Consider the following 113,155-nt stretch of genomic DNA (forward strand, 5'->3'; position numbering starts at 1 on the left):
CTTAGGAGCCAGATGGGATTTTTATTATCACCTGAGGTTGGCAGACGCTGACGGAATACAGATGCCCTCAAAAGCTTATTGGAACCGGTGGTCCCTCCCAATTCCTCGATACGCCGGTAGATCTGAGCAAGGCCTCCGCGTCGACTCCGGTTCTTGCCAAGCTTTCCAGATCCCACTCGAAGAAACTGGAAAAAACCAGGAAAACCTTGCTTGCTACCGCTGAGGTCAATCTTACCGTCGAGTAATTCACCGGGAGCTTCATCCTGATGAGTTCAGAGACAGTCCACACCAAAGTTCTTAGACGGAAATGCCATACTGACTCTTGATGAATCTTGATCTGTTGATAAGTAAGGGGAAACTTCTGCTTGCGCAGATCCAGTTCATGAGGTAACGAACTTGGGAGCAGCGATTGCAAATTCCGAATGTTCACTCTCTTCGGATCTTTCGTAACTTTGTATAGCTCATCTACGCCCGCTTCGATAAGGGCTGCATACGCGCCGTCTCTAGAGTCGACAGACTTCTCGGCCGTAACTGCAACTTTTTTAGGTGCACGGAGTTTTGCCATTAACCATGCGTTATCATTTTCTAGAATCCATTGCGTAGGTTTGTACGCTTTCTTCCAGAGGTACTCGACATCGGCGTCGGCACGTAGCGCTAAAAGCAACTCAATTTTTTGGCGATATCTAGTTTTTTGGTTAGGATGCGATTCTTCGCCTTTGGGAACTCGCGGAGAAATAGAGGCACTCAGCAGGATAGACTCATTCTTCAGAGCCTCTTCAAAGTCATCTGCACTGGAAAACAAATGAAGAGCAATGATCAAATGCCGCGCGAGCGGCATATTTAGCTGACCTTTGTCTGATTTGAGCCGGATCCATTGCTCATGCTTCCCGGTGTTATAGGCTGGATCAATCTGCGACAAAAGCTCATCGCCGTAAGCGCTTTGGATGCTGTCGAATAGTTTTGCGATACCCGCATTTTTTCCGAAAATGAATCCGCGTTTCTTGCATTGGCGGACGTAGCACGAACTTAATACCGTACTGCCTATCGGAGGAATATTGCGTTGCAAGATATCGTGTGCGAACAGGGCGACTTTCTGTTCCAGATTTGAGCCCTTGTGAGTCGCTGCGCTGTTTAAGGGGCTCCAGCCGCACGCGCATGGCTCAGTCAGATTGGGAAGTAGCTTCAATTTTCGGTAGAACGGGCGAGAGCACTCGGGGCAGGCATGGATCAATGCGTCGCCATGACGCCAACAGACGGCAACACCGGGTATCTGGTGAGATCGATGCCAGTAGGCAGAACCCCGATCAATCAAATCCTCCTGAACGCAGGTAGGACAAAGCTTAGCCTTGCCATGGGTGGACTCTTCTCTGCGGGGCACCCGTACCACCCCGTCATAACCGAGCGGTCCTACGTTGTTCTCCGGACCCTGCTTAACCCCAAGAAAAGGTCGGTAAGCAGGAAAAGTCGTGTTGCTACTGATCAGCTCTGCGAGATTGCTCTCCGATTGCCCCGGCAGCCTGTGGGCGAGCCTCTCGATCTGCTTGGGTACGATGCCACCAATGCAAAAGGGTTTCGATGCGAACAAATCGCGGTAGGTTTCTGTCGCGGTTCTATTGCCTGACAGATAGTGATAGCGGGTGACACGAGAGTGCAGCATTTCATCCGGCATCGATACGGGGAAAAATAATAGATCAGACATCATTTACCGATTAAAGGTAGGGCTCGAAGAGAACGTGCATCCGAGGGCAGTATATATGCAACCCGTAAAATTCTGTATCCGGCCTGGATTTGGAAATGACACAGCCGCTCAACTTTGAATCGTAGTGAATTCATTTAAACCCTGCCGCGACCGTACTCCTTGAATACAACACACGTATCGATAACCCGCGTAGGTCAGCCCATGGCGATTGCTCGCAGGTTAGTACATTTTACTTGCTGATCGTGATCATGCGTATTCCGGACCTATTCTGGAAGGTGCAAATTTTCATTAACAGAAAAACAATGTGTTCACGGTGAATTAATTCAGAACGTTTTTTAGATGGAGGGAATGGCGGGCTGGATTACAGCGTGGGCCGAATGCTCGCGACCCGGTAGAGCGAAGAACGTGATACAGGCTTGCCCTCCGAGAGCAATTTGCGTCTAGCCCATCGCAGACGCCTATCGTGAAAGCCTTCGATTGATTCACATACTTTGTCGAGCATTGCTGCACAGAGAGGAAGCTTGCAGAGCTGCTTTTCGAAGCGAGACAGAACATGAAGCTCCCGGCCAATTCTGGTACGCGAGATGCGGACAGGCTTACCCGCAAGAGCATAAAGCGCTTCAGCACACTGACGGACTTCTTCGGCCAGTCTCGCATCGAGGGCAGCGAACATTTCGGCGCTATTTAGACGGGGCGTACGATGGGGGCTTGGGTTTACAGTTGACTCCGAAAGCCACTGCCTATCGTGGCGATACAGCCACGCATACCCCCTGCATGCATGTGCTTTGTAAAAGCGATAATCAGCCTCGAAAGCCGCGCGTCTTGCGCATAGCTCAATGTGAAATCGTGCCTCCCTCCAAGCACCTTGCCCGCCGGCTACATTTCGGATGTGACGATAGACATACGCCAATGAAACGCCTAGAACGGCAGCGATCTTTTTGGCATCAGCTCCCTCAAGAGCATGTTTCCACACAGCGGCTGACGAACAGTCCAGGCCTTCACCAGGCATCACCGGAGAAAGGCGCGTGTGAAGTCGAATGTGAGCTTTCGGACCACACGCCACCGCCTGTTTCATTGGGCGTTGACCATGCAGCAAGCTCACCATGTCAATGCCCAGAGCACCGGCCAATAAAATGTATTTGAGCGGATGGTGGGAGGTTATTGGCGTACGAAGCAGCTTCATGACCCATGAGGCGGGTGTACCTGCACGAACTTCTCCGAGTATAGAAAATTCCCATTCTCGCGGGAGTGCAGCAAAAAAATCGGCCATGTGCTGCGCCAGCATGTGCAGGTGCAAGCGATGGTTATCAGAGGCAAGGTTAAGCTGCGTTGCCCTTTGTAAAAGCGTGTAGCGCACCGCCTCCGCCGACAAAGCACTGACTTCAGACTCGATGACCTGAAGTGATCGCAACGCTATTTCGTGAAGCGGCGGCATGCGCAGCAACGGGGTATCGAGAAGTACCGTGTGTGCTTGCACATTCTCATCACTCGGCAGATTGAGTTGTCGAGAGCTACGGCTGGACCAGCGAGGATCAAGGATCCTAAGTGACGTGCCGTGATGCGGACATACCAGCACGCCTGGAAGCATGTGGACCCTGTGCCAGTAAGCAACTCCCCGTTGGGCCTGATCTTGGGCGATACATTCTGGGCATAACCGCACTCGGGAGGCGAATCCAATACGGCTCGCGTTGACGCCCAGCTTCAACATCAAGCCCTTCCCATCGGCAGTCATCAGCGTCCGAGCGTGTTCTACCTGGCTCATACTCAAAAACGGCGCATAGTAGGGTAATAGCGTGTGACGCATGAGGACCTCGGCTATCGATAGCTCGGTACCGCTGGGTAGCGCGTCGACAAACTCCCCTAAATGACTTGGGAATGCCACATTTTGCGAAAATGCTGCCGCCGATTTCAGTCCGGCAAATGCTGCTTGGCAATTACGAACACCGCAAAGACGGGCATAACGAGAAATCACGCTGTGCAGCGTCTCGTCGGGAAACGCGGCGGGGAAGAAATGGAGTTTAAGTTGCACTTCACCCCCCCTCCGACTCACGCTTTGTGATACATCGGTGAGAACTCAAACAGGTCCTCGTTGAGCCAGCCCGCAGCGCGCAGAGCGTCGAGGGGAGCGTCATGTTCGCTAAGCGCTTTAGCCTCTGAGTTTTCCACAGCAGTAGCAATCGGCGATGGGTGATCTTTCGCAAAAATGGTCGGAGATGGGTCTACCGGCTTCTCACGGGATACAACGCTTCGAAGCAAGGTGAGGCGATCCTCTCGTGCCAATCCATCGAAAACCATCATTTCGCTCAGCTGATCCTCAATCGGCAGCAAATCGTCAAACTGTCGCATCCGCTTCGGATCACGGCTACGCAGAGCTGAAAGGGCTGGCTTTAGAATCTGCATTTTTGAGTTGCTTACCTTCACCAGGATCTCGGCAGTCAAACACTCCGAGCCACTCTGGACCGCATAACGCTGACTCAATACCAGCAGCTTGACCAGGAAATCCGTGACGCCTTGAGTGTGCTCATACAGCGTGTCAAAAATCTCGTCGGTCAGCTCAGCCGTCTGTTTGCACCACTGATAGCTCCAGAGATTTTCGACCAACAACCGCCACTCCTCATCATCCTTTTCGAATCGTTTGAATTCGAGCGTACCAGCACCACAAACTCGGCGGGCAGTCCGCATGGCTTCTGAGAACAGGCTAATCGTCGAGTTCGTGCCACTGAAAACCACCGGGATACCGATGTTGTTTACCAAGTGCAGGAAAAAATTCAGCATGCTCTCCTTACCACCGGTTTTCGCCAGGTGGAGGTTTTGCAGCTCGTCGATCAACAAGGCGCCGATGAAAAACGTGCTGGCCACCTGCTCCATCTGTTGCAGCGCATCATTGATGTTTCGATGCCGGTAGCGCTTGTGGTAGTCCTTGTCTCCTAGAGCGTCTCCAACCGCATAAAAAAACTGCTGGCAAAATCCAGCCAGCGATCCATCCCGAGGGCAGTCAAGCTTCAGCCATGTGATTTGGGTATGAACAAACTGCTTTCCCTCATAGCGCTCATGACGGATTGTCTGTGGATAAAGGCTCAAGATGGCGTGGAGTGCCGTTGACTTGCCAATGCCGCTCAGGCCGACGACCGTAAACGTTTCTGCAGTGGACTTGAACGCATCGTGGTAACGCTGAGCTCCCGATAAAGAATGCAAATGCCGGACGGTAGCGGGCGACATCGGGTTACGCCCGACATACCCTCGACGGATGAGCAGTGAGAACAGGGCCTCCAGTTCCAGATGTAGCAAGAACGGCTGTACGACGGTTCTCAGCCTGTCGATACAGTGAATTCGAGTGGCTCCTTCGAGCGTCAGCTCTTTCGGATCCACCGGCTGAGGAAAGTTCGAAATCAGTTCAACAGCCGCCGCCTCCGACAATATCGGAGGCAAAGCTTCGATAAGCGGGTTACCCGCATACTCACTAATGTCCTGTCTGACGTAATTGGCAAACGTCTGTGCACCTTTCATTTTGCCTGTCCTGGCCGAATTCTTTTGAGCAAATCGATAACCTGAGCGGTGCGCTCACCGGCATATGAATCATGCGCTTTCTGTGTCGTTTCAGATTGAAGTGAAGCTGGCTCCACCCTGACGCCTTCAGGAACAACCGCATTTTCACGCTCGCGGAGACGTTCTTCTGCGCGGTTCTCGCGGATGTTTCCAGTGGCCTCTGCCTTAGTAGGCGGAGCAGGTTCCTGTTTTCGTTCTGCGAGCGCGTGACTGATGATCTGGTGGACCTGATCGCTAAGCTGCACACGGCTTTCCAGCTCAGCTCGACGGCGAGTAGGCGGTTTTTGGCGATAGGCTTCGAGCAGATCAAAAATCTCGTCCGAGCGATAATTCGCGTAACCGGCATCCGATCGTCGAAGATCACAACGGATAAACTGCTTGGCCTCTCCTTGAATCCAAATGTGTGCCGCAGAGTTCGGATCGAACCAACACTCTATTGACCAAACGCCCCCTTTGCGAGCCTTGGCAAACCAATCTTTCTCTATGGCCATATCACACACGTAGTGCATGCCGCGAAACATCACTCCGCCCTTTTGAACGGTCGCGCGCTCACGCGGTAAAAGGTGGAGATAAACCAGCTCGTCGGGACGTTTGTTGGATTCGATCAGGTCGTTGTCGCAGGCCCAATTCCATATACCGTTAGGCGTAGGTTCTACGCCGTCATTCATCATCGCTTGAGTCAGTCGGTCAGGCTGTCGATGGTGACGGTTATAGTGGAGCACGCAATTGATGAGGATTTGGGTGAACTCTTTGAGGTTCAGCGTGGCATCGAGCCGGTAATCTCGCTCGCCGCGCTCTTTGTCCCGCGCAGCTACCCCGCCAGGTAGCCACCTGATACCCGTCAAATCATTCAAAATGCCAAACCGACTTTCTACCATAGGCTTCCAATCAGGCCGATAAGGTGGGGCAGTGCCCATCTCAATTCCCAACCCTGAGGATAACCCCTCTGCTGCGAGTGACAGCATCTCTCCCCGGTCGGCGTAAATCTGGTGGGGCAGGTGGTGACAATTCCAATCATCTGCATTGATGTCAACGCCGTTCTGAGCGCAGAACTCGACTTTGGAGGTAAACGCGTTGAACAGCGCTTGTCTCGCCCCATTCCAACTAGGGCCCTCCAATCCTACATAGAGACCAGCAATTATTCCGGAGAAACTATCCACTACGATATAAACAACGGGCCGACCAATGAGCATCCGTCTAGAGTAGCTGTTGACCAAATAAATATCGGCAATCGTTGCGTCGATTTCGAACTGATGACAGGGTCCACGCAGCCAATCTCGAACGGTACCTGAAAGCGGACGGCAATCCTTTAACCACCTCCTCAACCCTTTACGGCCACGCTCGGTTTCAATCTCGTCGAAAAAAATCTGTCCCCAATATTGGAACTGCCTCAAGCTGGGGAGTTCTGAACCAGGCAACAAACGAAGCTCTTCTTCACTGTTTTTAGAGATGTCTCGAACAGAGTAGAATCGTCTCAACATTTCGTCATATGCGCTCGAAATAGATGATTTCTTATCTCTTACATAAAGAGCATATCCAACACGGATGCATCGTTTATCAACTGCACTGAGCATCTTGGAAGGCGAAGTAAGAACGCCTTGAAATTTAGGCTTTCGCCCTGGTGGCCTGCTCGGATCATATTTTCTATCGGCAACACCTACCGCCGTATAATTATTAAGCAATGAGTTGCGAACTTGACCATAAAACCAATATCGGTAAAGAAGCCGATAGATCGTTTTCCGCTGGATTCCGAGCTCTGACGCCCGTCTGCTAACAAGCCGGCCTAACTCACCTCGTACAAATATTTGTCCCGGGTATTCAGGATCTAATAGAGGGGCGATGACGGCCCACTTTTCGTCCCGGCCTTGCTTGGCTCTCTCATCCAACTGTTCCTCAAGCACAAGCATAAACTCGGGCGTGGTGATGGCTGCTGGTTTGGTGTGACCAGACGCTATCGAGCGACGCAGCTCATCCAGACCAACCGCGTACGGCTGCCGGGGTGGGTCAGCTAGATCCATCAAAACTGCTAAGTCATGCGTTTCATCCTGGTAAAGGAGCCTGGCTATCGTAGCAATGACCGACAGATCGGTTACAGGCTCGAAAACGTCATTAACGAGAACAGTCATGATAATTTCTCCTTCAACGATACTTGGACAGGGCCCGGTGAAACTTCGAAGCCAGGAACTAGACCAGTAAGGTGGAGAGGAGTGTTAACCAAATCGATTTTCAGTATCTTGTTCCAAACCAGATGAAAGAAAATTGCTTGAGCGTCTATATAGGAAATGGACAGAAGTGATGCTATTTTTCTTAGACAGGTGGCCAAGGTCCACGAATATTCCCGGCTGTTTACAAGGCACTCGATAAAACTCGAATGCAACGGCGCTTTCATTAAATCACGAGAGAGCTTCGAGTACCTCCTGATTAGTCCAAGATTTTTAATCAAATCTCGTGTAAAAAACTCGTCTGTTACGATTTTCCAATCAACACCTTGGCTTTCCCAAAAACGCTTTTCAATTTCAAGTTTTTCAAGCGTTCTTTTACTTCCATTGCCAATTAAATCGGAACGATACTTCACCGTCCTAGCTACCGATTTGAAGTTTCCGCTCGGGTCCTTAACAGTTAACAGGAAGTCTGTTGTCATCACATAAGGCAGTGTTGTTCTAGGGTATCTTGGATAGCGTACATCGATCGCCGACGCTATCGCTTGCGCACGCTCTGTGGGTAGTAAAGGGTATTGCTCCCGTATATCCACGACGTCTTCAGAAAATTCACACACAAGGAAGTACGAACGCTCGAGATCTGACAGGAGGTGATGAATCCTCTCGATCTTCACACCTTGGATCTTGTGCGAACGACCTATCGACGGGACATCTTGTACCCGCAGCCAAGGCACGTAGCTTGCCCCGGCGCCTTCGCCAAATCCATTTGCAATATGCCGTTCAATGTCTTGCTGTGATGCAAACTTACGACCTCGCAACCCACGCCTCCTCAGTCGATGCGGACCGCTTCACCTCACGCCGAGAAAAAGTCGTAGAAGGACATGACCGCCGTAGCGGCCATATTTCAAAGCGTTTTCTAGACTACACCCGCGGAGAGTTGAAGCGATGAATCCAGACCAAAGGGAAAGCCTGGAAAGGAAAAACCCCCATAGATACGGGGGTTTGGGCCTTGTGTCAATCTATGTTCATGAGTGTCAAACTTTATTGTTTTGTGTCAATCTTTATTGTTCAAAACCAGCCCCTTTTGGGTACATCGGTAAGGCTTACTCCACCGTCACCGACTTCGCCAGGTTGCGCGGCTGGTCAACGTCAGTGCCCTTAAGTACGGCGACATAGTACGACAGCAATTGCAGCGGGATGGTGTAGAGGATCGGCGACAGGGTGTCGTGGATGTGCGGCATGTTGATGACGTGGGTGCCTTCACCGTTGGTCATGCCGGCCTTTTCATCAGCGAAGACGATCAGTTGGCCGCCACGGGCGCGTACTTCCTGCAGGTTGGATTTAAGCTTCTCCAGCAGTTCGTTGTTCGGCGCCACGGTGACCACTGGCATGTCGTCGTCCACCAGGGCCAGCGGGCCGTGCTTCAGCTCACCGGCCGGGTAGGCTTCGGCGTGGATGTACGAGATTTCCTTGAGTTTCAGTGAGCCTTCCATCGCCACCGGGTATTGCGCACCACGGCCGAGGAACAGGGTGTGGTTCTTGTCGGCGAACAGTTCGGCGACTTTTTCCACAGTGCTGTCCATGGCCAAGGCTTCGCCCAGGCGGGTCGGCAGGCGGCGCAGTTCTTCCACCAGGGTGGCTTCGACACCTTCAGCGAGGGTGCCGCGCACTTGGCCCAGGGACAGGGTCAGCAGCAACAGGCCCACCAGTTGGGTAGTGAAGGCTTTGGTGGAAGCTACGCCGATTTCGCGACCGGCCTGGGTCAGCAGAGTCAGGTCGGATTCACGCACCAGGGAGCTGATGCTGACGTTGCAGATGGCCAGGCTGCCGAGGAAGCCCAGTTCCTTGGCATTGCGCAGGGCGGCCAGGGTGTCGGCGGTCTCACCAGACTGGGAAATGGTCACGAACAGGGTGTCGGGTTGCACCACCACTTTGCGGTAGCGGAACTCGCTGGCGACTTCGACCTGGCACGGGATGCCGGCCAGTTCTTCCAACCAGTAACGCGCCACCATACCGGCGTGGTAGCTGGTGCCACAGGCGACGATCTGCACGTTGCGCACTTTGGCGAACAGTTCGGCGGCTTGCGGGCCGAACGCGTTCACCAGTACTTGGTTCTGGCTCAGGCGACCTTCCAGGGTGCGCTGTACCACGGACGGCTGCTCGTGGATTTCCTTGAGCATGAAGTGGCGGAACTCGCCTTTGTCAGCGGCTTCGGCGCCATCGCGGTATTGCACGGCTTCGCGCTCGACGGACTGACCGTTCACGTCCCAGATCTGCACGCTTTCACGGCGGATGTCGGCAATGTCGCCTTCTTCCAGGTACATGAAGCGGTCGGTCACCTGGCGCAGGGCCAGTTGATCGGAGGCGAGGAAGTTCTCACCCAGGCCCAGGCCGATCACCAGCGGGCTGCCGCTGCGGGCTGCCACAACGCGGTCAGGCTGGCTGGCGCTGATCACGGCCAAACCGTAGGCACCGTGCAGCTCTTTGACCGTGGCCTTGAGGGCGGTGGTCAGGTCGCTGTGGTCCTTGAGCTTGTGGTTGAGCAGGTGGGCGATCACTTCGGTGTCGGTGTCCGAGGTGAAGACGTAGCCCAGGCCCTTGAGTTGTTCACGCAGCACTTCGTGGTTTTCAATGATGCCGTTGTGCACCACCGCCAGGTCGCCGGAAAAGTGCGGGTGGGCGTTACGCTCGCACGGCGCACCGTGAGTAGCCCAACGGGTGTGGGCGATCCCTAAGCGCCCTACCAGCGGCTCACCGGCCAGGGCCTGGTCCAACTCGCTGACCTTGCCCGGGCGGCGCATGCGCTCCAGCTTGCCGGCGTTGGTGAAGACGGCCACACCGGCGCTGTCATAGCCGCGGTATTCGAGGCGCTTGAGGCCTTCGATCAGGATGGCAGTAACGTTACGTTCGGCGACTGCGCCAACAATTCCACACATGGTGCTTCTCCTAGATGATTGCCGCGCATATCAGCGTAATGCCGCGGGCTTGGATCTGGTCGCGGGCCTCGAGCGGCAGGCGATCATCGGTAATAAGGGTATGGACGCTGCTCCAGGGCAGTTCCAGGTTGGGAATCTTGCGGCCGATCTTGTCGGATTCGACCATCACCACCACTTCACGGGCGACCTCGGCCATCACACGGCTCAAGCCCAGCAGCTCGTTGAAGGTGGTAGTGCCGCGCTGCAGATCAATGCCATCGGCACCGATGAACAGCTGATCAAAGTCGTAGGAACGCAGCACCTGCTCGGCGACCTGGCCCTGGAACGAATCCGAATGCGGGTCCCAGGTACCACCGGTCATCAACAGCACCAGTTCATGTTCCAGTTCGCTCAAGGCGCGGGCTACGTTCAGGGAGTTGGTCATCACCACCAGGCCCGGTTGATGGCCCAGTTCGGGAATCATCGCGGCGGTGGTGCTGCCGCTGTCGATGATGATGCGCGCATGTTCACGCAAACGCTGCACGGCCGCACGGGCGATGGCGCGCTTGTAGGCCGAGATCGGCTGAGCAGCGTCGCCCACCAGCTCTTGAGGCATGGTGATTGCGCCGCCATAGCGACGCAGGAGCAGGCCGTTACTTTCGAGGGCGGCAAGGTCCTTGCGGATGGTCACTTCCGAAGTTTCGAAATGTTTGGCCAATTCGTCCACGCTGACTTCGCCCTGTTCGTTGAGCAAGGTCAGGATGTTGTGGCGTCGTTGGGGGGTGTTTCGTTTCGACATGGTAGTGATAAGTTTCGTTTCGAAAGATAACGAAGGCAATCAAAACCTATTGGCGAAAGATCGTCAAGCACTGGAAGCGAATTTTAAGTCACCACCTATCAAATGTGGGAGCGGGCTTGCTCGCGAAGGCGGTGTATCAGGCACACCTTCAGTGACTGACATTGCGCATTCGCGAGCAAGCCCGCTCCCACTTGGGTACCGAGTATTTCAAATATTGTGGATAACTCAGTTCTTTTTGATTTTGACCGGGCGTTTCCAGCCGTCGATGTTGCGTTGGCGAGCACGAGCAACAGCCAGTTGGGACTTATCCACATCCTGGTTAATAGTCGAGCCCGCGGCGGTGTTGGAACCATCGCCAATGGTCACTGGAGCAACCAGCGAGTTATTGGAGCCGATGAACACGTCTTCACCAATGGTGGTCTGGTACTTGTTGGCACCGTCGTAGTTGCAGGTGATGGTGCCGGCACCGATGTTGGTGCGGGCGCCGATGACGGCATCGCCCAGGTAAGTCAGGTGGCCGACTTTGGCGCCTTCGCTCAGTTGAGCGTTTTTCAGTTCGACAAAGTTACCCACATGGGCTTTGGCCCCCAGCTCACTACCCGGACGCAAGCGCGCAAACGGCCCGGCATCGCTGCCCTCGCCCATCACGGCACCGTCGATGTGGCTGTTGGCCTTGACCACCACGCCTTTGCGCAAGGTGCTGTCCTTGATCACGCAGTTCGGGCCGATGACTACGCCGTCTTCAATGATCACGCGGCCTTCGAGGATCACGTTGATATCGATCAGGATGTCGCGGCCCACCGTGACTTCACCACGTACATCGAAACGCGCGGGGTCTCGCAGGGTCACACCCTGGGCCATCAGGCGCAGGCCTTCGCGCAGTTGATAATGGCGCTCCAGCTCTGCCAGTTGTTTGCGGTCGTTGGCGCCCTGCACTTCCATCGGGTGATGGGGATGCTCGGTGGCGACCACCAGGCCATCGCTGACGGCCATCTCGATGACGTCGGTGAGGTAGTACTCGCCCTGGGCATTGTTGTTGGACAGACGGCTCATCCAGTCGGCGAGCTTGTTGGCAGGCACGGCGAGAATGCCGGTGTTGCCTTCAGTAATCGCGCGCTGGGCTTCGCTGGCATCTTTGTGCTCGACGATCGCGGCGACCTTGCCATCGGCGTTGCGCACAATGCGGCCGTAACCCGTAGGGTCATCCAGCTCAACGGTGAGCAGGCCCATCTGGCCAGGCACCACGTGCTTGAGCAGGCGTTGCAGGGTTTCCACCTCAATCAGCGGGACATCGCCGTAGAGGATCAACACGGTATCTGCGGTGATGAAAGGCACAGCCTGCGCGGTCGCGTGGCCGGTGCCCAGTTGCTTGTCTTGCAATACGAAATTCAGATCGTCCGCGGCCAGACGCTCGCGAACCAGGTCTGCACCGTGGCCGATCACCACATGAATACGCTGTGGGTCCAACTGCCGGGCGCTGTGGATAACATGACCCAGCATGGAGTTGCCCGCGACCGGGTGCAGCACCTTGGGCAGGGCAGAACGCATGCGGGTGCCCTGGCCTGCGGCGAGAATGACGATTTCAAGAGACATGAATGGCTACCAATCCTGGGCGGTCCGGGTTCAGACCAAAGAAGTGTTTTGCAAAAAAAGAAAAAGGGTAGCCGAGGCTACCCTTTTTAATCAATCACGCATCAAGCAAAACGGCGTGGCCGCTTACTTCTTGCGGATCTGCTGGAGAGTACGCAGCTGGGCTGCGGCCTCGGCCAGACGGACTGCAGCAGCGCTGTAGTCGAAGTCTGCGCCTTTTTCGTTCAGCGCCTTCTCGGCAGCCTTGACGGCTTCCTGAGCGGAGGCTTCATCCAGGTCGCCAGCACGTTGCACGGTGTCGGCAAGTACCTTGACCATGTTCGGCTGAACCTCGAGGAAACCACCGGAGATGTAAAACACCTCCTTTTCCCCGCCTTGCTTGGTCAGAGTGATCGGACCTGGCTTCAAGCTGGTGATCAACGGCGCGTGGCCCATGGCAATACCCAGGTCACCGAGTTCGCCGTGTGCAATCACCATTTCTACCAGACCGGAGAAAATTTCCCCTTCCGCGCTGACGATATCGCAATGGACTGTCATAGCCATCTGATTGCCTCAACCTGATGAGCGCCCGTTTCCGGGCGCCAGGATTACAGTTTCTTGGCTTTCTCGATCGCTTCTTCGATGCCGCCGACCATGTAGAACGCTTGTTCTGGCAGGTGGTCGTAGTCACCGTTGAGGATGCCTTTGAAGCCAGCAATGGTGTCTTTCAGGGAAACGTATTTACCCGAGGCACCGGTGAAGACTTCAGCCACGAAGAACGGCTGCGACAAGAAACGCTGGATCTTACGAGCACGGTTTACCAACTGCTTGTCGGCTTCCGACAGCTCGTCCATACCCAGGATCGCAATGATGTCCTTCAGTTCTTTGTAACGCTGCAGCACGTACTGAACGCCGCGAGCGGTGTCGTAGTGCTCCTGGCCGATCACGTTCGGGTCCAGCTGGCGCGAAGTCGAGTCCAGTGGATCGACCGCTGGGTAGATACCCAGGGAAGCGATGTCACGGGACAGAACGACGGTGGCGTCCAAGTGGGCGAAGGTGGTGGCTGGCGACGGGTCGGTCAAGTCATCCGCAGGTACGTATACCGCTTGGATCGAGGTGATCGAACCTTCCTTGGTCGAAGTGATACGTTCTTGCAGAACGCCCATCTCTTCAGCCAGGGTCGGCTGGTAACCTACTGCCGAAGGCATACGGCCCAGCAGTGCGGATACTTCAGTACCGGCCAGGGTGTAACGGTAGATGTTGTCGACGAACAGCAGAACGTCGTTACCTTCGTCACGGAACTTCTCGGCCATGGTCAGGCCAGTCAGGGCTACGCGCAGACGGTTTCCCGGCGGCTCGTTCATCTGACCGTAAACCAATGCCACTTTGTCCAGAACGTTGGAGTCCTTCATCTCGTGGTAGAAGTCGTTACCCTCACGAGTACGCTCACCCACACCTGCGAACACGGAATAACCGCTGTGCTCGATGGCGATGTTACGGATCAGTTCCATCATGTTTACGGTCTTGCCTACACCGGCACCACCGAACAGACCGACTTTACCGCCTTTGGCGAACGGGCAAACCAGGTCGATAACCTTGATGCCGGTTTCCAGCAGGTCGTTGCCGCCCGCTTGTTCTGCGAACGAAGGTGCTGCGCGGTGAATGCCCCAGCGCTCTTCGGTGGCGATCGGGCCAGCTTCGTCGATCGGGTTGCCCAGTACGTCCATGATCCGGCCCAGGGTCGCTTTACCGACCGGTACGGAGATGGCAGCGCCAGTGTCGACAACGTCCAGACCGCGCTTCAAGCCTTCGGTGGAACCCATCGCAATGGTACGAACTACGCCGTCGCCCAGCTGCTGCTGAACTTCCAGGGTAGTTTCCGCGCCTTGTACTTTCAGCGCGTTGTAGATGCTCGGTACGCTGTCGCGTGGAAATTCCACGTCGATAACGGCGCCGATGATTTGAACGATACGTCCGCTACTCATAGCTGGATCCTCTGAATATTTGAACCGTTAAACCGCGGCAGCGCCGCCGACGATTTCCGAGATCTCTTGGGTGATCGCAGCCTGACGCGCCTTGTTGTAGATCAGCTGCAAATCGCTGATCAGATCACCGGCGTTATCGGTAGCGTTTTTCATCGCGATCATCCGCGCCGCTTGTTCAGCTGCGTTGTTCTCGACCACCGCCTGGTACACCTGCGACTCCACGTAGCGCACCATCAAGCCGTCAAGCAGCTCTTTGGCGTCTGGTTCGTAGAGGTAGTCCCAGTGGTGCTTGAGTTCCTGATCCGGGGTCGCCACCAGTGGAATCAATTGCTCCACGGTTGGCTGCTGGGTCATGGTGTTGATGAACTTGTTGGATACCACGGACAGGCGGTCAATCCGGCCTTCCAGGTACGCATCCAGCATCACCTTCACACTGCCGATCAAATCATTGATCGACGGCTCTTCACCCAGGTGGCTGATAGCTGCAACGACGTTACCGCCGAAGTTGCGGAAAAAGGCCGCACCCTTGCTACCAACAACACACAGATCAATCTCGACGCCGTTTTCGCGGTTTACCGCCATGTCCTTGACCAGGGCCTTGAACAGGTTGGTATTCAGACCACCGCACAAACCACGGTCACTGCTCACTACCACATAACCCACACGCTTTACTGCGCGGTCGATCATGAACGGGTGGCGGTATTCCGGGTTGGCGTTGGCCAGATGCCCAATTACCTGGCGGATACGCTCCGCATAAGGACGGCTAGCAGCCATGCGCATTTGTGCCTTGCGCATTTTGCTGACCGCCACTTTTTCCATGGCGCTGGTAATTTTTTGCGTGCTTTTGATGCTCGCAATCTTACTGCGAATCTCTTTTGCGCCTGCCATGTAACACCTATCAGGTTAGCAAGCGGGAGCCTTGCGGCTCCCGCTGCGGCTTACCAGGTTTGGGTGGCCTTGAACTTCTCGATACCGGCTTTCATGCCAGCGTCGATATCGTCATTGAAGTCACCCTTCACGTTGATCTTCGCCATCAATTCGGCGTGATCGCGGTTGAAGTAAGCAATCAGCGCTTGTTCAAAGCTGCCGACCTTGGCGATTTCAACGTCGGTCAGGAACCCACGCTCAGCGGCATACAGCGACAACGCCATGTCAGCGATCGACATTGGGGCGTATTGCTTCTGCTTCATCAGCTCGGTAACGCGCTGACCATGCTCAAGTTGCTTACGGGTCGCTTCGTCCAGGTCAGAAGCGAACTGGGCGAATGCCGCCAGTTCACGGTACTGAGCCAGAGCGGTACGGATACCACCGGAGAGCTTCTTGATGATCTTGGTCTGAGCGGCACCACCCACACGGGATACCGAAACACCGGCGTTCACTGCAGGGCGGATGCCCGAGTTGAACATGGCCGATTCCAAGAAGATCTGACCGTCGGTGATGGAAATCACGTTGGTCGGAACGAACGCGGAAACGTCGCCAGCCTGGGTTTCGATGATCGGCAGTGCGGTCAGGGAACCGGTTTTGCCGGTCACTGCGCCGTTGGTGAACTTCTCTACGTACTCTTCCGAAACGCGGGATGCGCGCTCCAGCAGACGGGAGTGGAGATAGAACACGTCGCCTGGGTAAGCTTCACGGCCTGGTGGACGGCGCAGCAGCAGGGAAATCTGGCGGTAAGCCACTGCTTGCTTGGACAGATCGTCATAAACGATCAGCGCGTCTTCACCGCGGTCGCGGAAGAATTCACCCATGGTGCAACCGGAGTACGGTGCCAGGAATTGCAGCGCAGGAGATTCCGAAGCACTGGCAGCCACGATGATCGTGTTGGCCAGGGCGCCGTTTTCTTCCAGCTTGCGAACCACGTTGGCGATGGTCGATTGCTTCTGACCGATGGCTACGTAGACGCAGAAAATGCCGCTGTCTTTCTGGTTGATGATCGCGTCGATCGCCAGAGCGGTCTTACCGATCTGACGGTCACCGATGATCAGCTCACGCTGGCCACGGCCGACTGGGATCATGGCATCGACAGCCTTGTAGCCAGTCTGTACAGGCTGGTCTACCGACTTACGCCAGATCACGCCTGGAGCAACTTTCTCGACCGCGTCGGTCTCGGTGTTGCCCAGTGGACCTTTACCGTCAACAGGGTTACCCAGTGCGTCGACAACGCGACCCAGCAGTTCCTTACCAACCGGAACTTCCAGGATGCGGCCTGTGCACTTGGCGCTCATGCCTTCAGCCAGACTGGTGTACGCGCCCAATACAACGGCACCTACGGAGTCTTGCTCCAGGTTGAGGGCCATACCGTAGACGCCGCCCGGAAACTCGATCATCTCGCCGTACATAACGTCGGCCAGACCGTGAATCCGCACGATGCCGTCAGATACGCTGACGACAGTGCCTTCGTTACGGGCTTGGGAGGTCACATCGAGCTTGTCGATGCGGCCCTTGATAATTTCACTTATTTCGGAAGGATTGAGTTGCTGCATTGCTCTGCTGCCCCTTCAAACTCAAGATTTCAATGCTTCGGCAAGTTTCGCGATTTTGCCGCGAATCGAGCCATCGATAACCAGGTCGCCGGCACGGATAACAACACCACCAATAAGCGATGCGTCCTCCGAAGCTTGCAGGCGCACTTCCCGATTGAGTCGTGCACTGAGAACCTTGGCGAGTTTGTCTTGCTGTTCTTGGTTCAATGCGAAAGCACTGGTCACTTCAACGTCTACCGATTTCTCTGCTTCGGCCTTGTACAGGTCGAACAGAGCGGCGATCTCCGGCAATAGCGGGAGACGGTCGTTTTCGGCAATGACGTGGATGAAGTTCTGCACCTTCACATCAAACTTGTCGCCGCACACTTCAATAAAAGTGGCGGCCTTGTCTGCGCTCGTCAGGCGCGGGGCCTTGAGCACGCGCTGCATGGTGTCGTCTTGCGACACTGCTGCAGCCAGGCCGAGCATGGCTGACCAAGAGGCCAGTTGCTGGTGGGCCTGGGCGTGCTCGAAGGCTGCCTTAGCGTAAGGTCGGGCCAACGTGGTCAGTTCTGCCATGATCGCCCTCGCTTAAATTTCAGCAGCCAGTTTGTTAACCAGCTCCGCGTGCGCGTTTTGATCGATTGTGGCACCGAGGATCTTCTCAGCACCGCCAACGGCCAGAGCACCCAGTTGGGCACGCAGCGCGTCTTTGACACCGTTCAGTTCCTGTTCGATCTCGGCATGAGCCGAAGCCTTCACACGGTCAGCTTCGACGCGGGCTTTTTCAACAGCCTCTTCGACGATCTGGTTACCGCGTTTCTTGGCTTGCTCAATGATCTCGGCTGCCTGTGCTTTAGCTTCGCGCAGTTGCTGACCCACTTTCTCGTGGGCCAACTCCAGGTCGCGAGCTGCACGGCTGGCAGCGTCCAAACCATCCGCGATCTTCTTCTGACGTTCGTGCAAAGCCGCGATGACCGGAGGCCACACGAACTTCATGCAAAACACTACAAAAATGAAGAACGCAACGGATTGGCCAATCAGGGTTGCATTAATGTTCACGCCAACACCTCGCTCATTCGTTGTCCATCACCCCAATCACTCGAAAAGTCGAGTGATTAGCCAGCGAGTTGACCAACGAAGGGGTTCGCGAAGGTGAAGAACAGTGCGATACCAACGCCGATCATGGTCACGGCGTCGAGCAGGCCGGCGACGATGAACATTTTAACTTGCAGCATTGGGACCATTTCTGGCTGACGCGCTGCGCCTTCCAGGAATTTGCCGCCCAGCAGGCCGAAACCAATGGCAGTACCCAGGGCGCCCAGGCCGATCAACAGTGCAACAGCGATAGCGGTTAGACCAACTACAGTTTCCATCTTTCCTCCCGACTTTTACGTCGTATGGTTTAGGTTTTTTAGATTTTAAAGCGGTAAAACAAATCGTTTCATAGCCCTGTTGGGCCACCTTCCCGTTTGACCGGGAAGGACATCAGACTAGTCGAGACTGGTCTTAATGGTTCTCTTCGTGCGCCATCGACAGGTAGACGATGGTCAGCATCATGAAGATGAAGGCCTGCAGGGTAATGATCAGGATGTGGAACACAGCCCACGCCCACTGCAGTACTACGCCCAGGCCGCTAAGCCAGAGCAGGCCGCTGCCAAACATCACAGCGATCAGAATGAACACCAGCTCGCCGGCATACATGTTGCCGAACAGTCGCAGAGCCAGGGAAATCGGCTTGGCGATCAGGGTGACGAATTCCAGCAGGAAGTTCACCGGGATCAGCAGGGCTTGAACGAAGATGTTCTTGCTGCCGAACGGGTGCAGGGTCAGTTCGCCGATGAAGCCGCCGATGCCCTTGACCTTGATGCTGTAGAAAATGATCAGCGCGAATACCGACAGAGCCATGCCCAGTGTGGCGTTCGGGTCAGTGGTGGATACGGCGCGGAATGGAATGTGCGGGTCGCCGGAGATCGCCATGGCCAACTGAGGAATCCAGTCCACCGGGATCAGGTCGACGGCGTTCATCAGGAACACCCACACGAAGATGGTCAGTGCCAGCGGTGCAATCACCGGGCTACGGCCATGGAAGCTGTCTTTCACGCTGCCATCGACGAATTCGACCAATACTTCAACGAAGTTCTGCAAAGCACCTGGCTGACCGGAAGTCGCCTTCTTTGCCGCCATGCGGAAAATCAGGACGAAGATCAGACCCAATGCGACCGACCAACCCAGAGTGTCCAGGTGGAAAGCCCAGAAACCCATTTCTTTGGCTTCTGCTGCGGTGTGGGCAAAGCCCCAGCCGCCATTAGGAAGCTGACCGAAGGTCAGGTTCTGCAAGTGGTGCTGGATATAGCCCGAAGCGGTTGTTTCTGCCATGGTTGCCTCAAACGCCCTAAGGTTTCGAAAGTCTTGTTTTCATTAGCAGGGGAGCGAACCAGCTGACCAGTTGGGTCAACACGAAGACGCCGAATACAGCCAGCGGCGCCAATGGCTTCACACCTGCAAAGGTCAGTGCAAACAGCACTGCCGTCAAAATCAGTTTCCCCGCCTCGCCAGCATAAAAAGACCGGACGATAGCCTGGGCTGCTCGGGCGCCGGAAAACCGAAAGGCCCTGTGAGCAAAATACATATTGGGCAGCAAGGCTATCAGGCCTCCGCAGAGTCCTGAATACCCGGCTACGACTCCATGCCAATACCAAAGCGCCAATGCGGCGATCAGCAAAATGACAAATTGAGCCAGTAGAACCGGAAAAACAGCCAAGCGATGGAACGGCAACGTGTTTGGCGTGCGGGTTTCCATCACTCTTGCTCCTCAATGGTCGGCTGCCGGAAATCAATAACTTGGCATAATTTGTGCCGACAAAATGCGCGCAGAGTATAGGGGCGGTTCAGCCCCTATTCAACTGTCGGGTAGTGATTTCCGATCACGCGCTACATAAGCAAATGTTTCAGCGGATGTGGGCAAGGACGCCTTGAAGCTCGTCAAGGGAGTTATATCCGATGACCAATTGCCCTTTGCCCTTCTTGCCGTGACGAATTTGCACCGCAGAGCCCAGGCGCTCGGCCAGGCGCTGCTCGAGTCGGGCGATATCCGGATCAGGTTTGGCGGTTTCGACCGGTGCAGGTTTGCCGCTGAGCCATTGGCGCACCAGCGCTTCAGTCTGACGTACGGTCAGGCCTCGTGCGACAACGTGTCGCGCCCCTTCAACCTGTTGATTTTCGGGCAAACCGAGCAACGCACGGGCATGGCCCATTTCCAGGTCGCCGTGGGACAACATGGTCTTGATCACTTCCGGCAGCGCGATCAAACGCAACAAGTTGGACACGGTGACGCGGGACTTGCCCACCGCCTCGGCCACTTGCTGCTGGGTGAGCTGGAATTCCTGCTGCAAACGCTGCAACGCAATCGCTTCTTCGATCGGGTTGAGGTCTTCACGCTGGATATTCTCGATCAACGCCATGGCGATCGCGGTTTCATCCGGCACATCGCGCACCATCGCCGGGATAGTTTCCTTGCCGGCCTGCTGGCTGGCACGCCAGCGGCGCTCACCGGCGATGATCTCAAAGCGGCCACCGCCAATGGGGCGCACCACGATGGGCTGCATCACGCCCTGGGCCTTGATCGAGTTGGACAGTTCTTCCAGGGCCTGGGGGTCCATGTCCCGACGTGGCTGGTATTTGCCGCGCTGGATCAAGTCCAGCGGCAAGTGCTGCAGCTCGCGCTCGTCGGCCTGCACCGCTTGTTCTTCAAGCGATGTGACGGTCGGACCACTCAACAGTGCATCCAGTCCACGTCCGAGACCTCGTTTCTTGACGGCCATGGGGGTTCCTTAAATTGGCTGGGCTGCAGCGGTGCGTGAATTACGGCGTTGGCGGCGAACCATCTCGCCAGCCAATGCCAGGTAGGCAATGGCACCACGCGAGGATTTGTCGTACGCCAGCGCGGGCATGCCATAGCTTGGCGCTTCGGCCAGGCGGATGTTGCGTGGAATCACGGTGTCGTACAGCTGGTCACCGAAGTGTTCCTTGAGCTGCGCCGACACATCGTTCATCAGGCTCAGGCGCGGGTCGAACATCGTCCGCAACAAGCCTTCGATCTGCAGTTTCGGGTTGAGCAACTCGGCAATGCGCTTGATGTTATCCACAAGGTCGCTCAGGCCTTCCAACGCGTAGTACTCGCACTGCATGGGGATAATCACCCCATCGGCGGCTACCAGGGCGTTAAGCGTGAGCATCGACAGCGACGGTGGGCAGTCGATCAAAATGTAATCGTAGTTGTCGCGAATGGGCGCCAGGGCGCTGCGCAGACGGCTTTCTTTCATCTGCATTTCCAGCAGCACCACTTCCGCCGCGGTCAGATCGCGGTTGGCCGGCAGCAGTTGGTAACCGCCGTGCTCGGAATAGTGCATGGCCTGGGCCAGGTCGCATTCGCCAATCAGCAAATCGTAGACCGAGTTTTCCAGGCCGTGTTTATCCACACCGCTACCCATGGTGGCGTTGCCCTGTGGATCGAGATCGATCAGCAGCACCCGACGCTTGGTCGCGACCAGGGATGCTGCGAGGTTGATACAGGTGGTGGTTTTACCCACGCCACCTTTCTGGTTCGCTATCGCGAATACCTTAGCCATTCTTGCTTGTGTTCCCAATCATGCCGTGCGGCGCAGTATCAGCAGATGGCGTTGGCCTTGGCAACCAGGTACGGCCAAGGCGTGTTCGCTATCGAGGTGGAAGTCTGCCGGCAATGCTAACAGCTCGTCGCTTGGATGAACGCCCTTCATTGCCAACCAGCGGGTATCACGGTCGCCCAGGTGGCGTGTCCAGTTGCTGAAGTTCTCCATGCTGCTGAACGCCCGGGACACGATCCCATTGAAAGGCAGTTCAGGCGTGAACGCTTCGACACGACTGTGGATAACTTGCAGGTTATCCAGCTTGAGTTCGAGTTTGACCTGGGTCAGGAAGCGGGTTTTCTTGCCGTTGCTGTCCAAGCAGGTCACGTGGGACTCGGGAAACAGGATTGCCAACGGAATGCCAGGCATGCCGCCGCCACTGCCGACGTCGAGCCAGCGGCCGTTTTCGATAAACGGCATCACGCTGAGGCTGTCGAGCAAATGCCGCGACACCATCTCGTCCGGATCACGTACCGCGGTCAGGTTGTAAGCCTTGTTCCATTTGATCAACAGGGCCAGATAGCCCAGCAGTAACTCATGCTGGGCTTCGGTCAGGGCCACGCCCAACTGGCGCGCTCCTGTGGATAACTCTTCGGCGTGTTGCAAGGTGACCAACGAACTCAAGCGCTTTGCTCCAACTGACGGCCCGCGCCGCGTTTTTTCAAATGAATCATCAACAGTGAGATCGCTGCCGGCGTGACGCCAGGGATACGTGAAGCCTGGCCGAGGGTTTCCGGCCGAGTTATCCCCAGCTTGCTTTGGATTTCTTTCGACAAACCGGAAATCCCGGTGTAGTCGATATCCACAGGCAGCTTGGTGTCTTCACTGGCGCGCAGCCGGGCGATCTCGTCCTGCTGGCGATCAATGTAGCCTGCGTATTTGGTCTTGATTTCAACCTGTTCGGCAACCTGGGGGTCTTCTGCGCCCTGGCCAGTCACTTCGACCAGACCAGCGTAGTCGATTTCCGGACGGGAAAGCAGGTTGAGCAAGTTGTACTCATGGGTCAACGGCGTGCCGAATTTTTCTGCAATGGCGTCGCCCTGCTCCGTGCCCGGGCGAACCCAGGTACTTTTCAGACGCTGTTCTTCGAGCGCAATGCTTTCGCGTTTTGTGCAGAAGGCCGCCCAGCGGGCGTCATCGACCAGGCCCAGCTCGCGACCTTTTTCGGTCAAGCGCAGGTCGGCGTTGTCTTCGCGCAGGATCAGACGGTATTCCGCCCGAGATGTGAACATCCGGTACGGTTCCTGGGTACCCAGGGTAATCAGGTCGTCGACCAATACGCCGATGTAGGCCTCATCGCGACGCGGGCACCAGCTGTCTTTGCCCTGTGCACGCAATGCTGCGTTGGTCCCGGCCAGCAAACCTTGGGCGCCGGCTTCTTCATAACCGGTGGTGCCGTTGATTTGGCCGGCGAAGAACAGCCCGCCAATCACTTTGGTTTCCAGGCTGTATTTCAAGTCGCGCGGGTCGAAGTAGTCGTACTCGATGGCGTAGCCCGGACGCACAATGTGCGCGTTTTCCATACCGCGAATCGATTGCACGATCTGGATTTGCACGTCGAACGGCAACGAAGTCGAAATTCCGTTCGGATACAGCTCGTGGGTGGTCAACCCTTCCGGCTCGATAAAGACCTGGTGGCTTTCCTTGTCGGCAAAGCGGTGGATCTTGTCTTCGATCGACGGGCAATAACGCGGGCCAATGCCTTCGATCACCCCGGAATACATCGGCGAACGATCAAGGTTCGCGGCAATGATTTCGTGGGTACGCGCATTGGTGTGGGTGATCCAGCAACTGACCTGTTTCGGATGCTGTTCCTTGGAACCCATGAACGACATGACCGGAATCGGCGTATCGCCGGCTTGTTCGGTCATCACCGAAAAATCCACGGAACGCCCGTCAATACGTGGCGGAGTCCCGGTTTTCAGGCGACCGACACGCAACGGCAATTCCCGCAGGCGTTTTGCCAGAGCAATCGACGGCGGATCGCCAGCGCGACCACCGGAATAATTCTGCATACCGATGTGGATAAGCCCACCCAGGAAAGTGCCGGTGGTCAGTACGACGGATTCTGCGAAGAAACGCAGGCCCATTTGAGTGACGACACCACGTACCTGGTCCTGTTCGACGATCAGGTCATCGGCTGCTTGCTGAAATATCCACAGGTTCGGCTGGTTTTCCAGGGTTTCACGTACCGCTGCCTTGTACAGGATACGGTCGGCCTGGGCACGGGTTGCACGCACGGCCGGGCCTTTGCGGCTGTTGAGCACACGAAACTGAATGCCACCTTTGTCGGTGGCCATGGCCATCACGCCGCCAAGGGCATCGATTTCCTTGACCAGATGGCTTTTGCCAATCCCGCCAATCGCGGGGTTGCAACTCATGGCTCCGAGGGTTTCCACGTTGTGCGTCAGCAACAGGGTTTTTACGCCCATGCGTGCTGACGCCAGTGCTGCCTCGGTACCGGCATGACCGCCGCCGATGACGATCACTTCAAAACGGGAAGGGAAATCCACCACGCACCTCGTGCCTGCTTATGTAGGTAATCAGGAATTGTTTGTTGAAAGGGTTTTAGAGCTTTGCGGGCAAGTATAGGGACTTAGCCCTTCCTAAAGAACCCTTTGCACAAAATTTAACCAGCTGTGGATGAATCACAGACAATAGAAATTAAAAGAGAGAAATTTATTAAATCTTTGTTTTTATGTTTATTTATACTGAGCGACCTTTCTGTGGATAGATCTCTACAGCCCTTTATTTTCAATGTGTACAGCGATTCAAAACACTGTGATCATCTGCCAATGAGGCCCTTGGATAAGTACTTTAAGCCTGTGGATTAAACGGGTGGTTATCCACAGACGGGTTTTTACTCAGGTTTCAGGCCTTGTTATCAACTGGGCTCAGGAGCGGTTATTCACAGGGCTTAATCCACATAAACGCCACATTTCGTCCACGACAAAGCTAGGAATTAATCCTGGGTAGGACAAAAAGAGATCTATTGTGGGAAAACACTGGGCCAGTTAATAATAGCGATTATCATTAACCTACCTTGTCGCGCCTATGCCTCCCTCTTCACATACCGCAGCGGTCCAGCACATCTATGAGCAACATCATTCGTGGCTTCGCGGGTGGCTCAAGGGGAAATTGCATAACGCCAGCGATGCAGCCGATGTGGCCCACGATACGTTCGTGCGCATGCTCGGTGGACGTCACGCAGCGCAGATTCTTGAACCACGGGACTATCTGGCGACCATCGCCAGAGGCCTGGTGATCGACCGCTATCGCCGGCATGCCGTCGAACAGGCCTACAGGCAGGTCTTGGCAGAGCGTCCTGAAGCCACTGCTATCAGTGAGGAAGACAAGGCAATCATCATCGAAACCCTGGTGGCTGTGGATAAAGCGCTGTCTGGGCTGGGTGAGCGGGCACGGCGAATTTTCATGCTGGCACAGATTGAAGGGCTGACTTATCAACAGATCGCCGATCAACTGCAGGTATCACTGACTACGGTGAAGAAACACATGATCCGTGCCCTTACCGAGTGCTCCCTGATCATGGCCAGCCGGTAATGATCAACCCCGACCGCAAGACGTTCGAGGCCGCTGCCAGTTGGTATGTGCAATTCCAGTCGCAACCACCGACACCCGCACAACATCAAGCCTGGCAGCAGTGGCTTAATCGTGACCCGTCCCACCAGGCGGCCTGGAACCAGATGGAGCAGTTGCAACGCAGCCTCGGTGCCCTGCCCCCTGAACTCACGCGCCGCGCGTTATCCACCACGCAACAGCGGCGCCAAGTACTCAAGTGGATGCTGGTGCTCGGCGGCAGTGGCTATCTGGGCTGGAACGTTCAGCAACATACGTCGCTGGGTAACGTATGGGCTGATTACCGGACGTCGGTGGGCCAGAGGCGACGCATCGAACTGGCGGACGGCACGCAGATCAATCTCAATACTCATACCGCTATCGATGTGGCGTTTGACGGGCGCCAACGTTTGATCCGTTTGCGCGAGGGTGAAGTACTTATCCACACCGGGAAACGGGGTGGGCACTTACCGTTTTATGTAGAGACTCGCCAAGGCCGGGTCCAGGCGCTGGGCACTCGTTTTACTGTGCGCCAACTGCCGGACGCCACACGGGTTGGCGTCTTGGAAGAGCGGGTTGAAGTGTCCCCAGGCGACCAACCCGAACGTCACCGAATCCTGGGTGCGGGTGAGAGCGCAGAGTTTGATCGGCACGATGTGCGCCCTACCGGGTATGGCGGTGTACAAGCAGCCTGGGTCGATGGGCAACTGAACGTGCTCGATGCTCGGCTGGGAGACGTTATCGATGAGTTGGCGCGCTATCGGCCGGGTGTGTTGCACTGTGACCAAGCGTCTGCGGGCCTACGTGTTTCCGGTACCTTCCGCCTGGACTCAAGCGATGCCGTCCTCGCTAACCTGCAAGCGAGCCTGCCGATTCAAGTTAAATACTTTACGCGCTATTGGGTGTCGGTCACCCGAATCGGCTGACCGAAAAAATAATCCACAGAGGGGTTATCTTTTTTTGACCTGGCGCGGCCCTACAGGTAATCACGACGCTACCTTCAGGGCTTACTCACCTATGCGCCTTCCCGCCCCGCTCCGCAAACGACTTTCCTGCCATGGCATGACCTACGGTCTGCAGCTCATTACCGCGACGACCGGTGTGTTGTTATCCACAGCCGTCATGGCCGCCAGCGCAACGCAACACTTTGCAATTGCCGCTGGCCCGCTGGACAAGGCCTTAAGCCTGTTTGCCGCCAGGGCCAATGTGATTCTGTCCTTCTCCCCCCAGCAAACCGCGCGTTTGAATACGCCAGGGCTGCAAGGTGACTATTCAGTGGACCAGGGCTTTGCGCTGCTGCTGCAGAACTCGGACCTGCAGGCGGTCGCACAGGCTCCCGGCAGCTATGTATTACAGCCGGCACCTGCTGGCCAAATGACCTTGGCCCCTACCACCGTGAGCGCTTATCAACAGGGCGGCTTCAATCAAGAGATCGGCGGGGATGTAGGCTACAAGGCGCAGAACAGCCGCATCGGCACCAAGACCAGCACACCGCTGTCCGAGACTCCGCGTTCGGTGTCCGTTGTCACTGGCCAGCGTATCAAGGATCAAAAATCCCAGACCCTGACAGAAGTGTTGGGCTACGTACCGGGGATCTTCGCCCCACCGTTCGCGGCCGGCGACGGCTTGGCAGGCGATCTGTTTTTCATTCGCGGTTTCAATGCCACGGATTACGGCTACGGCCTGCTGCGAGATGGCCTGCGAGTTCAGGGCAATCGATACGACACCACCAGCGAACCCTACGGCCTGGAGCGGGTCGAGATTTTCCGCGGCCCTTCTTCCTTGCTCTATGGTGAAAACGCACCCGGCGGCCTGGTTAACCTGGTGAGTAAACACCCGACTGCAACCCCACAAGGCGAGGTGCAGGTGAGTTATGGTTCGAACAATCGACGCCAGTTGGGTGTGGATATCTCGGGCCCGCTCAACGACAGTGACAATATCCTGGGCCGAGTGGTGATGCTGGGGCGTAAATCCGACACGCAGACCGATCACGTCCCGGACGATCGTCTGTATATCGCGCCATCCCTGACCCTGAACTTCGACGACTACAACACCTTGACGTTGCTGGCCAACTACCAGAAAGACCATACCAACCTGGAACTCGGCCTACCCGCCGCCGGAACGCTGCTTACCAATCCCAACGGCAAGCTGTCCAAACACACCCTGCTGGGCAACCCGGACTGGAACACCTTTGAACGCGAAGCGTGGAGTACCGGCTATGAGTTCAGCCACAGCTTCAATGATGATTGGCAGTTCCGTCAGAACTCGCGCTATATGCAGTCGCGTATCAACCGGCATGAAACCTGGCCAGGCACACTTAATAACGGCGGCTTCGGCACTCGGCTGAACATGAACGCCTACGACCGCTACAACAAGTCGATGGTCTATTCGCTGGATAACCAGCTCGAAGGCAAGTTCCAGGTGGGCGGCGTCGAAAACACGGTGCTGTTGGGCGCCAGCTATGACCGAACCTCGTTCAATCAAGACTGGGATGCGGGTTTCGCCGGCACCATCGATGTGTATAACCCGGTGTACTTGCGCGACCCGCTCACTCCACTGGCGGTGCAAAACACCTTGCTTGAACAGCAGATGAAAGGGGTTTATGCACAGGTCCAGAGCAAATACGACCATTGGCTCTTTCTGCTCGGCGGCCGCCAGGACTGGGTCGACAGCGACTACCGCGACAAGGTCCAGCCATCGAGCAATATCAACTCACAGGATCGTAAATTCACTTACCAGGGCGGGGTGATGTACCAGTTCGACAACGGCTTGACGCCGTATGTCAGCTATTCCACTGCATTTGTCCCCGTGCAGCAGATCTCCAACGCCGGCTCACCGTTGAAACCGATTACCAGCAGCCAATACGAGGTGGGCGTTAAGTACGAACCGATCGGCTGGGATACGGCGATGACCTTGTCGGTGTATGACCTGCGCAAGCAGGACGATACCTACCTCGATGCCACCACCAACAGCTATCGCCAAGTCGGTGAAAGTCGCGCCAAGGGCGTGGAAGTCGAGGTCAACAGCGACATCAGCGCCAACTTCAACGTGACGGCAGCCTATACCTACACCGACGCCCGGATAACCAAGGATTCGGCCACCTCGCTAGTGGAAGGCCGTCAGATGACGGGCGTGCCGCGTAACCAGGCTTCGGTGTGGGGTAAATATCGCTTCCTGGATGGCCAACTCAAGGGTTTCTCCCTGGGCGGCGGTGTGCGTTATTTCGACAGTACCTTTTCCTACACGGCGCCGACGCTCTACGGCAAGCTGGATGCAGGAAGCGTCACCTTGGTGGATGCGGCACTGGGTTATCAGATCAACCCACACTGGTCGGTGGACCTGAACGCCAAGAACCTGTTCGACAAGGAATATGTATCTGGTTGCAACGATGCGGGGCGTTGCTATTGGGGCGACAGCCGTACCTTGCTCGGTACGGTGTCCTATAACTGGTAGTCGTTGTGGATAACTCGACTATTTGCCGATGCAGAAGCTGGAGAAAATCCGCCCGAGCAGATCATCCGAACTGAAAGCCCCGGTGATTTCACCCAACAGCTGCTGCGCCTGGCGCAGATCTTCAGCCAGCAGCTCCCCAGCCCCCGCCAAGGTCAGCTGGGCGCGCCCGTGCTCCAAGGCCGAGCTGGCATGACGCAGCGCTTCCAGGTGCCTACGGCGCGCACTGAAGCTGCTTTCCGAGGTCTGTTCGTAGCCCATGCAGGCTTTAAGGTGCTCGCGCAGCAACTCCAGACCGTCACCGGCCGATTTCGCGCTCAAGCTGATAGTGACGTGGCCATCTTCACTGGTTTCCAGGGCGATGGCTTCCCCCGTAAGGTCGGCCTTGTTACGGATCAAGGTGACTTTGGCTGGGTCTGGCCGTTGTTCAAGGAATTCGGGCCATAAGGCAAAAGGATCCACAGCTTCCGGCGCAGTGGCATCCACCACCAGCAACACACGATCGGCTTCGCTGATCGCCTTGAGCGCACGTTCCACGCCGATCTTTTCCACCTGGTCGTCGGTATCGCGTAAACCAGCGGTGTCCACCACGTGCAGCGGCATACCGTCGATGTGGATATGTTCACGCAAGATATCCCGGGTAGTGCCGGCGATCTCGGTGACGATGGCCGCCTCGCGCCCTGCCAGCGCATTGAGCAGGCTGGATTTGCCGGCATTGGGCCGGCCGGCAATCACCACCGTCATACCATCGCGCAGCAAGGCGCCCTGCCCGGCTTCGCGCAGCACTGTGGATAACTCGTCGCGGACTTTATCCAACATCGCCAATACGTGGCCATCCGCCAGGAAGTCGATTTCTTCCTCTGGAAAATCAATCGCGGCTTCGACGTAGATGCGCAGACTGATCAACTGCTCGGTCAAGTTATGCACACGCAGGGAAAAAGCCCCCTGCAATGAACGCAATGCGTTACGTGCAGCCTGTGCAGAACTGGCTTCGATCAAATCTGCGATGGCTTCGGCCTGGGCCAGGTCGAGCTTATCGTTCAAGAACGCGCGTTCGCTGAATTCCCCTGGTCTGGCCAGGCGGCAACCCAATTGCAAGCAGCGCTGCAGCAACATGTCCAACACCACAGGACCACCGTGCCCTTGTAACTCAAGGACATCTTCACCGGTGAACGAGTTTGGCCCTGGAAAATAGATGGCCAGACCCTCGTCCAATACGCTGTGGTCGGCATCCAGGAACTGGCCGTAATGGGCATAACGGGGTTTCAGCTCCCGGCCGCTGATAGCCTTGGCTGCCACGCCCGCCAATGGCCCGGAAATTCGAACGATACCGACGCCGCCTCGACCTTGAGCGGTAGCGACAGCAGCGATGGTTTCACGAGGAGCGCTCATCAGCAGGTTCCAGAACAAAAGTGACGGAAAGCAAAACGCCCCACTAGGGGGCGTCTTGAGTGGTTATCCACAGAGTAAATTACGCCTCGGCTTTTTGGGTAGCCGCTTCGATTTTACGTGTGATGTACCACTGTTGAGAGATCGACAATACGTTGTTGACCACCCAGTACAGTACCAAGCCAGCAGGGAACCACAGGAAGAAGAAGGTGAAGATGATGGGCATCATTTTCATTACCTTGGCCTGCATCGGATCCGGCGGGGTTGGGTTCAGACGCTGCTGGATGAACATGGTAGCGCCCATGATGATCGGCAGGATAAAGAACGGGTCTTTGATCGACAGGTCAGTTATCCACAGCATGAACGGCGCCTGGCGCATTTCCACGCTTTCCAGGAGTACCCAGTACAGCGACAGGAACACCGGCATCTGTACCAGAATCGGCAAGCATCCACCCAGCGGGTTGATCTTCTCTTTCTTGTACAGCTCCATCATGGCCTGCGACATTTTCTGTCGGTCATCACCATGTTGTTCTTTCAGCGCGGCCAGTTTCGGGGCCACGGCACGCATACGCGCCATCGACTTGTAGCTGGCTGCCGACAGAGGGAAGAAAAGCCCTTTGATCAGCATGGTCAGGAAGATGATCGACCAGCCCCAGTTACCGACGATGCTGTGGATATGTTGCAACAGCCAGAAGATCGGCTGGGCAATGAACCACAGGAAGCCGTAATCCACAGTCAGTTCCAGACCTGGGGACAACTCTTTCAGTACGGCCTGGCTTTTAGGGCCGGCGTACAGGGTAGCGCTGGTTTCAGCCTTGGCACCTGGAGCGACGGTCAACGCCGGGCCAGTGAAGCCAATGATGTAGTTGCCCTGGCTGTCCTTGCGGGTTTGAACCAGGTTCGCGTCACCCTTGTTCGGGATCCAGGCGGTCACGAAATAGTGCTGCAACCACGCGACCCAGCCACCTTGGACGGTTTCTTTCAGCGTGCCCTTGTCGATATCTTTCATCGACACTTTTTTGTACGGCTCGTTACTTGTCCACAGGGCCGCGCCCAGGTAAGTCGCGGTGCCGGTGGCGGTGCTGGAAGACGGATCGGAGCTGGCGTCACGCTTGAGCTGGGCAAACAGGTTGCCGCTCCAGGCTTTGTCGCTGGTGTTGTCGATCAGGTAAGTGACCTTCAAATCGTACAAACCGCGGGTAAAGCTGAAACGCTTGATGTAGTTGACGCCGTCGAGGCTGAATTTCAGGTCGACGTTCAACTGGTTCTGGCCGTCTGCCAGTTGATAAGTCTTCTGTTCGGTCGAATAAACCGGACGACCGGTAGCACGTGCATCCGGACCATTGGTGCCGGTCAGGCCGCTTTGCGCCAGATAAGTACGTTCACCGCCGTTATCGAACAGTTGGAACGGCACATCCGGATGGTCTTGGCGACGTGGATAAAGCGGCAGCTTCAGCTGTGCGATATCACCACCCTGTGGGTCGATAGCCAGGTCGAGCACATCCGTTTTTACGTGGATGAGGTCTTTGTTGGTGACCACTGGCGTTTCTAACGGGGCACTTGTCTCGCCATTCGCGCTGGGAACATCGGCACTCGCGGACGCATTGTTACCCAGCGGGGTGTCCGGAATAGCCGGCGCAGCCTGATTGGTAGCAACATTCTGAGTCGGCAGGGCAGCCTGACCGTAATCCTGGTTCCATTTAAGGACCATGACATAGGACACGATTGCCAGGGCGACGATCAGGATTGTGCGTTTAATATCCATGATTACTCGGCCATCGAAGAAGAACGGGAGGTAGGGATAGGTGGAACCGGGTCATAACCACCGGGATTCCACGGATGACAGCGACCTAAACGACGAAAGGTCAGCCAGCCACCGCGCAGAAGACCATGATTTTCTATGGCCTCTAACGCGTAGCAGGAACAACTGGGGTAGAAACGACAGTGGCTGGCCATCAGAGGACTAATGGCATAGCGATAAAACTGGATCGGAACGATTGCCAGTTTACGCATCAAGGCTGTCTACCCCTACAGTTTCGGTGCTGACTGCTGGTGCTGGCTTGTGGGTACGCGCCAAACGTTTCCAGAGCTTGCCGAAATGCTGAATCAATTCGGGGTTTTCTACATCACCCAAGCCTTTGCGCGCGACGATAACAATATCCCAACCAACCAGAGTGTCCTGGTGGAGGCGAAACGATTCGCGCATCAGACGCTTGAGGCGATTGCGCTCAACGGAGAGCTTTACGCTCTTCTTGCCGATCACCAACCCGAGACGGGGGTGATCAAGATCGTTGTTACGCGCAAGGAGCAGGAGATTTTTCCCCGGAACCTTGCCGGTGGGGGAGTCAAAGACTGCCTTGAAATGCCGGGGGGTTAGCAGACGCTTTTCCCGACTGAAGTCCTGACTCACCACCAGTACCGGATTATCAAACTGCCAGACGCGCACGACCTTTGGCGCGGCGACGCGACAGGACAGCACGGCCGTTCTTGGTAGCCATGCGAGCACGGAAGCCGTGAGTACGGGCGCGTTTGATGGTGCTTGGTTGGAAAGTACGTTTCATGGCGTTGTTACCTGGTTCGTCCACAACGGGCCGGAATGGCCCCCGTTTTAAGAGACCGGCGATTCTAGAGAAAGCAAGCCTCTAGGTCAATTTCCAACCAGCTTTTCCTTTAATTAGATGTTCACGGGGTCCTGACGCCCTTCTCCCCGTTTGGCTTCCATCCGACATGCCATAGATATAAAAATAAAGAAGGAAGTTATTTAAAGCTTTTCTGTAAAGCTTATAAAAGCTAGAGGCGTGATCATCTGTGGATAACTGCCTTTAGCCCTTGTTCTACGTGTTGTACAGAGAATGACAACACGGGGGAGAAGCAGTGCTCTGCCTGTGCTGCGCTATCGGATAAGCTGTGTGTGGAACTGGTAGTTATCCACAGGCTGGTTACCCACAGACTTTCGACCCCACTTGTACAACGAGCTTAGGTGGGTTTATCCACAGAGCTTATGCACAGACCACTGGTCGCATTTTTTGCGGTTAAGGCATTGATTTTGGGTGGCCTGTGAGCAACCTACATGTGGATAAGTGGACGGCTGGCCGCTACAATGGCGGCTGTTTTTGCCTCACCGGCTTTCAACTTAGGGGATATCCGTGTCAGTGGAACTTTGGCAGCAGTGCGTGGAGCTTTTGCGCGATGAGCTGCCTGCCCAGCAATTCAACACCTGGATCCGTCCGCTACAGGTCGAAGCCGAAGGCGACGAGTTGCGTGTCTATGCGCCCAATCGTTTTGTCCTCGACTGGGTCAACGAGAAGTACCTGGGCCGCGTTCTCGAATTGCTCGACGAACATGGCAACGGTCTGGCGCCTGCTCTTTCCTTATTAATAGGCAGCAAGCGCAGCTCAGCTCCCCGCGCCGCGCCGAATGCGCCATTGGCGGCCGCCGCATCGCAAGCCCAAGCTGCAGTGACGCCTGTCGCCGCAGCACCTGCACCGACCGCTGCGCCGTCCAAACCGTCGTCGCGCAAAAATGCGCCGGAGAATGAGGAGCCGTCCCGCGACAGCTTCGACCCGATGGCAGGTGCCAGTTCCCAGCAGGCGCCTGTGCGCTCCGAGCAACGCACTGTGCAGGTAGAAGGCGCGCTCAAGCACACCAGTTACTTGAACCGCACGTTTACCTTCGAAAACTTTGTCGAAGGTAAATCCAACCAGCTGGCCCGAGCGGCCGCCTGGCAGGTCGCCGATAACCCCAAGCATGGTTACAACCCGCTCTTCCTTTATGGCGGCGTGGGCTTGGGTAAGACGCACTTGATGCACGCCGTCGGTAACCACCTATTAAAGAAGAACCCGAATGCCAAGGTGGTTTACCTGCATTCGGAGCGCTTCGTGGCCGACATGGTCAAGGCCTTGCAGCTCAACGCCATCAACGAGTTCAAGCGTTTCTATCGCTCCGTTGATGCGTTGTTGATCGATGACATTCAGTTCTTCGCCCGCAAGGAACGTTCCCAGGAAGAGTTCTTCCACACCTTCAACGCCCTGCTCGAAGGTGGCCAGCAGGTCATCTTGACCAGTGACCGTTACCCGAAGGAAATCGAAGGCCTGGAAGAACGTCTGAAGTCGCGTTTCGGCTGGGGCCTGACCGTTGCAGTCGAGCCACCGGAGCTGGAAACCCGCGTTGCGATCCTGATGAAGAAGGCCGACCAGGCTAAAGTCGATCTGCCGCACGATGCTGCGTTCTTCATCGCCCAACGCATCCGTTCCAACGTGCGTGAGCTGGAAGGCGCGCTCAAGCGGGTCATCGCTCACTCGCACTTCATGGGTCGCGATATCACCATCGAGCTGATTCGCGAGTCCTTGAAAGATTTGTTGGCCTTGCAGGACAAGCTGGTGAGTGTGGATAACATCCAGCGCACCGTGGCCGAATACTACAAGATCAAGATTTCCGACCTGCTGTCCAAGCGCCGTTCGCGCTCGGTCGCACGTCCACGTCAGGTTGCCATGGCCCTCTCCAAGGAGTTGACCAACCACAGCCTGCCGGAAATCGGTGATGTGTTTGGCGGGCGCGACCACACCACGGTCTTGCACGCATGCCGCAAGATCAATGAACTTAAGGAATCCGACGCGGATATTCGCGAGGACTACAAGAACCTGCTGCGTACACTGACTACGTGATGACACCAGCGCAGCTTATTAAGGCAAGGGACTAGACCATGCATTTCACCATTCAACGCGAAGCCCTGTTGAAACCCCTGCAACTGGTCGCAGGCGTCGTCGAGCGCCGACAGACCTTGCCGGTGCTTTCCAACGTATTACTGGTGGTCGAGGGGCAACAGTTGTCCTTGACCGGTACCGACCTGGAAGTCGAACTGGTGGGTCGCGTCCAGCTCGAAGAGCCCGCCGAACCTGGCGAGATCACCGTGCCGGCGCGCAAGCTGATGGATATCTGCAAAAGCCTGCCTAATGATGCGCTGATCGACATCAAGGTGGATGAGCAAAAGCTGGTGGTCAAGGCTGGCCGCAGCCGTTTCACCCTGTCGACCTTGCCGGCCAATGACTTCCCAACCGTGGAAGAAGGTCCTGGCTCGCTGACGTGCAGCCTGGAGCAAAGCAAGCTGCGTCGCCTGATCGAGCGCACCAGTTTCGCCATGGCCCAGCAGGACGTGCGTTATTACCTCAACGGTATGCTGCTGGAAGTCTCGGAAGGTATCATCCGCGCCGTGGCCACCGACGGTCACCGTCTGGCTATGTGCTCGATGCGTGCCGATATCGGTCAGCCGGATCGTCACCAGGTGATCGTTCCACGCAAAGGTATCCTTGAACTGGCGCGCTTGCTCACGGAGCCGGACGGTAACGTCAGCATCGTATTGGGCCAGCACCACATTCGCGCCACCACCGGCGAGTTCACCTTCACCTCCAAGTTGGTAGACGGTAAGTTCCCGGACTACGAGCGTGTGTTGCCTAAAGGTGGCGACAAGTTGGTGGTCGGTGATCGTCAGGCTCTGCGTGAAGCCTTCAGCCGTACGGCGATTCTGTCCAACGAAAAGTACCGTGGTATTCGCCTGCAGCTGGCCAACGGCCAACTGAAAATCCAGGCCAACAACCCGGAACAGGAAGAGGCGGAAGAAGAAGTGGGTGTCGACTACAACGGCGCTTCGCTTGAAATCGGCTTTAACGTGAGCTACCTGTTGGACGTGCTGGGGGTGATGACCACCGAACAGGTTCGTCTGATCCTGTCGGACTCCAACAGCAGCGCCCTGGTACAAGAATCCGACAACGACGACTCGGCTTACGTTGTCATGCCGATGCGCCTGTAATCATGCTCAGCAGAAGCTAGATGTCCCTTAGTCGCGTCTCGGTCACCGCGGTGCGCAATCTGCACCCGGTGACCTTCTCCCCTTCCCCCCGCATCAACATCCTCCATGGCGCCAACGGCAGTGGCAAAACCAGCGTGCTGGAAGCCATCCACCTGCTGGGGCTTGCGCGTTCTTTCCGCAGTGCGCGCCTGTTACCCGTGATCCAGTACGAACAATTGGCCTGCACCGTATTTGGCCAAGTGGAACTGGCTGAGGGCGGTCATAGCAGCCTGGGGATATCGCGTGATCGCGGTGGGGAATTTCAGATCAGAATCGACGGGCAAAATGCGCGCAGTGCAGCGCAACTGGCAGAGATCCTGCCGTTGCAGTTGATCAACCCCGATAGCTTTCGATTGCTGGAAGGTGCTCCGAAAATCCGTCGGCAATTCCTCGACTGGGGCGTGTTCCACGTGGAACCACGGTTCATGGCCACTTGGCAGCGCCTGCAGAAGGCCCTGCGGCAGCGGAACTCATGGCTGCGGCATGGTACACTTGACGCCGCTTCGCAAGCAGCCTGGGACCGTGAACTGTGCCTGGCCAGCGACGAAATAGATGAATACCGCCGTGCCTATATCAAAGCCTTGAAACCAGTCTTTGAGCAGACCTTGAGCGAGTTGTTGGATCTCGAGGGGCTGACGCTGAGTTATTACCGGGGTTGGGACAAAGAACGTGAGCTGAGTGCAGTGCTCGCAACGTCTTTGCAACGGGATCAGCAAATCGGCCACACCCAGGCCGGACCCCAACGCGCTGATTTGCGCCTTAGATTAGGTGCACACAATGCTGCGGACATCTTGTCCCGCGGCCAGCAAAAGTTGGTGGTCTGTGCGTTGCGTATCGCGCAGGGCCATTTGGTTAGCCAGGCTCGACGCGGTCAGTGTATTTATTTGGTGGATGACTTGCCGTCGGAGCTCGACGAGCAACACCGCCGCTCGCTATGCCGCTTGTTGGAAGACTTACGCTGCCAGGTGTTTATCACCTGTGTAGACCACGAATTATTGAGGGAAGGCTGGCAGACGGAAACGCCAGTCGCTTTGTTCCACGTGGAACAAGGCCGTATCACCCAGACCCACGACCATCGGGAGTGAAGGCATGAGCGAAGAAAACACGTACGACTCGACCAGCATTAAAGTGCTGAAAGGTTTGGATGCCGTACGCAAACGTCCCGGTATGTACATTGGCGACACCGATGATGGTAGCGGTCTGCACCACATGGTGTTCGAGGTGGTCGATAACTCCATCGACGAAGCTCTGGCCGGTCACTGCGACGACATCAGCATTATCATCCACCCGGATGAATCCATCACCGTTCGAGACAACGGTCGTGGCATCCCGGTAGACGTGCACAAAGAAGAAGGCGTTTCGGCGGCAGAGGTCATCATGACCGTGCTCCACGCTGGCGGTAAATTCGACGACAACTCCTATAAAGTATCCGGTGGTTTGCACGGTGTAGGTGTGTCGGTAGTAAACGCCCTGTCCGAAGAGCTGATCCTCACTGTCCGCCGTAGCGGCAAGATTTGGGAGCAGACCTACGTCCACGGCGTACCACAGGAACCGATGAAAATCGTTGGTGACAGTGAAACCACCGGCACCCAGATCCACTTCAAACCCTCGGAAGAAACCTTCAAGAACATCCACTTCAGCTGGGACATCCTGGCCAAGCGGATTCGTGAACTGTCTTTCCTTAACTCCGGTGTCGGCATCGTCCTCAAGGATGAGCGCAGCGGCAAGGAAGAGCTGTTCAAGTACGAAGGTGGCCTGCGTGCGTTCGTTGAATACCTGAACACCAACAAGACTGCGGTCAACCAGGTGTTCCACTTCAACATCCAGCGTGAAGACGGCATCGGCGTGGAAATCGCCCTGCAGTGGAACGACAGCTTCAACGAGAACCTGTTGTGCTTCACCAACAATATTCCACAACGCGATGGCGGTACCCACCTGGTAGGTTTCCGTTCCGCGCTGACGCGTAACCTGAACACCTACATCGAAGCGGAAGGCTTGGCGAAGAAGCATAAAGTCGCCACCACCGGTGACGATGCCCGTGAAGGCCTGACGGCGATCATCTCGGTCAAGGTACCGGATCCGAAGTTCAGCTCCCAGACCAAAGACAAGCTGGTGTCTTCCGAAGTGAAGACTGCGGTTGAACAGGAAATGGGTAAGTACTTCTCCGACTTCCTGTTGGAAAACCCGAACGAAGCCAAGCTGGTCGTCGGCAAGATGATCGATGCTGCCCGCGCCCGTGAAGCCGCGCGTAAGGCCCGTGAGATGACCCGCCGTAAAGGCGCGCTGGATATCGCCGGCCTGCCAGGCAAACTCGCTGACTGCCAAGAGAAGGACCCTGCCCTCTCCGAACTGTACCTGGTGGAAGGTGACTCTGCTGGCGGTTCCGCCAAGCAGGGTCGTAACCGTCGCACCCAGGCCATCCTGCCGTTGAAGGGCAAGATCCTTAACGTTGAGAAGGCCCGCTTCGACAAGATGATTTCCTCCCAGGAAGTCGGCACCTTGATCACGGCATTGGGCTGCGGTATTGGCCGCGACGAGTACAACATCGACAAGTTGCGCTACCACAACATCATCATCATGACCGATGCTGACGTCGACGGTTCGCACATCCGTACCCTGCTGCTGACCTTCTTCTTCCGTCAGTTGCCGGAGCTGATCGAGCGTGGCTATATCTACATCGCTCAGCCGCCGTTGTACAAAGTTAAAAAGGGCAAGCAAGAGCAATACATCAAAGACGACGACGCCATGGAAGAGTACATGACGCAGTCGGCCCTGGAAGATGCGAGCCTGCACTTGAATGACGAAGCGCCGGGCATCTCCGGTGAGTCGCTGGAGCGCCTGGTCAACGACTTCCGCATGGTCATGAAGACACTCAAGCGTTTGTCGCGTCTGTACCCACAGGAGCTGACCGAGCACTTCATCTACCTGCCGGCCGTAAGCCTGGAGCAGTTGGGCGACCACGCCGCCATGCAGGATTGGCTGGCCCAATATGAAGTGCGCCTGCGTACTGTGGAGAAGTCTGGCCTGGTGTACAAAGCCAGCCTGCGTGAAGACCGCGAACGTAATGTATGGCTGCCAGAGGTCGAACTGATCTCCCATGGCCTGTCGAACTACGTCACCTTCAACCGCGACTTCTTCGGCAGCAACGACTACAAGACCGTCGTCACCCTCGGCGCGCAACTGAGCACCCTGCTGGACGACGGTGCTTACATTCAGCGTGGCGAACGCAAGAAGCAGGTCAAGGAGTTCAAGGAAGCCTTGGACTGGTTGATGGCGGAAAGTACCAAGCGTCATACCATCCAGCGCTATAAAGGTCTGGGCGAGATGAACCCGGATCAGCTGTGGGAAACCACCATGGACCCTGCTCAGCGTCGCATGCTGCGCGTGACCATCGAAGACGCCATTGGCGCGGATCAGATCTTCAACACCCTGATGGGTGATGCGGTCGAGCCTCGTCGTGACTTCATCGAGAGCAATGCTTTGGCGGTGTCTAACCTGGACTTCTGATCAGGTACATCAGCTAAAAACAAAAGGCCAACGCTTAGCGTTGGCCTTTTTTGTTGGTTCGCAGTCGCGCATTTTTAAATGCTCCACGTGGAACATCGACATTTTTAAGTTTCCACAGCGGGTGTCACACTCTCCAAGCGATACCCGTACCCATAGATCGTCAACAGCTGCCAGCCGCGATCCGCCGTCAACCCTAGCTTGTTACGCAGGCGGTAGATGTGGGTGTCCAACGGCCGCGACGAGACCATTTCTTCGTGGCTCCAGAACCGCTCATACAGGTACTCGCGAGACAATGGCCGGGCCAGGTTGGCAAATAGACAACTTGCCAGGCGGTATTCCCGTTCTGTCAGGTTGATGGGTTTGCCTGCGCGTGTGACGGTCAGTTCGGCATCGTCGAATGTCAGGTCGTTAAAGCTCTGCACTTCCTGGCTAGCCGACTTTTGCAAACCGTGGCGCCGCAGGACGGCGCTGACTCGAGCTTTGAGCTCGTTGGGCCTAAACGGCTTGCTGACATAATCATCCGCCCCGCTATTCAACGCCGTCACGATGTCGCTCTCGGCATCGCGACTGGTGAGCATGATGACGGCAGGGGGCGATTCCATGTGCTCGCGAGTCCAGCGCAATAACGCTATCCCGGAGATGTCCGGCAGTTGCCAGTCGAGGATCAGCAGGTCAAAGGTTTCCCGACGTAGCTGGCGCAGCAGGTCTTCACCACGCTCAAAGAAATGCAGAGACCAAGGCTGGTCAGCCGGGCCGGGAATCTGTCGCAGTGTCTGTTCCACCCGTCGCAACTCCGCGGGTTCGTCATCCAGTATTGCGACACGCATAGGCGGGGTCCTTCCTACAAAAATACGAGAGCTTGAATGGGGGGCACATGTTGTACAAATGCCGGCCTCTGAATCTGAATAATTATGGACGGATTCTACAGTGCTTGGATCTCTCGATACGCTGAAAGCGCCGTAAACTCAATTCACTACGATCTTCGAAGAAGATACCGGCTCCTGTTGGTGTGGAAAAGGCTCTGTGCCGATCGCCTCGCCGGTGCCTCACGCCTGCTCCAATGTGCGGTATCGTTCATTGCGCGGTCGTGGGAAGTCCTCCAATGAGACCGAAATAAGCTTCACTGGTTTCAGAACACCGCATGCACTTCATCGCAACCCCATGGAGAGGGATCCTGGGCTTATGACACTTTTACTTAATGACCATCAATGCCTCGGCACGCTCGTGGCGGTAGCCCTGTGAACCTATGGCGCAAAGCCGAGAAACGCCAACCTACCCAGGCCCAGCTTTTGTTCCATGGGTTGGTTCGTGAATGGCTGCTGATCGGTCTGGTACTCCTGCCCTTTACCGCCTACTTATCCTTGAGCGCTGGCCTGGCGCTTAACAATCCGCTCTATGACAGCCTGCGCCGCCTCACGCCCTTACCGGTAGACCCACGCATCGTTCTGGTGACCATCGATGCGCCGAGCCTGGAAGCACTCGGCCCGTGGCCTTGGCCGCGTAGCGTACATGCCGACCTGATTGAACGCCTGAACGCCGCCCAACCGGCGGGTATTTTGTTTGATGTGATCTTCAGTGAGAGCGGCAACAGTAATGACGACCAGCGCCTGGCCGATGCCGTATGCAAAGCCGGCAATGTATTGCTGCCCATCGCCGGGGATAGCAGCGTCAGCCCCAAGGCCCAGGTAACGCCGTTGTCGCCACTGCTCAAGTGCGCCAAGGGCGTTGGGCACATCAACGTCGAAGCGGATAAAGACGGTGTGGTGCGTAGCGTGTATCTACGTGAGGGCCCTGCGGGAAGCACACTCCCTCAGTTGGCTTGGCTGGCATTCGCCATGAGCGAGCATGCCGAGACGATGCCGGGCCTGCCGCAAGAGCCTACTGGAGGGCACTGGCACCAGGAACATGAGATTCGTGTGCCGTTCACTTCGGAACCAGACCATTTTCCCAGTGTGTCCTACGTCAGCGTATTACGCGGCGAGGTACCTCCGGAGTCGTTGCGGGGTCGCCTGATTCTGATCGGCGCCTCAGCCTATGGCATGGCCGATCGTTTCGTGACGCCGCTCTCTTCCACCGTGGGCACCACTGCGGGGGTTGAGATCCAGGCTGAAGTACTGAATGGTTTATTGCAGGGTCGCAGCATCGTCGATCTGCCCGGCTGGTTGGCGGCGTTGCTGGCAACGTCCCTGGTGGCCCTGCTGTTGGGCCTTCTGCTGGTGCGCCCCCGCTACGCCCTGTGGATGACCTTGGCAGGCATGGGCGCGGCGTTGCTGGGCTCATGGGCTCTATTGCGCCTGGGCCACTGGTGGAGCCCCGCAGCGTGCCTGATCGGTTTGTTGCTGAGTTACCTGATCTGGAATTGGCGACGCCTGAGCGTAATCCTCGCCTACTTTGGCTGGGAACTGGCACGCCTGGATAACGAACCCAAGGTGCTTCCGGAGCGTCGTCGCGCGCCCGCCAGCAAGGGCGATGTGTTGCAAGGGCGGATTTTTGCCCTTGAACAAGCCGTCAGCCGTACCCGCGATACGCGGCGCTTTATGGCGGACGGCTTGGAGTGCCTGCCGGTAGCGACCCTGATCACCGATCCCCAAGGCAGCATCCTGTTGGCCAACCGCGTGGCCCGTGAAGTATTCGGCAATGACCTGGTCGGTGAAAACCTCGTCGAACAGCTTGCTGATCTAGGTTATCCCCCGCTGCACAATGGTGTACGCCCTGCCCTGTCGGCGCTGGAACTGGTCGAGTTTCGCGATATCCACCAACGCAGTTTGCGCATGGAACTGGCTCCTTTGCTGCCTGCCGAAGGTGATTTTGCCCTCGGCTGGTTGTTGAGCCTTACGGACCTGAGCAAGGAGCGTGAAGCCCAGCAGCACCGCGAGACGATGCTGCGTTTCCTTTCCCACGACCTGCGTGCGCCGCACTCAGCGATCCTTGCCCTGCTGGACGTGCACAACGGAGAGTCCCCGGTGTTTGCCCAAATCGAACAGCAGGTACGGCGGGCCTTGAGCCTGACCGAATCCTTTGTGCAATTGGCCAAGGCTGAAGCGGACGGTTACCAGTTCCAGCCCACCCTGTTTGCCATGCTGGTGATGGACGCTTTTGATCAAGTGGCGGTGATTGCGCAGTTGAAGGGCATCCATTTGGTTCACGACCTGGATGAGGCGGACGAGGCCATGGTCTACGCCGACCAATCGCTGCTCACCCGGGCGTTGTTCAATGTGCTGGAGAACGCGATCAAATACTCCCCATCAGGTACCACCGTCAGGTTGAGGCATGGCAGTGCGCAAGGTTGGTTGGAATGCAGGATAAGTGACCAGGGACCGGGGATTGCGCCTGAGGATCTGCCGGAGTTGTTTAACCAATACCGACGTTTCGATTCGGCTCAAGGCAGTGAGGGTCTTGGACTGGGGCTGACCATGGTTAAAGCAGTGTTGGAGCGGCACGGTGGGCGCATCGTGTGTGAAAGTGAGCTGGGCAAGGGCTCGACGTTTATCCTGCTGCTGCCGTTATTGGAGGACTGAAAAAGCGGCTTTTCTGCTGTGCATAAAAAACCGGTCACAAGGACCGGTTTTTTTATGAAGAAAAAACTTATGCACGTTTTTCCGAATTTTATGAGCTTCAGAAATATGTAAGTAAATCAGCTTGTTATGATGCAAAAAAGCCAATTCGCCAACAAAGCGTACACAGGTTATCCACAGATGCTCAAACTGCCGGCGTCTCCACCACCACCGGCTCCGGAGGCAGGGAGCCCATGGCCCGTTGCTGCGCCTCGTTCCACGCCGCAGCGCGGTCGTTCAGGGCGGCGATGGCACGTGGTCCTTCGCCTTCTGCGTACATCGGTTCGCCGATCACCACGGTGATAGTGCCTGGGCGTTTGGCCCAGCCAGTCTTGGGCCAGAACTTGCCGGCGTTATGCGCAATTGGCAGCACAGGCAGGTTGGCGTTGACCGCCAAGGCGGTACCACCGCGTGAGAACTTGCCCACCGTGCCGTAGGGCACCCGCGTGCCCTCAGGGAAGATCAGCACCCAGACGCCGTCCTTGAGCAACTCATCGCCCTTCTTGGCGACATGCTTGAGCGCAGCCTTGGGGTTGTCACGGTCGATGGCGATCGGTCGCAACATGGCCATGGCCCAGCCGAAGAACGGCACATACAGCAACTCGCGCTTGAGCACCTGGCTCAACGGCGAGAAGTACGCCGAGAGGAAGAACGTCTCCCAGGTGCTCTGGTGGTTGGAGAGAATCACGCACGGTTGATCAGGGACGTTTTCAGCGCCTTTGATCTCGAAACGAATGTTCAGGAACACCTTGCTCAGCCACAACGCGCAGCGGCACCAGTAGACGTTGATAAAGCGATAGCGCGCCTTGAAGGGCAGGAACGGTGCAATAAAAAAGCTCAGGGTGCACCAGAGAAACGAACTGGTGCCCAGCAGCAGGTAAAAGAAAAAGGTTCTGATGGCCTGCAAGATCGACATGGCGGCATTTACCGTTGCGGGACACGGCCCGCCTGTTAAAAGCGCACTCCCGAACAGTCCTTGGGTCAGGAAGTCGAGGGCGGCTAGTTGTTGATAAGTTCTGCGGCAACGGCCGCCAGATCGTCAAAAATCAAGGTGCCTACCGGCAGGTTTTTAGCCTGGGTCTTTTCGCCTTTCCCGGTTTTAACCAAAACTGGCTGAGAGTCGACGGCTTTGGCCGCCTCCAGGTCACCGAGGCTGTCCCCGACGAACCATATCCCAGCCAAGGGCACCTTGTAATGTTCTGCAATAATTTTCAACATGCCAGGCTTGGGCTTGCGGCAATCGCAGCCCTCATCCGGCCCGTGGGGGCAGTAAACCACCAGCCCCACCTCACCGCCCTGTTCGGCCACTAACGCGCGCAAACGCGCGTGCATGGCCTCCAGGGTCGCGATGTCGTAGTAACCGCGGGCGATGCCGGACTGGTTGGTGGCGATGGCCACCGTCCAGCCGGCTTTGCTCAACTGCGCGATGGCCTCGATCGAACCGGGCAGTGGGATCCACTCCTCCACCGACTTGATGTAAGCGTCGGAGTCGTAGTTGATCACCCCGTCCCGATCGAGAATCAGCAGTTTCAACATGGTCAGCCCAGTACGGAGATGTCGGCGATATTGATGAACAAGCCACGCAGGCGCGCCAGCATGGCGTAGCGGTTTTTGCGCACGCCAGCATCGTCGGCATTGATCATCACCGCTTCGAAGAACGCATCCACCGGCTCACGCAAAGACGCCAGGCGCGCCAACGCTTGCGCGTAGTCACGCTCGGCGATCAGCGGCTTCACGGCGTTCTCGGCCTTGGCGATGGCCGAGTTCAGCGAGAACTCCTTGGCATCGGCGAACAGGCCCGGGTCGACTTCAGCAGTGCCGAGGTTGTCGGCCTTGCTCAGCAGGTTCGACACGCGCTTGTTCACGGCGGCCAGGGCATCGGCTTCCGGCAGCTTGCGGAACGCTTGCACGGCTTGTACACGCTGGTCGAAGTCCAACGCCGAGCCCGGTTGCAGCGCACGTACCGACAGGTAGACGGAAACGTCCACGCCTTCGTCTTCGTAACGCGCACGCAGGCGGTCGAACACGAACTCCAGCACTTGCTCGGCCAGGCCGGCTTGCTTGACCTTGGTGCCGAACTGGCCGACGGCGAATACCACGGCCTGGGTCAGGTCGAGGTCCAGCTTTTTGTCGATCAGGATACGCAGCACGCCCAAGGCCGCACGGCGCAGGGCATACGGGTCTTTGCTGCCGGTAGGCAGCATGCCGATACCGAAGATACCCACGAGGGTGTCCAGCTTGTCGGCAATGGCCACGGCCGCACCGGTCAGGGTGCTCGGCAGTTCTGCACCGGCACCGCGCGGCATGTACTGCTCGTTCAGGGCCAGGGCGACATCATCCGGCTCGCCGTCGTTGAGGGCGTAGTAGTAACCCGCCACGCCTTGCATCTCTGGGAACTCGCCGACCATTTCGGTGGCCAGGTCGCACTTGGACAGCAAGCCGGCACGGGCGGCCCAGGCTGCGTCGCCGCCAATGCGTGGGGCAATGTAAGCCGCGAGCTTGGAAACACGCACGGCTTTGTCATAGACGCTGCCGAGTTTTTCCTGGAACACCACGTTTTGCAGGCGCAGGTTGAAGTCTTCCAGCTTCTGCTTCTTGTCTTGCTTGAAGAAGAACTCGGCGTCGGTCAGGCGCGGGCGCACGACTTTTTCGTTACCGGCGATGATCTGCTGTGGGTCTTTGCTTTCGATGTTGGCCACGGTGATAAAACGCGGCAACAACTTACCGTCCACGTCCAGCAGGCAGAAGTACTTCTGGTTGTCCTGCATGGTGGTGATCAAGGCTTCTTGCGGCACGTCGAGGAAACGCTCTTCGAACGAGCACACCAGCGGCACCGGCCATTCCACCAGGGCGGTCACTTCGTCGAGCAGGCTTGGCGGCACGATGGCAGTGCCTTCCTGCAGACGGGCCAGCTCTTCGGTGCGCTTGCTGATCAGCTCGCGACGCTCATTGGCGTCGGCCAGCACATAAGCGGCGCGCAGATCGTTGAGGTAGTTGGCCGGCGAAGTGATGCGCACGCTTTCTGGATGATGGAAGCGGTGACCACGGGAATCACGACCAGCCTTCTGGGCGAGGATGGTGCAATCGATGACCTGGTCGCCGAGCAGCATCACCAGCCATTGGGTTGGGCGCACGAACTCTTCCTTGCGCGCACCCCAGCGCATGCGCTTGGGGATAGGCAGGTCGTTCAGGGAATCTTCAACGATGGTCGGCAACAGGCTGGCGGTCGGCTTGCCGGTGATGACCTGGCTGAAGCGCAGTTTCGGGCCGCTCTGGTCGATCTCGCTCAGCTCTACGCCACACTTCTTGGCAAAGCCAAGCGCGGCCTGGGTCGGGTTGCCTTCGGCGTCGAAAGCCGCCTGACGCGGTGGGCCGTCCAGGTTGATACTGCGGTCCGGCTGCTGGGTTTCCAGCGCGGTCAGCAGCACAGCCAGACGGCGCGGCGCGGCGTAGACTTTTTTGGCTTCAAACTTCAGGCCGGCAGTCTGCAGGCCTTTTTCGATACCGGCCAGGAATGCATCGGCCAGGGTATTGAGGGCCTTGGGTGGCAGCTCTTCGGTGCCCAGTTCAACCAGGAAATCTTGAGCACTCATTGTGCAGCCTCCAGCTTAGCCAACACTTCATCACGCAAGTCCGGGGTTGCCATCGGGAAGCCCAGCTTGGCGCGAGCCAGCAGGTAGGCTTGGGCGACGGAACGCGCCAGAGTGCGTACACGCAGGATGTATTGCTGGCGTGCGGTTACCGAGATGGCACGGCGCGCGTCCAGCAGGTTGAAGGTATGGGAGGCCTTCAACACCATTTCATAGCTTGGCAACGGCAGCGGCTGGTCGAGTTCGATCAGCCGCTTGGCTTCGCTTTCATAGAAGTCGAACAGTTCGAACAGCTTGTCGACGTTGGCGTGTTCGAAGTTGTAGGTGGACTGCTCCACTTCGTTCTGGTGGAACACATCGCCGTAGGTCACCTTGCCGAACGGGCCGTCAGCCCATACCAGGTCGTAGACCGAGTCCACGCCTTGCAGGTACATGGCCAGGCGTTCCAGGCCATAGGTGATCTCGCCGGTGACCGGGTAGCACTCGATGCCGCCGGCTTGCTGGAAGTAAGTGAACTGCGTCACTTCCATGCCATTGAGCCAGACTTCCCAGCCCAGGCCCCAGGCGCCCAGGGTTGGCGATTCCCAGTTGTCTTCGACGAAACGGATGTCGTGCACCAGTGGGTCCAGGCCCACATGTTTCAGCGAGCCCAGGTACAGCTCCTGGAAGTTGTCCGGGTTGGGCTTCAATACCACCTGGAACTGGTAGTAGTGCTGCAGACGGTTCGGGTTTTCGCCGTAGCGGCCGTCAGTCGGGCGGCGACTGGGCTGCACATAAGCGGCGTTCCAGGTTTCCGGGCCGATGGCCCGCAGGAATGTAGCGGTGTGGAAAGTGCCGGCGCCTACTTCCATATCGTAGGGCTGAAGTACCACACAACCTTGCTCGGCCCAGTATTGCTGGAGGGCGAGGATCAAGTCTTGGAAGGTACGCACGGCTGGCGTAGGCTGGCTCACGAAATTCACCTGTTACTTGGGCTGCGATTTAAAGAGCGGGAGTATACCCGATTCGGCCCCGCCACCACTCCCTGGAGCCTTATGCCACGCTGCTTTTGGTGTTCTGAAGATCCGCTGTACATGGCTTATCACGATCAAGAGTGGGGAACGCCGCTGCGCGATGCGCAGGGTTTGTTCGAGTTGCTTTTGCTCGAAGGGTTCCAGGCGGGCCTGTCCTGGATCACCGTTTTACGCAAACGCGAGCATTATCGAAAGGTGTTGTTCGGCTTTGACGCGCAGCGTCTGGCGCAGTTGAGCGATGAAGAAATAGAGGTGCTGATGCAGGACCCGGGCATCGTGCGCAATCGCTTGAAGCTCAACGCTACCCGGCGCAACGCCGCGGCCTGGCTGGCGCTGGAGGATCCGGTGGGGTTGCTGTGGTCGTTTGTCGGCGGCAAACCCAAGGTCAATCACTTCAAGGATCGCAGCGACGTCCCGGCGATTACGCCCGAAGCCGAAGCCATGAGCAAAGCCTTGAAAAAGGCCGGCTTCACCTTCGTCGGGCCGACCATCTGCTACGCCTTCATGCAGGCCTCGGGCATGGTCATGGACCACACCCAGGACTGCGACCGTTACGCGGACTTGGTCAACGCCGGTTAGAATGCCGGCTTTGCGCACCACACACGATCAGGAGTGACCTGTGGAAAAGTTTAAAGGCGCCTTGCTGGTAGGCGCTCTTCGGTTGTTTGCCCTGCTGCCCTGGCGCGCCGTACAAGCCGTCGGCACGGGGATCGGCTGGATCATGTGGAAAACCCCCAACCGTTCCCGCGATACGGTGCGGATCAACCTCTCCAAATGCTTCCCGGACATGGACCCGGCAGAGCGCGAGCGCCTGGTGGGCCGCAGCCTGATGGACATCGGCAAGTCCCTCACCGAAAGCGCCTGCGCGTGGATCTGGCCGGCGCAGCGCTCTATCGACCTGGTCCGCGAAGTCGAAGGCCTGGAAGTGCTGCACGAGGCCCTGGCTTCTGGCAAAGGCGTGGTAGGCATCACCAGCCACCTGGGCAACTGGGAAGTGTTGAACCACTTCTATTGCAGCCAGTGCAAACCGATCATTTTCTATCGCCCGCCCAAGCTCAAGGCTGTGGACGAGTTGCTGCGCAAGCAGCGCGTGCAGTTGGGCAACCGCGTGGCGGCGTCCACCAAGGAAGGCATTCTCAGCGTGATCAAGGAAGTGCGCAAAGGCGGTCAGGTGGGCATTCCTGCCGACCCGGAGCCGGCTGAGTCTGCCGGCATCTTCGTACCGTTTTTTGCCACCCAGGCGCTTACCAGCAAGTTCGTGCCGAACATGCTTGCGGGTCACAAGGCGGTGGGTGTGTTCCTGCATGCCCTGCGGCTGCCGGACGGCTCGGGCTACAAGGTGATTCTGGAGGCGGCACCGGAGGACATGTACAGCACCGATACCGCGACGTCCTGTGCGGCGATGAGCAAGGTAGTAGAGCGTTATGTCGGCGCTTACCCAAGCCAGTACATGTGGAGCATGAAACGCTTCAAGAAACGCCCACCGGGTGAGGCGCGGTGGTATTGATTCACTACTGACTTAAATTCGCTGCAAAACCAATGTGGGAGGGGACAGGCCTAATACCTGTAGGAGCGAGCTTGCTCGCGAAAAACCAATAGGCGCCGCGTTTATTCAGGAAGCACGCGTTATCGCTGAAGTTTTTCGCGAGCAAGCTCGCTCCTACAGGCAGCAGGCAAGCCCCCTCCCACATTTGAGTTCTGTATCAAGCCTGGCGATCGAGTTTCTTCAGGAACACTGCCATTTCTTTTTCGGCCTGTTTGTCGCCATGGGCCAACGCCGCTTCTATGCCTTTTTCCCAAGCGTGTCGTGCCCCAGCGTTATCACCCTGCCCCAATTGCGCCTTACCCAACAACTTCCACGCCGCCGAATACTTCGGATCGAACTCGACGCATCGCTGCAAATGCTCGGCCGCCTTGGCGTTGTCCTTCAGGTCCAGGTAACCCTTGCCCAGGCCAAAGCGCAGTAATGAATTGTCCACGCCCTTGGCGAGCATCTTTTCTAGGGACTCCAGCATCGGTTCACTCCTTGATCAGAAAAAGCTCAACCCCACGTGGAACAGCTTCTCCACATCGCGGATATGTTTTTTATCCACAAGGAACAAAATCACATGGTCTCCGGTGGCGATCACTGTGTCGTCGTGGGCAATGATCACTTCTTCATCGCGAATGATCGCGCCAATGGTGGTGCCCGGCGGTAGGCCGATATCGCGGATGGCCTTGCCGATGACCTTGCTCGACTTCGAATCGCCGTGGGCAATCGCCTCGATGGCTTCCGCTGCACCCCGGCGCAACGAGTGCACACTGACAATGTCGCCACGGCGTACGTGGGCGAGCAAGGTGCCAATGGTCGCCAACTGCGGGCTGATGGCAATGTCGATATCGCCGCCCTGGATCAGGTCCACATAGGCCGGGTTATTGATGATGGTCATCACCTTCTTCGCCCCCAATCGCTTGGCCAGCAAGGACGACATGATATTGGCTTCGTCATCGTTGGTCAGGGCCAGGAAGATGTCGGCGTCGGCGATGTTCTCTTCCATCAGCAGGTCACGGTCCGAGGCGCTGCCTTGCAGTACGACAGTGCTGTCGAGGGTGTCGGACAAATGCCGGCAACGCGTCGGGCTCATCTCGATGATCTTCACCTGGTAGCGGCTTTCGATGGCTTCGGCCAAACGCTCGCCGATCTGCCCACCGCCGGCGATGACGATGCGTTTGTAGCTTTCGTCGAGCCTGCGCATTTCGCTCATGACTGCGCGAATATTCGCCTTGGCGGCGATGAAAAACACTTCATCGTCAGCCTCGATCACCGTATCGCCCTGGGGCAGGATCGGCCGGTCACGGCGGAAAATCGCGGCCACGCGGGTTTCCACGTTCGGCATATGCTCGCGCAGCTGGCGCAGTTGCTGGCCCACCAGCGGCCCGCCGTAATAGGCCTTCACCGCCACCAGTTGTGCTTTGCCTTCGGCGAAGTCAATCACCTGAAGCGCACCTGGAATTTCGATCAGGCGCTTGATGTAGTGGGTCACCACCTGTTCCGGGCTGATCAGTACGTCCACCGGAATGGCGTCGTTATCGAACAGACCGGCGCGGGTCAGGTACGCCGCTTCGCGCACCCGAGCGATCTTGGTCGGGGTGTGGAACAGGGTGTGGGCGACCTGGCAGGCGACCATGTTGGTCTCGTCGCTGTTGGTCACGGCCACCAGCATGTCGGCATCGTCGGCGCCGGCCTGGCGCAGCACCGTCGGAAACGACGCGCGGCCTTGCACCGTACGGATGTCCAGGCGGTCGCCCAGGTCGCGCAAACGCTCGGAATCGGTGTCGACCACGGTGATGTCGTTGGCTTCACCGGCCAAATGTTCGGCCAGCGTGCCACCGACCTGCCCTGCTCCAAGGATGATGATTTTCATCCGGTCACTCCCTTAAAACCATTCAGCCGCGTGCGGCGGCGATCTTGATCAGTTTGGCGTAGTAGAAGCCATCGTGCCCGCCTTCTTGCGCAAGCAGTTGGCGACCGTGGGGCTGCTTGATGCCGGCCGTGGTAGCGAGGTCCAGCTCACGCGCGCCGCTGGTGCGGGCGAGGAAGGCTTGGATGACCTCGGTATTTTCGGTGGGCAAAGTGGAGCAGGTGGCGTAAAGCAGGATGCCGCCGACTTCCAAGGTGGGCCACAGCGCGTCGAGCAGTTCGCCTTGCAGCACCGCCAAGGCGGCGATGTCGTCGGGCTGGCGGGTCAGCTTGATGTCCGGATGACGGCGGATCACGCCGGTGGCCGAGCAAGGGGCGTCCAGCAGGATGCGCTGGAAGGGCTTGCCGTCCCACCAGGCGGCGGTGTCGCGGCCATCCGCGGCGATCAGCTCGGCGCTCAAGCCCAGGCGCGTGAGGTTTTCCCGCACGCGCACCAGGCGCTTGGCTTCAAGGTCCACCGCGACTACACCGGCCAGGCCTTTTTCCACTTCAAGGATGTGGCAGGTCTTACCGCCGGGCGCGCAGCAGGCATCGAGTACACGCTGGCCGGGGGCGAGGTCGAGCAAGTCGGCGGCCAACTGCGCAGCTTCGTCCTGCACACTGATCCAGCCTTCGGCAAAGCCCGGCAGGCTACGCACATCGGCAGCCGCTTCGAGCACGATGCCGTCCGCGCTGTATACACAGGACGTGGCGTTGATGCCAGCGTCCGCCAGTAACTGCAAATACGCGTCACGGCTGTGGTGACGACGGTTGACCCGTAGGATCATTGGCGGGTGCGCATTGTTGGCCGCGCAGATAGCCTCCCATTGCTCGGGCCAGAAGGCTTTCAGGGATTTTTGCAGCCAGCGCGGATGGGCCGTGCGCACCACCGGATCATGTTCCAGCTCGGCCAGCAGGGCTTCGCTTTCGCGCTGGGCGCGGCGCAGCACGGCGTTGAGCAGGGCCTTGGCCCAGGGTTTTTTCAGCTTGTCGGCGCAACCGACGGTTTCACCGATGGCCGCGTGAGCGGGCACGCGGGTGTAGAGCAATTGGTAGAGACCCACCAGCAACAGCGCCTCGACATCCGCGTCCGCCGCTTTGAACGGTTTTTGCAGCAGCTTGGCGGCCAGCGCAGACAACCGTGGCTGCCAGCGGGCAGTGCCAAAGGCCAGGTCCTGGGTGAAACCGCGATCCCGGTCTTCTACCTTATCCAACTGCGTCGGCAGCGAACTGTTCAGCGAAGCCTTGCCGTTGAGGACGGCGGCGAGAGCCTTGGCGGCGGCCAGACGTGGGTTCATTGAGTGACCACCCCAAGCGTGGTGCCCAGGGCGAATTTCTCACGACGGCTATTGAACAAATCGCTGAAGTTCAGCGCCTTGCCGCCGGGCAATTGCAGACGCGTCAGGCACAGCGCCTGTTCACCGCAAGCCACCAACAGGCCGTCTTTGCTGGCACCGATGATCTCGCCGGGAGCGCCTGTGCCATCGGCCAGGGTCGCGGCCAACACTTTCAAGGCTTCGCCGTTGAGGGTGCTGTGGCAGATCGGCCATGGGTTGAAGGCACGTACCAGGCGCTCCAGCTCCACGGCCGGGCGGCTCCAGTCAATGCGCGCTTCGTCCTTGTTCAGCTTGTGGGCGTAGGTGGCCAGGCTGTCGTCTTGGATTTCGCCTTGCAGGGTGCCGGCAGCGAGGCCGGCGATGGCCTGGATCACAGCGGGCGGGCCTAGTTCAGCGAGGCGGTCGTGCAGGCTGCCGCCGGTGTCTTGGGCGGTGATCGGCGCGGTGACCTTGAGCAGCATCGGCCCAGTATCCAGGCCGGCTTCCATGCGCATCACGGTCACGCCGCTCTCGCTGTCGCCGGCTTCAACGGCGCGTTGAATCGGCGCCGCACCGCGCCAGCGTGGCAGCAGTGAAGCATGGCTGTTGATGCAACCCAGGCGCGGGATATCCAGCACCGCCTGGGGCAGGATCAAACCGTAGGCCACCACCATCAGCAGGTCCGGTTTCAGCGCGGCCAGTTCGGCCTGGGCCTCGGCGTTACGCAGGGTCGGCGGCTGCAACACGGGAATGTTGTGCTCCAGCGCCAACTGCTTGACCGGGCTGGGCATCAGTTTTTGCCCGCGACCGGCCGGGCGATCCGGCTGGGTGTACACCGCGACGATGTCATAAGGGCTGGCAAGCAGCGCCTTGAGGTGTTCGGCGGCAAATTCAGGAGTGCCGGCAAAAACAATGCGCAATGGCTCGGTCATGGGAGTTCTCGGTTAAAAACAGTCACAAAAGAAAAAGGCTTGCCGCAGCAAGCCTTTGGAAGAAGGGCATCAGGCTTGCTGGCGATGCTTTTTTTCCAGCTTCTTCTTGATGCGGTCACGCTTGAGCGTGGACAGGTAATCGACGAACAGCTTGCCGTTGAGGTGGTCGCATTCATGCTGGATGCACACCGCCAGCAGGCCTTCGGCAATCAGCTCGAAAGGCTTGCCGTCACGGTCCAGCGCCTTGATCTTCACGCGCAGCGGGCGTTCCACATTCTCGTAGAACTCCGGCACCGACAGGCAGCCCTCCTGGTATTCGCCCATCTCTTCGGTCAGCGGTTCGAACTCAGGGTTGATGTACACCCGAGGTTCGCTGCGATCTTCCGACAGGTCCATGACCACGACGCGCAGATGCACGTTGACCTGGGTCGCGGCGAGGCCGATGCCCGGGGCTTCATACATTGTTTCAAACATGTCATCGACCAACTGACGAACCTTGTCGTCCACTACGGCCACCGGCTTGGCGATCGTGCGCAGGCGCGAGTCGGGAAATTCGAGGATGTTCAAAATAGCCATAAGCGTAATTGCTGCACATGTGAGGAAGAGACAAATCGGCGGTGGGATGGACCCATACGGCCGGTGTGAAACGCTCGGAAGCCGCGAAGGCCATGGCATTTCACGCGAACGCACATAATAAAGGAGATTCACCCCATGAGGAAATCGCTACTCGTCTTGCTGCTGTGGGCCCCGTTCACCACGGCATTGATTGCGCAACCCACTGAGCGTCTGGATCAGGCCGCGCAACAGGCCATCCAACATTTTTTACTGCACAACCGTATTTTTGACTCCCCCCACGACCTGGACAAAGCGCCTTACATTATTGCCGCGCAAGGCGGGCGCGTGCTGGGTGCCAACGACGAGCATGTGCATGCCCGCGGTAGCCTTGACCCGGCCCAGCCAAGCTACGGGATCTTTCGGCGGGGCAAGGCCTACACCGACCCCCATACTCAGGAGCTGTTGGGTATCAATGCCGACGATATCGGCACTGCGCGCTTTGTGCTCGCTGACAGCCTCACCACCCTCGCAGTGCAACGGGTGACCCAGGAAGTTCGCCCAGGTGACCGCTTGTTGCGCGCCGAGCCTCCCGCTGCTTTGCCCAACTTGGAACCCTTAAAACCCGCACCCTTCATTACAGGGCACATCATCGACATCCCCAAGGGCGTCACGCAGATTGGCGTGCTCGACGCTGTGACCCTCAACAAGGGTCGCCGCGATGGATTGGTGGAAGGCCAACTGCTCACAGTGATCAAGGCTGGCGCCACCGTGCGAGACGCCCTCACCGGCACGCCCACTCCCCTCCCGGATGAGCGAGCCGGCACCCTGTTGGTGTTTCGCACCTATGAAAAGCTCAGCTATGCCCTGGTGCTCAGTGCTTCACGGTCGCTGGCCGTGCAAGACCGTTTCGAGACGGCTGATCAAGCGCAATAAATAGCCTGCTAAATAAGTTACCAACAGAGTTATCCACAGCTTGTTCCGGTCAAGGATGATCATATGAATCCGATAAACAGTAGCGATATTTCCCCGGCAGAGCTGGAAGCCAGGCTACGCTTGCACAGGCTGCCAGAACTGGGGCCCAAGCGTTTTCACGTATTGATCCAAGCCTTTGGTTGCGCTTCCAAGGCCCTGAGTGCTCCCGCCAGCGCCTGGCGTTCCCTCGGTTTGCCCGCCATCAGTGCCGAGGCCCGACGTAGCCCCAAAGTACGTGACGGTGCCAGTGAGGCGTTAGCCTGGCTGGCGCGCCCGGCCCAGCATTTGCTGATGTGGGACCAACCGGATTACCCGGCGTTGCTCGCGCAGATCGACGATGCGCCGCCGCTGTTATTCGTTGCGGGCGACCCCGGTATTCTGGAAAAACCACAGTTGGCCATGGTCGGTAGCCGGCGTGCCTCGCGCCCAGGCATGGATACGGCAGCGGCCTTTTCCCGCAGCCTGGCGAGCGCCGGTTTTGTCATCACCAGTGGGCTGGCGGTGGGCATTGATGGCGCGGCGCACCAGGCGGCATTGGACGTGGGCGGCCATACCATCGGCGTGCTTGGCACTGGCCTGGAAAATTTTTATCCACAGCGCCATCGCAAGCTCGCCGCGGCGATGATTGCCCAAGGCAGCGCCGTGGTTTCCGAGTTTCCGCTGGATGCCGCGCCCCAGGCCGGTAATTTCCCACGGCGCAACCGGATCATCAGCGGGTTGTCGTTAGGCGTACTGGTGGTGGAGGCCAGTATCGCCAGCGGCTCGCTGATCACCGCACGCCTGGCGGCGGAGCAAGGGCGCGAGGTGTACGCGATTCCGGGTTCCATTCACCACCCCGCCGCCAAAGGCTGTCATCAACTGATCCGTGATGGCGCGGTGTTGGTGGAAACCATCGAGCACATTCTTGAAAGCCTGCGCGGTTGGCAGCGGTTGTCCCATGCGGCACCGGTGCCCGTAACCCATCCGCTGGTGGCGCTACTGCACGCGGCACCGCATAGCAGCGAAGCCTTGGCGATTGCCAGCGGTCGGCCGTTGTCACAAGTACTGGCCACCCTGACGGAGCTGGAGTTGGAGGGCCAGGTGATTTGCGAAAGCGGGCGCTGGCTGGCGCGGTGTCCGCTTTGGTAGTGGCCCGTTTTTGGCGCTAGGTTTTGTAACGAAGATCGGTAAACTGCCCAGAGCTTTAGTCCGGAGAGTTAACAATGGTCAACAGGTGGCGTGTGCTGGAAGCCGCACGGGAAATTCGCGCAGGCGCAGTGATCGCCTATCCGACCGAAGCGGTCTGGGGCCTGGGCTGCGACCCGTGGAACGAAGAAGCAGTGGATCGGCTGTTGGCGATCAAGAACCGCTCGGTCGACAAAGGCCTGATCCTGGTGGCGGACAATATTCGTCAGTTCGACTTTCTGTTTGAGGATTTCCCGGACACGTGGGTCGAACGCATGGCCAGCACCTGGCCAGGGCCGAATACCTGGCTGGTGCCCCATCAAGACTTGCTGCCCGAATGGGTCACGGGTGTGCACGACACCGTAGCGTTGCGGGTCAGTGATCATCCGCTGGTGAGAGATTTGTGCGCCGAGGTCGGCCCGTTGATTTCCACCTCGGCCAACCCCCAGGGCCGCCCGGCAGCCCGCACGCGGATTCGCGTGGAGCAGTATTTTCGCGGGCAAGTGGACTTGGTGTTGGGCGGCGCCTTGGGTGGGCGCAAGAACCCGAGCCTGATTCGGGACCTGGTGACGGGTGATGTGGTGCGCCCCTCCTGACACCGAGGTGCGCCTTTCGCGAGCAAGCCCGCTCCCACATGTTGACCTGTGAATACATTCAACTGTGGGAGCGGGCTTGCTCGCGAAGAGGCCCTTAAGCCTGCGGCTATCTTCAAGCCTTAAGGCAGCAGAATGGTTGAGCCAGTCGTGCGCCGCCCCGACAACTCCGTCTGCGCTTTGGCCGCCTCCGCCAGCGGGTAGCGCTGGTTGATATCAATGCGCACCTTGCCGCTCTTGATCATCGAAAACAGATCGTCCGCCATCGCCTGCAGGTTCGCTGGATTGTTCGCATAGGTCGCCAAAGTCGGCCGGGTGACGTACAGCGAACCCTTCGCCGACAGAATCCCCAGGTTCACCCCGTCCACCGCCCCCGACGCATTGCCGAAACTCACCACCAAACCCCGCGGCGACACGCTGTCCAGTGAGGTCAGCCAGGTATCTTTGCCGACGCCGTCATATACCACCGGGCACTTCTTGCCGTCAGTCAATTCCAGAACGCGTTGTGCGACATCTTCCTTGCTGTAGTCGATGGTTTCCCAGGCGCCCAGCGATTTGGCCAAAGCGGCTTTTTCCGGGGAGCTGACGGTACCGATCAACTTCACCCCCAAAGCCTTGGCCCATTGGCAGGCCAGGGAGCCCACGCCACCGGCGGCGGCGTGGAACAAAATGGTTTCACCGCCTTTGAGCTCATAGGTTTGGCGCAGCAGGTACTGCACGGTCAGGCCTTTGAGCATGGCACCGGCGGCCTGTTCAAAGCTGATCTCATCCGGCAGGTGCACCAGGTTGGCGGCGGGCAACACGTGCGACTCGCTGTAGGCACCCAGCGGGCCGCTGCCGTAGGCCACACGGTCGCCGACTTTGAACTGGCTGACTTCACTGCCAACGGCATCGACTACGCCAGCACCTTCCGCACCCAGACCCGATGGCAGGGCCGGCGGCGCATAGAGGCCACTGCGGAAGTAGGTGTCGATGAAGTTCAGGCCGATCGCCTCGTTGCGCACCCGAACCTGCTGTGGGCCAGGTTCCGCTGGCGTGTAGTCCACATATTCAAGTACGTCGGGGCCGCCATGGGCGCTGAACTGGATACGTTTGGCCATCTGCACTTCTCCTTGGGTTCCGTAGCCCCCTATCGGACTCCTAAGCTTGATCTTCGTCAACTGCTGTGCACCTAAGTGCAGTGGCATCTAAGCGCAGTGGTATCCTGTGCGCCCATTTGCCGCCGACGCCCCATGGGCCTCGCGTAGCTTTGCCCGATTCAAGGTGATGCCATGACTACCCGCACCGAGGCCGTTAAAGCCTACCTGCTTGACCTGCAAGACCGCATTTGCAGCGCCCTGGAAACCTTCGAGACGGACACTCGCTTTATCGAAGACGCCTGGACCCGGCCAGCCGGCGGTGGCGGTCGCACCCGTGTGATGGAAAACGGTTCGGTGATCGAAAAAGGCGGTGTCAACTTTTCCCACGTGTTCGGCAGCGGTTTACCACCGTCTGCCAGCGCCCATCGCCCCGAGCTGGCCGGCCGTGGGTTTGAAGCGCTTGGCGTGTCACTGGTGATCCATCCGCATAACCCGCATGTACCGACTTCCCACGCCAACGTGCGGTTTTTCATCGCTGAAAAAGAAGGCGAAGAACCGGTGTGGTGGTTCGGCGGTGGCTTCGATCTCACCCCGTATTACGGCAATGAAGACGACTGCATTCACTGGCACCGCGTGGCCGAGCAGGCCTGTGCGCCGTTTGGCCCGGATGTGTACGCACGCTACAAGGCCTGGTGTGACACCTACTTCCACATCAAGCATCGCAACGAACCCCGTGGCATCGGTGGGTTGTTCTTCGATGACTTGAACGAGTGGGGCTTTGACACCTGCTTCGCCTTCATCCGCGCCATCGGCGATGCCTACATCGACGCCTACCTGCCGATTGTGCAGCGTCGCAAGGCCATGGCGTACACCGAGCAACAGCGCCAGTTCCAGGAGTTCCGCCGGGGCCGCTACGTTGAGTTCAACCTGGTCTATGACCGTGGCACCCTGTTCGGCCTGCAATCGGGCGGGCGTACAGAGTCGATCCTGATGTCGCTGCCACCCCAGGTACGCTGGAGCTACGACTGGAAGGCCGAAGCCGGCAGCGCAGAGGCGCGCCTCACCGACTACTTCCTGCAAGACCGTGACTGGCTCGGCGTTGCCGCGCCCAAGGCGGCGGTGTGATGGACCGTTATGTCGTGTTCGGAAACCCCATCGGCCACAGCAAATCGCCGCTGATTCACCGTCTGTTCGCCGCCCAGACCGGCGAGCAGTTGGACTACAGCACGATGCTCGCGCCGTTGGAGGACTTCACCGCCTGTGCCCGAGAGTTTTTCCAACAGGGCCGGGGCGCCAACGTGACCGTGCCGTTCAAGGAAGAGGCCTATCGCCTGGCCAATACCCTGACCGAACGAGCCCAGCGCGCCGGTGCCGTGAACACCTTGAGCAAACTGGCTGACGGCACCTTGTTGGGCGACAACACCGACGGCGCGGGCCTGGTGCGCGATTTGACGGTCAATGCCGGGCTGACCCTGCAAGGCAAACGCATTCTGTTATTGGGCGCCGGTGGCGCGGTACGCGGTGCGCTGGAGCCGTTGCTGGCGCAGCAACCCTCGTCGTTGATCATCGCCAACCGCACCGTGGAAAAAGCCGAGTTACTGGCTGAGCTGTTCGATGACCTGGGCCCGGTGTCTGCCAGTGGTTTCGACTGGCTGCGTGAGCCGGTGGACGTGATCATCAATGCCACGTCGGCCAGCCTGTCAGGCGATGTACCGCCGATTGCCGGCAGCCTGATCGAGCCGGGCAAGACCTTCTGCTACGACATGATGTACGCCAAGCAACCCACCGCGTTCTGCCGCTGGGCGAGCGAGCAAGGCGCGGCGGTGGCGATGGATGGCCTGGGCATGCTGGTGGAACAAGCGGCGGAAGCCTTCTTGCTGTGGCGTGGTGTGCGGCCGGATTCGGCGCCGGTACTGGCCGAACTGCGCCGGCAATTGGCCTGATTCCACACTCTGATGTGGGCACCGTTAATGTGGGAGCTGGCTTGCCTGCGATAGTAATAGGTCAGTTACCCATGTGCTGGCTGACCCACCGCTATCGCAGGCAAGCCAGCTCCCACAGTTTTGATCGGGTTCAGTCTTCAAAGTCGATGGGGCAGTTATCGGGCCCTTCGAGCTTTTTCAGCTCCTCAACCACCTGCGGCCTGGCCCCACGCAACGTCAAGCTACGGCCCAACCCCGCCAACCGCCTCGCCTCCTGGTGCAGCATCTCCACCCCGGAATAGTCGATAAAGTTGATCTGCTGCGCCTCGATCACCACCCGCTCGCCCTGCAAGCGTTGCAAGCGCACTTGCAGGTAATGGCTGGCGCCAAAAAAGATCGAGCCGCCCACCCGCAACACTTCTGCCTCACCGTCGCGCCAGTGTTGAACCCGTGGCTGCGAGGTACGCTTGAGGTAGAAAAACAACGACGCCAGCACCCCGGCGTAGATCGCCGTTTGCAACTCCAACAACAAGGTGGCGACGCAGGTCAGGCTCATCACCACGAATTCGGCGCGGCTGACCCGGAACAGCGCGCGAATGCCGCGGTGGTCCACCAGGCCCCAGCAAATCAGCAGGATGCTCGCCGCCATGCTCGGGATCGGAATATGCGCGATCAACGCTGCGCCAAATAACGCGAATAACGCCACCCACAGGGCCGAAAACACCCCCGCCAGCGGCGAACAGGCGCCCGCCTCGTAACTGAGGCCCGAGCGGGTGAATGATCCGGCTGACAGGTAGCCGGAAAAAAATCCGCCCACGATGTTGGATAAACCCTGGGCGCGAACTTCCTGGTTGGCGTCGAGCAGTTGTTGCGAGCGGGCCGACAGCGAGCGGGCAATCGACAGGCTGGTCACCAACCCCAGCATCCCCACCGCCACGGCGCTGGGCAGCAGGCGCAACACTAGGTCCAGGTCCATCGGCAACGGGCTGAACGGCGGCAATTTGCCGATAAACGAACTGACCCGTGCCACATGCCCGAACATCGCCGGCCACAGCCATGCAGCCAGGCTGCCCAACACCAAGGCGATCAACAGTGTCGGCCAGCGTGGCACCAGGTACTTGAGCAGCATGCCTGCCAGCAACGTCCCCAGCCCCAGGGCCAGGGATGCCTGATCCCACTCGCCACGATGATCAATCAACGCCAGCAGGCTGTTGATAGCCGTGGCCTGGCTGGGCAAATCCAACCCGAGCAGGTTGGGCAACTGCCCCAGGGCAATCACCACAGCGGCGCCCAGGGTGAAACCCAGCACCACCGAATGGGAGACGAAGTTCACCAACGCGCCGAAGCGCAGCAGGCCGAGTAACCATTGGAACACCCCGGCGAGGAAGGTCAGCAACAGGATGAGGGTGATGTAGTCCTGGGAGCCTGGCACGGCCAATGGGCTGATGCTGGCGTAAAGCACGATGGAGATGGCGGCCGTGGGCCCGCAGATCAGGTGCCAGGACGAGCCCCACAGGCACGCGATCAATACCGGGATGATGGCGGCGTAGAGCCCGTATTCGGGTGGGAGGCCTGCGATCAATGCGTAGGCAATCGACTGCGGCAGCGCAAGCACCGCGCCGCTGAGGCCGACGATGGCATCCCGACCGACGCTGGCGCGGGTTTGGCGCGGCAGCCAGCGCAGGAAGGGCAAGAGTGTATGGCGGGTGGGCCGGGGCATGAGTCGCTCGAAATACTGTAGGAGCGAGCTTGCTCGCGAAGAAGGGTAACGATAACGCGTGCTGTCTGAAAAAACGCGGCGTTTTCGAGTTCTTCGCTGGCAAGCCAGCTCCTACAAGGAGGATTAGAGTTTGGCTTTTACCGCTGGCAACGCCTCCTGGCCATCCAGGGTTTTCACGCCCTCCAGCCACTGGTCCAGCACCGCCGGGTTGGCCTTGATCCACGCCTTCGCCGCCTGCGCATTGCTGACCTTGTTGTTGGCCACGTCGGCCATGATGCTGTTCTCCATGGCCTGGGTGAAACTCAGGTTGGTCAGCAATTTGCCGACATTGGGGCAGGCTTGTGCGTAGCCCTTGCGGGTCAGGGTATACACGCTGCCGGTGGCGCCAAAGTACTGCTCGCCGCCCTTGAGGTAGTGCATTTTCAGTTGCACGTTCATCGGGTGCGGAGTCCAGCCGAGGAAGGTGACGAAACGCTGTTTCTTCACCGCTCGCGAGACCTCTGCGAGCATCGCCTGTTCGCTGGACTCGATCAGCTTCCACTGCCCCAAGTCGAAATCATTTTTCTTGATGATTTCCTGCAACGAGATATTGGCTGGCGCGCCGGAGCCGATGCCGTAGATCTTCTTGTCGAACTTGTCGGCAAATTTATTCAGGTCGGCAAAGTCATGCACCCCGGCGTCCCACACATAGTCCGGCACGGCGAGGGTGAACTCGGTGCCCTCCAGGTTCTTCGCCAGTTGCACCACATCGCCGTTGGCCACGAACTTGTCGTAGAAGCCTTGCTGCGCCGGCATCCAGTTGCCGAGGAAGACATCCACCTGGCCGTCTTTCAGCCCGCCGAAGGTAATCGGCACTGCCAGCGTGTCGACCTTGGGTCGGTAGCCCATGCCCGTCAGCAGGAAACTGGTGATGGCGTTGGTGGCGGCAATATCGCTCCAGCCTGGATCGGCCATCTTTACCGTTTCGCAGCGAGTGTCTGCGTACACCTGGGCGCTGCTGAGCACCACCAAACTCAGTACCACGGTCAACTTTTGCATGGCCTTCCCTCTGTCTACTTATTGGTTTTGGCAGGGTTGTGGAAAACGTGCCTTGCGCTCCAGGTCATCGAGGTCGATATGGTTGCGCATGTACTGCTGACTGGCGTCTACCAGTGGCTGGTGATCCCAGCTCTTGAGTTTGCCTTGGGTCAGCGCTTCAAACACCAGGCGGCGACGGCGTTGGCTGGCGAGCACCTGTTGATGGATCGCCGGGATGTCCCATTTCGCCCGCGCTTCACGCACGAACGCTTCGAACAGCGAGCGATGTTCGGCTGACTGGCTGAGGTTTTCCAGCTCGTTCGGGTCGTTGTGCACATCGAACAATAGGCAAGGATCGTCCTCGCTGTAGATGAATTTGTAGGCGCCCCGGCGAATCATCATCAACGGGCTGACGGTGCCTTCGGCCATGTATTCGCCAAACACTTCGTCATGCCCGCCCTGCCCTTGCAAGTGCGGGACCAGTGAGCGGCCGTCCAGCGGCAAGTGCGGGTCCAAGGTGCCGCCGGCCAATTCCACCAGGGTCGGCAACAGATCGGCGGTCGATACGGCCTGGGTGACGCGGCCAGCGGCGAACTGCCCCGGCGCACTGACCAGCAGCGGCACGCGGGCGGCCATTTCAAACCAGTGCATTTTGTACCAGAGGCCGCGCTCGCCAAGCATGTCGCCGTGGTCGCCGGAGAAAATGATCAGGGTGTCGTCGGCCAGGCCGGTGTCCTCCAGGGTCTGCAGCAACTTGCCGACGTTGCTGTCGATGTAGCTGCAGGCACCGAAGTAGGCGCGGCGGGCGTCGCGGATCTTATCCACCGGCAGCGGTTTGTCCCACAAGTCATAGACCTTGAGCAGCCGCTGGGAATGCGGGTCGAGGTCGGCCTGGGGCGGCGTCGCGGGCATTGGAATCTCGGTGTCGGCGTACAGGTCCCAGAACGGCTTGGGAATGGTGTACGGGTCGTGGGGATGGGTCATCGACACGGTCAGGCAGAACGGCTGGCTGCCCTCCTCGCGGATATGATCGAACAGGTATTGCTGGGCCTTGAACACCACCTCTTCGTCGAAATCCAGCTGGTTGGTGCGCACACACGGGCCGGCTTGCAGCACCGAGGACATGTTGTGATACCAGGTAGGGCGTACGTCTGGCTCATCCCAGTTCACCGCCCAGCCGTAGTCGGCGGGGTAGATGTCGCTGGTCAGGCGTTCCTCATAGCCGTGCAACTGGTCGGGGCCGCAAAAGTGCATCTTGCCCGACAGCGCAGTGCGGTAGCCGAGGCGACGCAGGTAGTGGGCATAGGTCGGTACATCGGCGGGGAAATCGGCGGCGTTGTCGTAGGCGCCGATCTTGCTCGGCAATTGGCCACTCACCAAGGTGAAGCGCGACGGTGCGCACAACGGGCTGTTGCAATAGGCGGCGTCGAACACCACACCTTGCGCCGCCAGGCGGCTGAGGTTGGGCAGCTTGATCGGGGAAGGCCCGTAGAACGGCAGCATCGGCGCGGCCATCTGATCGGCCATGATGAAAAGAATGTTCTTGCGCTTCATGGTTTCTCGGCATTCCATAGGCGGTGTTTATGCCAATGAGCATGCGGTCCATGAATACATGGGTAAAGCCCATGCGCGGCAATGACTAGGATAAGTTGAGCTTATGTATGAAGCGCTGGGTGACCTCTCTCTCGATTTGCTGCGAGCCTTTGAGGCAGCGGCACGCCATCGCAGTTTCACCGCGGCCGCGATGGAACTGGGCACCACCCAACCGGCGGTCAGCCAGCAGATCAAGCGCCTTGAAGAGCAACTGGCGATCCGCCTGTTTGACCGCATTTATCGCGGCATCGAACTGACCGACGCTGGCGCCCTGCTGTTCGAGCATGTGCAAGGCGGCCTGCAAAACATCAACCAGGGCCTCGGCGCCATCACTCAACAAAGCCAGCATGAAGTGCTGCAAGTCGCCACTGACTTCGCCTTTGCCGCCTATTGGCTGATGCCGCGCCTGCATCGCTTCCACCAGGCCAACCCGCAGGTGGATGTCAGCCTAGTCACCAGTGAGCGCAACCACGCCACCCTGCGCAGCGATATTGATGTGGCGGTGCTGTTTGGCGATGGCCGTTTCAAGCAAGGCGAGAGCCTGTGGTTGTTCAATGAGGAAGTGTTCCCGGTGTGCAGCCCGCAGTGGCTCAAGGAACAAGCTGCGCCCCTGACGGTGCAGACCTTGCAAGGCTGCCCGTTGCTGCACCTGCGCCAGGAAAACAACAGCCAGTGGTTCGACTGGAACGGCGTATTCCGCGAACTGGGTATCACCGCTGCGCCGACACCCGGGCAATTGCGCTTCGACAACTACACCTTGCTGATCCAGGCCGCGATTGCCGGCCAGGGTGTCGCCATCGGCTGGCGCCACCTGGTGGATAACCTGCTGGAGCAGAATTGGCTGTGCCGACCGATCAGCCCCACGGTGACGTCGCGATTTGGCTATTACGTGGTGCAGCCCCAGCGCAAACGCCGTGGGCAATTGGTGGACCGCTTTGTCGAGTGGCTGGTGGCGGAACAGGCCAGCAGTGCGCAGTCGTTGACCGGGCTGGCCCTGCCGTCGATTGCGGTCTAGGATCGGCGCACAGTGGAACCGGAGTCCGTCATGCAACGTATCAAGGGCTACCACGCCCATATCTACTTCGACGCCAGTACGATCGAGCAGGCGCGCAGGCTCTGTGAAGACGCCGCCAGGCTGTTCCCGTTGCGTATGGGCCGCGTGCACGAGCGGCCCGTAGGCCCGCACCCGGATTGGAGTTGCCAGCTGGCGTTCGAGCCGGAATATATCGGCGTGGTGTTGCCGTGGCTGGCGCTGCACCGTGATGGTCTGGTGGTGTTCCTGCACCCGGAAACCGGTGATGACCTCAAGGACCACACCGATTACGCCATCTGGATGGGCGCGATGCGCGAATTGGACCTGTCGATTTTTTAACCATCCCTACCCGATAAACCCGCATCTTTCCCTAAGTAAAAACCGGAAGGGTTGTGGGATTTATCTTCTCGAATCTCATTATATGGGATTGATATTTATATATTGAGATATCCAGCTCCCTAGGTTTATATTCGCCCATCTGCTTTTTTCAGCACCCACTCATTTCAGGTGAAGCGATGCAGGCGCAATTGATCGCGCTCGATTGGGGGACCAGCTCCCTTCGTGCTTACAAACTCGGCCCCGCGGGCGTTGTGCTGGAACAGCGCTCGCTGGCTACCGGCATCATGCATTTGCCCACAGAGCCTCGGGAAATTGCCGGTGTGCTGTGCACCGACGGCTTTGAACTGGCGTTCGATAGTGCCTGCGGCGATTGGCTCGACGCCCAGCCCGGGCTGCCGGTGATCGCGTGCGGCATGGTCGGCAGCGCACAGGGTTGGAGCGAGGCGGCCTATCGCAGCACGCCCGTGGATGTCGCCAGCCTTGGCCAGGCGTTGCATGGCATACGCAGCCTGCGCGGGGTGCAGGTGCACATCGTGCCGGGGGTGATCGAGCAAGTGGGGCTGCCCAATGTGATGCGCGGCGAAGAAACCCAAGTGCTCGGCGTGCTGCAAGGGCTTGGGCCCCAGGTGTTGATCGGCCTGCCCGGCAGCCATTCCAAATGGGTCGAGGTGGTGGAAGGCCGCATTACCCATTTCGATACCTTCATGACCGGCGAAGTGTTTGCGGTATTGAGCAAGCACAGCATTCTGGGGCGCACCCAACAGGCCAGCGAACAGTTCCAGGCCGATGCGTTTGATCGAGGCGTGCACGTTGCGCTGTCCAACGATGGCCAGCGTGGCGTGCTCTCGACCCTGTTCAGTGCCCGTACCCTTGGGCTCACTGCGCAGCTGGCGCCCGACCAGCAACCCGATTACCTGTCCGGCCTGCTCATTGGCCATGAACTCGCCGGCCTGCCAGATTCCGCCAAACACCAGCCGATCATCCTGGTCGGCGCTGCTCCACTCTGCGCCCGCTATCAACGCGCCCTCGCCCTTTGCGGCTTTGCCCACGTCAGCCTGGCGCAAGAAGCCACCGAGCGTGGCCTGTGGCAACTGGCGCAAGCCGCCGGGCTCATTCGACCTGTACTGGAGGCCTGACATGCTCAAGCAAGCACTCGCACAAAACGGTTTGATCGCCATCCTGCGCGGCCTACGCCCCGACGAAACCCAGGCGGTCGGCCAGGTGCTGTACGACGCGGGGTTTCGCGTGATCGAAGTGCCGCTCAACTCGCCAGACCCTTACACCAGTATCCGTACCCTGCGCGACAGCTTGCCCGCCGATTGCCTGATCGGTGCCGGCACGGTGTTGACGCCTGAGCAGGTCGAACAGGTCAAGGCGGCCGGAGGCCAGGTGATCGTCATGCCCCACAGCGATGCCAAGGTGCTGCGTGCCGCCAAAGCGGCGGGCCTGTACTTGTCGCCTGGGGTAGCCACGCCTACCGAAGCCTTTGCCGCACTGGCCGAAGGCGCCGATGTGTTGAAGCTGTTCCCGGCCGAGCAGATGGGCCCTTCAGTGATCAAGGCATGGCTGGCGGTATTGCCGGCGGGTACGTTGCTGCTGCCGGTGGGCGGCATCACCCCGGACAACATGCAGGCGTTTACCGACGCCGGCGCCAAGGGCTTCGGATTGGGTTCCGGGCTGTTCAAGCCGGGCATGACAGTGGATCAGGTTGCGAGCCGTGCCCAGGCTTATGTCGCCGCCTGGAAAGCCCTGGGCTGAGAGCATATTCCGCGCCACAGGCGCTGCATCTATAAGAGAGACAAGAGATGAAAATCACCAAACTGACGACCTTTATCGTTCCGCCGCGCTGGTGCTTCCTCAAGGTCGAAACCGACCAGGGGGTGACCGGCTGGGGTGAGCCTGTGGTCGAGGGCCGCGCTCACACGGTGGCCGCCGCTGTCGAAGAACTGTCCGACTACCTGATCGGCAAAGACCCACGTAATATCGAAGATATCTGGACCGTGCTCTATCGCGGCGGCTTCTACCGAGGCGGCGCGGTGCACATGAGCGCCCTCGCCGGCATCGACCAGGCGTTGTGGGACATCAAGGGCAAGGCCCTCGGTGTATCGGTCAGCGATCTGCTGGGCGGCCAGGTGCGTGACAAGATCCGTGTGTACTCATGGATCGGCGGTGACCGCCCCGCCGACACTGCCCGTGCCGCCAAAGAGGCTGTGGCCCGTGGCTTCACAGCGGTAAAAATGAACGGCACCGAAGAATTGCAGTTTGTCGACAGCTTCGAAAAAGTCGACCTGGCCCTGGCCAACGTCGCTGCCGTGCGCGATGCGGTCGGCCCTAACGTGGGGATCGGCGTCGACTTCCATGGCCGGGTGCACAAGCCGATGGCCAAGGTGCTGATGAAAGAACTCGACCCGTACAAACTGATGTTCATTGAAGAGCCGGTGCTCAGCGAAAACTACGAGGCGCTGAAAGAACTGGCACCGCTGACCAGTACGCCGATCGCCCTGGGTGAGCGCCTGTTCTCGCGCTGGGATTTCAAGCGCGTGCTCAGCGAAGGCTATGTCGACATCATCCAGCCGGACGCTTCCCACGCCGGCGGGATTACCGAAACCCGCAAGATCGCCAACATGGCCGAAGCCTACGACGTGGCCCTGGCCCTGCACTGCCCGTTGGGCCCGATTGCCTTGGCGGCGTGCCTGCAACTGGATGCGGTTTGCTACAACGCGTTTATCCAGGAGCAGAGCCTGGGCATTCATTACAATGAAAGCAACGATCTGCTCGACTATGTGCGAGACCCGGGCGTGTTCGACTACGACCAGGGCTTTGTGAAGATCCCCAACGGCCCGGGCTTGGGCATTGAGATCAACGAGGAGTATGTGGTTGAGCGCGCGGCCATCGGCCATCGCTGGCGCAACCCGATCTGGCGCCATGCCGATGGCAGTTTTGCCGAGTGGTGATGCCTGACTGACGGAACGCGGTAAAACATGTGGGAGCGGGCTTGCTCGCGAATGCTGTGTGTCATTCAACACATCTGCGGCTGAACCACCGCATTCGCGAGCAAGCCCGCTCCCACATTTTTGATCCGGTTTCTTCAGTCAGCTCATTTTCAGACCTCAACAAACATATAAAAAGAGGCACCCCCCATGCACCCTGAATCCCTCACCGGGCAGGCTTCTTTAGTCACGCCTAGCAGAAAGCGCTTTTTCATCATGGTGCTGCTGTTCATCACCGTGGTCATCAACTACCTTGACCGCAGCAACCTGTCGATTGCCGCGCCGGCGCTGACCAGCGAACTGGGGATCGACCCGGTGCAAGTCGGGCTGATTTTCTCTGCCTTCGGCTGGACCTACGCCGCCATGCAAATCCCGGGTGGCTGGTTGGTAGACCGGGTGCCGCCGCGCATTCTCTACACGGCGGCCCTGCTGCTGTGGTCGATTGCCACCGTGATGCTCGGTTTCGCCGCCAGCTTTATCGCGCTGTTCGTGCTGCGCATGGCCGTTGGCGCGTTGGAGGCACCGGCCTATCCCATCAACAGCCGCGTGGTCACCACCTGGTTTCCCGAGCGCGAGCGCGCCACGGCTATCGGCGTCTACACTTCTGGGCAATTCGTCGGCTTGGCGTTCCTCACCCCGGTACTGGCGTGGCTGCAACATCAGTACGGCTGGCACATGGTGTTTGTGGTGACCGGTGGCGTCGGCATCCTGTGGGCCGCGATCTGGTACGCGGTGTACCGCGAGCCCAAAGATTTCAAAGGCGCCAACGAAGCCGAAATCCAACTGATCCGCGACGGTGGCGGGCTGGTGGACATGCAGGCTAAAACCGTCAAGGCACCCTTCAGTTGGACCGACCTCGGCATCGTGCTGAGTAAACGCAAGCTCTGGGGCATCTACCTGGGCCAGTTTTGCCTGAACTCCACGCTGTGGTTCTTCCTGACCTGGTTTCCGACGTACCTGGTGAAATATCGCGGCATGGACTTTATCCAGTCTGGCTTGCTGGCCTCCTTGCCGTTCCTCGCCGCGTTTGTGGGTGTGCTGTGTTCGGGGATGTTTTCCGATTGGCTCATTCGCCGTGGGGCGTCGGTGGGCTTTGCGCGCAAGTTGCCGATCATCAGCGGGCTGCTGATTTCCACGGCGATCATCGGGGCCAACTATGTGGACTCCACGGGGTGGGTCATCGCGTTTCTGGCGGTGGCGTTTTTCGGCAATGGCCTGGCGTCGATCACCTGGTCGTTGGTGTCGACCTTGGCGCCTGCCCGTCTGCTGGGGCTGACCGGCGGGGTGTTCAACTTCATCGGCAACCTGGCGGCGATTGCCACGCCTATCGTGATTGGCTTTCTGGCCAGTGGTTCGTCCTTTGCGCCGGCCATTACCTATATCGCGGTCTTGGCGTTGCTCGGCGCACTTTCCTACATATTGCTAGTAGGCAAGGTCGAGCGGATCGAGTTGTAAAAAAGGGCGACCTTCGGGTCGCCCTTTTTCGTTCTACGGCACCGACATCTCGTTACGAAATACATTGCGCGGGTCCCAGCGCTGCTTGGTACGGCGCAAGCGGCTTTCGATCATCAGGTCGGGATAATTGATGGACTCCTAAGAGCCAAGAATGACTTCTGATGCGGCTAACTTAACGACCGAGGGGCAAGGACTGCGGGGCTTGCGAAGGTGGTTAGACGGCAAAGGGCACGAAGTGAGTTAAAAAGGAGAGACGCGATGCTTAGCCTTGTGTAGGAGCGAGCTTGCTCGCGAAAAACGTCAACGATACGCGTGTTCGCTGAATGAACGCGGCGCCTGTAAGTTTTTCGCGAGCAAGCTCGCTCCTGCACATTAGGCGAGATGTCCGCCTCCTTCTGAAGCCTAGCGAATAGGTCGGTGATATTTGGACAGTCTGATCACCGACCGAACAGGCAGTTACTTGCGTGCGTTGCGCACACCTTCCGACAGCGCCGCGCACAGCGTCAGCACGCCATCAATGGCTTGCTGGTCGTTCTTGGCCGTGGCGATGTGATCGATCAGTGCCGAACCCACTACCACCCCGTCTGCCAGGCGTGCGATGGCCGCTGCCTGCTCTGGTGTGCGGATACCAAAGCCGATGCTGATCGGCAGGTCGGTATGGCGGCGTAAACGGGTCACGGCTTCTTCGACGTGTTCCAGGGTGGCGGCGCCGGCACCGGTTACTCCCGCGACCGACACGTAATACACAAACCCGGAGCTGCCATTGAGCACAGTAGGCAGGCGCACGTCATCGGTGGTTGGCGTGGTCAGGCGGATAAAGTCGATGCCTGCAGCCTGGGCCGGGTCGCACAGCTCGCCGTTGTGCTCAGGCGGCATGTCCACCACGATCAGGCCGTCGACACCGGCTGCCTTGGCATCGGCAATGAACTGCGACACGCCATATTTGTGGATCGGGTTGAAATAACCCATCAACACCAGCGGGGTGTCGTTGTTGTCCTGGCGGAACTCGCGAACCATCTGCAGGGTTTTCAACAGGTTCTGCTTGGCGCCCAGGGCGCGGATATTGGCCAGTTGAATGGCCGGGCCGTCGGCCATCGGGTCGGTGAAGGGCATGCCCAGCTCGATCACGTCGGCGCCGGCGGCCGGCAAGCCCTTGAGGATCGCCAGCGAAGTGTCATAGCCGGGGTCGCCAGCGGTGACGAAGGTCACCAGGGCGGCACGGTTCTGTTCTTTAAGTTGCGCAAAGCGGGTTTGCAGGCGGCTCATCAGTGTTTCTCCTGCTTGGACTGTTCCATATGGTGCATCACGGTCTGCATGTCTTTGTCGCCACGGCCCGAGAGGTTGACCACCATCAGGTGATCCTTGGGCAGGTTTGGCGCGCGCTTGAATACTTCAGCCAGGGCGTGGGCGCTTTCCAGGGCAGGAATGATCCCTTCCAGGCGGCAGCATTTGTGGAAGGCTTCCAGGGCTTCGTCGTCCGTCACCGAGGTGTACTGGACGCGGCCGATGTCATGCAACCAGGCGTGTTCCGGGCCGATGCCGGGGTAGTCCAGGCCTGCGGAAATCGAGTGGGCGTCGATGATCTGGCCGTCGTCGTCCTGTAGCAGGAAGGTGCGGTTGCCGTGCAGCACGCCGGGAACGCCGCCGTTGAGGCTGGCGGCGTGCTTGCCGGTTTCAATGCCATGGCCGGCTGCTTCAACGCCGATGATTTCGACGCTGGTGTCATCCAGGAACGGGTGGAACAGGCCCATGGCGTTGGAACCACCGCCGATGCACGCCACCAGGCTGTCCGGCAGGCGGCCTTCCTGGGCTTGCAGTTGGGTACGGGTTTCCTTGCCGATCACGGCCTGGAAGTCACGCACCATGGCCGGGTACGGGTGTGGGCCGGCCACGGTACCGATCAGGTAGAAGGTGCTGTCGACGTTGGTGACCCAGTCACGCAGGGCTTCGTTCATGGCGTCTTTGAGGGTGCCGGTGCCGGCGACCACGGGGATGACTTCGGCGCCCAGCAGCTTCATGCGGAACACGTTGGCCTGCTGGCGCTCGATGTCGGTGGTGCCCATGTAGATCACGCATTGCAGGCCAAAGCGCGCCGCCACGGTGGCGGTGGCCACGCCGTGCATGCCAGCGCCGGTCTCGGCGATGATGCGTTTTTTGCCCATGCGCCGGGCCAGCAGGATCTGGCCGATGCAGTTGTTGATCTTGTGCGCGCCGGTGTGGTTGAGCTCTTCGCGCTTGAGGTAGATCTTGGCGCCGCCGCAGAACTCGGTCAGGCGTTCGGCAAAGTACAGCGGGCTTGGGCGCCCGACATAGTCGCGCTGGAAGTAGGCCAATTCTTCGTTAAACGCCGGATCTACCTTGGCCGCTTCGTATTCACGGGCCAGGTCGAGGATCAACGGCATCAGGGTTTCAGCGACGTAGCGGCCACCGAACGCACCAAACAGGCCGTTGGCGTCAGGGCCGTTGCGTAGATCGGTCTGGGACTGAGTCATGGGACGCTCCAGGAAAGAATGTATTTAAAGGCAATGACGGTCACTCTACGCGTGACGCCTTGGCCTGAAAACCGATAAGATCGCCGCAACCTGTCAGGAAAACTCACAGATGAGCCGCGACCTCCCTCCCCTCAACGCCCTGCGCGCTTTTGAGGCCACCGCCCGCCTGAACAGCGTCAGCCAGGCTGCGGAGCTATTGCACGTGACCCACGGCGCCGTCAGCCGCCAGTTGAAAGTGCTGGAGGAGCATTTGGGCGTGAGTCTGTTCGTCAAGGACGGGCGCGGCCTTAAACTCACAGATGCGGGTGTAAGGCTTCGCGACGCGAGCGCGGAAGCTTTCGAGCGTTTGCGCGACGTGTGCGCCGAATTGACCCAGCGCGGCGCCGATGCACCTTTCGTACTCGGCTGTTCAGGCAGCTTGCTGGCGCGCTGGTTTATCCCTCGGCTGGGGCGGTTGAATGCCGACTTGCCGGATTTACGCTTGCACCTGTCGGCGGGCGAAGGCGACCTGGACCCGCGCCGCCCTGGGCTGGATGCCTTGCTGGTGTTCGCTGAGCCGCCGTGGCCGGCGGATATGCAAGTGTATGAGCTGGCCAGCGAACGTATCGGCCCGGTTATGAGCCCACGCTTCGCCGATTTTGAACAGCTTCGCCAGGCTCCGGCGTTGGCACTGGCCGAGCAAGCCTTGCTGCACACCACTTCAAGGCCGCAGGCCTGGCCCAGTTGGGCACGGCAACACGGCATCGAGCCCGGCGCGTTGAAACTCGGCCAGGGGTTTGAGCATTTGTATTATTTGCTGGAAGCGGCGGTTGCCGGGTTGGGGGTGGCAATTGCGCCAGAACCGCTGGTGGCAGAAGACCTGCGAGCGGGTCGCCTGGTGGCGCCGTGGGGCTTCAGCGAAACCCCGGCGCACCTGGCGTTGTGGCTACCCAAGCGCGCCGCGGATGGGCGCGCCGGGCAGTTGGCGCAATGGCTCAAGGCTGAGCTGTTGCGCCAACCGGTTTAACCGGTCAATCAGTCACCGCGTTTGCACAGCAGGTAAGCCGCCAGCAGGCCCAGTGCGCCCACGGCGACGCCAGCGGTCGTCCATGGATGCTCTTGAGCGTAGTCACGGGTGGCAGCGCTGGTTTCACGGATTTTGACTTTGCTCTCTTCGTAGGCGTCGCTGATCAGGTGACGAGAGTGCTTGAGCGCGTTCTCGGCATTGCTTTTCAAGGCCTTCAGCGTTTTGCGCGACTCATCGGACGCGTCGTCCTTGAGGCTCTCCAGAGATTTGAGCAGGCTTGAAATCTCGGCTTCCATGCTTTCCAGCGACGCTTTGCGTAAAGAAGTGTTGGCCATGTGGACATCTCCTGAAGTGATTGAGTGGCGTGTGTAGATACCGACTGCGCCGGTTTCAGAAAGTGCAGTAATTCTGAACTTTCGCCTCCCAACGGTCGCCTGAAGCAGTACGCACATTCGCTGCTAGTCTTGATTGACGACCTAAAGGAGAAACGCCATGAGTGATCATCACACGTACAAGAAAGTCGAACTGGTAGGCTCTTCCACCACCAGCATCGAAGACGCGATCAACAATGCCCTGGCCGAAGCCAACAAAAGCATCAAGCATCTGGAGTGGTTTGAGGTGACCGAAACCCGTGGTCACATCAAGGATGGCAAGGCTGCGCACTTCCAGGTCACGCTCAAAGTGGGATTCCGCATTGCCAGTAGTTGATCGGCAGAGTTGAACTTTGCCCGCTGGCCGATTGCCATAACCTGCGCTACAAACAACGGGTGCCGATGCGATGAGCGTCGGCACGCTCTTTTTGATCAGCGCAAGGAAAGTAACGGATGAAGACGTTTCTGTTGGCGGTAGGGTTGTTGAGCATTGCGGGTACCGCTATGGCGGCGGGCAAGCCTTGTGAGGAGCTGAAAAGCGAAATTGCCGCGCAAATCGACGCCAAGGGTGCTTCGGGGTATTCGCTGGAAGTGGTGGACAAAGGTGCTACGCCAAGTGACCACAAAGTAGTTGGCACCTGCGAAGGTGGCACCAAGGAAATTGCCTACAAGCGCGGTTAATCTCGTGTTGTGGACATAAAAAACCGACGCCAGTGCGTCGGTTTTTTTCGCCTGGATTTCAGCCCTTCATCACTTGTGCAAGCAGCTCGTAGGAATGAATCCGATCGGCGTGCTCATACAGGTCACTGGTAAAAATCAGCTCATCGGCGCCGGTCTGCTCGATCAACACCTCAAGCTTGCCGCGAATCTTCGCCGGGCTGCCCACCATGGCCAAACCAAGAAAGCTACCGACCGCGTCTTTTTCATGGGGCAACCACAGGCCGTCCATGGTTTTGACTGGAGGGCGCTGCACCAGGCTCTGGCCGCGCATCAACGCGAGAATACGCTGGTACACCGAGGTGGCCAGGTAATCGGCCTGCTCATCGGTGTCGGCCGCCACCAGCGGAATGCCGAGCATCACGTAGGGTTTATCCAGCACCGCCGAAGGCTTGAAGTGATTGCGATACACGCGAATCGCCTCATGCATCAAGCGCGGTGCGAAATGCGAAGCGAAGGCGTAAGGCAAGCCCCGCTCACCGGCCAATTGCGCACTGAACAGGCTCGACCCCAGCAGCCACACCGGCACATTGGTGCCGGTGCCCGGCACGGCGATAACTCGTTGGTCTGGCGTACGCGGGCCCAGGTAGGCCATCAACTCGGCCACATCTTCGGGGAAGTCATCGGCACTGCCGGAGCGTTCACGGCGTAGGGCGCGGGCGGTCATCTGGTCGGAGCCGGGCGCGCGCCCCAGGCCCAGGTCAATACGGCCAGGGTAAAGGCTTTCCAAGGTGCCGAACTGCTCGGCGATCACCAGTGGCGCGTGGTTAGGCAGCATCACGCCGCCGGAACCCACGCGAATGGTCGAGGTGCCGCCTGCCAGGTAACCGAGCAGTACCGAGGTGGCCGAACTGGCGATGCCGTCCATATTGTGGTGCTCGGCTACCCAGAAACGGTGGTAGCCGAACTTCTCCACATGCTGGGCCAGGTCCAGGGAATTACGCAGCGACTGCGCCGGGCTGCCGTTGGCGCGTACGGGCACCAGGTCGAGGGTCGAGAACTTTACGTCGGACAGCGATTTCATAAGCCTGCTTCTCCAATAGGGCGCACAGGCTTTTGTAAACGAGCCAAAACCTGCCGCTGCATGTGCATGTTCTATGCAATGAGGGCATATACCCGAGATTCAATAGGAGGCTCTGAATTTTCCTACTTGATTGCTAGGTTTTTCCGACAAGATGAACTTTGCCGTGGTGTCTATCCTCAGAACCCTTACCGACGCAAAACCACCGTTCGAGGAGAAAGCTATGAGTATCGTTAAAAAGGCATCCGCGCATTGGGAAGGCGACCTGAAGACTGGCCTGGGCTCCATTTCCACCGAAACCGGCGTGCTGCGCGAAGCGCCATACGGCTTCAAGGCCCGTTTCGAGGGCGGCAAGGGTACCAACCCTGAAGAATTGATCGGCGCAGCTCACGCCGGCTGTTTCTCCATGGCGTTTTCCATGATTCTCGGCGACGCTGGGCTCAAGGCTGACAGCATCGACACCCAGGCCGAAGTGACCCTGGACCAGGTCGAGGGCGGCTTTGCGATTACAGCAGTGCATCTGATCCTGAAGGCCAAAATTCCAGGCGCGAGCCAAGCGCAGTTCGATGAACTGAGCAAAAAGGCCAAGGAAGGGTGCCCGGTGTCCAAGGTGCTGAATGCGACCATCACCTTGGATGCCACGCTGGTCAACTGACACAGCAGTCATCTTATGTGGGAGCGGGCTTGCTCGCGAATGCGGTGGATCAGCCGATATCTTCGGTGACTGATACTGCGTATTCGCGAGCAAGCCCGCTCCCACATTTTTAGTTCTGCGTTAAATCAGAACTCGTGTTCGCAAAATGTGGTCGAATAGCCCATGCAGCCTAGGCGCACACTCGTGCGCAGCGCATTCAGGGAGCTCCACACATGAAACGTTTTGCCTTGGCAATCATCTGCGGTGTATTGGCCACTTCGGCCGTGGCCGCGCCAAAAGATTGTGAAGAGCTCAGGAAAGAAATCGAAGTGAAGATCCAGGCCAAGGCGATTCCGTCCTACACCCTGGAAATCATCACCGCCGAAGAAGCCAAGAACCATGACTCAGCCATGATTGTTGGTTCTTGCGAAAACGGCACCAAGCGCATCATCTACCAAAAAAACAACGACTGACTCAGATGCAGTTCACGCTGTGCTCTTCGGCCAATAACTGGCGGCTTGAGTCGTACAGCCGAATGTTGGGCGTGAACGCCAGTGAGCGCCCTTCCAGCACATAGCGCTGGCCGGCCTGAAAGTGGTCGTACTGCAGCGTCATGAAGCAGGTGCGATACATCATCTGGCTGAGGCCACCCAAACCGCCGCCGGCGGGCACTTCAAAGTCAAAGCGCACCATCAGCTCGTGAGGGCCGGGAGGCATTTGAAAAAAGCGCCCGTCGTCGAGGTTTTTCCCGTCAAGGCGCTGAGCCATCACCAACTTTGAACCCGGTGTCGGCGTGGTGAAATCGACCCAGGCCTGCTGCGGGTCCACAGGGGGGATGGGGGTAGAGGCGCAAGCGCTGAGGAATACAGCGGCGAGGGGAAGCACAAGCTGGCGCATGGCAGGTACTCAACACGAAGAGAGGCTTGAGTATAAACACGCCACGCCGTGGAAAAATCCCCTGCAAGCGCGATAGTCTGGCGAACCAATCACCCAGGAGCAGTCAGTGCATGATCAGGCGTTTTCTTCCAGGGCTGATGGTTGCGCTGCTCAGCGGCTGCTCCAGTGTCAGTTATTACGGCCAGTTGGCGAGCGGCCAGTGGCAGCTGTTGCGGGCCCGGGAGCCGGTTGCCGAGGTGATCGCCGACCCTGCTCGCCCGCCAGTGCTGCGCGAGCATCTGGCTCAATCGCAGAAAGCCCGAGCCTTTGCCAGTGAACAGCTGCATCTGCCTGACAACCAAAGTTATCGGCTGTATGCCGATATCGGCCGACCTTATGTGGTCTGGAATGTCTTTGCCACGCAGGAATTTTCTCTGTCACCACAGAACCATTGCTTTCCCATCGCCGGTTGCGTCGCCTATCGCGGCTACTACAACCAAGGTGCGGCGCGGGGCGAGGCGGCACTGTTGCGGCAACAGGGCATGGATGTGTCGATCGGTGGCGTGGAGGCCTATTCCACGCTGGGCTGGTTCAACGACCCGATCATGAGCTCGATGATGAGCTGGGGCGATGAGCGCCTCGCCACGCTGATCTTCCATGAGCTGGCCCACCAGCGCTTCTACGTGAAGGACGACACCGAGTTCAACGAGTCCTATGCCAGTTTTGTCGAGCAGGAAGGCACCCGACAATGGCGTGCGGCGCGGGGCCTGGCGCCTGTCGGCGATGCGGCGTTGAAGCAGCGTGACCAATTTATCCGACTGATTCTCGATACCCGTAAACGTCTGGAGGCGTTGTACGCGCAGCCGTTGGCATCGGACGCCATGCGCCGGGCCAAAGCGACGCAATTCGAACAGTTGCGCAGCGAATACCGGCACCTGCGCGATAGCCAATGGGGTGGTGACAAGCGTTATGACGCCTGGATCAACCAGCCGATGAACAATGCCCGACTGTTGCCGTTTGGGTTGTATGACCAATGGGTGCCGGCGTTTGCGGCGTTGTTTGCGCGGGAAGGTGGGGATTGGGTGAGGTTTTATACGGCGGTGGAGACGTTGGGTGGGCTGCCAGTGGAGCAGCGTAAAGCAGCGTTGAGGCAGTTGGAGAAGGTTGGCCGTTAGAGCCTTATCGCAGGCAAGCCAGCTCCCACAGTTGACCGCGTTCTCATGTTGAAAATCGGTCAGCTGTGGGAGCTGGCTTGCCTGCTAAAGCGCTCTTAAGACCGCTGCAAAAACGCCTGATGCATCTGGTCCAACGTCTCGAAATGCCAGGTCGGTGCCTCGGCATTCAGCTCTTCAAAACTCCCAAACCCATACCCCACGGCGACCGAATCCAGCCCATTGCTGCGTGCCCCGATCAGGTCATGCTTGCGATCGCCGATCATCAAGGTGGTGGCCGGGTCCAGTCGTTCCTCACGCATCAAATGCGCGATCAATTCCACCTTGTTGGTGCGCGTACCGTCCAGCTCGCTGCCGTAGATCACCTTGAAGTGCTTGGCAAAGTCGAAATGCCGCGCAATCTCGCGGGCAAATTCCCACGGTTTGGAGGTGGCGACGTACAGTTGGCGCCCTTGGCTGTTCAACTCTTCCAATAACGGCATAACGCCGTCGAACACGCGGTTTTCATACAGGCCGGTAACCTTGAAGCGCTCACGGTAGAAATTCACGGCCTCCCATGCCTTGGCCTCGTCGAAGGCGTAAAACTGCATGAACGCCTGCAACAAGGGCGGGCCGATGAAGTGTTCGAGCTTGGTCAGGTCAGGTTCATCAATGCCCAGTTTGGCCAGGGCGTACTGGATCGAACGGGTAATGCCCTCGCGCGGGTCGGTGAGGGTGCCGTCCAGGTCGAACAGGACGGTGGGGTGATGCAGGGTCATTGATCGAATCCTTCGGCCAGGTGCAGGTCTTTGAGCTTCACGTAGTTCGCGGCGCTGTAGGTGAAAAAGGCGCGCTCTTTGTCAGTCAATGCGCGAACCTGCTTAACCGGGCTGCCCACATACAAAAAACCGCTGTCGAGTTTCTTGCCTGGCGGCACCAGGCTGCCGGCACCGATGATCACGTCGTCTTCAACCACGGCGCCATCCATCACGATACTGCCCATGCCGATCAGGACGCGGCTACCCACGGTGCAGCCATGCAGCATGACCTTATGGGCGATGGTCACATCGTCGCCGATCAGCAACGGGAAACCCTCAGGATTGAACGGCCCGGCATGGGTGATGTGCAGCACACAGCCGTCTTGCACGCTGGTGCGCGCACCGATGCGGATGCGGTGCATGTCGCCGCGAATCACTGTCAGCGGCCAAACCGAGCTGTCAGTGCCGATTTCGACATCGCCGATCACCACCGCCGAAATATCGACAAACGCCCCGGCGCCGAGGGTTGGCGTGTGGTTCTGATAGGTGCGAAGGGTCACGATAGCCTCTCTCTCTTCTGCTGATAGCTGCGGTGGGTGTTGATTGTAATTAAGATGGCCCCATCTTTGTTCTACATGTTTCTTCAGCCAAGGTGCCCACCGTGAGCGCGAACAACCCTCTTTTGCAGTCCTACGACCTGCCGCCGTTCTCGGCGATCCGTGCCGAACACGTGCAGCCGGCCATCGAACAGATCCTCGCCGACAACCGCGTGGCAATCGCAGAGATCCTGCAAAGCCAGGGTAAAAATCCGACGTGGGCCGGCCTGGTCCTGGCCATGGACGAACTCAATGATCGCCTGGGTGCGGCCTGGAGCCCGGTCAGCCACCTCAATGCCGTGTGCAACAGCGCCGAACTGCGCGAAGCCTACGAGGCGTGCCTGCCGGCCTTGAGCGCTTACTCTACCGAAATGGGCCAGAACCGTGAGCTGTTCCAGGCCTTCGAAGCCCTGGCCAACAGCCCGGAAGCTGCCGGTTTCGATGTGGCGCAAAAAACCATTCTGGAACACTCCCTGCGTGACTTCCGCCTGTCGGGTATCGACTTGCCGCCGGAGCAGCAAAAGCGCTACGCCGAGGTGCAGAGCAAGCTGTCCGAGCTGGGCAGCAAGTTCTCCAACCAGTTGCTGGACGCCACCCAGGCCTGGACCAAGCACGTCACCGATGAAGCCACCCTTGCCGGCCTGACCGACTCGGCCAAGGCACAAATGGCCGCCGCCGCCCAGGCCAAGGGCCTCGACGGCTGGCTGATCACCTTGGAATTCCCCAGCTACTACGCCGTCATGACCTACGCCCAAGACCGTGCCCTGCGTGAAGAGGTGTACGCCGCCTACTGCACCCGTGCGTCGGACCAAGGCCCGAATGCCGGCCAGAACGATAACGGCCCGGTGATGGAACAGATCCTCGACCTGCGTCAGGAACTGGCCCAATTGTTGGGTTATGCGTCGTTCTCCGAGCTGAGCCTGGCCACCAAGATGGCCGAGTCCAGCGACCAGGTGTTGAGCTTCCTGCGTGACCTGGCCAAGCGCAGCAAGCCGTTTGCCGCCCAGGACCTGCAACAGCTCAAGGCCTACGCCGCCGAGCAAGGCTGCCCTGATCTGCAAAGCTGGGACAGCGGTTTCTACGGCGAAAAACTGCGAGAGCAGCGCTACAGCGTGTCCCAGGAAGCCTTGCGCGCCTACTTCCCCATCGACAAAGTGCTGGGCGGCCTGTTTGCCATTGTGCAGCGCCTGTACGGCATCGAGATCGCTGAGCTTAAAGGCTTCGACACCTGGCACCCGGATGTTCGCTTGTTCGAGATCAAGGAAAACGGCGAGCACGTCGGGCGTTTCTTCTTCGACCTGTACGCCCGCGCCAACAAGCGTGGCGGTGCCTGGATGGATGGCGCCCGTGACCGCCGCCGTACCGTTGATGGCGTGCTGCAAAGCCCCGTCGCCAACCTCGTGTGCAACTTCACTCCGGCCGACAGCGGCAAGCCTGCCCTGCTGACCCACGATGAAGTCACCACCCTGTTCCACGAATTTGGCCATGGCCTGCATCACCTGCTCACCCGCGTGGAACATGCCGGCGTATCCGGTATCAACGGTGTGGCGTGGGACGCGGTGGAGCTGCCGAGCCAATTCATGGAGAACTGGTGCTGGGAGCCTGAAGGCCTGACGCTGATCTCCGGCCACTACGAAAGCGGCGAGCCCCTGCCCCAGGACCTGCTGGAGAAAATGCTCGCGGCGAAAAACTTCCAGTCCGGCCTGATGATGGTGCGTCAGCTGGAGTTCTCGCTGTTCGACTTTGAACTGCACGCCACCCATGGCGATGGTCGCAGTGTGGCCCAGGTGCTGGAAGGCGTGCGCGATGAAGTCTCGGTGATGCGCCCACCGGCCTACAACCGCTTCCCCAACAGCTTCGCGCACATCTTCGCCGGCGGCTATGCGGCGGGTTACTACAGCTACAAGTGGGCCGAAGTGCTGTCGGCGGACGCGTTCTCCAAGTTCGAGGAAGACGGCGTGCTCAATGCCCAGACCGGGCGTGCGTTCCGTGAAGCCATCCTGGCGCGTGGCGGTTCCCAGGCGCCGATGGTGCTGTTCGTCGACTTCCGCGGACGAGCGCCGTCGATTGACGCACTCTTGCGCCACAGCGGCCTGAGTGAGGACGCAGCAGCATGAGTGAAGGGCCTGTGATCACCAAAAAGCAATTTATCGCCGGGGCTGTCTGCCCGGCGTGCAGCGAGCCGGACAAGTTGAAGATGTGGACCGAAGACAACGTGCCGCACCGCGAGTGCGTGGCCTGTGGGTATACCGATACGCTGAATGATCAAGGCCTGTCGGTGCCCAAGGAATTGGGCACAAGGGTCAATACCTCCGCGTTGAAAGCGCCGGCGGACCCTAAAGTGCAGGCAGTGCAGTTCTTCCCAAACCCGAAGCTGAAAAAAGACTAACCCCGCACCCCCTGTAGGAGCGAGCTTGCTCGCGAAAAACGTTAACGATAACGCGCGTTATCCTGGATAAGCGCGGCGCTGTTGAGTTTTTCGCGAGCAAGCTCGCTCCTACAGTTTTTTCTCTGCCTGGCCCGTTGTGGTGATCCAGTCTTTCATTGAGCACAACGCAAACGCGCTGGTGCTGCAATCCCCATTCGCCAAAGCTGTGCGCAATTTGTCGACATCGGCTTTCATCATGTAGCGAACGCCATCCTTGAAGCCATTGCTGCTGCCAAAGCCGCCCAAGGTCATCTCGTTCAGTGCATCCTCCTTGCTCCACCCCTGAACCACCACCCGATACATCGCCGCCATCAGGCCGGTGCGGTCGGCGCCGTGCTTGCAGTGCATCAACACCGGGCCATCGGCCTCTGCTGCCTGAATCGCTCTGATCGCCGCCAGCACGTCGGAATCATCGACGTGGTTGGTGCGATAGCTCAACTGCACCTGTTTGATATCAGATGATTGGAGCCACTGCGCATCAGATTCCGGCAGGAAGTTGATGACCGTAGCGATCTTGAGCGTTTGCAACAGGGGCAGCGCACGCTCATCCGGCAATGCACTGCGATAGAGCGTGGGTGTCATTTGGTGCAGGTTGTATTGGCTACCCACCGGCTGCGCCCATTCCGGCGAGCGGATCGACGCAGCCTCATCGGCTTGTACGGTGTTGAGCAGGCTCATGAGCGCCAGGCCTAGAACGAGCAGTATGCGTGTGTTGAACATGAGCGTTGTGACCGAGCGAGGAAGTGGCTGATGGGCCACAGACTCCCTCAAGGCGGGTCAATACTGCGTGAGGTCCGTGTCAAAGAATCGTGATGCTTGCGATCTGATCCGGTGTTTTTGTCGTCGAATTGACGCCTCTGAATTCTTAGCCTGCTATCATTTGTAACTAATGTTTGCCATTGTGCTGTATCTGCTTGGATCCAATTAGCCGCAAGCCTTCACGCTGCTCCCAGAAGCGGCGGATAAACCCGTGACCACATGATGAGGTGTACCCATGTCTGATCAAGATCAAGACAACCCCCGGCGTGACTTTTTACGCAAATCCTTGACCTTGATCCCGGTGGTCACGGTTGCCAGCACCGGCCTTGGCGGTTCGATGCTGATGGCCACGCCGGAACCGGCCCAAGCCGAACCGGCCAAGCCTGCGGTCAGCGATAAAGCCTATGAGCCAAGCTATTTCACGGCCGAGGAATGGGCGTTTATCAACGCTGCCGTCGAGCGCTTGATTCCCGCTGATGCCCAGGGCCCGGGTGCCTTGGAGGCTGGCGCGCCGGAATACATCGACCGCCAGATGAACACCCCTTACGCCAGTGGCGCCCTGTGGTTCATGCAAGGCCCGTTCAACGCCGATGCGGCGCCGGAGATGGGCTGGCAGAGCAAATTGGTGCCCAAGGAGATCTATCGTCTGGGTATTGCTGCCACGGATGCCTGGTCGAAAGCGTTCAACGGTAAAGCTTTTGCTGCGCAAGACAGCGCTATCCGAGACGATATGCTCAGGCGTCTGGAGGCTGGCGGCAGCGAAGTGGCGGCGCATTTCGATGCCGTGCCGCCCAAGATGTTCTTCAACCTTTTGCTGCAAAACACCAAGGAAGGCTTCTTCTGCGACCCTATCCACGGTGGCAATAAAGGCATGGTCGGCTGGACCATGATCGGCTTCCCCGGCGCCCGCGCCGACTTCATGGATTGGGTGGAACGCAACGAGCAATACCCCTTCCCGGCTGTTTCCATTCGCGGCGAGAGGGCGTAAACGTGGCGACCATCATGAAGAAAGTGGATGCAGTGATTGTGGGCTTCGGCTGGACGGGCGCGATCATGGCCAAGGAGCTGACGGAAGCGGGCCTCAACGTGGTAGCGCTGGAGCGCGGCCCGATGCAGGACACTTACCCAGACGGCAACTATCCCCAGGTCATCGACGAATTGACCTACAGCGTGCGTAAAAAGCTGTTCCAGGACATCTCCAAAGAAACGGTGACCATTCGCCACAGCGTAAATGACGTCGCCCTGCCCAATCGTCAGTTGGGCGCTTTCTTGCCGGGTAATGGCGTCGGTGGTGCGGGGCTGCACTGGTCGGGCGTGCATTTTCGCGTCGACCCGATTGAGCTGCGCATGCGCAGCCATTACGAAGAGCGCTACGGCAAAAACTTTATTCCCAAGGACATGACCATCCAGGACTTCGGCGTCAGCTATGAAGAGCTGGAGCCGTTTTTCGACTACGCGGAAAAAGTCTTTGGCACCTCCGGCCAGGCCTGGACGGTCAAGGGCCAACTGGTCGGCGAAGGCCGCGGCGGCAACCCCTACGCGCCGGATCGTTCCAACCCGTTCCCGCTTGAAGCGCAGAAAAATACCGTCTCCGCCCAGCTGTTTCAGAAAGCGGCGACCGACGTCGGTTACAAACCTTACAACCTGCCGTCGGCCAACACGTCGGGGCCGTACACCAACCCCTACGGTGCGCAGATGGGTCCGTGCAACTTCTGCGGCTTTTGCAGTGGCTACGTGTGCTACATGTACTCCAAGGCCTCGCCGAATGTGAACATCCTGCCGGCCCTGCGCCAGGTGCCGAACTTCGAGCTGCGGCCCAATTCCCACGTGCTCAAGGTCAACCTCGACAGCACCAAGAAGAAAGCCACCGGCGTGACCTACATCGACGCTCAGGGCCGCGAATGTGAACAGCCGGCGGACCTGGTGATTCTTGGCGCCTTCCAGTTCCATAACGTGCGTTTAATGCTGCTGTCCGGCATCGGCAAACCCTATGACCCGATTACCAATGAAGGCGTGGTCGGCAGGAACTTCGCCTACCAGAACATGGGCACCATCAAGGCGTTCTTCGACAAGGACACCCACACCAACAACTTTATCGGCGCGGGCGGCAATGGCGTGGCCATCGACGACTTCAACGCCGACAACTTCGATCACGGCCCTCACGGCTTCGTGGGTGGCTCGCCGATGTGGGTCAACCAGGCCGGCAGCCGGCCGATTGCCGGTACGTCCAACCCGCCGGGCACGCCGGCCTGGGGCAGCGCCTGGAAGCGCGCCACCGCCGATTACTACACCCATCAGGTCTCCATGGACTCCCACGGCGCCCATCAGTCCTACCGCAGCAACTACCTGGATCTGGACCCGGTTTACCGCGATGCCTACGGCCTGCCACTGCTGCGCATGACCTTCGACTGGCAAGAAAACGACATCAAGATGAACCGCTTCATGATGGAAAAAATGGGCAAAGTGGCCCAGGCCATGAACCCCAAGGCCATCGCCGTGCTGGGCAAAAAGGTCGGTGAGCATTTCAATACCGCCTCCTACCAGACCACCCACCTCAACGGTGGCGCGATCATGGGTACCGACCCGAAAACCAGTGCGTTGAACCGCTACTTGCAGAGCTGGGATGTGCACAACGTATTTGTCCCCGGTGCTTCCGCTTTCCCACAAGGGCTGGGCTACAACCCTACCGGCCTGGTGGCAGCGTTGACCTATTGGTCGGCGCGAGCGATTCGCGAGCAGTACCTCAAAAACCCCGGCCCACTGGTTCAGGTATAAGGAGCGATGACCATGAAAGCACTCGTTATCGCCTCCCTGGCGCTGTTCAGCAGCTGCTCGATCAGCGCCGCCGAAACCGACTTGATCAAGCAGGGCGAGTACCTGGCGCGTGCCGGTGACTGTGTCGCCTGCCATACCGCCAAGGGTGGCAAGCCCTTCGCTGGTGGCCTGCCGATGGAAACACCGATTGGCGTGATCTATTCCACCAACATCACCCCGGACAAGACCGGGCTGGGCGACTACAGTTTCGAGGATTTCGACAAGGCCGTGCGCCATGGCGTCGCCAAGAACGGTAGTACGCTTTACCCGGCGATGCCCTACCCGTCTTACGCGCGCGTCAGCGACAGCGATATGCAAGCGTTGTATGCGTACTTCATGAAGGGGGTCGAACCGGTTGCCCAAGAAAACAAGGACAGCGATATTCCCTGGCCCTTGAGCATGCGTTGGCCATTGGCGGCCTGGCGCTGGATGTTCGCCCCGGCGGTCGAGGCGTATCAGCCGCAAGCCGCTGCCGACCCGGTGATTGATCGCGGCGCCTACCTGGTGGAAGGTCTCGGCCATTGCGGCGCCTGCCATACGCCGCGTGCCCTGACCATGCAGGAAAAAGCCTTGAGTGCCACGGACGGCAGCGCCTTCCTGTCTGGCAGTGCGCCGTTGGAAGGCTGGATTGCCAAAAGCCTGCGCGGCGACCACAAGGACGGCCTCGGCAGCTGGAGCGAAGAGCAGTTGGTGCAGTTCCTCAAGACCGGTCGCAGCGACCGCAGTGCGGTGTTCGGCGGCATGAGTGATGTGGTTGTGCACAGCATGCAGTACATGTCCCAAGAGGACCTGACCGCTATCGCCCGCTACCTCAAGAGCCTGCCGGCGGTCGATCCCAAGGACCAGCCGCACCAGTACGACAAGCAGGTAGCGCAAGCGCTGTGGAAGGGCGATGACAGCAAGCCGGGTGCGTCGGTGTATATCGACAACTGCGCGGCCTGCCACCGTACCGACGGCCATGGCTATACGCGCGTGTTCCCGGCGCTGGCGGGCAACCCGGTGTTGCAGACAGCAGATGCCACGTCGTTGATCAACATTGTGTTGAACGGCGGCACCTTGCCGGCCACCCATGCGGCGCCGTCAACCTTCACCATGCCGGCGTTCGCCTGGCGTCTGTCGGACCAAGAAGTGGCGGATGTAGTCAGTTTTATCCGTGGTAGCTGGGGCAACCAGGGCGCGCCGGTCAAGGCGAGCGATGTGGCGGATCTGCGCAAAAACGATCTGCACACCACCTCGGGCGATGATCTGGGGCAGGTGACGCAAAAGCACTGATAAGTTCGCTGGCCGCCCAACGGCACTGGTCAGAAACCTCGCGCCTCGATACTGTACATAAAAACAGTATCGAGGCGTTTTCATGTCTACTGCGCTGCCGCCCCGTGGCCGGGGTACGGCCACCAATCTGCACAATCGGTTTGCACCCACCGTCAGCGTGGCCGAGGACGACGGTTGGTACCAGGAAGTGCCGCCGACCCAAGGTACCGAAGTGCGTATCGAAACGGCCAAGACCATCATCACCCGCAACAACTCGCCGGACTTGCCGTTTGATCGGTCCATCAACCCGTATCGCGGTTGTGAGCATGGTTGCATCTACTGCTATGCGCGGCCCAGCCATGCCTATTGGGACATGTCGCCCGGGCTGGACTTTGAAACCAAATTGATTGCCAAGAGCAACGCGGCCGATGTGCTGGAACAGCAGCTGTCCAAGCCGGGCTACGTATGTGCGCCGATCAACCTGGGCTCCAATACCGATCCGTACCAGCCGATCGAGCGTGAATACCGGATTACCCGGCAAACCCTTGAAGTACTGCTGCGCTACCGCCACCCAGTGACCATCATCACCAAGGGCTCGCTGATCCTGCGCGACCTCGACCTGCTGACCGAGTTGGCCCGCCAGCACCTGGTAGCGGTGATGATCAGCCTCACCAGCCTGGACGATGAACTCAAGCGCATCCTGGAACCGCGCACGGCAGCGCCCAAGGCGCGGCTGCGGGCGATTCGGGTGATGCGCGACGCGGGCATTCCGGTGGGCGTGCTGTGCTCGCCGATGATCCCGATGATCAACGACAGTGAACTGGAGAGCCTGCTTACCGAAGCTCACGCGGCCGGCGCACAAAGCGCGGCGTATATGATGCTGCGCCTGCCGTTGGAGGTGGCGCCGTTGTTCGAGGAGTGGCTGACGGCCCATTACCCGCAGCGTGCGGCCCATGTGATGAGCCTGGTGCGCCAGGTACGCGGGGGGCAGGTGTATGACAGCCGGTTTGGCGTGCGCATGCGCGGTGAGGGGCCGTTTGCCGATTTGCTGGCGCAGCGTTTCACCAAGGCAATCAAACGCCTTGGGCTGAATCGGCGGCAAGGGTTCAATCTCGATTGCACAGCGTTTTGCCCACCGGGCAGGCAGATGGCTTTGTTGTAGACTGATGGGGAAACGTGCACCTTTGCTGTAGGAATAGTCGCGTTTTGACATCACTGAAACCCGCGTTCTAGAGCGGTTCATTCAGTTTGAGTTAAGTTTCGGCGGTTACCTTGTTCAGCGAGTGACTGATGAGTCGGCGGCTTGGCCGGTGTGTGTTTTACAACTATTTCACCGCCATGGCGTCGAACTGACCTGAACCCTCCCCTGCATTGATCAAGAGGATGAATCATGAGTGACAAGGATAAACAGCCGTTGGCTGCGTCGGCTTCAGCCCCTCAGGTGGCGGAATCCGCCGATGCAGCGCTGCAGCATATCGTTGACGGCTTTTTGCATTTCCATCACGACGTCTTCCCCCAGCAGGAAGAACTCTTCAAGAAACTCGCCACTGCCCAGAGCCCACGGGCAATGTTCATCACCTGCGCCGACTCGCGCATCGTGCCCGAGCTGATCACCCAGAGCTCCCCAGGCGACCTGTTCGTGACCCGTAACGTCGGTAACGTGGTGCCGCCCTACGGCCAGATGAACGGCGGTGTTTCCACGGCTATCGAATACGCGGTGCTCGCCCTTGGCGTACAGCACATCATCGTGTGCGGGCATTCGGACTGCGGCGCCATGCGTGCCGTGCTCAACCCCGACAGCCTGGAAAAGATGCCGACGGTCAAGGCCTGGCTGCGTCACGCCGAGGTCGCCAAGACCATGGTCCATGACAACTGCGACTGCGCCAACGAAGGCGAGAGCATGGCGGTGCTGACCGAAGAAAACGTCATCGCCCAACTGCAACACTTGCGCACCCACCCTTCCGTGGCTTCGCGCATGGCCAATGGTCATTTGTTTATCCATGGTTGGATCTACAACATCGAGACCAGCGAAATACGGGCCTACGATGCGGACAAAGCGGCGTTCCGACCGCTGAACGGCACCGAGCCGATCCCTTCAGCGACGCCTAAAGCGCGCTTCTAAAACACTTCCCTGCCGGGTAATGCGGTGGCTGCCATGGATGCAGCCAGGCTTTACCGCGCCCGGCGAATGCCTCGGGAGAGTCATCATGCGTGCTGCTCAATTGAAAGCTGTATTGCCACGGGAGCTGCTCGCCTCGGTGGTTGTTTTTCTGGTCGCCTTGCCACTGTGCATGGGCATCGCGATTGCGTCCGGCATGCCGCCGGCCAAGGGCCTGATCACTGGCATCATCGGTGGCCTGGTGGTGGGCTGGCTGGCCGGCTCGCCGCTGCAGGTCAGCGGCCCGGCGGCAGGTCTGGCGGTGTTGGTGTTCGAACTGGTGCGCCAGCACGGCATGATGATGCTGGGGCCGATCCTGTTGCTGGCCGGCTTCCTGCAACTGGTAGCGGGGCGTTTGCGCCTGGGCTGCTGGTTTCGCGTCACCGCGCCAGCGGTGGTCTACGGCATGTTGGCCGGGATTGGCGTGTTGATCGTGCTGTCGCAGATCCATGTGATGCTCGACGGCGCGCCCAAGCCGTCAGGGCTGGATAACCTGGCAGGCTTCCCGGCAGCGCTGGCTGAAGCGATTCCTACCTTCGGCGGCGGGCTCGGCTGGCAGGCTGGCGTACTCGGCCTGTCGACGATGTTGGTGATGTACCTGTGGGACAAATTCCGCCCGCAACCACTGCGGTTTGTGCCTGGCGCGTTGCTTGGCGTGGGCCTGGCGACCGTCGCCAGCCTGGTGCTGGCGCTGCAGGTCAAGCGCGTGGAAGTTCCGGAAAACCTGGCGGACGCTATCGACTGGCTGCGCCCCAGCGACCTGCTGAACCTGGCTGATCCACAGCTGCTGATTGCGGCGTTCGCCGTGGCGTTTATTGCCAGTGCCGAAACCCTGCTGTCTGCCGCAGCGGTGGACCGCATGCACAGTGGTCAACGTTCCGATTTCGACAAGGAATTGTCGGCCCAAGGGGTGGGTAACATGCTTTGTGGCCTGGTGGGTGCATTGCCAATGACCGGCGTGATCGTACGCAGCTCGGCTAACGTCCAGGCCGGTGCTACCACACGTCTGTCGGCGATGTTCCATGGCCTGTGGCTGCTGGGCTTCGTACTGTTGCTGTCGAGCGTGCTGCAAAGCATTCCGGTCGCGAGCCTGGCGGGTGTGCTGGTGTACACCGGCATCAAACTGGTAGACGTCAAGGCGTTCAAGGCGCTGGGCCGCTATGGGCGGATGCCGATGTTCACCTATGCGGCCACCGCGCTGGCAATCATCTTCACCGATTTGCTGACCGGCGTGCTGGTGGGCTTCGGGCTCACATTGCTCAAGTTGGCCTTCAAGGCTTCGCGCCTGAAAGTCAGCCTGATCGACCTGCCCCAGGAAGGTGAGATGGAGCTGCGTTTGACGGGGGCGGCGACCTTTTTGAAGGTGCCGGCGTTGACTCAGGTGCTGTCGGCTGTGCCTGCGGGGACCACCTTGCATGTGCCGCTGAGTAACTTGAGTTACATCGACCACTCTTGCCTGGAGTTGCTGGAAGAATGGGGCCGGGCCAATGCGGCCAAGGGTTCGACGTTGGTGATCGAGGCACGTGGGTTGAAGCGTCGACTGGAAGGTCGGGTGAGAACGACAGTGGGAATCGGCTCAGCCCCTGCCTGAACACCCCCAAAAACTGTGGGAGCCGGGCTTGCCCGCGATTGCGGTGGTTCAGTCAACTAATCTGTTGGCTGATACTCCGCAATCGCGGGCAAGCCCGGCTCCCACATTGAATCTCTATCGGATCTGAAGTCTACGCAGGCTGATCCAGCGACAGCTCAACCCCAAGCTGGCGCGACAGGCACGGCCAGCGCTTCCAGGACGCTTCGGTCTGCGGGCTCTTGAGCTGTTCGCGATAGGCCTCGACCGACTCCAGCGCAAAGCTGTCCTCGTTAAGCATCTCATCCACCGCCAGGTGTACGGCTTCATCCAATTGGTTGGCGAAGTCTTCACCGATAAGTCGATGGGCGATCACGTTAGCCACGGTGGTATCCGCTGGGATCAACGGCTGGCCGAAATGCTTGATGTACAGATCGTTCACTTCTTCGACCAGGCGATGCGCCAGGTAGGCCTCATCCAGCAGGCCATCAAGGCCGTCGTGGCCGGCCAGGATCGCGGGCGGCTGCAGGAAGAAATGTTCAGCGATTTTCAGTACTGGTTTGATCTGGCTTTCAATCCCGGCCTCACGGGCCACGTCATTGGCGGCGTCGAGCAAATCAGGAACCAGGTCGATGTAGGCAGTCACAAAGCGCGTCATGACGATGTTGCGATCACCGTCTGCCAGAGAAATGGCCGAGTGCAGGTGCGGCAATTGTTGTTCCAGCTGAATGGCAAGTTGGCCGGTGGTGGCTTCGTGTTGATGGGCACGGGAAATCTGCTCGCGCAATGCGGCGGTGTTCATGAGGGCTCCAGTGAAGCAGGCGTAGGAAAAGGGAAAAGACAAGGTAGTTCGTTTATACGAGCGCCTAAGACGCATTTGTCATAATTATTTCATGGTTATAGGCAGGGGCTATATCGAAATGCCATCGTTCGTCGGATAAACGATTCCGCCGCCCATTTTACGGGCTCCGTCTGTCTGTTTCTATTCATTTGCCCCCACACATTGCGGGGTTGCTACGGCTGTCTATACTCGATTTTGTACGCAATTAGCTGATGACGCCCAACTGCATGACGCAGGCAAGGCTTGGCGGTTGTAAGCAGTATGGAAGCCGCTCCCTTCGCCGCAGGTGCAAACCGGCGGGATAACAAGAAACATAAAGGGGAACCCGCAATGACGCGACATCCACACGTTTGGATGGGCCTCCTGTTGTGGTCGGTATTCGGCCAGGCGCACGCCGCCTGGACTACGAATATGGCGCCAGGGGCTACTGAAGTCAGCCACGCTGTGTTTGACCTGCACATGACCATTTTCTGGATCTGTGTGGTGATCGGCATCGTCGTGTTTGGCGCGATGTTCTGGTCGATGATCCTGCACCGCCGATCCACGGGCCAGGTAGCGGCCAAGTTCCACGAAAGCACCACCGTGGAAATCCTCTGGACGGTGGTGCCCTTGCTGATTCTGGTGGCCATGGCCATTCCGGCCACCAAGACCCTGATCAACATCTACGACAGCAGTGAATCGGATATCGACATCCAGGTCACCGGCTATCAGTGGAAGTGGCACTACAAATACCTGGGTCAGGATGTGGAGTTCTTCAGCAACCTGGCCACGCCCGCCGAGCAGATCCATAACCAGGCTACCAAGGGTGAACACTACCTGTTGGAAGTCGACCAGCCGCTGGTATTGCCGGTGGGTGCCAAGGTGCGCTTTCTGGTGACCGCCGCCGATGTGATCCACTCATGGTGGGTACCGGCCTTTGCGGTCAAGCGCGACGCCATCCCCGGCTTCGTCAACGAGGCCTGGACCCGCGTCGAGAAGCCCGGTATCTACCGTGGCCAGTGCGCCGAACTGTGTGGCAAGGACCATGGCTTCATGCCCATCGTGGTTGAGGTCAAGTCCAAGGCTGACTACGACACCTGGCTGGGCGAGCGCAAGCAGGAGGCGGCCAAGCTCAAGGAGCTGACCTCCAAGGAGTGGACGCTGGACGAGCTGGTGGCTCGTGGCGACAAGGTCTACCACACCACCTGCGTGGCCTGTCACCAGGCCGAGGGCCAAGGCCTGCCACCGATGTTCCCAGCGCTCAAGGGCTCGAAAATCGCCACCGGGCCGGCCAAAGACCATCTGAGCATCGTGTATCACGGCAAGCCCGGCACCGCGATGGCAGCCTTCGGCAAGCAGCTCTCTGAAGTGGATATCGCCGCGGTGGTGACCTATGAGCGTAACGCCTGGGGCAATAACAAAGGCGACATGGTCACGCCCAAAGACGTGCTGGCTTTGAAACAGGCGGAAAGCAAATGACGACTTTCATTGCCAATGCCCTGAATCGCCCCGCTCACTCGCTTGCAGGAGAACGGCCATGAGCACTGTGATCGACCATGGTCATGCCGACCACGCCCATGGGCCCGCCAAAGGCTTGATGCGCTGGGTGCTGACCACCAACCACAAAGACATCGGCACCATGTACCTGTGGTTTGCCTTCACCATGTTCCTGCTCGGTGGCTCGTTTGCCATGGTGATCCGCGCCGAGCTGTTTCAGCCAGGCCTGCAGATCGTGCAACCGGCGTTCTTCAACCAGATGACCACCATGCACGGCCTGATCATGGTGTTCGGCGCGGTGATGCCGGCGTTTGTCGGCCTGGCCAACTGGATGATCCCACTGATGATCGGCGCGCCGGACATGGCCCTGCCGCGCATGAACAACTTCAGTTTCTGGCTGCTGCCGGCGGCGTTCCTGCTGCTGGTGTCTACCTTGTTCACGCCCGGCGGCGGGCCGAATTTCGGCTGGACCTTCTACGCTCCGCTCTCCACCACCTATGCGCCGGAAAGCGTGACGTTCTTTATCTTTGCCATCCACCTGATGGGCATCAGTTCGATCATGGGCGCGATCAACGTGGTCGCCACCATCCTCAACCTGCGTGCGCCGGGCATGACCCTGATGAAAATGCCGCTGTTCGTATGGACCTGGCTGATCACCGCGTTCCTGCTGATCGCGGTGATGCCGGTACTGGCGGGCTGTGTGACCATGATGCTGATGGACATTCACTTTGGCACCAGCTTCTTCAGTGCGGCCGGTGGTGGCGATCCGGTGCTGTTCCAGCATGTGTTCTGGTTCTTCGGCCACCCCGAGGTGTACATCATGATCCTGCCGGCCTTTGGCGCGGTCAGCTCGATCATCCCGACCTTCTCGCGCAAGCCACTGTTCGGTTACACCTCGATGGTCTACGCCACTGCGAGCATCGCGTTCCTGTCGTTCATCGTGTGGGCGCACCACATGTTCGTGGTGGGCATTCCGCTGGTCGGTGAGCTGTTCTTCATGTACGCCACCCTGCTGATCGCCGTGCCCACCGGGGTGAAGGTGTTCAACTGGGTCAGCACCATGTGGCAAGGCTCACTGACGTTCGAGACGCCGATGTTGTTTGCGGTGGCCTTTGTGATCCTGTTTACCATTGGCGGCTTCTCCGGGCTGATGCTGGCGATTGCCCCGGCGGACTTCCAGTACCACGACACCTACTTTGTGGTGGCGCATTTCCATTACGTACTGGTGCCCGGCGCGATCTTCGGGATCTTCGCCTCGGCCTACTACTGGCTGCCGAAATGGACCGGCCACATGTACGACGAAACCTTGGGCAAGCTGCACTTCTGGTTGTCTTTCGTGGGCATGAACATGGCGTTCTTCCCCATGCACTTCGTAGGGCTGGCCGGTATGCCGCGTCGGGTGCCGGACTACAACCTGCAGTTCGCTGACTTCAACATGGTCTCGTCCATCGGTGCCTTCATGTTCGGCGCCACGCAGATCTTCTTCCTGTTCATTGTCATCAAGTGCATCCGTGGCGGCCCGCCTGCGCCGGCCAAGCCGTGGGATGGCGCCGAGGGCCTGGAATGGAGCGTGCCCTCGCCGGCGCCGTATCACACGTTTACAACGCCGCCGGAGGTCAAATGAACAGACTGTTGCGTTGCGAACCGGGTCAGTGTGGGAGCGGGCTTGCTCGCGAAGACGGTGTGTCAGTCAACGTTTTCGTTAGCTATGAAACCGCTTTCGCGAGCAAGCCCGCTCCCACATTGACCGAGTTCGGCTCGGGTGGGCGCCATGGCTGACTCCGTACCGCTCATGCGCCTGGTCACCCGCCTGCTGATTTTGGTGTTGGCGATGTTCGCCTTCGGCTTCGCCTTGGTGCCGATCTATGACGTGATGTGCAAGGCATTCGGCATCAACGGCAAGACCGCCGGGCAGTACGAAGGTGAGCAAATGGTCGACCCCTCGCGCCAGGTGCGGGTGCAGTTCCTGTCCACCAACGCCATCGACATGGTCTGGGAATTTCATTCCAAGGCCGACGAGATTGTGGTCAACCCCGGGGCTGTCAACGAGATGCTGTTCGTGGCCTACAACCCCACCGATAAGCCGATGACCGCCCAGGCGATACCCAGTATTTCCCCGGCCGAAGCCGCGATGTACTTCCACAAAACCGAATGCTTTTGCTTCACCCAGCAAGTGTTGCAGCCCGGTGAGCGCATTGAGATGCCCGTACGTTTCATCGTCGACCGCGCGATGCCCAAGGATGTGAAGCATTTGACCCTGGCGTACACGCTGTTCGATATCACTGCGCGCCAGCCGCCCGTGGCCGTCAGGACCGGGGGCTAGCTACTGTTTGCCCCCTCAATCAGGAGAGCGAATACATGTCGACTCATGATACGTACTACGTACCAGCGCAAAGCAAATGGCCAATAATTGCCACGATTGGCCTGCTGGTCACCGTGTATGGCCTGGCTGTGTGGTTCAACGACTTGAAGGCCGCGCGCCCCGAATCCCACGGGCCGTGGATCTTTTTCGTGGGCGGTTTGCTGCTGGCCTACATGCTGTTTGGCTGGTTTGGCGCGGTGATCAAGGAAAGTCGTGCCGGGCTGTACAGCGCGCAGATGGACCGCTCATTCCGCTGGGGCATGACGTGGTTCATTTTTTCGGAGGTGATGTTCTTCATCGCCTTTTTTGGTGCGCTGTTCTACGTGCGCGTCTGGGCTGGGCCTTGGTTGGCGGGCGAAGGGCCCAAGGGCATTGCCCATATGCTGTGGCCGAACTTTGAGTTTGCTTGGCCCCTGCTGAACAACCCCGACCCCAAGCTGTACCCAGCGCCCAAAGGCACCATCAGCCCCTGGGGCCTGCCGTTGGTCAACACCATCCTGCTGGTGAGTTCCAGCGTGACCATCACCATTGCCCACCATGCCCTGCGCAAAGGCCATCGTGGTGCACTGAAACTGTGGCTGGCGATCACCGTGCTGCTGGGCCTGGCGTTTCTTGGGTTCCAGGCTGAGGAATACATCCACGCCTACAAAGAGTTGGGCCTTACCCTGGGTTCAGGCGTGTACGGCGCGACGTTCTTCATGCTCACCGGCTTTCACGGCGCCCACGTGACCATCGGCACCCTTATTTTGTTTGTGATGCTGATGCGCATCCTGCGCGGGCATTTCAATGCCGAGCACCAGTTCGGTTTCGAGGCGGCCAGTTGGTATTGGCACTTTGTGGACGTGGTGTGGATCGGGCTGTTTTTCTTCGTGTATGTGCTGTGACGCCGCTTACCACGGCGCATGAGAGACCAGTTGGCCGCTGAAAAAGCCCCAGGCGATCAAGCCCACGGTGATCACGGCCAGCGTGACACGCACGGTCAAGGCGGTGACGAGGCGGTTGGAGTTGCCCTCGTCCTTGACCAGGAAGAACAAGCCACTGAACAGGCTCACGACGGTCGCGATCAGCATCAGGGCAATGGCGGCTTTGAGCATGGTCTGGCTCCGGGCTTATTGAAGGAGGGGCGATGAGATCGAGTATAGCCAGTGCCCTGCAACGCTTTCGTCCGGGCATCGCGCCGACGCTGGTGGTGCTGATGTTGCTGCCATTGATGGTGGGCCTGGGGTTCTGGCAACTGGCCCGTGGGCACGAAAAGCAACTGCTGGTAGACCGTTATGCCGAGCGCCGCGCGGCTGAGCCGGTCAGCAGTGCGCAGCTCAATGACATGGCTGATCCGGCCTTCCGCCGCGTTCATCTTCGCGGGCAACTGGATGGCGAACACAGCGTATTGCTGGATAACCGCATGCGTGACGGCAAGGCCGGTGTCGAGTTGCTGCAACCCTTCCATGACCAGCCCAGCGGCCTGTGGCTGTTGGTCAACCGTGGCTGGCTGCCCTGGCCGGACCGGCGTATCGCGCCCGCCTTTACTACCCCTGAACAGACCCTGAACCTCGACGCCTGGGTGTACGTCGCTCCCGGCGAGACCTTCCAACTGCATGCCGACCCGGCCAGCACGCAATGGCCGCGCCTGCTCACCGCGCTGCACCCCGCCGCACTGTGGGACGAACTGGGGCGCAGCGGTTTTGCCTATGAGCTGCGTGCCGAAGCGGGCCCCGGTACCTACGAAACCCACTGGCCCATCGTCGCCATGGGCCCGGAAAAACACCTGGCCTACGCCGTGCAATGGTTCGCCATGGCCTTGGCGTTGCTGGCGCTTTACCTCTACCTCGGATGGCATAACAAAAAGGAGAAGCCCCATGGGAGCGGCCATGAATCCACCCAGCACATCTGACACGCCTGATCGGCGCAAGGGTCGCTGGCAGCTGATTTTGATCCTGATGATGGTGATCGGCCCGATGGCGCTGGCCACCTTTATGTACAAATTGCAGTTCTGGGTGCCGGACAGCCGCAGCTACCACGGCGAACTGATCGGCAACGGCCAGACCCGCGCCGACATCGGCGTGCAGGCCGATGAACAGCGCTGGCAACTGCTGGTCACCGCCCCCACCGCCTGCGCTGCCGATTGCCAGCAACTGGTGTACCTGGCGCGCCAGCTGCAGATCAGCCTTGGCCGTGATGCGTCCCGTGCCAGCCATGCCCTGGCCGGCGCGCAACCTTTGAGCCGCGAATACGAGGCCAAGCTCAAGGCCGAATATCCACAGCTGCAGCGCTACCCGCTGGATGTGTCGACCTTTGCCAGGAACGCTGCCGCACCCGGCGATGCGCAACTGTGGATCGTCGACCCCCACGGCAATCTGGTGCTGCGCTACGACGCCAGGGTCAAGGGCAAGGACTTGCTCAACGACCTGCGCCTGCTGTTGAAACTGTCGAACATCGGATAAGGGCACCGTCATGGCCAAGCCTGGATTTCGCCTCGCGCTGTTTGCCACGTTACTGGCGTTGTTTGTCGTACTGCTCGGCGCCTATACCCGCCTGACCCACGCCGGCCTCGGCTGCCCGGACTGGCCGGGCTGCTATGGCTTTATCAGCGTGCCGCACAGCGAAGCCCAACTGGCCCATGCCGAGTTGCACTTTCCTGATACGCCGGTGGAGGCCGACAAAGGCTGGGCCGAGATGACCCATCGCTACTTCGCTGGCAGCCTGGGCCTGATGATCGCGCTGCTGGCGGCGCGTTCGTGGCGTCATCGGCGTGATCCGGGCCAGCCAGTGAAGCTGCCGCTGTTCATACTGGCGGTGGTGTTGGCCCAGGCGGCGTTTGGCATGTGGACCGTGACCTTGAAGCTCTGGCCGCAAGTGGTCACCGGGCATCTGTTGGGCGGCTTTGCGACCTTGAGCCTGCTGTTTCTGCTGACCCTGCGGCTGTCCGGCGTACTGCCAGCGTTGGTCGTGCCCAAGCGCCTGCAATATTGGGCAACGGCGGGGCTGGTGCTGGTGATCGGGCAGATCGCCCTGGGCGGCTGGGTCAGTTCCAACTACGCGGCGGTGGCCTGTGTCGATTTGCCCACCTGCCATGGCCAATGGTGGCCGGCAGCGGACTTTGCCAATGGCTTTCACCTGACCCAGCACATCGGCCCCAATTACCTGGGGGGCCAGCTCGACAGTGAAGCGCGCACTGCTATCCACCTGACGCATCGCATCGGTGCCGTACTGGTTACCCTGGTGCTGCTCGGTTTGGCCTGGCAACTGCGGGCAGTGGGGATGACGCGCCTGGCCGGTCTGCTGTTGATCGCCCTGGCCGCGCAGATCTGCCTGGGGCTGAGCAATGTGGCGTTCGGCCTGCCGTTACCGGTGGCAGTCGCGCACAACGCTGGCGGGGCAACGTTGTTGTTGACGCTGGTGCTGGTCAATTACCACGCGCGCACCAGCCTGGTTCGGGTGCGTCACCTGCGTCTGTTCGGTTGGCGTTTTATCCCGCGCAAACAGGTGTCGGGCCTGATCACCCTTAAAGGAGAACTGCCATGGCGACCGTGATCGGCGCACGTCGCGACCGGGCGATCTGGCGTGACTATCTGGAGCTGACCAAGCCCAAAGTAGTGGTGCTGATGCTGATCACTTCGCTGGTGGGCATGTTCCTCGCCACCCGCGCCGGGGTTCCCTGGACCGTGCTGGTGTTCGGCAACCTCGGCATTGCCCTGTGTGCCGGCGGCGCGGCGGCGGTCAATCATGTGGTCGATCGACGGATTGATGCCGTGATGGCGCGCACTCACAAGCGGCCGATGGCTGAGGGGCGTGTCTCGCCGATGGCGGCGTTAGCGTTTGCGTTGTTCCTGGCGATTGCAGGATTGGCCCTGCTGCTGGCGTTCACCAACCCGCTGGCGGCCTGGCTGACCTTGGCTTCGCTGCTGGGTTATGCGGTGATCTACACCGGCTTTCTCAAGCGAGCGACGCCGCAGAATATCGTCATCGGCGGTCTGGCCGGTGCGGCGCCGCCGCTGCTGGGTTGGGTGGCTGTCACTGGGCATGTGAGTGCCGAACCCTTGCTGCTGGTGCTGATCATCTTCGCCTGGACCCCGCCACACTTCTGGGCCCTGGCCATTCACCGCAAAGAGGAATACGCCAAGGCCGACATCCCGATGCTGCCGGTCACCCATGGCGAGCACTACACCAAGGTGCATATCCTGCTGTACACCTTCGCCCTGCTGGCGGTGAGCCTGATGCCCTACGTTATCCACATGAGCGGGCTGCTCTACCTGGGCTGTGCGCTGGTATTGGGGGCGCGCTTTCTGCAATGGGCCTGGGTGTTGTACCGTGGCAGCCAGCCGCACGCGGCGATCAACACGTTCAAGTACTCTATCTGGTACTTGCTGTTGCTGTTTATCGCCCTGCTCGTAGACCACTACTTATTGTTGAACCTATGACTCGAACTCAAAAAACCGTCTTCATCCTCGTGGCCCTGGTGGCGTTGATCATGGGCCTGACCGTCAACAAAGTGCTCTCGGGCAAAGGCCAGGGCGATCCCACCGCGCTGATCGACGCGGGCATCATTCTGTTGCCGCAAAGTCGTCAGTTGCCAGCGGTGACCATGACCAATCAGGAAGGCCAGCCGGTGGTGGTCAACGAGTTGAAGGGCAAGTGGAGCCTGCTGTTTTTTGGTTACACCTTCTGCCCGGATATCTGCCCGACCACCCTCGCCCAGCTTCGCCAGATCAAGAGCGAGCTGCCTAAAGAGGCTGTGGATAAGTTGCAGGTGATTCTGGTCAGCGTCGATCCGCACCGCGATACCCCGGCGCAGCTCAAGCAGTACCTGGGCTACTTCGACCCACAGTTCCAAGGCCTGACTGGCGCGAATGTGGAGGATGTGCAGAAGGTCTCGAATGCGGTGAGCATTCCCTTCATTCCGGCAGATACCAGCAAGCCGAACTACACCGTCGACCACAGCGGTAACCTGGCACTGATCGGCCCGGACGGTACCCAGCGTGGGTTTATTCGTGCGCCGTTGAACAACCAGAAGCTGGTGGCGCAGTTGCCGGGGTTGCTGCAGCGCAAATAGCAGCCATATAAAGCCGATTTTGTAGGAGCGAGCTTGCTCGCGAAGAACTCACAGGCGCCGCGTTTATTCAGGCAGCGCGCATTATCGTTGACGTTTTTCGCGAGCAAGCTCGCTCCTACAGATCGGGTTGGATCAGAACGCCGGCTTGATCGCGCCTTTGTACTTCTCTTCGATGAATTTCTTCACTTCAGGCGTGTGCAGGGCTGCAACCAGCTTCTTCACCGCGTCTGCATCTTTGTTGTCTTCGCGGGTTACCAGGATGTTCACGTAAGGCGAATCGCTGCCTTCGATCACCAGGGCATCCTTGGATGGGTCCAGCTTGGCTTCCAGGGCGTAGTTGGTGTTGATCAGCGCCAAGTCGACCTGGGTCAGCACGCGCGGCAGGGTGGCGGCTTCCAGTTCGCGGAATTTCAGGTTTTTATCGTTGCCGGTGATGTCCTTGATGGTCGACAGGATGTTGGTCGGGTCCTTCAGGGTGATCAGGCCGTTCTTGGCCAGCAGTAACAGCGCACGGCCGCCGTTGGTGGCGTCGTTCGGGATCACCACGTTGGCGCCGTCAGGCAGGTCGGCCAATTTTTTGTACTTGCTGGAGTAAGCGCCCAGAGGCTCCAGGTGCACAGCGCCGACGCTCACCAGGTGAGTGCCTTTGGCCTTGTTGAATTCATCCAGGTACGGCTGGTGCTGGAAGAAGTTGGCGTCCAGGCGTTTCTCAGCCACCTGTACGTTCGGCTGCACGTAGTCGGTGAAGACTTTGACCTTCAGGTCCACGCCTTCTTTGGCCAGGGCAGGTTTCACGAATTCGAGGATTTCGGCGTGAGGCACCGGCGAAGCAGCGACCGTAATGGTCTCGGCGTGGGCGGAAAACGCAGCCACGGCGGCGAAAGCAACCAGTAGTTTTTTCATCCAGCAAGCTCCTTGTTCGGGCATCTGCCGGCTGTGTGCCGGCAATGGCCGTTATTTACGAGAAAAGTGCACCACCAGCCGGTCGCCGACGGTTTGCAGAATTTGCACCAGAATCAACAGCATCACCACAGTGACCACCATCACATCGGTCTGGAAGCGCTGGTAGCCAAAACGGATGGCCAGGTCGCCCAGGCCGCCAGCACCGACCACACCAGCCATTGCGGTGTAGGAAACCAGTGTAATCGCCGTCACCGTAATCGCTGCGAAGATGCCAGGGCGGGCTTCGGGCAACAGGGCGTTGGTGATGATCTGGCGGGTGGTAGCGCCCATGGCCTGGGTGGCTTCGATGATGCCACGGTCCACTTCGCGCAGTGCGGTTTCCACCAGGCGCGCAAAGAATGGCGTGGCGCCGACGACCAGCGGTGGGATCGCACCGGCGACACCCAGCGACGTGCCGGTGATCAGTACCGTGAACGGAATCATCACGATCAGCAGGATGATGAACGGCAGCGAGCGCAAGATATTCACGATCAGCGACAGCAGCGCGTACAGGCCTTTTTGTTCGAACAGCTGGCGCGGGCTGGTCAGGAACAACAGCACGCCCAGGGGCAGGCCCAGCAGCACGGTGAAGAACAGCGAACCGAACAGCATGGTCATGGTATCGCCGGTGGCGAGCCAGATTTCAGACCAGTCGATATTGGCGAAGAAACTCAGGAAAACGTCCATCAGCGCAGGACCTCCATGTGAACGTCGGCGGCGGTGAAGCGCGCAAACGCGGCGTCCATGTCACCGCCGGTGACGGCGAGGGTCAGTTGCCCGTAAGGGATGTCTTTGATGCGATCGATACGACCGGCAAGGATGCTGTAGTCCACCCCGGTTTCCCGGGCGACGGTACCCAGTAGTGGCGCGTAGGTCGCGTCCCCTTGGAACGTCAGGCGCACGATACGGCCTGGCACATGGGCAAAGTCGTCGCGCTGCTCGCCTTCGTCCACCTGTTCGGCTTCTTGTACGAAGCGTTTGGTGGTCGGGTGCTTGGGGTGCAGGAACACGTCGGCCACCGAACCTTGCTCGACGATCACCCCGGCGTCCATCACCGCGACCTGGTCGCATACGCGGCGGATCACGTCCATTTCATGGGTGATCAACACGATGGTCAGGTTCAGCTCGCGGTTGATCTCGGCCAGCAGTTGCAGGACCGACGCCGTGGTTTGCGGGTCGAGGGCGCTGGTGGCTTCGTCGCACAGCAGGATTTTTGGCTTGGTCGCCAGGGCGCGGGCGATGCCGACGCGCTGTTTCTGGCCGCCGGACAACTGCGCTGGGTACTTTTTGGCATGGTCCGACAGGCCAACGCGGGCGAGCAGCTCAGCCACACGTTGGTCGATTTCCCTGCGCGACAGTTCGCCGGCGAGCGTCAGCGGCAGCGCGACGTTGTCGGCCACGGTCTTGGACGCCAGCAAGTTGAAGTGCTGGAAGATCATGCCGACCTGCTGGCGAAAGCGCCGCAGGCCGTTGGCGTCCAGCGCAGTGACTTCTTCGCCATCCACCTTGATCTGGCCGCCACTGGGCTCTTCCAGGCGGTTGATCAGGCGCAGCAGGGTGCTTTTACCGGCACCCGAGTGGCCAATCAGGCCAAACACCTGGCCGTTCTCGACGCGCAGGCTGGTGGGGTGCAGGGCGGGAATATCCTTACCGGCGACGCGGTAGGTTTTATGGACGTTTTGAAACTCGATCACGTAGCGAACCTTGTGGGGCGCATTGAAAAGGGATCAGCGGTTAGCCGGGCGCGCATTTTAGCCTGTCCGTATAGCGTTTCTTAGCATTTATTTCGTATTCATCCAGTCATTTGGCAATAACGCGATCAAAGGTCACAAAAAAGGAACGGTGCAAAACCGCGTCAGTCACTACTTAAGCAACTCGATTTCCCAGGTGCCGTGCCTGGGGTTTTGCTCAAACGAGCCGGGGACCGCTCTGGCCACTTTGAATAAGGAGTTTTGACTGATGAGTACCAAGAAGCCAGCCACCCCGCCCAAGAGTGAACTTGCGGGTACCGATACCTTGGACCGTGGCAATACCAACGCCAAGCTGCAGGCCCTGGAAGAATTCCGCTCTGATGCGACCGGTCAGGCCCTGCGCACCAACCAAGGCGTGAAGATTTCCGATAACCAGAACAGCTTGAAAGTCGGCGCGCGCGGCCCGTCGCTGCTCGAAGACTTCATCATGCGTGAAAAGATCACGCACTTCGACCATGAGCGCATCCCGGAGCGCATCGTGCATGCCCGTGGTACGGGCGCCCATGGCTATTTCCAGAGTTACGGCGACCATTCGACGCTGACCAAGGCAGGTTTCCTGCGCACGCCTGAGCATAAAACCCCAGTATTCGCGCGTTTTTCCACGGTGCAGGGCCCGCGTGGTTCCGGCGACACCGTGCGTGACGTGCGCGGTTTTGCCGTGAAGTTCTTCACCGACGAAGGCAACTTCGACCTGGTGGGCAACAACATGCCGGTGTTCTTCATCCAGGATGCGATCAAATTTCCTGACTTCGTCCACGCGGTGAAACCCGAGCCTCATAACGAAATTCCTACCGGCGGTTCGGCCCACGATACGTTCTGGGATTTTGTTTCGCTGCAACCGGAATCCGCGCACATGGTGATCTGGGCCATGTCCGACCGCGCCATTCCAAAAAGCCTGCGCGCCATGCAGGGCTTTGGGGTGCACACCTTCCGTTTGATCAACACCGAAGGTAAGTCCAGCTTCGTGAAATTCCACTGGCGTCCAACAGTCGGGACCTGCTCGTTGGTATGGGATGAGGCGCAAAAGCTGGCCGGTAAAGACACCGACTACCACCGCCGTGACCTGTGGGAAGCGATTGAAAGCGGCGATTACCCCGAGTGGGAGTTGGGCGTGCAGATCGTGGCCGAAGAAGACGAGCATAAGTTCGATTTCGACTTGCTCGACCCGACCAAGATCATTCCCGAAGAGCTGGTACCGATCACGCCGCTGGGCAAAATGGTGCTCAACCGTAACCCGGACAACTTCTTCGCTGAAGTCGAGCAGGTTGCGTTCTGCCCAGGCCACATCGTGCCGGGCATCGACTTCACCAACGACCCGTTGCTGCAAGGGCGTCTGTTTTCCTACACCGATACCCAGATCAGCCGACTGGGCGGGCCGAACTTTCATGAGATTCCAATCAACCGGCCTGTCGTGCCTTTCCATAACGGCCAGCGCGACGCTCAGCATCGCACTGTGATTGATAAGGGCCGTGCGTCCTACGAACCAAACTCCATTGATGGGGGTTGGCCGAAGGAAACCCCTGCCGGTCCTACCGATGGTGGCTTTGAGTCCTACTACGAGCGCGTCGATGCCAACAAAGTGCGTGAGCGCAGCGAATCCTTCGGTGACCATTTCTCCCAGGCGACGCTGTTCTACAACAGCATGAGCCACCACGAGAAAGAGCACATTATCGCGGCCTACAGCTTTGAGCTCGGCAAGGTGGAGCGCGAGTTCATCCGTGCGCGCCAGGTCAACGAGATCCTGGCCAATATCGACCTGGAGCTGGCCAAGCGTGTTGCGCAGAACCTGGGCTTGCCGGCGCCGACCAAGGGCACGGTGCCTGCCCGTGAAACGTCGCTGAAAGAATCGCCAGCCTTGAGCCAAGTGAACTTGCTATCGGGCGATATCAAAACGCGCAAAGTGGCGATTCTGGCAGCCAACGGCGTTGATGGTGCGGCCATTGACGCGCTAAAAGCCGAGCTGGAAGCTGAAGGCGCCCATGCCAAGTTGCTGGGGCCTACTTCGGCGCCTGTGACCACCGCGCAGGGCAAGACGCTGCCGGTCGACGCCTCGATGGAAGGCATGCCGTCCATTGCCTTCGACGCAGTGTTTATCCCGGGTGGCAAAGAGTCCGTGAAGGCGCTGAGCGGTGATGGCGTGGCGTTGCATTACGTACTGGAAGCCTACAAACACCTGAAGGCGATTGCGGTAGCCAGCGATGTGAAGCCGTTGCTGGACCTGCTGAAACTGGAAGCGGATGCGGGGTTGATCGTGGGCGCGGATGCCAAGGCGTTCAAAGCGTTTTTTGCTGCGATTGCCCAACATCGGGTGTGGGAGCGTGAGCCGAAATCCAAGGCGATTCCGGCTTAACTTATCGGTTGTTTGTTAGGTCGTCATCGCAGGCAAGCCAGCTCCCACACCGTTCAAAGGTGGGCGCTGGCTTGCCTGCGATGCTTTTAGTCCGCCTTGCGCGGAATCAGCACAACCTGCGCCGGAATATGTTTCAGGATCTGCCGGTGAATCTTCAGGTCATACCCCGAATCAATCCGCTTGACCCGCTTGGTCAGTAACGTGGCCAGCCACGGGTAATCCTGGGTGCGTGGCACCTGGATGCTGACGTCGCACTGGTAATTCACCACATCGGTGGCGATTGCATCCAGCTGATGGCGCATATCTTCGACATCCGCCAGGTTCAGCGCCACGGTGGTGCTTGGCGCTGCGGGGTCGATGACCTTGGCGGCGGGCTTGGCTTCAGCGGCTTTCAACGCGGCTTCTGCCTGGTCCAATTCGGCTTTGCGCGCATGGCTGATGGCGCTGTTGACGCCACCCGTCAGCGCAGGGGCCTTGGGCATCAAGGCGCGGGCACGGCTCAGGGCCGTGGCGGCCGCGTTGACATCGCCCTTTTGCAACACGATCTGGCTGCGCTGCAAGTAGGCTTCGGCCAATTGACGCTGGTAGGCCTCAAGTGCCGGGTCATTGGGCGATTGGGCCTGCAGTGCGGCCAACTGGTCTTCGGCGGTGGCCAATTCGCTGCTGGCCAGGTTTTGTTCCAGCTGCGCGATGGCCGCAGCCCGCGGATCCGGAGCCTGGAGGGCGGCGGGCGGCGTACTTTGGCAGGCGCCCAGCAGCAGTGAAAATGCGGCAAGGAGCAGATAACGGGAGGTGAACGGCTTCATTCCTGCGACTCTCTATTTGCGCAAAAAGCGAGCAAGTCTACACCCCTCGACGGGGCAGGACAAAACTCAGCAGAAACAGGGCGGCCGCCGTAACCACAATCGACGGCCCGGCCGGTGTGTCCTTGAACCAGGACAGCGCCAGGCCACCACACACTGCAAGCATCCCCAGGAGGCTGGCGCCAATCGCCATCTGCTCCGGAGAGCGAGCGTGACGTTGGGCGGCGGCGGCTGGAATGATCAGCAGCGACGTGATCAACAATACGCCGACAATCTTCATCGCGACAGCAATCACCACGGCGATGAGCAACATCAGCGCCATACGCAGGCCTGCGACGGGCAAGCCCTCTACCTTGGCCAGTTCTTCATGCACGGTGATCGCCAGCAACGGGCGCCACAGGGTCACCAGCAACACCAGCACCGCAGCGCTGCCGCCGAGTATCCAGGCCAGGTCGGTCGGGCTGATCGCCAGCAGGTCGCCAAACAGGTAGGCCATCAGGTCGATGCGCACTTCATGCATGAAGCTCAGCACCACCAGGCCCAGGGACAAGGTACTGGGCGCAAGGATGCCCAGCAGTGTGTCGGAAGCCAGTGGCTGGCGTTGCTGCAGGGTCACCAGCAGCACCGCCAGCAGCAGGCAGCCGACGGTCACGGCGATGGCCGGGCTTACATCCAGCAGAAAGCCCATGGCCACGCCCAGCAAGGCGGCATGGGACAAGGTGTCGCCGAAATAGGCCATGCGCCGCCAGACCACAAACGAGCCCAGTGGGCCCGCCACCAAAGCCAAAGCCAAGCCTGCCAGCAGGGCGTAGAGCAGAAAATCAGCCATGCTTGCAGCTATCTCCATGAACGTGGGGGGTATCGACGACGGCGCCATGCAGGTCATGGGCGTGGTCATGGTGGTGATGGTAGATCGCCAGGCTCTGGGCGTTCTTGCCGAACAACTCCACGAACGCCGGGTCGCCACTGACTTGTTCCGGGTGGCCGGAGCAGCACACGTGGCGGTTGAGGCAGACCACCTGGTCGGTGGTGCTCATCACCAGGTGCAAGTCGTGGGAGACCATCAGCACGCCGCAACCATGGCGGTCGCGCAGGCGGGTGATCAGGCTGTACAGCTCGGCCTGGCCGGCGACATCGACACCTTGCACGGGCTCATCAAGTACCAGCAGCTCGGGCTCGCGCAGCAAGGCGCGGGCCAGCAGCACGCGCTGCATTTCGCCGCCGGAGATGCTTTGCACCGGGTTGTCGATGACGTGTTCGGCGCCGACTTCCTTAAGCGCAGCCTGGGCGCGGGCGCGGTCTACGCCGGGCACCAGGCGCAGGAAGCGCAATACGGAGAGCGGCAACGTTGGGTCTACATGCAGCTTTTGCGGCATATAACCCACGCGCAGCTTGGGCTTGCGCCAAACCGTGCCGCTGTGGGGCTTGAGCAGCCCGAGTACGGCGCGCACCAGGGTGGTCTTGCCAGCGCCGTTGGGGCCGATCAAGGTCACGATTTGCCCCGGCTCCACGCTCAGTGCGATGTTTTCCAGCACGTTTTGCCCGGCGAACGTGACCCCGACCTGCTCCAGGCGGATTAACGCATTGCTCATCAAACCCCCTGGCAGCCTGCGCACAGGCCGACCACTTCGACCGTTTGCCCATCGACCTTGAAGCCAACGTCGGCAGCGCTTTTGACAATGGCGTCGCTGATGCTTTTTTGTTCAAGCTCAATGGCGGCGTGGCACTCGCGGCAGATCAGGAACTGACCTTGGTGCGCGTGCTCCGGGTGGTTGCAACCGACAAAGGCGTTGAGCGAGGCGATACGGTGCACCAGGCCGTTTTCCAGCAGGAAATCCAGTGCACGGTAAACGGTAGGCGGTGCGGCGCGGCGGCCGTCCTGCTCGCTGAGGACGCCGAGAATGTCGTACGCGCCCAAAGGCTTGTGGCTCTGCCACACCAGCTCCAGCACCCGGCGACGCAAGGCGGTCAGGCGCAAGCCTTTCTTTGCGCACAGGGTGTCGGCCTCTGACAATGCGGTGTGCACGCAGTGAGAGTGGTCGTGGGGACGGCTGGCAAGCGGTGTTTTAGGCATGAGCGGCGACAGATATTTGATAGAGACGTTATTATGTTACCCGTTCCTACGCCATCGAGTGGTCATCGTGTCCCGACTTTTTCCCGTTTTTGTCGTATTTGTCACCAGTTTGTTCGTTGCGGGTGCCGCTCAGGCCGAGGTCAAGGTGCTGACGAGCATCAAGCCGTTGCAGCTAATCGCGGCTGCCGTGCAGGACGGCGTGGCTGTTCCAGAGGTATTGCTGCCGCCGGGGGCGTCGCCACATAACTTTGCTTTGCGCCCATCCGACGTACGGCGCGTGCAGTCGGTCGACCTGCTGTACTGGATTGGGCCGGACATGGAAACGTTTTTGCCGCGTGTGCTCAAAGGCCGTACGGCGGCAACGGTGGCGGTGCAGGACCTGCCGGGCATGAAACTGCGCATTTTCGGCGAAGATAGCCATTCTCATGCCGATGAAGCCGACGAACATGACCACGATCACCGCCCAGGCAGCGTGGATGCGCACCTGTGGCTGTCGACCGTCAATGCGCGCGTGATCGCCGCACGGATGGCGGCCGACCTCAGCGCCGTCGACCCGGCCAATGCCGAGCGTTATCAGAGCAATGCCAAAGCCTTCGAAGAACGCCTGAACGCGCTGGATGCGCGCCTGAAGCAGCGTTTGGCGGGCGTTGATGGCAAGCCTTACTTCGTGTTCCACGAAGCCTTTGATTACTTCGAAGAGGCGTACGGCTTGAAGCATGCGGGCGTGTTCAGCGTAGCCGCCGAAGTACAGCCGGGCGCCCAACACGTAGCGGCGATGCGCGCGCGTTTGCAGGAAGTGGGCAAGACTTGCGTGTTCAGCGAGCCGCCATTGCGACCTCGCTTGGCCGAAACCCTGGTGGCCGGGTTGCCGGTGAAGCTGGCGGAATTAGATGCGTTGGGTGGCTATACCCCGGCGACGGCCCAGGGTTATGAGCAGGTGCTGGAAAAACTCGGCAATGACCTCGCCGGTTGCCTGGAGTCGCTCTAACAGGTAACACAAAACCCCTGTGGGCTTGCTCGCGAATGCGTTGGATCAGTCAATGATGTACTAACTGACAGGCCCCATTCGCGAGCAAGTCCGCTCCCACATTTTTTTGACCGAGTGGGGCTTTTTAGAGTGCGAACGGCAGCTGGACCGTGACCTGCTGACGCTGCGCCAAGCGATGCTCGAACTCAGCCGGGTCATGAATCAACACATCCTGCCCGGCAAATGACTCGGCTGCGATCAGCCGGGACAGCCAGAACCGCACGCACGCCACCCTCAGCATGGTCGGCCATAGCTCGGCTTCCTTCGCGGTAAACGCCCGTAGCCCCGCGTAAGCGCCCAGCAGGGCCCGGGCACGGTGACCGTCAATCACGCCCTCGGCATCCGAGCACCAGTCATTCAAGGCGATAGCCACGTCGTAGAGCATCGGCCCCGAACAGGCGTTGTAGAAGTCGATCAGGCCCGTCAGGTGCGTGCCTTCAAACATCGCGTTATCGCGAAACAGATCGGCGTGCACATTCGCCCGTGGCAGGCCGAGGATGTCGGCCTTGTGGGCTTCGATCTCGGCCAGCGCATCGCGCAACAGGCATTGCTGGGCCTCGTTGAGGTGCGAAATAAGCTGCGCGCCCTCGCTGAGCATCCACTCCAGGCCGCGGTCGGTCTTGCGTTCAAGTACCTTTTCGCCTTGGGTGGCCAGGTGCAGGTGGCCGAGCAGTTCGCCAACCTGGGCACAATGCTGCGCATTGGCCTCCTTGATGTGCTTGCCCGCCAGGCGCGGTTGCAGCAAGGCCGGTTTGCCCTTGAGTTCGCGCAAAGCGATGCCGTCGGTAGTGCGCAGGGCGTACGGCACCGGCAGGTCGGCGTCGTGGAGCACGTCGAGCAGCTCGATGAAGAACGGCATTTCTGCCACCGGGCCACGTTCAACCAGGGTCAGGACGAACTCGCCCTGCTCCAGGCTGATAAAGAAATTGGTGTTTTCGCTGCCAGCGGCAATCCCCTGGAAATCAAGCAGGCGGCCGAGCCCGTAAGGGGCGAGAAAGGTTTCCAGCTCGGGCCGAGCCAGGGGGGTGAACACAGACATGGTTAAAACTGCCGTTACGGGCGCTGCGGTGGGCAGCGCCGGTTAAAATTAAGAAATCATTTCCATTCGAAGATCTTCCATGACGGGATCAGCATATCCGGCTGGTCAGAGCGGATGAAGTTCGCGTCGGTGCCGTCCGCACGTACCAGAAAGTACGGTGGTGCGCCCTTCGGGGTGACTTTGATTGCGTACAGGAAGCCGTTTTGGCGGTATTCCTGGATGGTTTTGTCGCCTTCCGTGCGAATGGTAACTTCCGGGTCTGCCGAAGGGGCATCGTCTGCCGCCATGGCAGCCATCGGAGCGAGTGCAATCAAACCGGTCAACAGCAGGCGATTGAATGTACGCATGATAACCTTGTCCCTTTGTTTTCATTGGTCCGGCTATTCTAGCGCCTGACCCGCCGAAAAGGTTGATCCTGCTCATGAGCCAAGCGCCCCTCGTCCTGGTGGACGGTTCTTCTTATCTGTACCGCGCCTTCCACGCGCTGCCACCGCTGACCACCTCCAAAGGCCTGCCCACCGGTGCGGTCAAGGGCGTGTTGAACATGCTCAAAAGCCTGCGCAAGCAGTACCCGGACAGCCCGTTCGCGGTGGTCTTCGACGCCAAGGGTGGGACGTTTCGCGATGAGATGTACGCCGAATACAAGGCCAACCGCCCGAGCATGCCCGATGACATGCGCCTGCAGATCGAGCCGCTGCATCAAAGCGTGATCGCTCTTGGCTTCCCGTTGCTGTGCGTCGAGGGCGTCGAGGCCGATGACGTGATCGGCACCCTGGCCCGCAGCAGCGCGGCCGCCAGCCGCCCGGTGGTGATCTCGACCGGTGACAAAGACATGGCGCAACTGGTCGACGGCCACATTACCTTGGTCAATACCATGACCGGTAGCTCCATGGACATCGAGGGCGTTAAGGAGAAATTCGGCGTCGCTCCGGAGCAGATCATCGACTATCTGGCGTTGATGGGAGATTCGTCCGACAACATTCCCGGCGTTCCGGGCATTGGCCCCAAGACCGCCTCCGGCTTGCTGGTGGGGGTCAATGGCGGCCTCAAAGAGCTTTATGAGCAGTTGGATATTGTGCCGACCCTGCCTATCCGTGGGGCCAAGACCCTGCCGGCCAAGCTGGAAGAGCATAAAGAGATGGCATTCCTGTCCTATCAGTTGGCGACGATCAAGATCGATGTGCCGCTGGATGTTGGGTTGGATGATTTACACCTGATCGAACCGGACCGCGAAAAGCTGCTTGAGCTGTACACATTGCTGGAGTTCAAGAGCTGGTACGACGAGATCCAGCGCGATACCAAGCGTGTCGAGCTGAAGGCGGCCAATGAAGTTGCGCCCGTCGCGGATGTCGCAGTGGAGGCGGTGGTATCGGTGCCCGTAGAGACGGTTTACACCACCATTCTTGACCAGGCCACGTTCGATCTGTGGCTGAAAAAACTCAACGACGCCAAGCTGTTTGCCTTCGATACCGAAACCACCGGGATCGACGCCCAGCAGGCTCAATTGGTTGGGGTTTCGTTCGCGGTGCAGCCTCATGAGGCGGCGTATATTCCGCTGACGCACGCCTACATCGGTGCGCCGGAGCAGTTGGACCGCGACACCGTGCTGCTGGCCTTGAAACCGTTGCTGGAAGACCCGACCAAACTCAAGGTGGGCCAGCATGCCAAGTTCGACATGAATATCCTGGCCAATTGCGCCATTGGTGGCGACCCTGCCCAGGGCATTACCGTGCGCGGCATCGCCTTCGACACCATGCTCGAATCCTACGTGCTCAACTCCACCGCGACGCGGCACGATATGGACAGCCTGGCGAAGAAGTACCTGGACCACGACACGGTCAGCTTCCAGGACATCGCCGGCAAAGGCGCCAAGCAACTCACGTTCGACCAGATCGCCCTTGAGCAAGCCGGCCCTTACGCGGCCGAAGATGCTGATGTGACCTTGCGCCTGCATCAGTACCTGTACGCGCAACTGGCAGCGATCCCGAGCCTGGCCAGTGTGCTGACGGACATCGAGATCCCGCTGGTGCCGGTGCTGGCCCGCATCGAGCGCCAGGGCGCACTGGTAGACAAGGACCTGCTCGGCATCCAGAGCATCGAGCTGGGTAATAAGATGGTTGAGCTGGAGCGCCAGGCCTACGAGATCGCCGGTGAAGAATTCAACCTGGGTTCGCCCAAGCAGCTTGGGGCGATTCTCTACGAAAAGCTCGGCATGCCGGTGCTGAAAAAAACCGGCAAGGGCCAGGCTTCCACGGCTGAAGAAGTGCTGGCCAAACTGGCCGAAGATGATTTCCCGCTGCCCAAGGTACTCATGCAGTACCGCAGCATGAGCAAACTCAAAAGTACCTATACCGACCGCCTGCCGGAACAGATCAACCCACGTACCGGGCGTATTCATACGTCTTACCATCAGGCCGTGGCGGCGACCGGGCGTTTGTCCTCCAGCGATCCGAACCTGCAGAACATCCCGGTGCGCACCGCCGAGGGGCGTCGCATTCGCCAGGCGTTTGTTGCGCCCAAGGGCTATAAGCTGCTGGCGGCGGACTATTCGCAGATCGAGCTGCGGATCATGGCGCATTTATCCAAGGACGAAGGCTTGATGAACGCCTTCCGCAATGACCTGGACGTGCACACCGCCACGGCGGCCGAAGTGTTCAAGGTTGAGTTGAATGAGGTCACCTCCAACCAGCGCCGCAGCGCCAAGGCGATCAACTTCGGCCTGATTTACGGCATGGGTGCCCAGAAGCTGGGCAAGGACATCGGCGTCGACACCAAGACCGCCAAGGCCTACATCGATGTGTACTTCGCCCGCTACCCAGGGGTTCGCGAATACATGGAGCGCACCCGCGCCCAGGCGGCGGATCAGGGTTATGTCGAAACCTTCTTCGGGCGACGCCTGTACTTGCCGGATATCAACTCCAACAAGCCCCAGGAGCGCGCGGCGGCCGAGCGCACAGCGATCAACGCGCCGATGCAGGGCACGGCGGCGGACAT

At 59.1% G+C, this 113,155-nt stretch carries 106 protein-coding genes and 1 pseudogene (1 of these 107 cut by a window edge); 47 read left to right on the forward strand and 60 right to left on the reverse strand.

Annotation, left to right across the window (positions count from 1 at the left end; translation table 11 throughout):
- Positions 1 to 67: 67 nt before the first annotated feature.
- From A7K61_RS30835 to mnmG, 21 genes are all read right to left on the reverse strand, one after another.
- A complete protein-coding gene (locus A7K61_RS30835) occupies positions 68 to 1,699 on the reverse strand; it encodes a TniQ family protein (protein WP_158080547.1) in 1,632 nt (543 codons plus the stop codon).
- Between the two features lie 361 nt (positions 1,700 to 2,060).
- Complete coding sequence (locus A7K61_RS03630) at positions 2,061 to 3,728, reverse strand: TnsD family Tn7-like transposition protein (protein ID WP_069556941.1); 1,668 nt, start codon at positions 3,726 to 3,728, stop codon at positions 2,061 to 2,063.
- A gap of 17 nt (positions 3,729 to 3,745) precedes the next feature.
- A complete protein-coding gene (locus tag A7K61_RS03635) occupies positions 3,746 to 5,206 on the reverse strand; it encodes an ATP-binding protein (RefSeq protein ID WP_019816907.1) in 1,461 nt (486 codons plus the stop codon).
- Positions 5,203 to 7,371 (reverse strand): Mu transposase C-terminal domain-containing protein, encoded by a 2,169-nt coding sequence (locus A7K61_RS03640; protein ID WP_045061251.1) that lies wholly within the window; start codon positions 7,369 to 7,371, stop codon positions 5,203 to 5,205. Before A7K61_RS03640 ends, A7K61_RS03635 begins: the two co-directional genes overlap by 4 nt.
- Complete coding sequence (locus A7K61_RS03645) at positions 7,368 to 8,222, reverse strand: TnsA endonuclease N-terminal domain-containing protein (protein WP_045061250.1); 855 nt, start codon at positions 8,220 to 8,222, stop codon at positions 7,368 to 7,370. Before A7K61_RS03645 ends, A7K61_RS03640 begins: the two co-directional genes overlap by 4 nt.
- A gap of 285 nt (positions 8,223 to 8,507) precedes the next feature.
- The gene (gene glmS, locus A7K61_RS03650; RefSeq protein ID WP_032894388.1) at positions 8,508 to 10,340 is read right to left on the reverse strand and encodes a glutamine--fructose-6-phosphate transaminase (isomerizing); all 1,833 of its coding nucleotides are present in this window, start codon (positions 10,338 to 10,340) and stop codon (positions 8,508 to 8,510) included.
- Between the two features lie 10 nt (positions 10,341 to 10,350).
- The gene (locus A7K61_RS03655) at positions 10,351 to 11,118 is read right to left on the reverse strand and encodes a DeoR/GlpR family DNA-binding transcription regulator (RefSeq protein WP_069556942.1); all 768 of its coding nucleotides are present in this window, start codon (positions 11,116 to 11,118) and stop codon (positions 10,351 to 10,353) included.
- A gap of 225 nt (positions 11,119 to 11,343) precedes the next feature.
- On the reverse strand, positions 11,344 to 12,711 hold the full coding sequence (glmU, locus tag A7K61_RS03660) for a bifunctional UDP-N-acetylglucosamine diphosphorylase/glucosamine-1-phosphate N-acetyltransferase GlmU (RefSeq protein WP_069556943.1): 1,368 nt from the start codon (positions 12,709 to 12,711) through the stop codon (positions 11,344 to 11,346).
- A gap of 123 nt (positions 12,712 to 12,834) precedes the next feature.
- Positions 12,835 to 13,251 carry a F0F1 ATP synthase subunit epsilon gene (locus A7K61_RS03665; protein ID WP_003177061.1) on the reverse strand — a complete coding sequence of 139 codons (417 nt, stop codon included), beginning with the start codon at positions 13,249 to 13,251 and terminating at the stop codon, positions 12,835 to 12,837.
- 44 nt (positions 13,252 to 13,295) lie between these two features.
- On the reverse strand, positions 13,296 to 14,672 hold the full coding sequence (atpD, locus tag A7K61_RS03670; protein WP_003195827.1) for a F0F1 ATP synthase subunit beta: 1,377 nt from the start codon (positions 14,670 to 14,672) through the stop codon (positions 13,296 to 13,298).
- A 27-nt stretch (positions 14,673 to 14,699) separates the two neighbouring features.
- Positions 14,700 to 15,560 carry a F0F1 ATP synthase subunit gamma gene (gene atpG / locus A7K61_RS03675; protein ID WP_003233565.1) on the reverse strand — a complete coding sequence of 287 codons (861 nt, stop codon included), beginning with the start codon at positions 15,558 to 15,560 and terminating at the stop codon, positions 14,700 to 14,702.
- A gap of 50 nt (positions 15,561 to 15,610) precedes the next feature.
- A complete protein-coding gene (atpA, locus tag A7K61_RS03680) occupies positions 15,611 to 17,155 on the reverse strand; it encodes a F0F1 ATP synthase subunit alpha (RefSeq protein WP_003195831.1) in 1,545 nt (514 codons plus the stop codon).
- A 21-nt stretch (positions 17,156 to 17,176) separates the two neighbouring features.
- Complete coding sequence (locus tag A7K61_RS03685) at positions 17,177 to 17,713, reverse strand: F0F1 ATP synthase subunit delta (protein ID WP_003195833.1); 537 nt, start codon at positions 17,711 to 17,713, stop codon at positions 17,177 to 17,179.
- A gap of 12 nt (positions 17,714 to 17,725) precedes the next feature.
- Positions 17,726 to 18,196 (reverse strand): F0F1 ATP synthase subunit B, encoded by a 471-nt coding sequence (locus A7K61_RS03690; RefSeq protein WP_003195835.1) that lies wholly within the window; start codon positions 18,194 to 18,196, stop codon positions 17,726 to 17,728.
- Between the two features lie 56 nt (positions 18,197 to 18,252).
- Positions 18,253 to 18,510 (reverse strand): F0F1 ATP synthase subunit C, encoded by a 258-nt coding sequence (gene atpE / locus A7K61_RS03695; RefSeq protein WP_002555987.1) that lies wholly within the window; start codon positions 18,508 to 18,510, stop codon positions 18,253 to 18,255.
- A 133-nt stretch (positions 18,511 to 18,643) separates the two neighbouring features.
- Positions 18,644 to 19,513 (reverse strand): F0F1 ATP synthase subunit A, encoded by an 870-nt coding sequence (gene atpB, locus A7K61_RS03700; RefSeq protein WP_003195886.1) that lies wholly within the window; start codon positions 19,511 to 19,513, stop codon positions 18,644 to 18,646.
- A 16-nt stretch (positions 19,514 to 19,529) separates the two neighbouring features.
- Positions 19,530 to 19,937 carry a F0F1 ATP synthase subunit I gene (locus tag A7K61_RS03705; RefSeq protein ID WP_010565865.1) on the reverse strand — a complete coding sequence of 136 codons (408 nt, stop codon included), beginning with the start codon at positions 19,935 to 19,937 and terminating at the stop codon, positions 19,530 to 19,532.
- A 148-nt stretch (positions 19,938 to 20,085) separates the two neighbouring features.
- A complete protein-coding gene (locus A7K61_RS03710) occupies positions 20,086 to 20,958 on the reverse strand; it encodes a ParB/RepB/Spo0J family partition protein (protein ID WP_003195890.1) in 873 nt (290 codons plus the stop codon).
- Positions 20,959 to 20,967: 9 nt separating this feature from the next.
- Positions 20,968 to 21,765 carry a ParA family protein gene (locus A7K61_RS03715; RefSeq protein WP_069556944.1) on the reverse strand — a complete coding sequence of 266 codons (798 nt, stop codon included), beginning with the start codon at positions 21,763 to 21,765 and terminating at the stop codon, positions 20,968 to 20,970.
- An 18-nt stretch (positions 21,766 to 21,783) separates the two neighbouring features.
- On the reverse strand, positions 21,784 to 22,428 hold the full coding sequence (rsmG, locus tag A7K61_RS03720) for a 16S rRNA (guanine(527)-N(7))-methyltransferase RsmG (protein WP_044270133.1): 645 nt from the start codon (positions 22,426 to 22,428) through the stop codon (positions 21,784 to 21,786).
- Entirely contained in the window at positions 22,425 to 24,317 is a 1,893-nt protein-coding gene (gene mnmG / locus A7K61_RS03725) for a tRNA uridine-5-carboxymethylaminomethyl(34) synthesis enzyme MnmG (protein WP_069556977.1), read from the reverse strand. The genes rsmG and mnmG overlap by 4 nt, the downstream gene beginning before the upstream one ends.
- Positions 24,318 to 24,858: 541 nt before the next feature.
- Between mnmG and A7K61_RS03730 the strand changes: the two genes are divergently transcribed.
- The 3 genes from A7K61_RS03730 to A7K61_RS03740 all read left to right on the forward strand — a co-directional run bounded on the left by A7K61_RS03730 (position 24,859) and on the right by A7K61_RS03740 (position 28,833).
- A complete protein-coding gene (locus A7K61_RS03730) occupies positions 24,859 to 25,365 on the forward strand; it encodes a sigma-70 family RNA polymerase sigma factor (protein ID WP_044270135.1) in 507 nt (168 codons plus the stop codon).
- Positions 25,365 to 26,306 (forward strand): FecR domain-containing protein, encoded by a 942-nt coding sequence (locus A7K61_RS03735; RefSeq protein ID WP_069556945.1) that lies wholly within the window; start codon positions 25,365 to 25,367, stop codon positions 26,304 to 26,306. Before A7K61_RS03730 ends, A7K61_RS03735 begins: the two co-directional genes overlap by 1 nt.
- 136 nt (positions 26,307 to 26,442) lie before the next feature.
- The gene (locus tag A7K61_RS03740; protein ID WP_171905455.1) at positions 26,443 to 28,833 is read left to right on the forward strand and encodes a TonB-dependent siderophore receptor; all 2,391 of its coding nucleotides are present in this window, start codon (positions 26,443 to 26,445) and stop codon (positions 28,831 to 28,833) included.
- An 18-nt stretch (positions 28,834 to 28,851) separates the two neighbouring features.
- Here A7K61_RS03740 and mnmE read toward each other — a convergent pair whose 3' ends face one another.
- The 5 genes from mnmE to rpmH all read right to left on the reverse strand — a co-directional run bounded on the left by mnmE (position 28,852) and on the right by rpmH (position 32,780).
- Positions 28,852 to 30,222, reverse strand: a complete 1,371-nt coding sequence (gene mnmE / locus A7K61_RS03745) for a tRNA uridine-5-carboxymethylaminomethyl(34) synthesis GTPase MnmE (protein ID WP_069556947.1) — start codon at positions 30,220 to 30,222, stop codon at positions 28,852 to 28,854.
- A gap of 79 nt (positions 30,223 to 30,301) precedes the next feature.
- A complete protein-coding gene (gene yidC, locus A7K61_RS03750) occupies positions 30,302 to 31,984 on the reverse strand; it encodes a membrane protein insertase YidC (protein ID WP_003195904.1) in 1,683 nt (560 codons plus the stop codon).
- 2 nt (positions 31,985 to 31,986) lie between these two features.
- A complete protein-coding gene (gene yidD, locus A7K61_RS30840) occupies positions 31,987 to 32,232 on the reverse strand; it encodes a membrane protein insertion efficiency factor YidD (protein ID WP_019816912.1) in 246 nt (81 codons plus the stop codon).
- On the reverse strand, positions 32,225 to 32,632 hold the full coding sequence (gene rnpA, locus A7K61_RS30845) for a ribonuclease P protein component (RefSeq protein ID WP_020302575.1): 408 nt from the start codon (positions 32,630 to 32,632) through the stop codon (positions 32,225 to 32,227). The genes yidD and rnpA overlap by 8 nt, the downstream gene beginning before the upstream one ends.
- Positions 32,633 to 32,645: 13 nt before the next feature.
- Positions 32,646 to 32,780: a 50S ribosomal protein L34 gene (gene rpmH, locus A7K61_RS30850; protein WP_003213577.1), complete on the reverse strand. Its 135-nt coding sequence runs from the start codon at positions 32,778 to 32,780 to the stop codon at positions 32,646 to 32,648.
- A gap of 585 nt (positions 32,781 to 33,365) precedes the next feature.
- Here rpmH and dnaA point away from each other — a divergent pair.
- From dnaA to gyrB, 4 genes are read left to right on the forward strand one after another with little or no spacing between them, the layout of a single operon-like run.
- The gene (dnaA, locus tag A7K61_RS03760; protein WP_044270145.1) at positions 33,366 to 34,883 is read left to right on the forward strand and encodes a chromosomal replication initiator protein DnaA; all 1,518 of its coding nucleotides are present in this window, start codon (positions 33,366 to 33,368) and stop codon (positions 34,881 to 34,883) included.
- Positions 34,884 to 34,921: 38 nt separating this feature from the next.
- Positions 34,922 to 36,025 (forward strand): DNA polymerase III subunit beta, encoded by a 1,104-nt coding sequence (gene dnaN, locus A7K61_RS03765; RefSeq protein ID WP_003187250.1) that lies wholly within the window; start codon positions 34,922 to 34,924, stop codon positions 36,023 to 36,025.
- Positions 36,026 to 36,045: 20 nt separating this feature from the next.
- Positions 36,046 to 37,149, forward strand: a complete 1,104-nt coding sequence (gene recF / locus A7K61_RS03770; RefSeq protein ID WP_003187251.1) for a DNA replication/repair protein RecF — start codon at positions 36,046 to 36,048, stop codon at positions 37,147 to 37,149.
- 4 nt (positions 37,150 to 37,153) lie between these two features.
- On the forward strand, positions 37,154 to 39,571 hold the full coding sequence (gyrB, locus tag A7K61_RS03775; RefSeq protein ID WP_003187253.1) for a DNA topoisomerase (ATP-hydrolyzing) subunit B: 2,418 nt from the start codon (positions 37,154 to 37,156) through the stop codon (positions 39,569 to 39,571).
- A 104-nt stretch (positions 39,572 to 39,675) separates the two neighbouring features.
- Here gyrB and A7K61_RS03780 read toward each other — a convergent pair whose 3' ends face one another.
- Positions 39,676 to 40,398: a response regulator transcription factor gene (locus A7K61_RS03780; RefSeq protein ID WP_069556948.1), complete on the reverse strand. Its 723-nt coding sequence runs from the start codon at positions 40,396 to 40,398 to the stop codon at positions 39,676 to 39,678.
- 411 nt (positions 40,399 to 40,809) lie between these two features.
- Between A7K61_RS03780 and A7K61_RS03785 the strand changes: the two genes are divergently transcribed.
- The gene (locus A7K61_RS03785) at positions 40,810 to 43,089 is read left to right on the forward strand and encodes a CHASE2 domain-containing protein (protein WP_069556949.1); all 2,280 of its coding nucleotides are present in this window, start codon (positions 40,810 to 40,812) and stop codon (positions 43,087 to 43,089) included.
- 181 nt (positions 43,090 to 43,270) lie between these two features.
- Here the strand turns inward: A7K61_RS03785 and A7K61_RS03790 are convergent, their stop codons facing one another.
- The 4 genes and pseudogenes from A7K61_RS03790 to glyQ form a co-directional block, all read right to left on the reverse strand.
- On the reverse strand, positions 43,271 to 44,041 hold the full coding sequence (locus A7K61_RS03790; protein ID WP_044270205.1) for a 1-acyl-sn-glycerol-3-phosphate acyltransferase: 771 nt from the start codon (positions 44,039 to 44,041) through the stop codon (positions 43,271 to 43,273).
- An 83-nt stretch (positions 44,042 to 44,124) separates the two neighbouring features.
- Positions 44,125 to 44,673, reverse strand: a pseudogene (gene gmhB / locus A7K61_RS03795) (D-glycero-beta-D-manno-heptose 1,7-bisphosphate 7-phosphatase); the annotation flags it as partial.
- A complete protein-coding gene (glyS, locus tag A7K61_RS03800; RefSeq protein ID WP_044270206.1) occupies positions 44,664 to 46,718 on the reverse strand; it encodes a glycine--tRNA ligase subunit beta in 2,055 nt (684 codons plus the stop codon). The pseudogene gmhB and the gene glyS, both read right to left, overlap by 10 nt.
- On the reverse strand, positions 46,715 to 47,668 hold the full coding sequence (gene glyQ / locus A7K61_RS03805) for a glycine--tRNA ligase subunit alpha (RefSeq protein ID WP_003187265.1): 954 nt from the start codon (positions 47,666 to 47,668) through the stop codon (positions 46,715 to 46,717). The genes glyS and glyQ overlap by 4 nt, the downstream gene beginning before the upstream one ends.
- An 81-nt stretch (positions 47,669 to 47,749) precedes the next feature.
- Between glyQ and A7K61_RS03810 the strand changes: the two genes are divergently transcribed.
- Positions 47,750 to 48,307 carry a DNA-3-methyladenine glycosylase I gene (locus A7K61_RS03810; RefSeq protein ID WP_003187266.1) on the forward strand — a complete coding sequence of 186 codons (558 nt, stop codon included), beginning with the start codon at positions 47,750 to 47,752 and terminating at the stop codon, positions 48,305 to 48,307.
- 40 nt (positions 48,308 to 48,347) lie between these two features.
- Positions 48,348 to 49,235, forward strand: coding sequence for a lysophospholipid acyltransferase (locus A7K61_RS03815; RefSeq protein WP_014716285.1), 888 nt, complete (start codon positions 48,348 to 48,350; stop codon positions 49,233 to 49,235).
- 196 nt (positions 49,236 to 49,431) lie between these two features.
- Here the strand turns inward: A7K61_RS03815 and A7K61_RS03820 are convergent, their stop codons facing one another.
- The 5 genes from A7K61_RS03820 to def form a co-directional block, all read right to left on the reverse strand.
- Positions 49,432 to 49,743, reverse strand: a complete 312-nt coding sequence (locus tag A7K61_RS03820) for a lipopolysaccharide assembly protein LapB (RefSeq protein WP_069556950.1) — start codon at positions 49,741 to 49,743, stop codon at positions 49,432 to 49,434.
- 15 nt (positions 49,744 to 49,758) lie between these two features.
- Positions 49,759 to 51,132, reverse strand: coding sequence for a Trk system potassium transporter TrkA (gene trkA, locus A7K61_RS03825; protein WP_003187270.1), 1,374 nt, complete (start codon positions 51,130 to 51,132; stop codon positions 49,759 to 49,761).
- Positions 51,133 to 51,154: 22 nt separating this feature from the next.
- On the reverse strand, positions 51,155 to 52,465 hold the full coding sequence (gene rsmB / locus A7K61_RS03830; RefSeq protein ID WP_044270210.1) for a 16S rRNA (cytosine(967)-C(5))-methyltransferase RsmB: 1,311 nt from the start codon (positions 52,463 to 52,465) through the stop codon (positions 51,155 to 51,157).
- Positions 52,462 to 53,415, reverse strand: a complete 954-nt coding sequence (gene fmt / locus A7K61_RS03835) for a methionyl-tRNA formyltransferase (protein WP_069556951.1) — start codon at positions 53,413 to 53,415, stop codon at positions 52,462 to 52,464. The genes rsmB and fmt overlap by 4 nt, the downstream gene beginning before the upstream one ends.
- Before the next feature lie 69 nt (positions 53,416 to 53,484).
- A complete protein-coding gene (gene def, locus A7K61_RS03840) occupies positions 53,485 to 53,991 on the reverse strand; it encodes a peptide deformylase (protein WP_003187273.1) in 507 nt (168 codons plus the stop codon).
- Between the two features lie 135 nt (positions 53,992 to 54,126).
- Here def and A7K61_RS03845 point away from each other — a divergent pair, with 135 nt between their 5' ends.
- From A7K61_RS03845 to A7K61_RS03855, 3 genes are all read left to right on the forward strand, one after another.
- A complete protein-coding gene (locus A7K61_RS03845; RefSeq protein ID WP_069556952.1) occupies positions 54,127 to 54,903 on the forward strand; it encodes a peptidoglycan-binding protein in 777 nt (258 codons plus the stop codon).
- Positions 54,904 to 54,966: 63 nt separating this feature from the next.
- Positions 54,967 to 56,070 carry a DNA-processing protein DprA gene (gene dprA, locus A7K61_RS03850; RefSeq protein ID WP_069556953.1) on the forward strand — a complete coding sequence of 368 codons (1,104 nt, stop codon included), beginning with the start codon at positions 54,967 to 54,969 and terminating at the stop codon, positions 56,068 to 56,070.
- A gap of 74 nt (positions 56,071 to 56,144) precedes the next feature.
- Positions 56,145 to 56,702, forward strand: coding sequence for an L-threonylcarbamoyladenylate synthase (locus A7K61_RS03855; RefSeq protein WP_003187278.1), 558 nt, complete (start codon positions 56,145 to 56,147; stop codon positions 56,700 to 56,702).
- A 119-nt stretch (positions 56,703 to 56,821) separates the two neighbouring features.
- Here the strand turns inward: A7K61_RS03855 and A7K61_RS03860 are convergent, their stop codons facing one another.
- A complete protein-coding gene (locus A7K61_RS03860) occupies positions 56,822 to 57,799 on the reverse strand; it encodes a quinone oxidoreductase (protein WP_044270216.1) in 978 nt (325 codons plus the stop codon).
- Positions 57,800 to 57,970: 171 nt separating this feature from the next.
- On the opposite strand from A7K61_RS03860, the gene hemF reads away from it, so the two are divergent.
- Entirely contained in the window at positions 57,971 to 58,903 is a 933-nt protein-coding gene (hemF, locus tag A7K61_RS03865) for an oxygen-dependent coproporphyrinogen oxidase (protein ID WP_069556954.1), read from the forward strand.
- Positions 58,903 to 59,721, forward strand: a complete 819-nt coding sequence (gene aroE / locus A7K61_RS03870) for a shikimate dehydrogenase (protein WP_044270218.1) — start codon at positions 58,903 to 58,905, stop codon at positions 59,719 to 59,721. Before hemF ends, aroE begins: the two co-directional genes overlap by 1 nt.
- A gap of 130 nt (positions 59,722 to 59,851) precedes the next feature.
- Here aroE and A7K61_RS03875 read toward each other — a convergent pair whose 3' ends face one another.
- The 3 genes from A7K61_RS03875 to betC all read right to left on the reverse strand — a co-directional run bounded on the left by A7K61_RS03875 (position 59,852) and on the right by betC (position 63,991).
- Positions 59,852 to 61,420: a SulP family inorganic anion transporter gene (locus A7K61_RS03875; RefSeq protein WP_069556955.1), complete on the reverse strand. Its 1,569-nt coding sequence runs from the start codon at positions 61,418 to 61,420 to the stop codon at positions 59,852 to 59,854.
- A 123-nt stretch (positions 61,421 to 61,543) separates the two neighbouring features.
- Entirely contained in the window at positions 61,544 to 62,458 is a 915-nt protein-coding gene (choX, locus tag A7K61_RS03880; RefSeq protein WP_047712789.1) for a choline ABC transporter substrate-binding protein, read from the reverse strand.
- 18 nt (positions 62,459 to 62,476) lie between these two features.
- Positions 62,477 to 63,991: a choline-sulfatase gene (gene betC / locus A7K61_RS03885; protein WP_069556956.1), complete on the reverse strand. Its 1,515-nt coding sequence runs from the start codon at positions 63,989 to 63,991 to the stop codon at positions 62,477 to 62,479.
- A 103-nt stretch (positions 63,992 to 64,094) separates the two neighbouring features.
- Here betC and A7K61_RS03890 point away from each other — a divergent pair, with 103 nt between their 5' ends.
- From A7K61_RS03890 to A7K61_RS03915, 6 genes are all read left to right on the forward strand, one after another.
- Complete coding sequence (locus tag A7K61_RS03890; protein ID WP_003187289.1) at positions 64,095 to 65,045, forward strand: LysR family transcriptional regulator; 951 nt, start codon at positions 64,095 to 64,097, stop codon at positions 65,043 to 65,045.
- Between the two features lie 30 nt (positions 65,046 to 65,075).
- Positions 65,076 to 65,402 (forward strand): DOPA 4,5-dioxygenase family protein, encoded by a 327-nt coding sequence (locus A7K61_RS03895; protein ID WP_044270228.1) that lies wholly within the window; start codon positions 65,076 to 65,078, stop codon positions 65,400 to 65,402.
- Between the two features lie 176 nt (positions 65,403 to 65,578).
- Positions 65,579 to 66,538: a 2-dehydro-3-deoxygalactonokinase gene (locus A7K61_RS03900; protein WP_044270230.1), complete on the forward strand. Its 960-nt coding sequence runs from the start codon at positions 65,579 to 65,581 to the stop codon at positions 66,536 to 66,538.
- 1 nt (position 66,539) lies between these two features.
- A complete protein-coding gene (locus A7K61_RS03905; RefSeq protein ID WP_069556957.1) occupies positions 66,540 to 67,160 on the forward strand; it encodes a 2-dehydro-3-deoxy-6-phosphogalactonate aldolase in 621 nt (206 codons plus the stop codon).
- Between the two features lie 47 nt (positions 67,161 to 67,207).
- A complete protein-coding gene (gene dgoD / locus A7K61_RS03910; RefSeq protein ID WP_003187297.1) occupies positions 67,208 to 68,356 on the forward strand; it encodes a galactonate dehydratase in 1,149 nt (382 codons plus the stop codon).
- Positions 68,357 to 68,542: 186 nt separating this feature from the next.
- Positions 68,543 to 69,847 carry an MFS transporter gene (locus A7K61_RS03915; protein WP_069556958.1) on the forward strand — a complete coding sequence of 435 codons (1,305 nt, stop codon included), beginning with the start codon at positions 68,543 to 68,545 and terminating at the stop codon, positions 69,845 to 69,847.
- Positions 69,848 to 69,880: 33 nt separating this feature from the next.
- Here the strand turns inward: A7K61_RS03915 and A7K61_RS34160 are convergent, their stop codons facing one another.
- The 3 genes from A7K61_RS34160 to trpB all read right to left on the reverse strand — a co-directional run bounded on the left by A7K61_RS34160 (position 69,881) and on the right by trpB (position 72,339).
- Positions 69,881 to 69,961 carry a BBE domain-containing protein gene (locus A7K61_RS34160; protein ID WP_234454829.1) on the reverse strand — a complete coding sequence of 27 codons (81 nt, stop codon included), beginning with the start codon at positions 69,959 to 69,961 and terminating at the stop codon, positions 69,881 to 69,883.
- A 342-nt stretch (positions 69,962 to 70,303) separates the two neighbouring features.
- Positions 70,304 to 71,113, reverse strand: coding sequence for a tryptophan synthase subunit alpha (gene trpA / locus A7K61_RS03920; RefSeq protein WP_044270232.1), 810 nt, complete (start codon positions 71,111 to 71,113; stop codon positions 70,304 to 70,306).
- Positions 71,113 to 72,339, reverse strand: coding sequence for a tryptophan synthase subunit beta (gene trpB, locus A7K61_RS03925; RefSeq protein ID WP_014716306.1), 1,227 nt, complete (start codon positions 72,337 to 72,339; stop codon positions 71,113 to 71,115). Before trpB ends, trpA begins: the two co-directional genes overlap by 1 nt.
- A 109-nt stretch (positions 72,340 to 72,448) precedes the next feature.
- Here trpB and A7K61_RS03930 point away from each other — a divergent pair, with 109 nt between their 5' ends.
- Positions 72,449 to 73,345 carry a LysR family transcriptional regulator gene (locus tag A7K61_RS03930; RefSeq protein ID WP_069556959.1) on the forward strand — a complete coding sequence of 299 codons (897 nt, stop codon included), beginning with the start codon at positions 72,449 to 72,451 and terminating at the stop codon, positions 73,343 to 73,345.
- Between the two features lie 8 nt (positions 73,346 to 73,353).
- Here A7K61_RS03930 and A7K61_RS03935 read toward each other — a convergent pair whose 3' ends face one another.
- A complete protein-coding gene (locus tag A7K61_RS03935) occupies positions 73,354 to 73,680 on the reverse strand; it encodes a YqjD family protein (RefSeq protein WP_003187304.1) in 327 nt (108 codons plus the stop codon).
- Between the two features lie 157 nt (positions 73,681 to 73,837).
- Here A7K61_RS03935 and A7K61_RS03940 point away from each other — a divergent pair, with 157 nt between their 5' ends.
- Together A7K61_RS03940 and A7K61_RS03945 are read left to right on the forward strand one after the other, a co-directional pair.
- Positions 73,838 to 74,053: a dodecin gene (locus A7K61_RS03940; RefSeq protein ID WP_005783406.1), complete on the forward strand. Its 216-nt coding sequence runs from the start codon at positions 73,838 to 73,840 to the stop codon at positions 74,051 to 74,053.
- 116 nt (positions 74,054 to 74,169) lie between these two features.
- Positions 74,170 to 74,397, forward strand: a complete 228-nt coding sequence (locus A7K61_RS03945; protein ID WP_034134138.1) for a DUF1161 domain-containing protein — start codon at positions 74,170 to 74,172, stop codon at positions 74,395 to 74,397.
- 58 nt (positions 74,398 to 74,455) lie between these two features.
- Here A7K61_RS03945 and A7K61_RS03950 read toward each other — a convergent pair whose 3' ends face one another.
- Positions 74,456 to 75,457 (reverse strand): LLM class flavin-dependent oxidoreductase, encoded by a 1,002-nt coding sequence (locus A7K61_RS03950; protein WP_034129211.1) that lies wholly within the window; start codon positions 75,455 to 75,457, stop codon positions 74,456 to 74,458.
- A gap of 220 nt (positions 75,458 to 75,677) precedes the next feature.
- On the opposite strand from A7K61_RS03950, the gene A7K61_RS03955 reads away from it, so the two are divergent.
- Both A7K61_RS03955 and A7K61_RS03960 read left to right on the forward strand, forming a co-directional pair.
- Positions 75,678 to 76,109: an OsmC family protein gene (locus A7K61_RS03955; protein ID WP_003187311.1), complete on the forward strand. Its 432-nt coding sequence runs from the start codon at positions 75,678 to 75,680 to the stop codon at positions 76,107 to 76,109.
- Positions 76,110 to 76,321: 212 nt separating this feature from the next.
- The gene (locus A7K61_RS03960; protein WP_016969660.1) at positions 76,322 to 76,561 is read left to right on the forward strand and encodes a DUF1161 domain-containing protein; all 240 of its coding nucleotides are present in this window, start codon (positions 76,322 to 76,324) and stop codon (positions 76,559 to 76,561) included.
- A 1-nt stretch (position 76,562) separates the two neighbouring features.
- Here the strand turns inward: A7K61_RS03960 and A7K61_RS03965 are convergent, their stop codons facing one another.
- On the reverse strand, positions 76,563 to 76,985 hold the full coding sequence (locus tag A7K61_RS03965) for a hypothetical protein (protein ID WP_069556960.1): 423 nt from the start codon (positions 76,983 to 76,985) through the stop codon (positions 76,563 to 76,565).
- A gap of 110 nt (positions 76,986 to 77,095) precedes the next feature.
- Here A7K61_RS03965 and A7K61_RS03970 point away from each other — a divergent pair, with 110 nt between their 5' ends.
- The gene (locus tag A7K61_RS03970) at positions 77,096 to 78,139 is read left to right on the forward strand and encodes an aminopeptidase (protein ID WP_069556961.1); all 1,044 of its coding nucleotides are present in this window, start codon (positions 77,096 to 77,098) and stop codon (positions 78,137 to 78,139) included.
- Between the two features lie 95 nt (positions 78,140 to 78,234).
- Here A7K61_RS03970 and A7K61_RS03975 read toward each other — a convergent pair whose 3' ends face one another.
- Together A7K61_RS03975 and A7K61_RS03980 are read right to left on the reverse strand one after the other, a co-directional pair.
- A complete protein-coding gene (locus A7K61_RS03975) occupies positions 78,235 to 78,894 on the reverse strand; it encodes an HAD family hydrolase (RefSeq protein ID WP_032894340.1) in 660 nt (219 codons plus the stop codon).
- Positions 78,891 to 79,433: a gamma carbonic anhydrase family protein gene (locus tag A7K61_RS03980; protein ID WP_044270245.1), complete on the reverse strand. Its 543-nt coding sequence runs from the start codon at positions 79,431 to 79,433 to the stop codon at positions 78,891 to 78,893. The genes A7K61_RS03975 and A7K61_RS03980 overlap by 4 nt, the downstream gene beginning before the upstream one ends.
- Before the next feature lie 101 nt (positions 79,434 to 79,534).
- Between A7K61_RS03980 and prlC the strand changes: the two genes are divergently transcribed.
- Together prlC and A7K61_RS03990 are read left to right on the forward strand one after the other, a co-directional pair.
- Positions 79,535 to 81,586 (forward strand): oligopeptidase A, encoded by a 2,052-nt coding sequence (gene prlC / locus A7K61_RS03985; RefSeq protein ID WP_069556962.1) that lies wholly within the window; start codon positions 79,535 to 79,537, stop codon positions 81,584 to 81,586.
- A complete protein-coding gene (locus A7K61_RS03990; protein ID WP_010207776.1) occupies positions 81,583 to 81,858 on the forward strand; it encodes a YheV family putative zinc ribbon protein in 276 nt (91 codons plus the stop codon). The genes prlC and A7K61_RS03990 overlap by 4 nt, the downstream gene beginning before the upstream one ends.
- A gap of 108 nt (positions 81,859 to 81,966) precedes the next feature.
- Here A7K61_RS03990 and A7K61_RS03995 read toward each other — a convergent pair whose 3' ends face one another.
- Positions 81,967 to 82,617: a dual specificity protein phosphatase family protein gene (locus A7K61_RS03995; protein ID WP_047712798.1), complete on the reverse strand. Its 651-nt coding sequence runs from the start codon at positions 82,615 to 82,617 to the stop codon at positions 81,967 to 81,969.
- A gap of 274 nt (positions 82,618 to 82,891) precedes the next feature.
- Here A7K61_RS03995 and A7K61_RS04000 point away from each other — a divergent pair, with 274 nt between their 5' ends.
- The 6 genes from A7K61_RS04000 (at position 82,892) to A7K61_RS04025 (ending at position 90,470) form a co-directional block, all read left to right on the forward strand.
- A complete protein-coding gene (locus tag A7K61_RS04000) occupies positions 82,892 to 83,644 on the forward strand; it encodes a gluconate 2-dehydrogenase subunit 3 family protein (protein WP_044270248.1) in 753 nt (250 codons plus the stop codon).
- 2 nt (positions 83,645 to 83,646) lie between these two features.
- Positions 83,647 to 85,431: a GMC family oxidoreductase gene (locus A7K61_RS04005; RefSeq protein WP_044270250.1), complete on the forward strand. Its 1,785-nt coding sequence runs from the start codon at positions 83,647 to 83,649 to the stop codon at positions 85,429 to 85,431.
- A gap of 12 nt (positions 85,432 to 85,443) precedes the next feature.
- Positions 85,444 to 86,742 (forward strand): cytochrome c, encoded by a 1,299-nt coding sequence (locus tag A7K61_RS04010; RefSeq protein WP_069556963.1) that lies wholly within the window; start codon positions 85,444 to 85,446, stop codon positions 86,740 to 86,742.
- An 82-nt stretch (positions 86,743 to 86,824) separates the two neighbouring features.
- Positions 86,825 to 87,883: a PA0069 family radical SAM protein gene (locus tag A7K61_RS04015; protein ID WP_069556964.1), complete on the forward strand. Its 1,059-nt coding sequence runs from the start codon at positions 86,825 to 86,827 to the stop codon at positions 87,881 to 87,883.
- A 228-nt stretch (positions 87,884 to 88,111) separates the two neighbouring features.
- Positions 88,112 to 88,843, forward strand: coding sequence for a carbonic anhydrase (locus tag A7K61_RS04020; protein WP_003187331.1), 732 nt, complete (start codon positions 88,112 to 88,114; stop codon positions 88,841 to 88,843).
- Between the two features lie 85 nt (positions 88,844 to 88,928).
- Complete coding sequence (locus A7K61_RS04025) at positions 88,929 to 90,470, forward strand: SulP family inorganic anion transporter (RefSeq protein WP_069556965.1); 1,542 nt, start codon at positions 88,929 to 88,931, stop codon at positions 90,468 to 90,470.
- Between the two features lie 130 nt (positions 90,471 to 90,600).
- On the opposite strand, the gene A7K61_RS04030 is transcribed toward A7K61_RS04025, so the two are convergent.
- Complete coding sequence (locus A7K61_RS04030) at positions 90,601 to 91,248, reverse strand: hypothetical protein (protein ID WP_044270258.1); 648 nt, start codon at positions 91,246 to 91,248, stop codon at positions 90,601 to 90,603.
- A 369-nt stretch (positions 91,249 to 91,617) separates the two neighbouring features.
- On the opposite strand from A7K61_RS04030, the gene coxB reads away from it, so the two are divergent.
- The 4 genes from coxB (at position 91,618) to A7K61_RS04050 (ending at position 96,009) form a co-directional block, all read left to right on the forward strand.
- Positions 91,618 to 92,745 (forward strand): cytochrome c oxidase subunit II, encoded by a 1,128-nt coding sequence (gene coxB, locus A7K61_RS04035; RefSeq protein WP_069556966.1) that lies wholly within the window; start codon positions 91,618 to 91,620, stop codon positions 92,743 to 92,745.
- Between the two features lie 58 nt (positions 92,746 to 92,803).
- Entirely contained in the window at positions 92,804 to 94,387 is a 1,584-nt protein-coding gene (gene ctaD, locus A7K61_RS04040) for a cytochrome c oxidase subunit I (protein ID WP_003187339.1), read from the forward strand.
- 147 nt (positions 94,388 to 94,534) lie between these two features.
- Complete coding sequence (locus A7K61_RS04045; protein WP_069556967.1) at positions 94,535 to 95,086, forward strand: cytochrome c oxidase assembly protein; 552 nt, start codon at positions 94,535 to 94,537, stop codon at positions 95,084 to 95,086.
- A 35-nt stretch (positions 95,087 to 95,121) separates the two neighbouring features.
- Positions 95,122 to 96,009 carry a cytochrome c oxidase subunit 3 gene (locus tag A7K61_RS04050; RefSeq protein WP_044270265.1) on the forward strand — a complete coding sequence of 296 codons (888 nt, stop codon included), beginning with the start codon at positions 95,122 to 95,124 and terminating at the stop codon, positions 96,007 to 96,009.
- A 6-nt stretch (positions 96,010 to 96,015) separates the two neighbouring features.
- On the opposite strand, the gene A7K61_RS04055 is transcribed toward A7K61_RS04050, so the two are convergent.
- Complete coding sequence (locus A7K61_RS04055; RefSeq protein WP_003187345.1) at positions 96,016 to 96,219, reverse strand: twin transmembrane helix small protein; 204 nt, start codon at positions 96,217 to 96,219, stop codon at positions 96,016 to 96,018.
- A 32-nt stretch (positions 96,220 to 96,251) separates the two neighbouring features.
- On the opposite strand from A7K61_RS04055, the gene A7K61_RS04060 reads away from it, so the two are divergent.
- From A7K61_RS04060 to A7K61_RS04080, 5 genes are read left to right on the forward strand one after another with little or no spacing between them, the layout of a single operon-like run.
- Positions 96,252 to 97,016: an SURF1 family protein gene (locus A7K61_RS04060; RefSeq protein WP_069556968.1), complete on the forward strand. Its 765-nt coding sequence runs from the start codon at positions 96,252 to 96,254 to the stop codon at positions 97,014 to 97,016.
- The gene (locus A7K61_RS04065) at positions 96,982 to 97,566 is read left to right on the forward strand and encodes a hypothetical protein (protein ID WP_069556969.1); all 585 of its coding nucleotides are present in this window, start codon (positions 96,982 to 96,984) and stop codon (positions 97,564 to 97,566) included. The genes A7K61_RS04060 and A7K61_RS04065 overlap by 35 nt, the downstream gene beginning before the upstream one ends.
- A 10-nt stretch (positions 97,567 to 97,576) precedes the next feature.
- A complete protein-coding gene (locus tag A7K61_RS04070) occupies positions 97,577 to 98,656 on the forward strand; it encodes a heme A synthase (RefSeq protein WP_069556970.1) in 1,080 nt (359 codons plus the stop codon).
- Positions 98,644 to 99,543, forward strand: coding sequence for a heme o synthase (gene cyoE, locus A7K61_RS04075; protein WP_044270274.1), 900 nt, complete (start codon positions 98,644 to 98,646; stop codon positions 99,541 to 99,543). The genes A7K61_RS04070 and cyoE overlap by 13 nt, the downstream gene beginning before the upstream one ends.
- Entirely contained in the window at positions 99,540 to 100,175 is a 636-nt protein-coding gene (locus A7K61_RS04080; RefSeq protein ID WP_044270276.1) for an SCO family protein, read from the forward strand. Before cyoE ends, A7K61_RS04080 begins: the two co-directional genes overlap by 4 nt.
- A 132-nt stretch (positions 100,176 to 100,307) precedes the next feature.
- Here the strand turns inward: A7K61_RS04080 and A7K61_RS04085 are convergent, their stop codons facing one another.
- The 3 genes from A7K61_RS04085 to A7K61_RS04095 are packed head-to-tail and all read right to left on the reverse strand — an operon-like array spanning position 100,308 to position 102,811.
- Positions 100,308 to 101,078 (reverse strand): MetQ/NlpA family ABC transporter substrate-binding protein, encoded by a 771-nt coding sequence (locus A7K61_RS04085; RefSeq protein WP_003187353.1) that lies wholly within the window; start codon positions 101,076 to 101,078, stop codon positions 100,308 to 100,310.
- A 51-nt stretch (positions 101,079 to 101,129) separates the two neighbouring features.
- Positions 101,130 to 101,804 carry a methionine ABC transporter permease gene (locus A7K61_RS04090; RefSeq protein WP_003187354.1) on the reverse strand — a complete coding sequence of 225 codons (675 nt, stop codon included), beginning with the start codon at positions 101,802 to 101,804 and terminating at the stop codon, positions 101,130 to 101,132.
- On the reverse strand, positions 101,804 to 102,811 hold the full coding sequence (locus tag A7K61_RS04095) for a methionine ABC transporter ATP-binding protein (protein WP_044270278.1): 1,008 nt from the start codon (positions 102,809 to 102,811) through the stop codon (positions 101,804 to 101,806). Before A7K61_RS04095 ends, A7K61_RS04090 begins: the two co-directional genes overlap by 1 nt.
- A 265-nt stretch (positions 102,812 to 103,076) precedes the next feature.
- Here A7K61_RS04095 and katE point away from each other — a divergent pair, with 265 nt between their 5' ends.
- Positions 103,077 to 105,218 (forward strand): catalase HPII, encoded by a 2,142-nt coding sequence (katE, locus tag A7K61_RS04100; protein WP_069556971.1) that lies wholly within the window; start codon positions 103,077 to 103,079, stop codon positions 105,216 to 105,218.
- Positions 105,219 to 105,304: 86 nt separating this feature from the next.
- Here the strand turns inward: katE and A7K61_RS04105 are convergent, their stop codons facing one another.
- From A7K61_RS04105 to zur, 4 genes are read right to left on the reverse strand one after another with little or no spacing between them, the layout of a single operon-like run.
- Positions 105,305 to 106,024 (reverse strand): PA5502 family lipoprotein, encoded by a 720-nt coding sequence (locus A7K61_RS04105; RefSeq protein ID WP_047712806.1) that lies wholly within the window; start codon positions 106,022 to 106,024, stop codon positions 105,305 to 105,307.
- A 37-nt stretch (positions 106,025 to 106,061) separates the two neighbouring features.
- On the reverse strand, positions 106,062 to 106,850 hold the full coding sequence (gene znuB / locus A7K61_RS04110; protein WP_003187359.1) for a zinc ABC transporter permease subunit ZnuB: 789 nt from the start codon (positions 106,848 to 106,850) through the stop codon (positions 106,062 to 106,064).
- The gene (znuC, locus tag A7K61_RS04115; protein WP_003187361.1) at positions 106,843 to 107,613 is read right to left on the reverse strand and encodes a zinc ABC transporter ATP-binding protein ZnuC; all 771 of its coding nucleotides are present in this window, start codon (positions 107,611 to 107,613) and stop codon (positions 106,843 to 106,845) included. Before znuC ends, znuB begins: the two co-directional genes overlap by 8 nt.
- The gene (gene zur / locus A7K61_RS04120) at positions 107,613 to 108,095 is read right to left on the reverse strand and encodes a zinc uptake transcriptional repressor Zur (protein ID WP_032894315.1); all 483 of its coding nucleotides are present in this window, start codon (positions 108,093 to 108,095) and stop codon (positions 107,613 to 107,615) included. Before zur ends, znuC begins: the two co-directional genes overlap by 1 nt.
- A gap of 58 nt (positions 108,096 to 108,153) precedes the next feature.
- On the opposite strand from zur, the gene A7K61_RS04125 reads away from it, so the two are divergent.
- Positions 108,154 to 109,083, forward strand: coding sequence for a zinc ABC transporter substrate-binding protein (locus tag A7K61_RS04125; protein WP_069556972.1), 930 nt, complete (start codon positions 108,154 to 108,156; stop codon positions 109,081 to 109,083).
- Between the two features lie 124 nt (positions 109,084 to 109,207).
- On the opposite strand, the gene A7K61_RS04130 is transcribed toward A7K61_RS04125, so the two are convergent.
- Complete coding sequence (locus tag A7K61_RS04130; protein ID WP_069556973.1) at positions 109,208 to 110,161, reverse strand: homoserine kinase; 954 nt, start codon at positions 110,159 to 110,161, stop codon at positions 109,208 to 109,210.
- Between the two features lie 56 nt (positions 110,162 to 110,217).
- A complete protein-coding gene (locus A7K61_RS04135; RefSeq protein ID WP_003187366.1) occupies positions 110,218 to 110,508 on the reverse strand; it encodes a DUF2782 domain-containing protein in 291 nt (96 codons plus the stop codon).
- A 74-nt stretch (positions 110,509 to 110,582) separates the two neighbouring features.
- On the opposite strand from A7K61_RS04135, the gene polA reads away from it, so the two are divergent.
- Positions 110,583 to 113,155, forward strand: the 5' portion of a protein-coding gene (gene polA, locus A7K61_RS04140) for a DNA polymerase I (RefSeq protein ID WP_069556974.1). 223 nt of this gene lie beyond the right edge of the window; 2,573 of the gene's 2,796 nt are visible here — the first part of the coding sequence; the start codon lies at positions 110,583 to 110,585; its stop codon lies off the right edge, out of view.

This window comes from Pseudomonas sp. AP42, from assembly GCF_001728935.1.
In the GTDB taxonomy this organism is placed as follows: Bacteria; Pseudomonadota; Gammaproteobacteria; order Pseudomonadales; family Pseudomonadaceae; genus Aquipseudomonas; species Aquipseudomonas lactis.

What these genes read in the sequence shown, in the direction of transcription:
- A7K61_RS03810 (WP_003187266.1), top strand. Translation starts at nt 47,750, where the DNA reads ATGCCACGCTGCTTTTGGTGTTCTGAAGATCCGCTGTACATGGCTTAT.
- A7K61_RS04000 (WP_044270248.1), top strand. Translation starts at nt 82,892, where the DNA reads ATGTCTGATCAAGATCAAGACAACCCCCGGCGTGACTTTTTACGCAAA.
- A7K61_RS03740 (WP_171905455.1), top strand. Translation starts at nt 26,443, where the DNA reads ATGACCTACGGTCTGCAGCTCATTACCGCGACGACCGGTGTGTTGTTA.
- A7K61_RS04055 (WP_003187345.1), bottom strand. Translation starts at nt 96,219, where the DNA reads ATGCTCAAAGCCGCCATTGCCCTGATGCTGATCGCGACCGTCGTGAGC.
- def (WP_003187273.1), bottom strand. Translation starts at nt 53,991, where the DNA reads ATGGCTATTTTGAACATCCTCGAATTTCCCGACTCGCGCCTGCGCACG.
- A7K61_RS04105 (WP_047712806.1), bottom strand. Translation starts at nt 106,024, where the DNA reads ATGAAGCCGTTCACCTCCCGTTATCTGCTCCTTGCCGCATTTTCACTG.
- aroE (WP_044270218.1), top strand. Translation starts at nt 58,903, where the DNA reads ATGGACCGTTATGTCGTGTTCGGAAACCCCATCGGCCACAGCAAATCG.
- yidC (WP_003195904.1), bottom strand. Translation starts at nt 31,984, where the DNA reads ATGGATATTAAACGCACAATCCTGATCGTCGCCCTGGCAATCGTGTCC.
- A7K61_RS04080 (WP_044270276.1), top strand. Translation starts at nt 99,540, where the DNA reads ATGACTCGAACTCAAAAAACCGTCTTCATCCTCGTGGCCCTGGTGGCG.
- A7K61_RS03715 (WP_069556944.1), bottom strand. Translation starts at nt 21,765, where the DNA reads ATGGCTAAGGTATTCGCGATAGCGAACCAGAAAGGTGGCGTGGGTAAA.
- cyoE (WP_044270274.1), top strand. Translation starts at nt 98,644, where the DNA reads ATGGCGACCGTGATCGGCGCACGTCGCGACCGGGCGATCTGGCGTGAC.
- recF (WP_003187251.1), top strand. Translation starts at nt 36,046, where the DNA reads ATGTCCCTTAGTCGCGTCTCGGTCACCGCGGTGCGCAATCTGCACCCG.
- A7K61_RS04010 (WP_069556963.1), top strand. Translation starts at nt 85,444, where the DNA reads ATGAAAGCACTCGTTATCGCCTCCCTGGCGCTGTTCAGCAGCTGCTCG.
- A7K61_RS03945 (WP_034134138.1), top strand. Translation starts at nt 74,170, where the DNA reads ATGAAGACGTTTCTGTTGGCGGTAGGGTTGTTGAGCATTGCGGGTACC.
- glmS (WP_032894388.1), bottom strand. Translation starts at nt 10,340, where the DNA reads ATGTGTGGAATTGTTGGCGCAGTCGCCGAACGTAACGTTACTGCCATC.
- dnaN (WP_003187250.1), top strand. Translation starts at nt 34,922, where the DNA reads ATGCATTTCACCATTCAACGCGAAGCCCTGTTGAAACCCCTGCAACTG.
- A7K61_RS04135 (WP_003187366.1), bottom strand. Translation starts at nt 110,508, where the DNA reads ATGCGTACATTCAATCGCCTGCTGTTGACCGGTTTGATTGCACTCGCT.
- A7K61_RS03860 (WP_044270216.1), bottom strand. Translation starts at nt 57,799, where the DNA reads ATGGCCAAACGTATCCAGTTCAGCGCCCATGGCGGCCCCGACGTACTT.
- rsmB (WP_044270210.1), bottom strand. Translation starts at nt 52,465, where the DNA reads ATGAACCCACGTCTGGCCGCCGCCAAGGCTCTCGCCGCCGTCCTCAAC.
- A7K61_RS03820 (WP_069556950.1), bottom strand. Translation starts at nt 49,743, where the DNA reads ATGCTGGAGTCCCTAGAAAAGATGCTCGCCAAGGGCGTGGACAATTCA.
- A7K61_RS04060 (WP_069556968.1), top strand. Translation starts at nt 96,252, where the DNA reads ATGAGATCGAGTATAGCCAGTGCCCTGCAACGCTTTCGTCCGGGCATC.
- A7K61_RS03930 (WP_069556959.1), top strand. Translation starts at nt 72,449, where the DNA reads ATGAGCCGCGACCTCCCTCCCCTCAACGCCCTGCGCGCTTTTGAGGCC.
- A7K61_RS04130 (WP_069556973.1), bottom strand. Translation starts at nt 110,161, where the DNA reads ATGTCTGTGTTCACCCCCCTGGCTCGGCCCGAGCTGGAAACCTTTCTC.
- coxB (WP_069556966.1), top strand. Translation starts at nt 91,618, where the DNA reads ATGACGCGACATCCACACGTTTGGATGGGCCTCCTGTTGTGGTCGGTA.
- A7K61_RS03845 (WP_069556952.1), top strand. Translation starts at nt 54,127, where the DNA reads ATGAGGAAATCGCTACTCGTCTTGCTGCTGTGGGCCCCGTTCACCACG.
- A7K61_RS03705 (WP_010565865.1), bottom strand. Translation starts at nt 19,937, where the DNA reads ATGGAAACCCGCACGCCAAACACGTTGCCGTTCCATCGCTTGGCTGTT.
- A7K61_RS03935 (WP_003187304.1), bottom strand. Translation starts at nt 73,680, where the DNA reads ATGGCCAACACTTCTTTACGCAAAGCGTCGCTGGAAAGCATGGAAGCC.
- A7K61_RS04020 (WP_003187331.1), top strand. Translation starts at nt 88,112, where the DNA reads ATGAGTGACAAGGATAAACAGCCGTTGGCTGCGTCGGCTTCAGCCCCT.
- katE (WP_069556971.1), top strand. Translation starts at nt 103,077, where the DNA reads ATGAGTACCAAGAAGCCAGCCACCCCGCCCAAGAGTGAACTTGCGGGT.
- A7K61_RS03975 (WP_032894340.1), bottom strand. Translation starts at nt 78,894, where the DNA reads ATGACCCTGCATCACCCCACCGTCCTGTTCGACCTGGACGGCACCCTC.
- A7K61_RS03965 (WP_069556960.1), bottom strand. Translation starts at nt 76,985, where the DNA reads ATGCGCCAGCTTGTGCTTCCCCTCGCCGCTGTATTCCTCAGCGCTTGC.
- A7K61_RS30835 (WP_158080547.1), bottom strand. Translation starts at nt 1,699, where the DNA reads ATGTCTGATCTATTATTTTTCCCCGTATCGATGCCGGATGAAATGCTG.
- atpB (WP_003195886.1), bottom strand. Translation starts at nt 19,513, where the DNA reads ATGGCAGAAACAACCGCTTCGGGCTATATCCAGCACCACTTGCAGAAC.
- A7K61_RS03735 (WP_069556945.1), top strand. Translation starts at nt 25,365, where the DNA reads ATGATCAACCCCGACCGCAAGACGTTCGAGGCCGCTGCCAGTTGGTAT.
- A7K61_RS03655 (WP_069556942.1), bottom strand. Translation starts at nt 11,118, where the DNA reads ATGTCGAAACGAAACACCCCCCAACGACGCCACAACATCCTGACCTTG.
- hemF (WP_069556954.1), top strand. Translation starts at nt 57,971, where the DNA reads ATGACTACCCGCACCGAGGCCGTTAAAGCCTACCTGCTTGACCTGCAA.
- A7K61_RS03780 (WP_069556948.1), bottom strand. Translation starts at nt 40,398, where the DNA reads ATGCGTGTCGCAATACTGGATGACGAACCCGCGGAGTTGCGACGGGTG.
- A7K61_RS04030 (WP_044270258.1), bottom strand. Translation starts at nt 91,248, where the DNA reads ATGAACACCGCCGCATTGCGCGAGCAGATTTCCCGTGCCCATCAACAC.
- A7K61_RS04085 (WP_003187353.1), bottom strand. Translation starts at nt 101,078, where the DNA reads ATGAAAAAACTACTGGTTGCTTTCGCCGCCGTGGCTGCGTTTTCCGCC.
- znuB (WP_003187359.1), bottom strand. Translation starts at nt 106,850, where the DNA reads ATGGCTGATTTTCTGCTCTACGCCCTGCTGGCAGGCTTGGCTTTGGCT.
- A7K61_RS03970 (WP_069556961.1), top strand. Translation starts at nt 77,096, where the DNA reads ATGATCAGGCGTTTTCTTCCAGGGCTGATGGTTGCGCTGCTCAGCGGC.
- A7K61_RS03990 (WP_010207776.1), top strand. Translation starts at nt 81,583, where the DNA reads ATGAGTGAAGGGCCTGTGATCACCAAAAAGCAATTTATCGCCGGGGCT.
- A7K61_RS03685 (WP_003195833.1), bottom strand. Translation starts at nt 17,713, where the DNA reads ATGGCAGAACTGACCACGTTGGCCCGACCTTACGCTAAGGCAGCCTTC.
- fmt (WP_069556951.1), bottom strand. Translation starts at nt 53,415, where the DNA reads ATGACCGAGCCATTGCGCATTGTTTTTGCCGGCACTCCTGAATTTGCC.
- A7K61_RS03940 (WP_005783406.1), top strand. Translation starts at nt 73,838, where the DNA reads ATGAGTGATCATCACACGTACAAGAAAGTCGAACTGGTAGGCTCTTCC.
- A7K61_RS03855 (WP_003187278.1), top strand. Translation starts at nt 56,145, where the DNA reads ATGGTCAACAGGTGGCGTGTGCTGGAAGCCGCACGGGAAATTCGCGCA.
- A7K61_RS03665 (WP_003177061.1), bottom strand. Translation starts at nt 13,251, where the DNA reads ATGGCTATGACAGTCCATTGCGATATCGTCAGCGCGGAAGGGGAAATT.
- A7K61_RS34160 (WP_234454829.1), bottom strand. Translation starts at nt 69,961, where the DNA reads ATGATCGAAAGCCGCTTGCGCCGTACCAAGCAGCGCTGGGACCCGCGC.
- A7K61_RS03875 (WP_069556955.1), bottom strand. Translation starts at nt 61,420, where the DNA reads ATGCCCCGGCCCACCCGCCATACACTCTTGCCCTTCCTGCGCTGGCTG.
- A7K61_RS03960 (WP_016969660.1), top strand. Translation starts at nt 76,322, where the DNA reads ATGAAACGTTTTGCCTTGGCAATCATCTGCGGTGTATTGGCCACTTCG.
- A7K61_RS03900 (WP_044270230.1), top strand. Translation starts at nt 65,579, where the DNA reads ATGCAGGCGCAATTGATCGCGCTCGATTGGGGGACCAGCTCCCTTCGT.
- A7K61_RS03950 (WP_034129211.1), bottom strand. Translation starts at nt 75,457, where the DNA reads ATGAAATCGCTGTCCGACGTAAAGTTCTCGACCCTCGACCTGGTGCCC.
- A7K61_RS03955 (WP_003187311.1), top strand. Translation starts at nt 75,678, where the DNA reads ATGAGTATCGTTAAAAAGGCATCCGCGCATTGGGAAGGCGACCTGAAG.
- dgoD (WP_003187297.1), top strand. Translation starts at nt 67,208, where the DNA reads ATGAAAATCACCAAACTGACGACCTTTATCGTTCCGCCGCGCTGGTGC.
- mnmE (WP_069556947.1), bottom strand. Translation starts at nt 30,222, where the DNA reads ATGAGCGCTCCTCGTGAAACCATCGCTGCTGTCGCTACCGCTCAAGGT.
- A7K61_RS03890 (WP_003187289.1), top strand. Translation starts at nt 64,095, where the DNA reads ATGTATGAAGCGCTGGGTGACCTCTCTCTCGATTTGCTGCGAGCCTTT.
- ctaD (WP_003187339.1), top strand. Translation starts at nt 92,804, where the DNA reads ATGAGCACTGTGATCGACCATGGTCATGCCGACCACGCCCATGGGCCC.
- atpG (WP_003233565.1), bottom strand. Translation starts at nt 15,560, where the DNA reads ATGGCAGGCGCAAAAGAGATTCGCAGTAAGATTGCGAGCATCAAAAGC.
- A7K61_RS03895 (WP_044270228.1), top strand. Translation starts at nt 65,076, where the DNA reads ATGCAACGTATCAAGGGCTACCACGCCCATATCTACTTCGACGCCAGT.
- A7K61_RS04015 (WP_069556964.1), top strand. Translation starts at nt 86,825, where the DNA reads ATGTCTACTGCGCTGCCGCCCCGTGGCCGGGGTACGGCCACCAATCTG.
- A7K61_RS03915 (WP_069556958.1), top strand. Translation starts at nt 68,543, where the DNA reads ATGCACCCTGAATCCCTCACCGGGCAGGCTTCTTTAGTCACGCCTAGC.
- A7K61_RS03905 (WP_069556957.1), top strand. Translation starts at nt 66,540, where the DNA reads ATGCTCAAGCAAGCACTCGCACAAAACGGTTTGATCGCCATCCTGCGC.
- A7K61_RS03995 (WP_047712798.1), bottom strand. Translation starts at nt 82,617, where the DNA reads ATGTTCAACACACGCATACTGCTCGTTCTAGGCCTGGCGCTCATGAGC.
- gyrB (WP_003187253.1), top strand. Translation starts at nt 37,154, where the DNA reads ATGAGCGAAGAAAACACGTACGACTCGACCAGCATTAAAGTGCTGAAA.
- A7K61_RS04070 (WP_069556970.1), top strand. Translation starts at nt 97,577, where the DNA reads ATGGCCAAGCCTGGATTTCGCCTCGCGCTGTTTGCCACGTTACTGGCG.
- A7K61_RS04090 (WP_003187354.1), bottom strand. Translation starts at nt 101,804, where the DNA reads ATGGACGTTTTCCTGAGTTTCTTCGCCAATATCGACTGGTCTGAAATC.
- glmU (WP_069556943.1), bottom strand. Translation starts at nt 12,711, where the DNA reads ATGTCTCTTGAAATCGTCATTCTCGCCGCAGGCCAGGGCACCCGCATG.
- trpB (WP_014716306.1), bottom strand. Translation starts at nt 72,339, where the DNA reads ATGACTCAGTCCCAGACCGATCTACGCAACGGCCCTGACGCCAACGGC.
- A7K61_RS04045 (WP_069556967.1), top strand. Translation starts at nt 94,535, where the DNA reads ATGGCTGACTCCGTACCGCTCATGCGCCTGGTCACCCGCCTGCTGATT.
- A7K61_RS04065 (WP_069556969.1), top strand. Translation starts at nt 96,982, where the DNA reads ATGGGAGCGGCCATGAATCCACCCAGCACATCTGACACGCCTGATCGG.
- yidD (WP_019816912.1), bottom strand. Translation starts at nt 32,232, where the DNA reads ATGCGTAAACTGGCAATCGTTCCGATCCAGTTTTATCGCTATGCCATT.
- A7K61_RS04050 (WP_044270265.1), top strand. Translation starts at nt 95,122, where the DNA reads ATGTCGACTCATGATACGTACTACGTACCAGCGCAAAGCAAATGGCCA.
- trkA (WP_003187270.1), bottom strand. Translation starts at nt 51,132, where the DNA reads ATGAAAATCATCATCCTTGGAGCAGGGCAGGTCGGTGGCACGCTGGCC.
- choX (WP_047712789.1), bottom strand. Translation starts at nt 62,458, where the DNA reads ATGCAAAAGTTGACCGTGGTACTGAGTTTGGTGGTGCTCAGCAGCGCC.
- A7K61_RS03730 (WP_044270135.1), top strand. Translation starts at nt 24,859, where the DNA reads ATGCCTCCCTCTTCACATACCGCAGCGGTCCAGCACATCTATGAGCAA.
- atpE (WP_002555987.1), bottom strand. Translation starts at nt 18,510, where the DNA reads ATGGAAACTGTAGTTGGTCTAACCGCTATCGCTGTTGCACTGTTGATC.
- trpA (WP_044270232.1), bottom strand. Translation starts at nt 71,113, where the DNA reads ATGAGCCGCCTGCAAACCCGCTTTGCGCAACTTAAAGAACAGAACCGT.
- glyS (WP_044270206.1), bottom strand. Translation starts at nt 46,718, where the DNA reads ATGAGTGCTCAAGATTTCCTGGTTGAACTGGGCACCGAAGAGCTGCCA.
- atpD (WP_003195827.1), bottom strand. Translation starts at nt 14,672, where the DNA reads ATGAGTAGCGGACGTATCGTTCAAATCATCGGCGCCGTTATCGACGTG.
- dprA (WP_069556953.1), top strand. Translation starts at nt 54,967, where the DNA reads ATGAATCCGATAAACAGTAGCGATATTTCCCCGGCAGAGCTGGAAGCC.
- A7K61_RS03710 (WP_003195890.1), bottom strand. Translation starts at nt 20,958, where the DNA reads ATGGCCGTCAAGAAACGAGGTCTCGGACGTGGACTGGATGCACTGTTG.
- atpA (WP_003195831.1), bottom strand. Translation starts at nt 17,155, where the DNA reads ATGCAGCAACTCAATCCTTCCGAAATAAGTGAAATTATCAAGGGCCGC.
- A7K61_RS03640 (WP_045061251.1), bottom strand. Translation starts at nt 7,371, where the DNA reads ATGACTGTTCTCGTTAATGACGTTTTCGAGCCTGTAACCGATCTGTCG.
- zur (WP_032894315.1), bottom strand. Translation starts at nt 108,095, where the DNA reads ATGCCTAAAACACCGCTTGCCAGCCGTCCCCACGACCACTCTCACTGC.
- betC (WP_069556956.1), bottom strand. Translation starts at nt 63,991, where the DNA reads ATGAAGCGCAAGAACATTCTTTTCATCATGGCCGATCAGATGGCCGCG.
- znuC (WP_003187361.1), bottom strand. Translation starts at nt 107,613, where the DNA reads ATGAGCAATGCGTTAATCCGCCTGGAGCAGGTCGGGGTCACGTTCGCC.
- rpmH (WP_003213577.1), bottom strand. Translation starts at nt 32,780, where the DNA reads ATGAAACGTACTTTCCAACCAAGCACCATCAAACGCGCCCGTACTCAC.
- A7K61_RS03790 (WP_044270205.1), bottom strand. Translation starts at nt 44,041, where the DNA reads ATGTCGATCTTGCAGGCCATCAGAACCTTTTTCTTTTACCTGCTGCTG.
- A7K61_RS04025 (WP_069556965.1), top strand. Translation starts at nt 88,929, where the DNA reads ATGCGTGCTGCTCAATTGAAAGCTGTATTGCCACGGGAGCTGCTCGCC.
- A7K61_RS03635 (WP_019816907.1), bottom strand. Translation starts at nt 5,206, where the DNA reads ATGAAAGGTGCACAGACGTTTGCCAATTACGTCAGACAGGACATTAGT.